At 40.0% G+C, this 115,343-nt stretch carries 105 protein-coding genes, 3 tRNA genes, 1 other RNA gene and 2 pseudogenes; 48 read left to right on the top strand and 63 right to left on the bottom strand.

Going from position 1 to position 115,343, the window contains the following annotated elements; all coding sequences use genetic code 11:
- Positions 1-54: 54 nt before the first annotated feature.
- The gene (gene tsf / locus F3J02_RS10345; protein ID WP_167249042.1) at positions 55-930 is read right to left on the bottom strand and encodes a translation elongation factor Ts; all 876 of its coding nucleotides are present in this window, start codon (positions 928-930) and stop codon (positions 55-57) included.
- 138 nt (positions 931-1,068) lie between these two features.
- Positions 1,069-1,821, bottom strand: a complete 753-nt coding sequence (gene rpsB / locus F3J02_RS10340; RefSeq protein ID WP_004652723.1) for a 30S ribosomal protein S2 — start codon at positions 1,819-1,821, stop codon at positions 1,069-1,071.
- Positions 1,822-2,035: 214 nt separating this feature from the next.
- Between rpsB and map the strand changes: the two genes are divergently transcribed.
- The 4 genes from map to F3J02_RS10320 all read left to right on the top strand — a co-directional run bounded on the left by map (position 2,036) and on the right by F3J02_RS10320 (position 7,107).
- Positions 2,036-2,860: a type I methionyl aminopeptidase gene (gene map, locus F3J02_RS10335; RefSeq protein ID WP_005202497.1), complete on the top strand. Its 825-nt coding sequence runs from the start codon at positions 2,036-2,038 to the stop codon at positions 2,858-2,860.
- A 205-nt stretch (positions 2,861-3,065) separates the two neighbouring features.
- A complete protein-coding gene (locus F3J02_RS10330; RefSeq protein ID WP_167249040.1) occupies positions 3,066-4,160 on the top strand; it encodes an OmpW/AlkL family protein in 1,095 nt (364 codons plus the stop codon).
- A 381-nt stretch (positions 4,161-4,541) separates the two neighbouring features.
- The gene (locus tag F3J02_RS10325; RefSeq protein WP_167249038.1) at positions 4,542-5,888 is read left to right on the top strand and encodes an MFS transporter; all 1,347 of its coding nucleotides are present in this window, start codon (positions 4,542-4,544) and stop codon (positions 5,886-5,888) included.
- Between the two features lie 82 nt (positions 5,889-5,970).
- Positions 5,971-7,107, top strand: coding sequence for a porin (locus F3J02_RS10320; protein ID WP_167249036.1), 1,137 nt, complete (start codon positions 5,971-5,973; stop codon positions 7,105-7,107).
- 92 nt (positions 7,108-7,199) lie between these two features.
- On the opposite strand, the gene F3J02_RS10315 is transcribed toward F3J02_RS10320, so the two are convergent.
- Positions 7,200-7,793, bottom strand: coding sequence for a TetR/AcrR family transcriptional regulator (locus tag F3J02_RS10315; protein ID WP_167249034.1), 594 nt, complete (start codon positions 7,791-7,793; stop codon positions 7,200-7,202).
- A 175-nt stretch (positions 7,794-7,968) separates the two neighbouring features.
- On the opposite strand from F3J02_RS10315, the gene F3J02_RS10310 reads away from it, so the two are divergent.
- Together F3J02_RS10310 and F3J02_RS18675 are read left to right on the top strand one after the other, a co-directional pair.
- Positions 7,969-9,183, top strand: a complete 1,215-nt coding sequence (locus F3J02_RS10310) for an MFS transporter (protein ID WP_167249032.1) — start codon at positions 7,969-7,971, stop codon at positions 9,181-9,183.
- On the top strand, positions 9,176-9,310 hold the full coding sequence (locus F3J02_RS18675) for a hypothetical protein (protein ID WP_004808457.1): 135 nt from the start codon (positions 9,176-9,178) through the stop codon (positions 9,308-9,310). The genes F3J02_RS10310 and F3J02_RS18675 overlap by 8 nt, the downstream gene beginning before the upstream one ends.
- A gap of 202 nt (positions 9,311-9,512) precedes the next feature.
- Here the strand turns inward: F3J02_RS18675 and F3J02_RS10305 are convergent, their stop codons facing one another.
- A complete protein-coding gene (locus F3J02_RS10305) occupies positions 9,513-10,697 on the bottom strand; it encodes a trypsin-like peptidase domain-containing protein (RefSeq protein WP_167249029.1) in 1,185 nt (394 codons plus the stop codon).
- Between the two features lie 187 nt (positions 10,698-10,884).
- Here F3J02_RS10305 and F3J02_RS10300 point away from each other — a divergent pair, with 187 nt between their 5' ends.
- The 3 genes from F3J02_RS10300 to F3J02_RS10290 all read left to right on the top strand — a co-directional run bounded on the left by F3J02_RS10300 (position 10,885) and on the right by F3J02_RS10290 (position 13,472).
- Entirely contained in the window at positions 10,885-11,643 is a 759-nt protein-coding gene (locus F3J02_RS10300) for a Nif3-like dinuclear metal center hexameric protein (RefSeq protein ID WP_167249027.1), read from the top strand.
- A gap of 351 nt (positions 11,644-11,994) precedes the next feature.
- Complete coding sequence (locus F3J02_RS10295) at positions 11,995-12,618, top strand: superoxide dismutase (protein WP_167249019.1); 624 nt, start codon at positions 11,995-11,997, stop codon at positions 12,616-12,618.
- 227 nt (positions 12,619-12,845) lie between these two features.
- The gene (locus F3J02_RS10290; protein WP_004652711.1) at positions 12,846-13,472 is read left to right on the top strand and encodes a superoxide dismutase; all 627 of its coding nucleotides are present in this window, start codon (positions 12,846-12,848) and stop codon (positions 13,470-13,472) included.
- Positions 13,473-13,786: 314 nt separating this feature from the next.
- Here F3J02_RS10290 and F3J02_RS10285 read toward each other — a convergent pair whose 3' ends face one another.
- Entirely contained in the window at positions 13,787-15,391 is a 1,605-nt protein-coding gene (locus tag F3J02_RS10285) for an isocitrate lyase (RefSeq protein WP_167249017.1), read from the bottom strand.
- A gap of 530 nt (positions 15,392-15,921) precedes the next feature.
- Here F3J02_RS10285 and F3J02_RS10280 point away from each other — a divergent pair.
- Positions 15,922-16,923 carry a LysR family transcriptional regulator gene (locus F3J02_RS10280; RefSeq protein ID WP_004808464.1) on the top strand — a complete coding sequence of 334 codons (1,002 nt, stop codon included), beginning with the start codon at positions 15,922-15,924 and terminating at the stop codon, positions 16,921-16,923.
- A 200-nt stretch (positions 16,924-17,123) separates the two neighbouring features.
- Positions 17,124-18,452, top strand: coding sequence for a hemolysin family protein (locus F3J02_RS10275; RefSeq protein ID WP_167249015.1), 1,329 nt, complete (start codon positions 17,124-17,126; stop codon positions 18,450-18,452).
- A gap of 37 nt (positions 18,453-18,489) precedes the next feature.
- Here F3J02_RS10275 and F3J02_RS10270 read toward each other — a convergent pair whose 3' ends face one another.
- Positions 18,490-18,753 (bottom strand): ribosomal protein L7/L12, encoded by a 264-nt coding sequence (locus F3J02_RS10270; RefSeq protein ID WP_167249013.1) that lies wholly within the window; start codon positions 18,751-18,753, stop codon positions 18,490-18,492.
- Positions 18,754-18,819: 66 nt separating this feature from the next.
- Positions 18,820-19,335 carry a hypothetical protein gene (locus F3J02_RS10265; protein ID WP_167249011.1) on the bottom strand — a complete coding sequence of 172 codons (516 nt, stop codon included), beginning with the start codon at positions 19,333-19,335 and terminating at the stop codon, positions 18,820-18,822.
- Between the two features lie 214 nt (positions 19,336-19,549).
- Here F3J02_RS10265 and F3J02_RS10260 point away from each other — a divergent pair, with 214 nt between their 5' ends.
- Both F3J02_RS10260 and F3J02_RS10255 read left to right on the top strand, forming a co-directional pair.
- Positions 19,550-20,098 (top strand): DUF2239 family protein, encoded by a 549-nt coding sequence (locus F3J02_RS10260; protein ID WP_171526092.1) that lies wholly within the window; start codon positions 19,550-19,552, stop codon positions 20,096-20,098.
- 146 nt (positions 20,099-20,244) lie between these two features.
- Entirely contained in the window at positions 20,245-21,144 is a 900-nt protein-coding gene (locus tag F3J02_RS10255; protein WP_167249007.1) for a DMT family transporter, read from the top strand.
- Between the two features lie 167 nt (positions 21,145-21,311).
- Here F3J02_RS10255 and cysN read toward each other — a convergent pair whose 3' ends face one another.
- The 3 genes from cysN to F3J02_RS10240 all read right to left on the bottom strand — a co-directional run bounded on the left by cysN (position 21,312) and on the right by F3J02_RS10240 (position 25,685).
- Complete coding sequence (cysN, locus tag F3J02_RS10250) at positions 21,312-22,925, bottom strand: sulfate adenylyltransferase subunit CysN (protein WP_167249005.1); 1,614 nt, start codon at positions 22,923-22,925, stop codon at positions 21,312-21,314.
- 83 nt (positions 22,926-23,008) lie between these two features.
- A complete protein-coding gene (gene cysD / locus F3J02_RS10245) occupies positions 23,009-23,917 on the bottom strand; it encodes a sulfate adenylyltransferase subunit CysD (protein ID WP_167249003.1) in 909 nt (302 codons plus the stop codon).
- Between the two features lie 325 nt (positions 23,918-24,242).
- Positions 24,243-25,685, bottom strand: coding sequence for a capsule assembly Wzi family protein (locus F3J02_RS10240; RefSeq protein WP_167249001.1), 1,443 nt, complete (start codon positions 25,683-25,685; stop codon positions 24,243-24,245).
- Positions 25,686-25,852: 167 nt separating this feature from the next.
- On the opposite strand from F3J02_RS10240, the gene F3J02_RS10235 reads away from it, so the two are divergent.
- Positions 25,853-26,347, top strand: a complete 495-nt coding sequence (locus tag F3J02_RS10235) for a DUF2059 domain-containing protein (protein WP_167248999.1) — start codon at positions 25,853-25,855, stop codon at positions 26,345-26,347.
- A gap of 54 nt (positions 26,348-26,401) precedes the next feature.
- On the opposite strand, the gene lysS is transcribed toward F3J02_RS10235, so the two are convergent.
- On the bottom strand, positions 26,402-27,928 hold the full coding sequence (gene lysS, locus F3J02_RS10230) for a lysine--tRNA ligase (RefSeq protein ID WP_005183758.1): 1,527 nt from the start codon (positions 27,926-27,928) through the stop codon (positions 26,402-26,404).
- 159 nt (positions 27,929-28,087) lie between these two features.
- Positions 28,088-28,525 carry an SRPBCC family protein gene (locus F3J02_RS10225; RefSeq protein ID WP_167248997.1) on the bottom strand — a complete coding sequence of 146 codons (438 nt, stop codon included), beginning with the start codon at positions 28,523-28,525 and terminating at the stop codon, positions 28,088-28,090.
- A gap of 348 nt (positions 28,526-28,873) precedes the next feature.
- On the opposite strand from F3J02_RS10225, the gene rubA reads away from it, so the two are divergent.
- The 4 genes from rubA to oxyR all read left to right on the top strand — a co-directional run bounded on the left by rubA (position 28,874) and on the right by oxyR (position 32,244).
- Positions 28,874-29,038, top strand: a complete 165-nt coding sequence (gene rubA, locus F3J02_RS10220; RefSeq protein WP_000760495.1) for a rubredoxin RubA — start codon at positions 28,874-28,876, stop codon at positions 29,036-29,038.
- An 83-nt stretch (positions 29,039-29,121) separates the two neighbouring features.
- Positions 29,122-30,303: a rubredoxin reductase RubB gene (rubB, locus tag F3J02_RS10215; protein WP_167248994.1), complete on the top strand. Its 1,182-nt coding sequence runs from the start codon at positions 29,122-29,124 to the stop codon at positions 30,301-30,303.
- An 84-nt stretch (positions 30,304-30,387) separates the two neighbouring features.
- Entirely contained in the window at positions 30,388-31,332 is a 945-nt protein-coding gene (estB, locus tag F3J02_RS10210; RefSeq protein WP_167248992.1) for an esterase EstB, read from the top strand.
- Positions 31,333-31,338: 6 nt separating this feature from the next.
- A complete protein-coding gene (gene oxyR / locus F3J02_RS10205) occupies positions 31,339-32,244 on the top strand; it encodes a LysR family transcriptional regulator OxyR (RefSeq protein WP_167248990.1) in 906 nt (301 codons plus the stop codon).
- Positions 32,245-32,312: 68 nt separating this feature from the next.
- On the opposite strand, the gene dusB is transcribed toward oxyR, so the two are convergent.
- Positions 32,313-33,335 carry a tRNA dihydrouridine synthase DusB gene (dusB, locus tag F3J02_RS10200; RefSeq protein WP_005202464.1) on the bottom strand — a complete coding sequence of 341 codons (1,023 nt, stop codon included), beginning with the start codon at positions 33,333-33,335 and terminating at the stop codon, positions 32,313-32,315.
- 82 nt (positions 33,336-33,417) lie between these two features.
- Between dusB and F3J02_RS10195 the strand changes: the two genes are divergently transcribed.
- Both F3J02_RS10195 and F3J02_RS10190 read left to right on the top strand, forming a co-directional pair.
- The gene (locus F3J02_RS10195; protein ID WP_167248988.1) at positions 33,418-34,626 is read left to right on the top strand and encodes a DUF1615 family protein; all 1,209 of its coding nucleotides are present in this window, start codon (positions 33,418-33,420) and stop codon (positions 34,624-34,626) included.
- Complete coding sequence (locus F3J02_RS10190; RefSeq protein WP_167248986.1) at positions 34,593-35,267, top strand: HAD-IB family hydrolase; 675 nt, start codon at positions 34,593-34,595, stop codon at positions 35,265-35,267. The genes F3J02_RS10195 and F3J02_RS10190 overlap by 34 nt, the downstream gene beginning before the upstream one ends.
- A gap of 25 nt (positions 35,268-35,292) precedes the next feature.
- Here the strand turns inward: F3J02_RS10190 and proB are convergent, their stop codons facing one another.
- From proB to uvrB, 9 genes are all read right to left on the bottom strand, one after another.
- Positions 35,293-36,426 carry a glutamate 5-kinase gene (gene proB, locus F3J02_RS10185; protein WP_005145416.1) on the bottom strand — a complete coding sequence of 378 codons (1,134 nt, stop codon included), beginning with the start codon at positions 36,424-36,426 and terminating at the stop codon, positions 35,293-35,295.
- 15 nt (positions 36,427-36,441) lie between these two features.
- Positions 36,442-37,659, bottom strand: a complete 1,218-nt coding sequence (gene cgtA / locus F3J02_RS10180; RefSeq protein ID WP_004808499.1) for an Obg family GTPase CgtA — start codon at positions 37,657-37,659, stop codon at positions 36,442-36,444.
- A gap of 152 nt (positions 37,660-37,811) precedes the next feature.
- Positions 37,812-38,288: a hypothetical protein gene (locus F3J02_RS10175; protein ID WP_167248984.1), complete on the bottom strand. Its 477-nt coding sequence runs from the start codon at positions 38,286-38,288 to the stop codon at positions 37,812-37,814.
- Positions 38,289-38,335: 47 nt separating this feature from the next.
- Positions 38,336-39,016, bottom strand: coding sequence for a hypothetical protein (locus F3J02_RS10170; RefSeq protein ID WP_167248982.1), 681 nt, complete (start codon positions 39,014-39,016; stop codon positions 38,336-38,338).
- Positions 39,016-39,759 carry a hypothetical protein gene (locus tag F3J02_RS10165; protein WP_004808501.1) on the bottom strand — a complete coding sequence of 248 codons (744 nt, stop codon included), beginning with the start codon at positions 39,757-39,759 and terminating at the stop codon, positions 39,016-39,018. Before F3J02_RS10165 ends, F3J02_RS10170 begins: the two co-directional genes overlap by 1 nt.
- 136 nt (positions 39,760-39,895) lie before the next feature.
- On the bottom strand, positions 39,896-41,353 hold the full coding sequence (locus F3J02_RS10160) for a glyceraldehyde-3-phosphate dehydrogenase (RefSeq protein ID WP_167248980.1): 1,458 nt from the start codon (positions 41,351-41,353) through the stop codon (positions 39,896-39,898).
- Positions 41,354-41,608: 255 nt separating this feature from the next.
- Complete coding sequence (rarD, locus tag F3J02_RS10155; RefSeq protein ID WP_167248978.1) at positions 41,609-42,553, bottom strand: EamA family transporter RarD; 945 nt, start codon at positions 42,551-42,553, stop codon at positions 41,609-41,611.
- 106 nt (positions 42,554-42,659) lie between these two features.
- A complete protein-coding gene (locus F3J02_RS10150; RefSeq protein WP_167248976.1) occupies positions 42,660-43,244 on the bottom strand; it encodes a lipocalin family protein in 585 nt (194 codons plus the stop codon).
- A 121-nt stretch (positions 43,245-43,365) separates the two neighbouring features.
- Entirely contained in the window at positions 43,366-45,390 is a 2,025-nt protein-coding gene (uvrB, locus tag F3J02_RS10145) for an excinuclease ABC subunit UvrB (protein ID WP_167248974.1), read from the bottom strand.
- A 434-nt stretch (positions 45,391-45,824) separates the two neighbouring features.
- Between uvrB and F3J02_RS10140 the strand changes: the two genes are divergently transcribed.
- A complete protein-coding gene (locus tag F3J02_RS10140) occupies positions 45,825-46,619 on the top strand; it encodes a hypothetical protein (RefSeq protein WP_005202440.1) in 795 nt (264 codons plus the stop codon).
- A 37-nt stretch (positions 46,620-46,656) separates the two neighbouring features.
- Here the strand turns inward: F3J02_RS10140 and F3J02_RS10135 are convergent, their stop codons facing one another.
- The gene (locus F3J02_RS10135; protein WP_004652676.1) at positions 46,657-46,836 is read right to left on the bottom strand and encodes a hypothetical protein; all 180 of its coding nucleotides are present in this window, start codon (positions 46,834-46,836) and stop codon (positions 46,657-46,659) included.
- 214 nt (positions 46,837-47,050) lie between these two features.
- Here F3J02_RS10135 and F3J02_RS10130 point away from each other — a divergent pair, with 214 nt between their 5' ends.
- Positions 47,051-48,286: a pyridoxal phosphate-dependent aminotransferase gene (locus tag F3J02_RS10130; protein WP_167248972.1), complete on the top strand. Its 1,236-nt coding sequence runs from the start codon at positions 47,051-47,053 to the stop codon at positions 48,284-48,286.
- 95 nt (positions 48,287-48,381) lie between these two features.
- Here the strand turns inward: F3J02_RS10130 and F3J02_RS10125 are convergent, their stop codons facing one another.
- Positions 48,382-48,801 (bottom strand): GFA family protein, encoded by a 420-nt coding sequence (locus F3J02_RS10125; RefSeq protein WP_167248970.1) that lies wholly within the window; start codon positions 48,799-48,801, stop codon positions 48,382-48,384.
- A gap of 183 nt (positions 48,802-48,984) precedes the next feature.
- On the opposite strand from F3J02_RS10125, the gene F3J02_RS10120 reads away from it, so the two are divergent.
- On the top strand, positions 48,985-49,422 hold the full coding sequence (locus F3J02_RS10120; protein ID WP_167248968.1) for a PaaI family thioesterase: 438 nt from the start codon (positions 48,985-48,987) through the stop codon (positions 49,420-49,422).
- Positions 49,423-49,458: 36 nt separating this feature from the next.
- Here the strand turns inward: F3J02_RS10120 and F3J02_RS10115 are convergent, their stop codons facing one another.
- The gene (locus tag F3J02_RS10115; protein WP_167248966.1) at positions 49,459-49,890 is read right to left on the bottom strand and encodes a hypothetical protein; all 432 of its coding nucleotides are present in this window, start codon (positions 49,888-49,890) and stop codon (positions 49,459-49,461) included.
- Positions 49,891-50,126: 236 nt separating this feature from the next.
- Here F3J02_RS10115 and F3J02_RS10110 point away from each other — a divergent pair.
- The 3 genes from F3J02_RS10110 to F3J02_RS10100 all read left to right on the top strand — a co-directional run bounded on the left by F3J02_RS10110 (position 50,127) and on the right by F3J02_RS10100 (position 50,958).
- Positions 50,127-50,202: transfer RNA gene (locus tag F3J02_RS10110), tRNA-Asn, on the top strand.
- Between the two features lie 181 nt (positions 50,203-50,383).
- Positions 50,384-50,459 (top strand) — tRNA-Asn (locus F3J02_RS10105).
- A gap of 58 nt (positions 50,460-50,517) precedes the next feature.
- Entirely contained in the window at positions 50,518-50,958 is a 441-nt protein-coding gene (locus tag F3J02_RS10100) for a DUF2726 domain-containing protein (protein ID WP_167248964.1), read from the top strand.
- Positions 50,959-50,977: 19 nt separating this feature from the next.
- Here F3J02_RS10100 and F3J02_RS10095 read toward each other — a convergent pair whose 3' ends face one another.
- From F3J02_RS10095 to glnA, 5 genes are all read right to left on the bottom strand, one after another.
- Entirely contained in the window at positions 50,978-51,184 is a 207-nt protein-coding gene (locus tag F3J02_RS10095) for a hypothetical protein (protein WP_167248962.1), read from the bottom strand.
- A gap of 111 nt (positions 51,185-51,295) precedes the next feature.
- Complete coding sequence (locus tag F3J02_RS10090; RefSeq protein ID WP_167248959.1) at positions 51,296-52,600, bottom strand: alpha/beta hydrolase; 1,305 nt, start codon at positions 52,598-52,600, stop codon at positions 51,296-51,298.
- Positions 52,601-52,709: 109 nt separating this feature from the next.
- On the bottom strand, positions 52,710-53,591 hold the full coding sequence (gene ubiA, locus F3J02_RS10085) for a 4-hydroxybenzoate octaprenyltransferase (protein ID WP_167248957.1): 882 nt from the start codon (positions 53,589-53,591) through the stop codon (positions 52,710-52,712).
- Between the two features lie 15 nt (positions 53,592-53,606).
- Entirely contained in the window at positions 53,607-54,098 is a 492-nt protein-coding gene (locus F3J02_RS10080) for a chorismate--pyruvate lyase family protein (protein WP_167248955.1), read from the bottom strand.
- Between the two features lie 392 nt (positions 54,099-54,490).
- On the bottom strand, positions 54,491-55,906 hold the full coding sequence (gene glnA, locus F3J02_RS10075; protein WP_171057879.1) for a type I glutamate--ammonia ligase: 1,416 nt from the start codon (positions 55,904-55,906) through the stop codon (positions 54,491-54,493).
- Between the two features lie 623 nt (positions 55,907-56,529).
- Here glnA and F3J02_RS10070 point away from each other — a divergent pair.
- Positions 56,530-57,114, top strand: a complete 585-nt coding sequence (locus tag F3J02_RS10070; RefSeq protein WP_167248953.1) for an anthranilate synthase component II — start codon at positions 56,530-56,532, stop codon at positions 57,112-57,114.
- Between the two features lie 355 nt (positions 57,115-57,469).
- The gene (locus F3J02_RS10065; protein ID WP_167248951.1) at positions 57,470-58,834 is read left to right on the top strand and encodes an L-cystine transporter; all 1,365 of its coding nucleotides are present in this window, start codon (positions 57,470-57,472) and stop codon (positions 58,832-58,834) included.
- Positions 58,835-58,893: 59 nt separating this feature from the next.
- Here F3J02_RS10065 and F3J02_RS10060 read toward each other — a convergent pair.
- Positions 58,894-61,666: pseudogene (locus F3J02_RS10060) on the bottom strand (M1 family metallopeptidase).
- Positions 61,667-61,673: 7 nt separating this feature from the next.
- A complete protein-coding gene (locus tag F3J02_RS10055; RefSeq protein WP_167248947.1) occupies positions 61,674-64,406 on the bottom strand; it encodes a TonB-dependent receptor plug domain-containing protein in 2,733 nt (910 codons plus the stop codon).
- A 369-nt stretch (positions 64,407-64,775) separates the two neighbouring features.
- On the opposite strand from F3J02_RS10055, the gene trpD reads away from it, so the two are divergent.
- The 6 genes from trpD (at position 64,776) to F3J02_RS10025 (ending at position 69,100) form a co-directional block, all read left to right on the top strand.
- On the top strand, positions 64,776-65,825 hold the full coding sequence (gene trpD / locus F3J02_RS10050) for an anthranilate phosphoribosyltransferase (RefSeq protein ID WP_167249511.1): 1,050 nt from the start codon (positions 64,776-64,778) through the stop codon (positions 65,823-65,825).
- A gap of 9 nt (positions 65,826-65,834) precedes the next feature.
- Positions 65,835-66,641 carry an indole-3-glycerol phosphate synthase TrpC gene (gene trpC / locus F3J02_RS10045; protein ID WP_167248945.1) on the top strand — a complete coding sequence of 269 codons (807 nt, stop codon included), beginning with the start codon at positions 65,835-65,837 and terminating at the stop codon, positions 66,639-66,641.
- Positions 66,642-66,767: 126 nt separating this feature from the next.
- On the top strand, positions 66,768-67,187 hold the full coding sequence (locus F3J02_RS10040; protein WP_167248943.1) for a hypothetical protein: 420 nt from the start codon (positions 66,768-66,770) through the stop codon (positions 67,185-67,187).
- Between the two features lie 205 nt (positions 67,188-67,392).
- Positions 67,393-68,082, top strand: coding sequence for a Smr/MutS family protein (locus F3J02_RS10035; protein ID WP_167248941.1), 690 nt, complete (start codon positions 67,393-67,395; stop codon positions 68,080-68,082).
- 91 nt (positions 68,083-68,173) lie between these two features.
- The gene (folE, locus tag F3J02_RS10030; RefSeq protein ID WP_005202404.1) at positions 68,174-68,722 is read left to right on the top strand and encodes a GTP cyclohydrolase I FolE; all 549 of its coding nucleotides are present in this window, start codon (positions 68,174-68,176) and stop codon (positions 68,720-68,722) included.
- A 15-nt stretch (positions 68,723-68,737) separates the two neighbouring features.
- Positions 68,738-69,100 carry a cupin domain-containing protein gene (locus F3J02_RS10025; protein ID WP_167248939.1) on the top strand — a complete coding sequence of 121 codons (363 nt, stop codon included), beginning with the start codon at positions 68,738-68,740 and terminating at the stop codon, positions 69,098-69,100.
- A gap of 10 nt (positions 69,101-69,110) precedes the next feature.
- Here the strand turns inward: F3J02_RS10025 and F3J02_RS10020 are convergent, their stop codons facing one another.
- From F3J02_RS10020 to hemE, 5 genes are all read right to left on the bottom strand, one after another.
- Entirely contained in the window at positions 69,111-69,944 is an 834-nt protein-coding gene (locus tag F3J02_RS10020; protein ID WP_167248937.1) for a DUF1911 domain-containing protein, read from the bottom strand.
- A gap of 2 nt (positions 69,945-69,946) precedes the next feature.
- Positions 69,947-71,827 carry a DUF4105 domain-containing protein gene (locus F3J02_RS10015; RefSeq protein WP_167248935.1) on the bottom strand — a complete coding sequence of 627 codons (1,881 nt, stop codon included), beginning with the start codon at positions 71,825-71,827 and terminating at the stop codon, positions 69,947-69,949.
- A 79-nt stretch (positions 71,828-71,906) separates the two neighbouring features.
- Positions 71,907-72,377, bottom strand: a complete 471-nt coding sequence (locus F3J02_RS10010) for a DUF3015 family protein (RefSeq protein ID WP_016163047.1) — start codon at positions 72,375-72,377, stop codon at positions 71,907-71,909.
- Between the two features lie 184 nt (positions 72,378-72,561).
- Positions 72,562-73,356, bottom strand: coding sequence for a DUF817 family protein (locus F3J02_RS10005; RefSeq protein ID WP_167248933.1), 795 nt, complete (start codon positions 73,354-73,356; stop codon positions 72,562-72,564).
- A gap of 43 nt (positions 73,357-73,399) precedes the next feature.
- Positions 73,400-74,473 (bottom strand): uroporphyrinogen decarboxylase, encoded by a 1,074-nt coding sequence (gene hemE / locus F3J02_RS10000; RefSeq protein WP_167248931.1) that lies wholly within the window; start codon positions 74,471-74,473, stop codon positions 73,400-73,402.
- A 197-nt stretch (positions 74,474-74,670) separates the two neighbouring features.
- Here hemE and F3J02_RS09995 point away from each other — a divergent pair, with 197 nt between their 5' ends.
- The gene (locus F3J02_RS09995) at positions 74,671-75,876 is read left to right on the top strand and encodes a L,D-transpeptidase family protein (protein WP_167248929.1); all 1,206 of its coding nucleotides are present in this window, start codon (positions 74,671-74,673) and stop codon (positions 75,874-75,876) included.
- Between the two features lie 52 nt (positions 75,877-75,928).
- On the opposite strand, the gene F3J02_RS09990 is transcribed toward F3J02_RS09995, so the two are convergent.
- The gene (locus F3J02_RS09990; RefSeq protein WP_167248927.1) at positions 75,929-77,206 is read right to left on the bottom strand and encodes a diguanylate cyclase; all 1,278 of its coding nucleotides are present in this window, start codon (positions 77,204-77,206) and stop codon (positions 75,929-75,931) included.
- 163 nt (positions 77,207-77,369) lie between these two features.
- On the opposite strand from F3J02_RS09990, the gene pyrC reads away from it, so the two are divergent.
- The 3 genes from pyrC (at position 77,370) to F3J02_RS09975 (ending at position 79,149) form a co-directional block, all read left to right on the top strand.
- Positions 77,370-78,404, top strand: coding sequence for a dihydroorotase (gene pyrC, locus F3J02_RS09985; RefSeq protein WP_167248925.1), 1,035 nt, complete (start codon positions 77,370-77,372; stop codon positions 78,402-78,404).
- Complete coding sequence (rnt, locus tag F3J02_RS09980) at positions 78,389-79,054, top strand: ribonuclease T (RefSeq protein WP_167248923.1); 666 nt, start codon at positions 78,389-78,391, stop codon at positions 79,052-79,054. The genes pyrC and rnt overlap by 16 nt, the downstream gene beginning before the upstream one ends.
- 19 nt (positions 79,055-79,073) lie before the next feature.
- A tRNA-Glu gene (locus tag F3J02_RS09975) sits at positions 79,074-79,149 on the top strand.
- Between the two features lie 87 nt (positions 79,150-79,236).
- Here the strand turns inward: F3J02_RS09975 and F3J02_RS09970 are convergent.
- From F3J02_RS09970 to F3J02_RS09945, 6 genes are all read right to left on the bottom strand, one after another.
- Positions 79,237-80,481: an NADH:flavin oxidoreductase/NADH oxidase family protein gene (locus tag F3J02_RS09970; protein WP_005213596.1), complete on the bottom strand. Its 1,245-nt coding sequence runs from the start codon at positions 80,479-80,481 to the stop codon at positions 79,237-79,239.
- A 110-nt stretch (positions 80,482-80,591) separates the two neighbouring features.
- Positions 80,592-82,187: an ABC transporter ATP-binding protein gene (locus tag F3J02_RS09965; protein WP_167249509.1), complete on the bottom strand. Its 1,596-nt coding sequence runs from the start codon at positions 82,185-82,187 to the stop codon at positions 80,592-80,594.
- Positions 82,165-83,175, bottom strand: coding sequence for an ABC transporter permease (locus tag F3J02_RS09960; protein WP_167248921.1), 1,011 nt, complete (start codon positions 83,173-83,175; stop codon positions 82,165-82,167). The genes F3J02_RS09965 and F3J02_RS09960 overlap by 23 nt, the downstream gene beginning before the upstream one ends.
- On the bottom strand, positions 83,175-84,245 hold the full coding sequence (yejB, locus tag F3J02_RS09955) for a microcin C ABC transporter permease YejB (protein WP_167248919.1): 1,071 nt from the start codon (positions 84,243-84,245) through the stop codon (positions 83,175-83,177). The genes F3J02_RS09960 and yejB overlap by 1 nt, the downstream gene beginning before the upstream one ends.
- A 295-nt stretch (positions 84,246-84,540) precedes the next feature.
- The gene (locus F3J02_RS09950) at positions 84,541-86,382 is read right to left on the bottom strand and encodes an extracellular solute-binding protein (protein ID WP_167248917.1); all 1,842 of its coding nucleotides are present in this window, start codon (positions 86,380-86,382) and stop codon (positions 84,541-84,543) included.
- Positions 86,383-86,388: 6 nt separating this feature from the next.
- Entirely contained in the window at positions 86,389-89,637 is a 3,249-nt protein-coding gene (locus F3J02_RS09945; RefSeq protein WP_167248915.1) for a LysM peptidoglycan-binding domain-containing protein, read from the bottom strand.
- Between the two features lie 505 nt (positions 89,638-90,142).
- On the opposite strand from F3J02_RS09945, the gene dnaQ reads away from it, so the two are divergent.
- The 3 genes from dnaQ to nudC all read left to right on the top strand — a co-directional run bounded on the left by dnaQ (position 90,143) and on the right by nudC (position 94,026).
- Positions 90,143-91,501, top strand: a complete 1,359-nt coding sequence (dnaQ, locus tag F3J02_RS09940) for a DNA polymerase III subunit epsilon (protein ID WP_167248913.1) — start codon at positions 90,143-90,145, stop codon at positions 91,499-91,501.
- A 126-nt stretch (positions 91,502-91,627) separates the two neighbouring features.
- Positions 91,628-93,274, top strand: a complete 1,647-nt coding sequence (locus tag F3J02_RS09935; RefSeq protein WP_167248911.1) for a chemotaxis protein — start codon at positions 91,628-91,630, stop codon at positions 93,272-93,274.
- Entirely contained in the window at positions 93,274-94,026 is a 753-nt protein-coding gene (nudC, locus tag F3J02_RS09930) for an NAD(+) diphosphatase (protein WP_167248909.1), read from the top strand. Before F3J02_RS09935 ends, nudC begins: the two co-directional genes overlap by 1 nt.
- A 29-nt stretch (positions 94,027-94,055) precedes the next feature.
- Here nudC and F3J02_RS09925 read toward each other — a convergent pair whose 3' ends face one another.
- Positions 94,056-95,288 (bottom strand): MFS transporter, encoded by a 1,233-nt coding sequence (locus F3J02_RS09925; protein ID WP_171526091.1) that lies wholly within the window; start codon positions 95,286-95,288, stop codon positions 94,056-94,058.
- A gap of 86 nt (positions 95,289-95,374) precedes the next feature.
- On the bottom strand, positions 95,375-95,956 hold the full coding sequence (locus tag F3J02_RS09920) for a TetR/AcrR family transcriptional regulator (protein WP_167248907.1): 582 nt from the start codon (positions 95,954-95,956) through the stop codon (positions 95,375-95,377).
- A gap of 108 nt (positions 95,957-96,064) precedes the next feature.
- Between F3J02_RS09920 and F3J02_RS18605 the strand changes: the two are divergent.
- Positions 96,065-96,142: pseudogene (locus F3J02_RS18605) on the top strand (NADH pyrophosphatase); the annotation flags it as partial.
- Between the two features lie 34 nt (positions 96,143-96,176).
- Here the strand turns inward: F3J02_RS18605 and F3J02_RS09915 are convergent.
- Positions 96,177-96,680, bottom strand: coding sequence for a hypothetical protein (locus F3J02_RS09915; protein ID WP_167248905.1), 504 nt, complete (start codon positions 96,678-96,680; stop codon positions 96,177-96,179).
- A 204-nt stretch (positions 96,681-96,884) separates the two neighbouring features.
- On the opposite strand from F3J02_RS09915, the gene F3J02_RS09910 reads away from it, so the two are divergent.
- On the top strand, positions 96,885-97,145 hold the full coding sequence (locus F3J02_RS09910; RefSeq protein WP_167248903.1) for a helix-turn-helix domain-containing protein: 261 nt from the start codon (positions 96,885-96,887) through the stop codon (positions 97,143-97,145).
- Positions 97,146-97,212: 67 nt separating this feature from the next.
- Here the strand turns inward: F3J02_RS09910 and F3J02_RS09905 are convergent, their stop codons facing one another.
- The 4 genes from F3J02_RS09905 to F3J02_RS09890 form a co-directional block, all read right to left on the bottom strand.
- Positions 97,213-98,085 carry an alpha/beta hydrolase gene (locus F3J02_RS09905; protein ID WP_167248901.1) on the bottom strand — a complete coding sequence of 291 codons (873 nt, stop codon included), beginning with the start codon at positions 98,083-98,085 and terminating at the stop codon, positions 97,213-97,215.
- A 3-nt stretch (positions 98,086-98,088) separates the two neighbouring features.
- On the bottom strand, positions 98,089-98,799 hold the full coding sequence (locus F3J02_RS09900) for a BON domain-containing protein (protein ID WP_167248899.1): 711 nt from the start codon (positions 98,797-98,799) through the stop codon (positions 98,089-98,091).
- 71 nt (positions 98,800-98,870) lie between these two features.
- Entirely contained in the window at positions 98,871-99,275 is a 405-nt protein-coding gene (locus F3J02_RS09895) for a YraN family protein (RefSeq protein WP_167248897.1), read from the bottom strand.
- 12 nt (positions 99,276-99,287) lie between these two features.
- The gene (locus tag F3J02_RS09890; RefSeq protein WP_167248895.1) at positions 99,288-100,220 is read right to left on the bottom strand and encodes a penicillin-binding protein activator; all 933 of its coding nucleotides are present in this window, start codon (positions 100,218-100,220) and stop codon (positions 99,288-99,290) included.
- Between the two features lie 16 nt (positions 100,221-100,236).
- On the opposite strand from F3J02_RS09890, the gene rsmI reads away from it, so the two are divergent.
- Positions 100,237-101,079 carry a 16S rRNA (cytidine(1402)-2'-O)-methyltransferase gene (rsmI, locus tag F3J02_RS09885; RefSeq protein WP_167248893.1) on the top strand — a complete coding sequence of 281 codons (843 nt, stop codon included), beginning with the start codon at positions 100,237-100,239 and terminating at the stop codon, positions 101,077-101,079.
- 62 nt (positions 101,080-101,141) lie between these two features.
- Here rsmI and F3J02_RS09880 read toward each other — a convergent pair whose 3' ends face one another.
- Positions 101,142-101,783: a cation transporter gene (locus F3J02_RS09880; protein WP_167248891.1), complete on the bottom strand. Its 642-nt coding sequence runs from the start codon at positions 101,781-101,783 to the stop codon at positions 101,142-101,144.
- 61 nt (positions 101,784-101,844) lie between these two features.
- Here F3J02_RS09880 and F3J02_RS09875 point away from each other — a divergent pair, with 61 nt between their 5' ends.
- Entirely contained in the window at positions 101,845-102,294 is a 450-nt protein-coding gene (locus F3J02_RS09875) for a MerR family transcriptional regulator (protein ID WP_167248889.1), read from the top strand.
- A 21-nt stretch (positions 102,295-102,315) separates the two neighbouring features.
- On the opposite strand, the gene F3J02_RS09870 is transcribed toward F3J02_RS09875, so the two are convergent.
- The 6 genes from F3J02_RS09870 to F3J02_RS09845 form a co-directional block, all read right to left on the bottom strand.
- Entirely contained in the window at positions 102,316-102,564 is a 249-nt protein-coding gene (locus F3J02_RS09870; protein ID WP_167248887.1) for a hypothetical protein, read from the bottom strand.
- Positions 102,565-102,737: 173 nt separating this feature from the next.
- On the bottom strand, positions 102,738-103,970 hold the full coding sequence (locus tag F3J02_RS09865) for an FAD-dependent monooxygenase (protein ID WP_167248885.1): 1,233 nt from the start codon (positions 103,968-103,970) through the stop codon (positions 102,738-102,740).
- Positions 103,967-105,178 (bottom strand): 2-octaprenyl-6-methoxyphenyl hydroxylase, encoded by a 1,212-nt coding sequence (ubiH, locus tag F3J02_RS09860; protein WP_167248883.1) that lies wholly within the window; start codon positions 105,176-105,178, stop codon positions 103,967-103,969. Before ubiH ends, F3J02_RS09865 begins: the two co-directional genes overlap by 4 nt.
- A gap of 200 nt (positions 105,179-105,378) precedes the next feature.
- Complete coding sequence (locus F3J02_RS18510) at positions 105,379-105,933, bottom strand: hypothetical protein (RefSeq protein WP_216076275.1); 555 nt, start codon at positions 105,931-105,933, stop codon at positions 105,379-105,381.
- Between the two features lie 76 nt (positions 105,934-106,009).
- Positions 106,010-107,329 carry a Xaa-Pro aminopeptidase gene (gene pepP, locus F3J02_RS09850; RefSeq protein WP_167248881.1) on the bottom strand — a complete coding sequence of 440 codons (1,320 nt, stop codon included), beginning with the start codon at positions 107,327-107,329 and terminating at the stop codon, positions 106,010-106,012.
- Positions 107,330-107,398: 69 nt separating this feature from the next.
- Positions 107,399-108,031 (bottom strand): UPF0149 family protein, encoded by a 633-nt coding sequence (locus F3J02_RS09845; protein ID WP_167248879.1) that lies wholly within the window; start codon positions 108,029-108,031, stop codon positions 107,399-107,401.
- A gap of 66 nt (positions 108,032-108,097) precedes the next feature.
- Here F3J02_RS09845 and F3J02_RS09840 point away from each other — a divergent pair, with 66 nt between their 5' ends.
- From F3J02_RS09840 to ssrS, 3 genes are all read left to right on the top strand, one after another.
- Positions 108,098-108,652: a hypothetical protein gene (locus F3J02_RS09840; protein WP_004808598.1), complete on the top strand. Its 555-nt coding sequence runs from the start codon at positions 108,098-108,100 to the stop codon at positions 108,650-108,652.
- Positions 108,653-108,654: 2 nt separating this feature from the next.
- On the top strand, positions 108,655-108,942 hold the full coding sequence (locus tag F3J02_RS09835; protein WP_167248877.1) for a cell division protein ZapA: 288 nt from the start codon (positions 108,655-108,657) through the stop codon (positions 108,940-108,942).
- 79 nt (positions 108,943-109,021) lie between these two features.
- Positions 109,022-109,202, top strand: a non-coding RNA gene (gene ssrS / locus F3J02_RS09830) — 6S RNA.
- A 108-nt stretch (positions 109,203-109,310) separates the two neighbouring features.
- Here ssrS and F3J02_RS09825 read toward each other — a convergent pair.
- The 5 genes from F3J02_RS09825 to F3J02_RS09805 all read right to left on the bottom strand — a co-directional run.
- Positions 109,311-109,751 (bottom strand): SMI1/KNR4 family protein, encoded by a 441-nt coding sequence (locus tag F3J02_RS09825; protein ID WP_167248875.1) that lies wholly within the window; start codon positions 109,749-109,751, stop codon positions 109,311-109,313.
- Positions 109,752-109,831: 80 nt separating this feature from the next.
- A complete protein-coding gene (locus F3J02_RS09820) occupies positions 109,832-111,070 on the bottom strand; it encodes a putative solute-binding protein (RefSeq protein WP_167248873.1) in 1,239 nt (412 codons plus the stop codon).
- A gap of 232 nt (positions 111,071-111,302) precedes the next feature.
- Positions 111,303-111,503, bottom strand: coding sequence for a hypothetical protein (locus F3J02_RS09815; RefSeq protein WP_167248871.1), 201 nt, complete (start codon positions 111,501-111,503; stop codon positions 111,303-111,305).
- 446 nt (positions 111,504-111,949) lie between these two features.
- Positions 111,950-112,741 (bottom strand): trimeric autotransporter adhesin/peptidogylcan-associated protein TpgA, encoded by a 792-nt coding sequence (gene tpgA, locus F3J02_RS09810; protein WP_167248869.1) that lies wholly within the window; start codon positions 112,739-112,741, stop codon positions 111,950-111,952.
- Positions 112,742-112,806: 65 nt separating this feature from the next.
- Positions 112,807-115,343 (bottom strand): YadA-like family protein (locus tag F3J02_RS09805; RefSeq protein WP_167248867.1); only part of this gene is annotated, 2,537 nt, incomplete at its 5' end.

Raw genomic sequence — 115,343 nt, 5'->3', positions numbered from 1 at the left:
AGCAGGCAATAAAAAACCCAGTCATCATGACTGGGTTTTTTTAGAAGATACGAATTACTTCGCAGCAGCTTGAGCAGCAGCAACTTCTTCTGCAAAGCTCATTTCAGCTTTCTTCTCAATACCTTCACCCACTTCGAAACGAGTGAATTGAGCTACAACAGTACCAGTTGCTTTTAATACATCAGCAACTTTCTTGTCGTTATCAATAACATACATTTGACGATCAAGAGCAACTTCGTTCAAGTATTTGTCAACTGAACCAGTTACCATTTTCTCAACGATGTTTGCAGGCTTACCAGATTCTAAAGCTTTCGCTTCAGCAATTTCTTTCTCTTTAGCGATCAAGTCAGCTGGAACAGCTTCAGCATTTACAGCAACTGGGTTGAACGCAGCAACGTGCATTGCAATACCTTTACCAGTGTCAGCATCACCTGTGTAAGAAACAACAACACCGATTTTTAAACCGTGCTTGTAAACAGCCAAGTTTTCGCCTTCAACGATTTGAGCGCGACGAACTTGAATGTTTTCACCAATTTTTTGAACAAGTGCAACACGAGCTTCTTCTACAGTCGCACCGTCTTCAAGCTTAAGTTCAGCAATTTTCGCAGCATCAGTTTCGCCAGCAGCAAGCGCAGCAGCAGCAACTTTATCAGAGAAGTTTTTGAAGTTTTCGTCTTTAGCAACGAAGTCAGTTTGACAGTTAACTTCAACAAGAATTGCTTTGTTACCGTTTTGAATAATAGTGATCGCGCCATCAGCAGCAATGTTACCTGCTTTTTTAGCAGCTTTTGCTTGACCTGATTTACGAAGGTTATCAATCGCAAGTTCGATGTCACCGCCTGCTTCTGTTAATGCTTTTTTGCATTCCATCATTGCAAGACCAGTACGGTCACGTAATTCTTTTACCATGCTCGCAGTAACTGCAGTCATGTTGATCTCCTAAAATCGGTAGAAAATAAATCTGTTCAACAAAAACGGCCCAAAGAATCTCTGGGCCGTTTGCAATCTCGACGCTTTAATTTGCCACCATTACATGTCGCAAAAATGACAAGCTTGCGTCAAAACGCATTAAGCCTCAGAAGCGTCTTTAGCAGCGTCGTCGCCTTTAGCTTGTGCATTTGCTTGTGATTGAGCATATTCTTTACCAGCAAGAATCGCATCAGCCATAGCAGAAGCATATAAAGTAACTGCACGGATCGCATCGTCGTTCCCCGGAATAACGTAATCAACGTTGTCTGGGTTAGAGTTTGTATCAACGATACCGATTACAGGAATACCTAAGTTTTTCGCTTCTTTGATTGCAATCGCTTCGTGATCAACGTCGATTACAAATAATGCGTCAGGTAAACCACCCATGTTCTTAACGCCGCCTAAAGCACGTTCAAGTTTTTCCATCTCACGAGTACGCTCTAAAGCTTCACGTTTAGTAAGCTTAGCAAAAGTACCATCTTGAGATTGAGTTTGAAGATCTTTTAAACGGTTGATAGATTGGCGAAGTGTTTTCCAGTTCGTCAACATACCACCTAACCAACGGTGATCTACATATGGTTGACCAGCGCGTTGAGCTTGTTCACGGATGATGTTAGAAGCAGCTCGTTTTGTACCAACGAACAATACTTTGTTCTTTTTGCTCGCCAAGTTGTTAACGAAGTTCAAAGCATCATTTAACGCAGGAACAGTGTGCTCAAGGTTGATGATGTGAATTTTGTTACGCGCGCCAAAAATGTATTGACGCATTTTTGGGTTCCAGAAACGAGTTTGGTGACCAAAGTGTGCGCCTGCTTGAAGAAGGTCGCGCATGCTTACGTTGTAATCTGCCATTTTCTTTACCTTAAAGTTTGGGTTAGGCCTCCATATATCCGCATTCTCCACCTATTGCTAGGCACCCAGAGTAATGTGTCGATATATGTGCGGATTTTTTTACGACTATTGTTATCAGATATCTTCGTAAAATATATTCACGAAAAGCATTTGATAAAATAGGCGGCTATTTATACCATAGACGCTTGCAAATTACCAAAAGTTTTTAGAGATCATGAATACAACTTATACGGCCCCTCGTCGATTAATCAAAACACCTGAAGAAATTGAAAAGATGCGTGTTGCAGGGAAATTGGCGGCTGAAGTTCTAGACATGATTAAACCGCATATTAAAGCGGGTGTGAGCACACTAGAACTCGATACAATCTGTCGCAATCATATTGAAAATGTTCAACACGCGATTCCTGCATGTGTGGGCTATGGTGCTGCACCAGGCCGCCCCGCATTCCAACATTCTATTTGTACTTCGGTTAACCATGTGGTTTGTCATGGTATTCCATCTGAAAATAAAACCTTAAAGAACGGTGATATTCTTAACATTGATGTAACAGTCATTAAAGATGGTTATCACGGCGACACCAACATGATGTATATCGTGGGTGGTGAAACTTCAATTCTAGCCAATCGTTTATGTTCAGTGGCTCAGGAAGCGATGTATCGGGGTATGGCAACAGTTAAAGATGGTTCATATCTGGGTGATGTCGGCTATGCAATTCAACAATATGTAGAATCTGAACGCTTTAGTGTTGTGCGTGAATATTGTGGGCATGGGATCGGCAATGTATTCCATGATGAGCCACAAGTTCTGCACTATGGCCAAAAAGGTACGGGTATGCGTCTAGAGGCTGGCATGACCTTTACCATTGAACCAATGGTCAACGCAGGTGTTTGGCAGACTAAACTTTTAGGTGATAAGTGGACGGTTGTCACAAAAGATCACAAGTTATCTGCTCAATACGAACATACCATTTTGGTAACACAAACAGGAATCGAAGTTTTAACTGCTCGCCCTGAAGAAGATCTATCACGTTTTATGTAATTCATAATTCTTGAATTATTTTTAAAAAGTCACTTAGGTGGCTTTTTTTATCTCTTCACAATTCCTTCATCAATTTATTTAAAGCAAACAATTTTTTTCATAAGAATAACAATTATAAAATTTAACTAAACAAAGCCTGTCGAAAAATAGCGTTATGGTGAGCGCAAGAAAAATCCTAAAAACGTTTTGGACATGGAGTCCCACGATGATGAAGAAATCATTCGCTTGCCTGATTACAGGCATATGTGCCCTACCGACACTTACTTTCGCAGACTCACCTTATTTTAGTCTGAAAGATGGTGATGGGTTTAAACGCTTTTCAGTTTCTGTAGGTGCTTTATATGTAAAACCAACAGGTAAAGCTCAACCTGTAAAAGTTAATACAGCTGTAGCAAATGGAGAGCAATCCAAAGTTGGAGATGTTTCAATAAAAACTGTGAAAGGCAGCATATCCAAAGATATGGATCCTAATCTATCAACTGCTTTCATTGATTTTCTTGATGCTCTCGGACAAGAAAAGCTACCAGGCTCATTAAGTGGTAATGCTGAAATCTATGGGTTAAATGAATGGAACAATCCAGGGACAGGATTAGAAGCTGATGATGTAATGACTTTAGGCATCATGACCAACTATTTTTTCACAGACAATGTTTCGCTTGAAATTAAGGCTGGTATCCCACCAAAGGTCGACATTCAAGGTAAAGGGCAAATTTATGCACCATTAACCGCTACAGCTCATCCATCTATAGAACTTCCTATTATTGGGGGTATAGGTCTACCCTCCATTGATTTAGAGAAACAAATTTTCATTACAGACCTAGAGGCACATGGTACGGCAGCAACAGCAAGAGCATGGACGCCTGCATTTGAATTTCAATATCACTTCGGTAAAACAGGTGTGAATAAATTCAGACCTTATGTTGGATTAGGTCTAATGTATGCATATTTTAATGAGCTAAAAATCAACTCTGCAATCGAAAATGATCTCATCAATGCGGGACATATGATCGTCAATATTAAAGACGGTAAAGCAGGTGCGGCATTGGATCAAAAGACCAGCTCTGGCGATCCAAAAGTTAAATTAGAAGCTTCAGATGCATTTGCACCGGTTGCCACTGCTGGTTTTACTTATGATTTTAACGATCGATGGTTTGCTGTCGGCTCTGTTTCATACGCACACCTTACTGGGGAGGCAACAATAACAGTGAATGATGATAAATATGGAGAGCTAATCCGTGCAAAAACAGATATCGAGATTAATCCTATTTTAGGATATGCAGGTGTTGGCTACCGTTTCTAGATTTCAATTGATAAAAAAGCAGCGAGTGCTGCTTTTTTATTGTGCTGCCTTTCAAAGCATCGTGATCAAAAATCACGCACTACGAGAACGCAATTTTCACAAGATTGTCTGACATAGAAACCTTTTACTTACTCCCCCACATTGATAACAATGTTCTTATTCAGCTTAATCCTCATATAAACACTTTGATGATTAACACTTTAAATTATTCATTTGGTTAATTTATTTTTCTGGCACGGCACTTGCTATATATCAAGCATGTTGAATCAACGATGATTCATAAACCAATTTGATGACGGCCAACGACGTCCGTTCTGTTCGATTTGCTTAAGCAGCGTAATGACTAAGCAAAATAAATGACGTGCAGTTCAGGAGAAAGTTATGTCTTCACCAATGAATATTGATGCAAAAAAAGCCACTGAAATAAAATTATTTAGCTTTTCCACACCTGCCATGCGTGCCTTCCATATGACATGGCTGGCATTCTTCGTATGCTTCTTCGCATGGTTTGCCTGCGCTCCGCTCATGCCTGTTATCAAAGGCGAGTTCAATTTAACCAAAGATCAAATTGCTAATATCAACATTGCAGCCGTTGCGATTACCATCTTAATTCGACTCATTGTTGGTCCATTGTGTGATAAATACGGCCCACGCAAGACCTATACCGCTCTTTTATTGCTCGGCAGTATTCCTGTTTTTGGTGTTGCGGCCGCCAATACCTATGAATCATTCCTGTTCTTTCGCCTACTCATTGGAGCAATTGGCGCGAGCTTTGTAATTACTCAATACCATACCAGTGTGATGTTTGCACCAAATGTAGTGGGTACTGCCAATGCTGCTTCTGCGGGTTGGGGGAATGCAGGTGGTGGTGCAACTCAAGCCATCATGCCTTTAATTCTTGGTGCTATCGTCATGTTTGGTGTAGAACAAGCAATGGGGTGGAGAATCGCATTACTTGTACCAGGCATCATGATGTTAATTGTGGGTGTTCTCTATTGGAAACTTACTCAAGATTGCCCACAAGGAAACTTTAAAGAATTGCGTGAGCAAGGTATCGATGTTGGGAACGGTAAAAAAGGTGGTGTTGCCATTCTAATGCAAGCTGCACGTAATTACCGTGTTTGGATTCTATTTGTGTCTTATGCTGCATGTTTTGGTATTGAGATTTTTATTCATAACATCGCTGCAATGTACTATGTCGATCACTTCAACATGGGACTCAAAGAAGCAGGTCTAACTGCAGGTATTTTCGGTCTGCTCGCCTTGTTCGCCCGCGCACTCGGTGGTTATCTTTCAGATAAAGTTGCAATTTCTAAAGGCTTGGATGGTCGCACTAAAGTATTGTTTATCCTAATCTTATGTGAGGGTTTATTCCTAATTCTATTCTCACAAATGAATACCTTAGCACTTGCCATTATCAGCATGACCGTTTTTGCTTTATTTACCCATATGTCTTGTGGTGCGACCTATGCCCTTGTTCCATTCATTGATCGTAATGCTTTAGGTGGTGTCGCAGGTATCATTGGTGCAGGTGGTAATGTTGGGGCTGTTGCGGCAGGCTTTTTGCTCAAAGGCTTACTGGACATACAAACCTGCTTAATGATTTTAGGTACTCTAGTGACTGTAGCTGCATTCAGTGTCATCTTGATCCGCTTCTCAGTCGAGCATAAAGCCAAAGAACAACAACTGTTTGAACAGGCCGTACTCGAACGCAATTCTCTTGCTTAATTATATCAACCTCAGTGTGGGGTAACTTATCCCACACGCACTTTAAATTAAATACTGATTACTATTTTTCAGGGGTCTCAATATGAAATTGAATCTTCTTGGCTTTGCCATGCTCGGATGTTTAGCCAATACTACTTTTGCAGCACCAACACTTTATGGCGAAATTGATGCCAGTTTAGATTATTTGCCAGAGAAAAATGCCCACAGTTCAAACAAGGACGTCTGGGAAATCAGCTCAAATAGTTCGTATCTCGGTGTCAAAGGAGATGAAAAACTGACTGAACGTCTAAGCGCAGTTTATGCGATTGAATGGGGATTGAGTGCTGATGGGGATGGAACTGACTGGACGCAACGAAACCGTTTTGTCGGCTTAAAGGACAGTCAACTCGGTACCATCAAAGTGGGTAAATATGATACGCCCGTCAAACAGCTTTCAAGCACAGTCGATATTTTCAATAACTATGTAGCAAATAAAGCGGATATCGGTGGCATCTTTACTGGAGAAAACCGCATCGACAATGTTGTTGTGTATGAATCTCCTGCAATCAATCTACTGAATGGCTCAGTAAAACTTAATGCTCTGCTTGCAAGTGGAGAATCCTCTGGCATCAAGACATCCAGTGGCGGTGCCAAAGTCGCTGGTCGAGGCTTAGGAGATGCGTGGTCGGCGAGTCTGGTCTATGAACACCCCCTTTTTGTTGCAGGTTTTGGCTACGATAAAGCCATTCCAAGTACTTTTTCTGGTCGAGGCTTTCTCAATGTTGCCACTGGGCAAGCTTATACAGCCGACACACAAGCTTTTACCGCAGCAAATACAATTCGAGCTATTGGTCGTTTAAATCCAATTGAAGGTTTAGCAATTAAAACCTTGTACCAACGTTCCGAGGTGGAAGAAACCACCTATGCTGACCCAGCTGATGCAACTAAATGGATAACTAAAGCCAATAATATTGATGATGCCAAAGGCTGGTTAGTCGGTGCAGAATACACGCTTCCCAATGCAAAAAAATGGTTAATCAAAGCCCAATATAGCCAAAATGATACCCGCTTTAAAAATAACGTTGCCGACTTTAAAGCTAAACAGATCATGGCTGGCGCTGACTATGCCTTCAATAAACAAGTAAAAAGCTACGGCTATGCTGGCTATTTAACCCTTGAGAAAGCCGATAAAAAAGATAAACAACCTGTGGTTGGACTTGGCCTAGAATTTAAATTTTAGCAACTCAATTAATCAAGGTACCAAAAAACAGGAGTAGCTGGACGCTATTTCTGTTTTTTTGACTTCCTAATTATTGCTTACCTATTTCAGCCTTACACTTTATATTGCTCAAATAAATGCTGCTTAACAGTATCTAATATTTTTAATGCTAATTCATGGTCTACTGAGCGAGCGAGTGTGAGCGCGCCTGATAACAGACTCAACTGGATAACCGCATTCTCAGATATCCGTTCTTGATCTTTTGGGTTCAATGAATCAAGTGAACTCAAAATCGAAAGCAATGATTCCACACCTTGATGAAATGACTGTTTTACTGGTTTTTCACTAGACTCCCTTGCAACATCGCCACTTAAGGACGATAGAGGGCAACTTGCTCCAGGATTTTCCAAATTTCGCTCAGATAAATAACCATTAAAAATATCATGCAGTGCTGTTTTCTCATTATCGGATGCATCTATGATGGCTTCCCACTTTCCCACCGATTGCTGAAAAATATCTTTGCAAGCGATATCAATCAATTCATCCTTATTTTGAAAATGTTTGTAAAATCCACCGTGTGTTAAGCCTGCAGCTTTCATTAAATCTGCAACACTTATAGCAAAGCCCTTTTCTCGTATCAATCGCGATGTCGTATGTTCAATATTCTTTCTATTTTCTATCGCTAACTTTTTAGACACACGTGGCATAAGCAAACCTTCTTAACTCAATAAAAATAAAGAATCAGCAATTCATCATCTATAGATAAAAAGTATTTTAGCATTCCCAATACATATTATTATAGATTATAGTTGTAATCTATTTTAATATCGTTCAATCATCATCTGAAAGCCCCCTACAGCAAAGGATAAATACGGACAGTGTATGAACAACAACCAAGATTCAAATTTCTCTAAAACTTTGATTATGATGCTGATTGGGAGTGCGCTGATTCTTGCCCTTTCATTGGGTGTACGCCATGGTTTTGGGTTATACCTTGTTCCAATGAGTGAAAGTTTTGGCTGGGGCCACCATATCTTCAGTTTTGCTATTGCCATGCAAAATCTGATTTGGGGAGCAGCGCAACCATTTACGGGCGCAATCGCAGATAAATACGGTACTAAAAAGGTAGTTATGGCAGGTGGCGTACTCTATGCCATCGGCTTAGTTCTTATGGCATTTAGTTCGACAGGTCTTTTACTAAATCTCAGCTTAGGTCTCGTTATTGGACTTGCTTTATCAGCCACATCATTTACTGTATTACTTTCTGCCGTAGGTCGCGCTGCACCACCAGAAAAACGCAGTATGGTGATGGGAATTGCCAGTGCAGCAGGTTCATTTGGGCAGTTTATTATGCTGCCCTCAACTCTGTTACTCCTTAAAAACATCGGTTGGTCTTCTGCTTTGCTGGTGAGTGCCTTTGCTATTGCATTCATTGTCCCCTTGGCTTGGTTATTGAAATCCCCTTCTTCTACACCACCTAAAGCGCTAAATCAGCCAAGTTTAAGCTTTAAACAGGTTTTACACATTGCAAGAAAACACAAACCTTTTTGGTGGTTATCGCTCGGCTTTCTAGTCTGTGGTTTCCAAGTCGTATTTTTAGGGGTACACCTGCCTGGTTATTTAATCGATCATGGCTTTGATGCCACAACAGGTACGATATTCCTAGCACTAGTCGGCCTATTTAATATTATAGGAACTTATGGTGCAGGCTGGTTGGGTGATCGTTATTCGAAACCAAAGCTACTCATGTTGCTCTATGGTTTACGCGGTATTGCAATTATTGCTTTTCTCTTGCTCCCTCTCAGCACATTGACCGTTTATAGTTTTGGGATCATCATGGGTCTACTCTGGCTTTCAACTGTTCCGCTTACCAACGGAATTGTGGCCAATATGTTTGGGGTCAAATATTTATCTATGCTCAGTGGTATTGTCTTCTTTACCCATCAAATCGGGTCTTTTTTCGGTGGCTGGCTTGGTGGGGTGAATCACGATATTGCAGGCAACTACAATATGATTTGGTTAGCCTGTTTAGTACTGAGTGCTTTTGGTGTTGTTATCCATCTTTTCGTGAATGAAGAGGCTGTGATTCATGACTAATATAGAGCGTCATTTTAAATTGGTGTTGTTTGTCACGCTTCTGTGCTTGATGAGTCTTTCGATCTTGATCTGGTTTCAAACCCCTGATTTATTTGAGTACTTCAACCAAGCATTTTGTGCACATTAAAGCAGATAGCTCGTGCTTAATCTTTGTCATATAAACATCAAAGCTCTGTCATCAAACCATCAAATTTCGATGCTTTAATGAAAAATAAAAACGTCGATAAAATGCAAAAAGCGTGTTGATCAGTCGATCAACACGCTTTTTTTTATGACTTCAAATAAATAAAGGCTGCTCATCAGCAGCCCCATTTATCATCAAAGCGATGCTACTGTTGACGCTTAGGCAATGGAATATATTGCGATTGTGCATTTTGCTGCACTTTACGCTCTCCAACCTTAACCTGTAAGGTTTGTTGTTTGCCTTCACGCTCAATCACCACATCAATTAAACTTTCTGGTGCTTGTAAAGCAACATAATTGATCAGATGTGATGCAGATGAAATTTGCTCATTATTCACTTGAATAATCTTATCGCCACGCTTGATCCCTGCGGTATCAGATGGTCCGCCACGTAATACATCCGCAACAGTTATACCAATCGGCTTCGCTGCCAAAACATCTTCATCGATGTTATTTGGAATTAAGCTAATGCCCAACCAACCACGCACTACACGACCATCTTTCAAAATCGAGTTTAGTACTTGCTGACAAACCTTCGCAGGAATTGCAAAACCAATCCCTAACGAACCACCAGATTGCGAGAAGATTGCCGTGTTCACACCGATCAGATTCCCTGCAACATCAATCAATGCACCGCCAGAGTTACCTGGGTTAATTGCCGCATCGGTTTGAATAAAGTCTTCATAGGTATTAATACCTAAATCAGAGCGACCAGTTGCTGAGATAATCCCTTGTGTCACGGTTTGACCCACACCAAATGGATTACCAATCGCGAGCACAACATCGCCCACTTCATTACCACTTAATTTAAATGGCAGTACAGGTAATTTGTCTAATTCAATCTTAATGACTGCTAAATCAGTATCTGGATCTGTACCAATCACTTGCGCTTCAGCACGACGACCATCTTGTAAAGCCACCACAATATGCTCAGCTTGTGCAATGACATGATTATTCGTCAAGATATAACCATCTGCACGTACAATCACCCCCGAACCCAAACTGTTTTCGTTTTGAGGTTGTTGTGGCATTTGATTGCCAAAAAACTCACGAAACACAGGATCATTCAACAATGGATGATTCATCTGCTTTACTTTCTGCGTGGTAAAAATATTCACCACAGCCGGTGCTGCCACTTTTACCGCGGCACTATACGAAACCACTCCGCCCGTACGTGTCGTATCAATCAGTGGTTCAACCTTCTCTGCTGGCATTTTTACGCCATCAGCAGCCACTGTTGGCTTCGGTTGATGTGATTTCTGCCAAGCCAGAAAACTAAATATAACAAGAATGAGTAATACCCAAGGTAACCATGTAAATGCACGGCGCACGTCTATTATCCTCTAGGCGAAATTATGTTATTAACCTAATTAATTGAAGAACTGGAAGTTTCCACCATTGTAAAGTAAATTGCTTAAAATCAATGCAAAAGTTAAAAAAGTTTTGTCTAGCTTTAGTTACATTTAAAAATATGTTTTTATGGTTGCTTAGAAAAGATGTAAAACTTTGAGGAATCGCATGGCAAATTTGCATGATATTGTGCAATGGTGTAACCAAACTTTAAAAACAAATGAATTTAAAGATTACGCACCAAATGGCTTACAGATTGAAGGCAAGCCTGAAGTCAATAAAATTGTATGTGCTGTGACTGCGTCGGAAGCTGCCATTGATGCAGCGATTGCTCAACAAGCCGATGCCTTACTGGTCCATCATGGCTATTTCTGGAAAGGTGAACCCTACCCAATTACAGGCATGCGCGGCAATCGCATCAAGAAACTGATTCAAAATAATATTTCTCTGATCGCCTACCATTTACCTTTGGATGCACATCCAACTTTGGGCAATAACATCGCCATTGCCGATTTGATCGGTTTACACGACCTCGAAGCTTTGGATCCAAGCGAAAAGCATCCAATTGGCAACATTGCCTATTTATGCGATTCACTTAGCCCTGAACAATTTAAAGCAAAATTACAAAGCATTTTTGACTTTAACGTGCTTCATTTGCCGAGTGATAAAACTGCAATTAAAAAAGTAGGCTTCTGCACAGGCGGTGCGCAAGACTTTATTGGCAAAGCAGCTCAAGCAGATTGTGATGCTTATATATCTGGTGAAGTCAGCGAACGTACTTTTTATGAAGCGAAGGAACTCGGCGTACATTATTTTGCATGTGGACATCATGCGACTGAGCGTTATGGTGTACAACGTTTAGCGCAAGCAATTGCACATCAGTTTTCAATCAAAACGGAATATTTTGAACTCAACAATCCGATCTAGTTCGAGTCAACCATATGAAGGAGTGGAATTATTTGCACTCCTTCTCTTCATAATATTTAAATGAATCCATTTTCAACTTAAAATTCACCCTAGCATCGCCATCAATGCAACCTCCTTGCTGTATCTTCGAGCTTATAAAACTAAACTCAGAACAAATTCCCCTTCTTTCGTTAGCAAGTCAATTCCAGACCGAAAAAAAACAAATGATAAATAAAATTTATTTTTCCTTTAGTTTTACCAATATTAAAGTAAATGATAAACATATTGATTATCATTTACTTTTAAATGAATAATGAAAGCGCTTAAATTCATCGTAATAAAACCACATTGATTACAAAAGGAATCAAACCCATGGCTTATTCTTTACCTGCGCTTCCCTATGCTTATGATGCACTTGAACCTAACATTGATACCAAAACCATGGAAATTCATCATAGCAAACACCATCAGACGTATATCAATAATATTAATGGCGCAATTGAAGGCACAGAATGGGAAAAACTTCCTGTCGAGGAACTGGTCGCCAAAGTAAATGAAGTCCCTACTGAGCTGAAAAATATGGTGATCAATAATGGTGGCGGACATGCTAACCATTCACTTTTCTGGACAGTCATGAGCCCACAAGGTGGTGGTGAACCTACAGGTGATATTGCTGAAGCAATTGATCAGCAACTTGGTGGCTTTGATGCATTTAAAGATGCATTCACCAAAGCAGCGATTAGTCGTTTTGGTAGTGGCTGGGCATGGCTGAGTGTGACACCCGAACGCAAATTAGTGGTCGAAAGCAGTGGTAACCAGGACTCACCTCTTATGCATGGCAATACACCTATTTTAGGTTTGGATGTATGGGAGCATGCATATTATTTAAAGTATCAAAACCGTCGTCCTGAATATATTGCTGCATTTTATAATGTGGTGGATTGGAATGAAGTCAATCGTCGTTATCACCAAGCATTGCAAGCTAAAGCTCAGTAATTTTCGCGTCAGCTAAACCTAGCTCAGCATCTCTAGAAAAAACGGGTTAGAGTCTTTTAGAACGTTCACTAAACGAGCTAAAAACTCTAATCATTGTTGTATGGTATATGTCTCATAACGAAATTTTTTGCATATTTTGTGTATTAAAAGACTGCCCTATTGTCTATAGAATCATTTACAATAAAGGCACTTAATGTAAAACCCAGCAAATTTGCAAGGAATGAAACATGACAACCATTACTTTACCTGCACTTCCATATGGCTATGATGATTTAGCGCCACACATCACTCGCGAAACTTTAGAATACCATCACGACAAACACCACAATACTTATGTTGTTAACTTAAACAACTTAATCAAAGGTACTGACCTTGAAGGTAAAACTTTAGAAGAAATCATTAAAGCGTCTGCTGGTGATGCATCTAAAGCAGGTATCTTTAACAATGCTGCGCAAGTATGGAACCACACGTTCTACTGGAACAGCATGAAGCCAAATGGTGGTGGTAAACCTACAGGCGCGATTGCAGCGAAAATTGAAGAAGCTTTTGGTAGCTACGAAAAGTTTGCAGAGGAATTTACTGCCGCTGCAACAACTCAATTCGGTTCAGGTTGGGCTTGGTTAGTTGCTGATGAAGTAAACGGTAAATTATCGATTACTAAAACTGCCAATGCAGACACTCCACTTGCACATGGTCAAGTTGCTGTATTAACAATCGACGTATGGGAACACGCTTACTACATCGACTTCCGCAACTTACGTCCTAAGTACATCGCAACTTTCTTAGAAAGCTTAGTGAATTGGGACTATGCAAATGCAAAACTTGCAGGTCAACCAGCGGGTGTTGAGAAATAATTTATTATTTCCCAAACTAAAAAACTGCTCTTTATGAGCAGTTTTTTTATGCTTATATTTTGATGGAATCATTCAACTCAGCCATTCAATTCACTTGCTCTTTTTAAATAAAGTCTCTTTTACATCGCTCTTAAATTAATAAAGATAGACCTACTCTCATTGAATAATTTTTTTCAATAGAAAGCGTCTCATCACTAATAATCAGAAAGGCCATAATTAGTTTTCTTGAAACAAAGATTCAGTCTTAACGCCGTATGTTAAAGCAATAAAAAAACCCTGCTTTCGCAGGGTTTTCTTTTGAATCAGTTCAGTGCTTAGTGAGCAGCGAATTGGTTCATTGTGTTTTTAGCATCATCGTGTGCTTTAAGAGCGTTGTCACCAGAGAAGATTTCTTTGTGATCATCACCGATGTCAGAACCCGCCATTGCTTGGTGTTTAACACAAGCAATACCACCACGGATTTCTTTACGTTGTACGCCAGCAACATAAGCCAACATACCTTCAGAACCGAAGTAACCTTGTGCAAGCTCATGAGTAGAAAGAGCAGCAGTGTGGTAAGTCGGAAGTGTGATCAAGTGATGGAACACACCTGCTTCACGAGCAGCATCTGCTTGGAATGTACGGATCTTAGCGTCTGCATCAGCAGCTAATTCAGTAGCATCGTACTCAGCGCTCATTAATTTAGTACGGTCGTAAGCAGAAACGTCTTTACCTTCAGCAACCCAACGGTCGTAAGCTTGTTGACGGAAGTTTAAAGTCCAGTTGAATGATGGGCTGTTGTTATAAACAAGCTTCGCATTTGGAACAGTTTCACGTACACGGTTAACCATGTGAGCGATTTCTTCTACGTTTGGAGTCGCAGTTTCGATCCAAAGAAGGTCAGCACCATTTTGAAGGCTAGATACACAGTCAAGTACAACACGATCAATTTGAGTGTCAGCACGGAACTGATATAAACCAGAAGCTAAACGCTTAGGACGGTGTAATTTACCATTACGTTTGATCAAGATTTCATCTTCTTGAGCATCAGCGATGTCAATTTCAGTTGTGTCTAAGTAGCTGATGTATTGAGAAGCGATGTCGCCTGGCTCTTTAACCACTGGGATTTTTTGAGTCAAGTCAGCGCCTTCAGAGTCAGTACGCGCAACGATGATACCGTCATCAAGACCCATTTCTAAGAATGCATAACGTAATGCATGGATTTTAGCGATGAAGTCTTCGTGTGGAACTGTTACTTTACCAGCTTGGTGACCACATTGTTTCGCATCAGATACTTGGTTTTCGATTTGAAGTGCACAAGCACCCGCTTCGATCATCTTACGTGCAAGTAAGTAAGTCGCTTCTTCGTTACCGAAACCAGCGTCGATGTCCGCAATAATTGGCACAACGTGAGTTTGGAAACCGTCGATTTGAGCAGTGATTTCAGCAGCTTTAGCAGTATCACCAGCTTCGTTTGCTTTTTTAAGCGCACGGAATAAATCGTTAAGTTCTTTCGCATCAGCTTGACGCAAGAAAGTGTAGATTTCTTCGATCAAAGCAGGTACAGAAGTTTTTTCATGCATAGATTGGTCAGGAAGTGGACCAAATTCTGAACGAAGTGCAGCAACCATCCAACCAGAAAGGTAGATATAGCGACGTTCAGTTGTACCGAAGTATTTTTTGTTCGCAATCATTTTTTGTTGCGCGATAAAACCGTGCCAGCAACCTAATGATTGAGTATATTTGCTAGAATCAGCATCATAAGCAGCCATATCACGACGCATAATCGCAGCTGTATATTTAGCAATATCTAAACCAGTTTTGAATTGGTTTTGCATTTGCATACGCGCAGCATCTTCTGGGCTAATATCGCGCCAAGTGTCGCCGAATTTTGCTTTTAGTTCGCGGATTGCATCAATCGCTGTTTGATATGTAGACATGATATATTCCTTTTGCGGATTGGCATCGAATGATTGCTAATAAATCCTGATTTTAATTAGTCTAGATTTAAAGCACCTCATCAACATGTATCACAGCTTAGTCTTTGGCAAGTGTTTTATCCAATATTCTGGCTTAATCTTCAGTATTTTCTAAAAAAATATATGTATAACCATTTTTCAAAAATACAAAAAATACAATGCAAATAACTGTTTTTATTTACCTTATAAAATACACAACTAGAGCCAACCATCAAATTTCAGACTCATTTTCTAGACTCATCAGTTCAGAAAAAGCTAAATTTAGGTTATCTAAACTACAGAAAATGACAATTTTCAGGTTTGTTTTGCCTCAATTTGAATAAAAAATTACGCCATAAAAAGCCGCTAAAATTAAAGAATTCGACAAAATGTGCCAAGTTGAAACATAAGCATTGACGCTGTTGCTTTTATGTAGGATTAAGTTACACAAATCCCTTTGGATATGTCATAATTCAAGGCAATTCAAGGATTTTATTTTCGGTATTTTTTTTATGAATCTGGAGCGCGTCGATCTCAATTTATTAATTTATCTTGACGTACTTCTTCGTGAAAAAAATGTCACCCGTGCAGCAGAGCAATTGGGTGTCACTCAACCCGCGATGAGTAATATTTTACGTCGTTTACGTAATCTGTTTAACGACCCTTTACTTATTCGCTCTTCAGAGGGTATGACCCCAACTGAACGTGCATTAGAATTACAGCCACGTATTCGAGATGCGTTAGCTGATCTTTCAATGATCCTTGAGCCACGTACTGAATTCCGCCCTTATACCAGTAATCGTGTATTCCGGATTATGACATCCGATTATGCCGAGGCAACACTCGTTCCACGTCTGGTTAAGGCATTACGTTCAGAAGCACCAAATGTTGTCTTGGATTTCTTGACCCCAAGTGACGTGTCTTATCGTGATATGGAGCAAGGTAAAGTTGATTTAGCGATTAATCGCTTCAACGAAATTCCACAAAGTTTCCATCAGGTTTTGGTCTGGCGTGATAGCTTTAGCTGTATTTTAAATGATAAACACCCTGCAGTGACGCACCTCAATTTAAAAAGCTATTTAGATGCACAACATATTTGGGTATCTAAAACAGGTATGGGTGTTGGCTTTGGTGTCAATCCGGAAAAACAAGCTGGGTTAGGTTGGATTGATCAGGCTTTAGAGCGTATCGGTCAACGCCGTAAGATCTCTGTCTTTACTCGCCACTATCAAATGCCAGCGCTATTAGCTCAAAATGTAGATTTAATCGCGACCCTACCAACTCGTATGGCGCGTTTACAAACACAGAATCCTAGACTGGTTATAAAGGATCCTCCTTTCTATATTCCAGAATTTGAACTAAAAATGGCTTGGTGTCCGTTATTACATCATCATCCTGCACATCGTTGGCTCAGACAATTAATCCTGTTTGTCGCACGTCAAATGATTGAGGAAGAAAATCGTGAGTATTTGTTGAATAATGGCAATTCGCAATTACCACATAGTTTTTTCTAAACAGATACATTAACAAGATGAAATTTCAGCCATATCTCATGTGTGGCTGATTATTTTAATAATAATATCAATAAAAACTTATTTCTTTACTTATTGATAGATTATATTCTCTTACAGAATAAGCGAGTGAAATAATGCGTAACCAACAATTATTTGCATAAGCGAACTTATAGGCTGTGTCCTATCAACATAGGTGATGTATGGATATTTTCCAAAGCATGATGATTCTAGTCCTTCTAGTCGCATGTTCATTCTTTTTATCCTTATCTGAAATCGCGATTGCTGGATCACGAAAACTCAAACTCAAACTCATTGCCGAAAGCGGTGAGGAAAGAGCAAATAAAGTCATTGAGTTACAAGAAAACTCAGCAGACTTTTTTGCATCAACCCAAGTCGGTGTGAATGCTGTCGCGATCTTAGGGGGTATTGTCGGTGAATCATCATTACGTCCCTACTTCCAGAACTTAGCGACTGAGCTTTATCCAGGACCTTGGGCAGATACCATCGGCTTTAGCTTATCTTTTTTAACAGTTACTTCCTTATTTATCTTGTTTGCTGACTTAATGCCAAAACGCCTGGCCATGATCTTTCCAGAGAAATTAGCAATTAAAGTCATCAATCCAATTATTATCTTTATTAAAATATGCCGACCTTTAGCGTGGGTCATTAATATCATTGCCAATTCAATTTTTAGAATTTTTAAAATTGATACCAAACGTGATGATAGTATGACCTTTGATGATATTTCTGCCATCGTAAATGCAGGTGCCCAAGCTGGTGTCCTACAAAAACAAGAACATCATTTTATTGAAAATGTATTCGAGCTTGAAGAGCGTACCGTTCCATCAAGCATGACAGCACGAGAAAATATTGTTTATTTCACCTTGGATGAAGCTGAAAAAAGTATTCGTCAAAAACTGGCTGATCATCCTTATTCAAAATTCTTAGTGTGCAGCGAGCATATTGATCAAGTGATTGGCTATGTTGATGCAAAAGATATTCTGGTGCGTATTTTACATAACCAATCTTTTACACAACTCAATGAATCAATCATTCGTAATGTACTCATCATTCCAGATACGCTGACTTTGTCTGAATTGTTAGACCGTTTCCGCTCAACCAAAGAAAAGTTTGCAGTTGTAATCAATGAGTATGCACTGGTCGTCGGTGTGATCACACTCAGTGATATTATGATTACGGTTATGGGTGACTGGGTAACACCAATGGATGAAGAGCAGCAGATTATTAAGCGTGATAATCATTCTTGGCTGATTGATGGCAGTACACCAATTGAAGATGTGAAACACGCCTTAGCCATTGAAGAATTCCCAGATAATGAAAATTATGAAACGATTGCTGGTTTTATCATGTATCGTTTACGCAAAATTCCGCGCCCTGCCGATGCGGTTGAATATGCGGGTTTCAAATTTGAAGTTGTTGATATTGACCACTATAAAATTGACCAGTTACTGGTCACTCAAATCTTACCAACATTAGAAAATGATGCTCCAGCGCCACAAAACGATTGATTTTGATAATTAAAAAAAGCCCATAAATGGGCTTTTTTTATTTCACAACAAACCAAATCACGGCAGCGAATATCAATAGGATCAAAATAAAGACTTTAATCCCTCCACGACTACGCTGTGCCAATTGCTCTTGGATCTGTGCCTGTTCTTGTGGATGATCTTGAAGATACTGATCAATAAGATCTTTAGACTCTTTGAGACCTAAACCTGTTTTTTCTCGCGTGATCTTAATCGCATCAATCAACTGCCCTGCACGCAGCATATCTAAAGCTTCAGCAGGAATCGTCGGTGGTAGATTCATAAAATTAACAATCCTTGTTATTTTCTATTGGCAACCGCATTGACCAGAGCAAGATTTTAGAGTGGCTTAATTTCCACCATACAATGAAATCAGTTCATCCAGCACCGCTTGATAGTGGATAGCAATGTCTTCTGCTAAGATTTTATAAGCATTATCAAACTGAACCATTGGCCAGCCTTCTTTCCAGAATGGAAAGATATTATGTAAATCGTGCGTTACAGTTGCATCTTCACGACCAATTGCTTGTACAACCTGAGCCAAGACCTGTGCTGTTTCAGCGCCATCGATTGCAAGATAATCAATACCACGCACTTTTAAAATACGAATACGGTCTTTCTTGTAACGAATTTTTTTTGACTGGCCTGAGTTCAAGCCCAATGCCAATGTAACCGCTTCTACAAACTTTTCTTCAAAGCTCGCACCCAACACGACTAAAGCTTGTTTATGTGCTTCTTGACGCCCAGCTTTACCCCCATTACGGATAATCTCATTTGCTTCCGTATCCAGCTTATCTTTTTTCATAGACTGTAAAATGTCTAAAATTTCGATATCGCTTAAAGATTCAGGAGATTGCTCAATCATGGGAGTCCTAATACACAAAAATAAAAAAACATTGTCTCATAAAAGGCTATTTAAAACAGAATAAAAATTCAAAATGCTTGGCGATCTTCATTATTTTTATTTCGCTAATCCAACAAGCGATATGGTGGACAACACACTTTACTTGCTTATTTAGTTGCCAAATTACTTTTACCCTGATAATATTATTTTACCCAGATAAAAATATGTGATTAGAATGAATATTCAGACAACCTATACTGCATTCACTGGCAGTAACTTAATTGCAAGTGGCACCCCTACTGATCTTGCATTGCAACTTAAGCTGATTCCTTCAACAGTGGAAAACATCTTGTTTTTTAATGATCAAACTGGCCAACAAATAGATTTTGACTTGTCTGGTTCAGAACAAGAGATTCAGCAGCGTTATAGCGAACCTGAGCCAGCTAAAAGAGTCGGAAGACCTAAACTTGGTGTCATTTCTCGTGAGATTACCTTACAAAAAAAACATTGGGACTGGTTAGATCAACAGAGTACCAGTGCATCTGCAGTGATTCGTAAATTAATCGATAAAGAACTGAATGATCCAACCTCTGAGAGCAATATTATGCTCGCCAAGCAAGCCACTGACCGCTTTATGTCTGCCATGTTAGGCAATATGCCGAATTACGAAGAAGCAACACGTGCTTTATATCAAGGTGATCGAGACGTATTTTTGAAGATGATTCAAGATTATCCGAAAGATATAAAAGAATATTTAGCCTTAAAAACACGTCATATTTTTTAAATGCATTCTTTTTATCATTTGTTAAAATAACTTGCTCTACCCCACTTAGGCTGTAGAGCATTTTTATAGCCATTTCATGGCAATGTCAGTTTTTCCGTCATAAAAAAATGATATTCAAATAACGATATAAAAATTGGATAAGTAAGATGATCAAACCTAAGAATGAGAGTTTCCTTTATATTGGTCTATTTGTTTTACTCTGGGGAAGTGCTGCCATTTTTACCAAATGGGGGCTTCATCATGGTAACGCAATCCCTTTTCTGTTTTTCCGTTTTTTAATTGCTACAGCATTAATTTTATTCTTCTGTGTAATTTCAAAACAGCCTTTTTACCCGCAGAATACCTCTTTTAAATATGTCATCTTTACGGGTTGCTTTTTAATCACAGGCTATACACTGTTTTATTTTTTATCCCTTGAATTTGGAATTTCTCCAGGTCTCCTTTCCACCATCCTTGCATTACAGCCCATTCTGACTTTTTTTCTTACTGAGAAAAGTTTCTCCAAAGTTAAGCTTACTGGACTACTGCTTAGTTTTTTTGGCATTATTTGTTTGGTTTATAACAATATGTTTGTCAATAAATTATCGTTGTGGGCAACGCTTGCCTCCGTTATATGCTTAGCATGCATTACGACTGGTGTAATTCTACAAAGGAAAATTTCTGAAAAACCGTGGCATGTTTTACCACTACAATATGCAATTTCTTTGATTTTTATTCTCTTAATCATCCCTTTTCAATCATTTAGTTTCGAGATGAATTTAGACTTTTGGATTCCAGTCTTATATCAAGGCATCATTGTTTCCGTGATCGCCCAACTGATTTTTTATAAACTATTACAGTCAGGAAATCTGGTGAATACAACAAGCCTATTCTATCTTGTTCCCCTTGTGACTTTAATACTCGACTTCATAATTTTTAATACCCAACTTTCTACTTTTGACTATATTGGAATTGCAGCGATCTTGAGTGGGGTTTATTTAGTGTATAGAAAAGCTACCAAAACAAATCGTTCTCAGGCCTTGGAACATACGAAAGATACCTTATAGTACTAGTCGAGAAGAGTACCGCAATACTTCATTTCAAATCACAAATGAAGATGACAAGATCAAAGACATTACTGATCTTAATAAACCTATTTAATACACCAATATCATCATTGTTTTTAAAATAAAAAACCCGCTTACGCGGGTTTTTACAAAATCAATTCAGCTGATTAAAGACGAACCAATTCCACCACTTTTTCAGCAGCTTCTTCAACCGTTTCAGCAGTAATCTCGGTATCTGTACCTTCAACAGCCGTTGTGATAACCACAACACCTGTTTCACGTAATAATACAATTTGCTCAGCAGTTAAATCTGCTTTCGCAATTGCAACTACACCTTGCTGGATCAATAAGCTTTCTAAAACTTGCGCTTTCTCGATCAACAATGCAGAAACAGCAATCACAGCAGGCTTCTGACCTAAACGAGCTGCACGATCTTCCGCAGTCACAGGATTGCTATGTGCAGTCCATTCAACCGCAGCCTCGACCATCCCTGCTCCCACGGTAACGTTGCTTAGACGATCAATAAAGATAAATGAACCTGTGTAACGGCTGTCTTGATATTGATCAAACACTACTGGCGCATCAAACTCAACTACAACATCTGCAATTGCATTCAACTCAAGTTCTTCAACTTGCGTATGTTCCAACGTGTTCACATTGACACGGAAATTAATTGCAGTGACTTTAGCTGGAACAGTTTGAGTCCCAATTTTTACGTTGTACAGTTTGCCTTTTACCAGTGGATGCTCATTCATCCAGACCACTGATGCACGTACACTACGTGAAATCAAAGGTTGCTCGCCTGCACGGACTAAAACGTTACCACGAGAAATATCAATTTCATCGTTTAAAGTTAAAGTGACAGCTTGACCTGCAACGGCCTGCTCTAGGTTGCCATCAAAAGTTACGATTTCTTTAACTGTTGATTTTTTACCAGATGGCAAGGCAATAATTTCATCACCAACATTCACTTGACCAAGCGCAATCGTACCTGCGAAACCACGGAAATCGAGGTTTGGACGATTCACATATTGAACAGGGAAACGGAATTCACGCTTATTTGATTCACGTTTAATTTCCACTGATTCAAGAAGGCTCATCAAGGTTTGACCCTTGTACCATGGCGTACTTGCAGATGGATTAACAACGTTGTCGCCATTCAATGCCGAGATCGGTACGAACACAATATTTTCAGGACGACGATCACCAAGTTGACTCACGAAGGCATCATATTCAACTTGGATTTCATTGAAACGTGCTTCCGAGAACTCAACCAAGTCCATCTTGTTAATCGCAACAACGATATTTTTAATACCCAATAGACTTGCGATAAATGAATGGCGACGAGTTTGGGTTTGCACACCATAACGTGCGTCGATCAAGATAATCGCAAGATCGGCAGTGGATGCACCCGTCGCCATGTTACGCGTGTATTGTTCATGTCCAGGCGTATCCGCAATGATGAACTTACGCTTTTCTGTTGAGAAATAGCGATAAGCAACGTCAATCGTAATGCCCTGCTCACGTTCAGCCTGTAAGCCATCAACCAGTAAAGCAAGATCAGGTGCATCACCTGTAGTACCCACTTTCTTACTGTCACGAGTCACCGCTTGCAATTGATCTTCATAAATCAATTTTGAATCATAAAGTAAGCGACCAATTAAGGTACTTTTACCATCATCGACGTTACCGCACGTTAAAAAGCGCAATAAATCTTTTTGTTCATGCTGTTTTAAATATCCCAAGATGTCTTGGCTAATAAGATCTGATTGATGAGACATTGCTCAAAACTCCACATATTCTTTAGAAATCAGTTTTAATCTCCCTAAATCCCTCTTTAAAAAGAGGGACTTGCTTAAGGAAATTAGAAATAACCTTCCTGCTTTTTCTTTTCCATCGAGCCAGCTTCATCATGGTCAATCATACGACCCTGACGCTCTGAGCTTGTTGCTAAAAGCATTTCTTGGATAATTTCAGGCAAGGTATCTGCTTCAGACTCAACTGCCCCTGTTAACGGGTAACAACCAAGTGTACGGAAACGTACCGATTTCATTTGTGGAACTTCACCTTCTTTTAAGCGCATACGTTCATCATCCACCATGATCAACGTACCACTACGTTCAACCACAGGTCGAACTGCTGAGAAATAGAGCGGAACAAGTTGAATATTTTCCAAATAGATATATTGCCAAATGTCTAATTCAGTCCAGTTCGACAATGGGAATACACGAATACTTTCGCCTTTGTTCACTTTACCGTTATAAAGATTCCAAAGTTCTGGGCGTTGGTTCTTAGGGTCCCAACGATGTTTATTATCACGGAATGAATACACACGCTCTTTGGCACGCGACTTTTCTTCGTCACGGCGCGCGCCACCAAAGGCAGCATCGAACTGATACTTATCCAAAGCTTGTTTTAAACCTTGGGTTTTCATAATGTCAGTATATTTTGAACTGCCGTGATCAAACGGATTAATTCCAGCATCACGACCTTCTACATTTTGATGTACGATCAGATCGAAGCCATGGGTTTTTGCCATGTTGTCACGGAAAGCAATCATATCTTTAAATTTCCAACCCGTATCGACATGCAGTAGCGGGAATGGGAGTTTCGCTGGATAGAATGCTTTTAATGCCAAATGCAACATTACTGCTGAATCTTTACCAATCGAGTAAAGCATCACAGGATTTTCAAATTCAGCTGCAACTTCACGAATAATATGAATACTTTCTGCCTCAAGTTGCTTGAGGTGAGTCAATCTATTTTCAGTCATGTACAATTTCCTCCTTATCCATGCTATCCATAAAATCTATAAGCGGTATTAAACCACCACTTTGAAGACTGTGTGGAGGAACGAGTGCCATAACAACTCCAATTTTTCATGATATCGATATTCTTACTTGCAGTAGAATGTGCTGCTGAGTAAAGGTTATTCATTATAATAATTTAGATTCAGTTCTTTAGCTTGTTTTTTCATATCAATATGCAAAATTATGATATGAAAATAAGATTCAGGAATAACAATACATTTATTTTCACATGAATAAAATTAAAAAAAGAAGCCTAAAAAGACTTCTTTTTACTAGAAAGCATTTAACTTAGAAGCGGAACATATTGCGTTCTAATGGGATCTCAACCCCCACTGAAACACCGCCATCACTTCCATTTAAATCAGAGTCACTGACCCAACCATTCACTTTTAATGGAATTGTTGGTTTTAAATAATGCGTCCAAGTTAAATCAAGACCTTTTACGGTATCTTGTTTTGGAAATGCTGCATTAACTACCAAGTCAGATTGATTCACTTTGGCATAAATCACACGTCCATTTAAACGATTCATCACATCAAAACGAATATCGCCACCCACAGAATACATCTGACCATCACCACCTATTGCGTGCCCCAAAGGGAAACCATGTTGGTAATAACCATCTTTATAAATATGATGGCTATAAGAAATACTCTTTACCTCACCATTGGTGCGGGTATCAGCCCATTCTGCATAAAGTTGGTAAGGCATATTTTTATAAGCTGATGAAAAATCGATACCTGCCAAATACAATTTTTTAGCTGGTAACATACCTGCCTCATCTTCACCAACATATTGTCCGTAAATACCAATAGGTGCTTGTAATAATTTTTGTGTATTTAAGCGGAAATCAAATCCTGCTATCTGATTTGATTTATCATCATCGGCAGAATTAAAATTATCATTACCTTTTATAGCATTCCACAATGAATTAAGGCTCTCTGGACGTCCCTCTCCCCCCCATTGCAATATCCGTGAAGCACCTAGCTCAAGATAAGGCAAAGGCTGCGCAGTTACACGCAAACCAATCAATTTTGCATCTGGCACCGCTTTATAGTCATCTAGTTGCCCAGCAAAAGCTTGATATTGCCAAGGACCAATCCAAGAGAGCCATTTTGTTTCAAATGCATTTTGCACTGCACGTTGTGCGGTCACACCATAGACTGGACGACTTGCATCACCACGGATCAAACTGCCGTCATGCCCAGGTCCCCAATAGGTAGGAATCTGACCTGCAATCACCCACTGATTCCAAAGCTTGCCTGCAATATATGAACCTTCAACATTTGCATCATGCCCATTATCAATCAATGGATCTTTTTCGCCATTCACACGCAGTTTGGCATCCCAATTTTCGCCCCCTGCATTCAACTCAACTGCAGCTTGGTATTGAGATTTCTGATTATCACCAAATGCTTGAGGAACAGTTTTTAGATCTGTTCCAGCATGCAAGCCAACTTTCACAGTTGCATTGTCTGCTTGTAAGGCATTTACAATAGAATTCACAACTTTTTGCTGCGTATTATTACTAATCTTTGCTTGAGACAATGCACGTTGAATTTCATCACCGCTCATTGGCCAAGTTGAAGTACTGATCTGAATCACGCCTTGTTGGTTGAGCCAATTCAGATCAGTTCTTAAATTTTCATCATTGAGCACAAGACCCTGTGCAAATACTGGGAAAGAAAGAGAAGCGAATAATGCGATATAAAGCGATTTTTTTAAAAACATATCCAAACTGTTCTCAAATTTATTTATGGTCACATGATCGTTGGTTTATGAGTAGTTTTCAATCGTCAAACGAAACAATTACATTTTTTAACATGCACGATAAATTGACAATAATTGATGCCAGTCATTAACATTTAATTCATCGACAACACCACTGAAATCAAATAATGAAAGAAATTATTGCGATATTTATCATGATGGCAATTTCCATCCCTGCTTTTGCTCAACCTGCATCAAAAGAATCTGTCAAAGAATTATTAAAGATTACCAAGTCAGAACAACTTCTTGGCCAAAGAAGCCAGCAGATAAATACTCTGATGCATTCAAGTATAGAAAAAATCACTCAAGGGAGAAAATTAACAACCAAACAGGAGCTTGCTGTTGTTAACTACACTCAGGAACTCAGCAAAATTATGCAAGAAGAATTAATCTGGGCAAAATTAGAACCTGAAATGATTAAAATCTATGCTGAAGAGTTTAACCAAGAAGAAATCGACGGTATGATTAAATTTTATAAAACGCCTGTAGGGCAATCGACTATTGATAAAATGCCAATTGTCATGCAAAAAAGTATGCAAGTGGGTTACAAACGAATGGATGCCATTACACCTAAAATTATGCAAGCTGCTGATAAATTAGAAAAAGATATGCAAGCAGAATAATCAGTCAACATAAAAAAGCCACTTTTAAAGTGGCTTTTTTTATTAATCAAAGAATTAATCTTTACGGCGCATATGAGGGAATAACAATACATCACGAATACTTGCTGCATTCGCGAATAGCATCACCAAACGATCAATACCGATGCCCTGACCTGCTGTCGGTGGTAAACCGTATTCCAACGCTTCGATAAAGTCAGCGTCGTAATGCATTGCTTCATCATCACCGGCATCTTTTTCAGCAACCTGTGCTTGGAAACGCTCAGCCTGATCAATCGGGTCATTTAACTCAGAGAAACCATTTGCCAACTCACGACCACCGATAAAGAACTCGAAACGATCGGTAATATGTGGATTATCATCATTACGACGAGCAAGTGGTGAAGTTTCAGCTGGATATTCAGTAATGAACGTCGGCTGACGCAGTTTAGTTTCTACGGTTTCTTCAAATACGATGGTTTGTAATTTGCCTAAACCAAAACCAGGTTTCACCTGCTCTTTTAAAACGTCTTTGGTAAATTTCGCCAAGAATTCGCGATCATTGACATTTTCAGGTGTGAAGTCTGGATTATTCTCAAGAATTGCATCAAACATTGAGATTTTCTTGAACGGGCCTTTGAAGCTATAGACTTCGTCACCATAAGGCACATCAGTAGAACCCAAGATATCAACTGCCAATTTTTCAAGCATGTTTTCAGTCAATACCATCAAGTCTTTATAATCTGCATAGGCTTGATAGAACTCAATCATAGTGAATTCAGGGTTGTGACGTGTTGAAACCCCTTCATTGCGGAAGTTACGGTTGATTTCAAATACACGCTCAAAACCACCCACCACAAGACGTTTTAAGTAGAGTTCCGGAGCAACACGTAAATACAGTTCCATGTCCAAAGCATTGTGATGCGTTACGAATGGCTTCGCAGATGCACCACCAGGAATCACATGCATCATTGGTGTTTCAACTTCCATGAAACGCTCGTTGGTCAAGAAAGCACGAATACCTGCAACCACTTGGGCACGAATTTCAAAGGTCTTACGTGTTTCTTCATTTACGATCAAATCTAAATAACGTTTACGATATTTAGCTTCTGTATCCGTTAAACCATGGAATTTATCTGGAAGTGGACGAAGTGATTTGGTCAGTAATTCAAAACCTTCAAGGTGTACATATAAATCACCCTTACCCGAACGTCCAATATAACCTTCAGCAGCGATGATATCGCCAAGGTCTAAACTTTTAATGGTTTCTAAAATATCAGCTGGCAAACCTTTACGGTCAACATAAAGTTGGATACGACCTGTCATATCTTGGATCACCATAAATGATCCACGGTTCAACATCACTCGGCCAGCAACTTTTACATAAACTTTTTCAGCGCCTTCTATTTGCGCCTTATCTTGATCTTTAAACTGTTCTTGCAAATCAGCTGCATAGTGCTCACGTTTAAACGTGTTTGGCCACGGGCTCTTACCCGTTTGTTTTGCAGTCTCTTGAATTTGCTTTAATTTGGCATGACGCTGTGCGATTAAATCGTTTTCGGAAAGTGTTTGTTCAGAAGTCGATTGAGCGTTTTGTTGCGTCATCTCTGCCTCGATTAAGTAAAAAATGAAGTGACATAGAATAGCAGATCACAACTCATTTTCGTATTGTTTCAACCAGACAATTCAAAAAAATCAAGATTGATCCATTTTTGAATCGAGATAACGCAGCAATTGTCCACTAAAGAATCGATCCGCAATAGCTTATTTCTCAGCTAAATGCTTCACCATAGCAAGTCCCTGATCGAAGCCTTTATTCATAAACTCTACATGCTCTGGTTGAATATCGACCTCCACATGTAATTGCGTTTCACCATTAAAATCAAACAGCATATATTTTTCCAAAGCACCTGCCCAAGACTTTACAGCCTCACTTTCTAGATCCTCCTTGCCGTTCTCAATCATCCCAAGATGCTTAAAAACAATCTCTTTGGGTTCATCTATGCTTTCAATGGTAGAGATCATGCCATTGCCTTTGCCATCTCCGAAATAGGTTTTACCACCCACTTTCCAATCCGTGGTCATAGTCGAATCGCAGGCAAAGAATTTTGTCCATGCTTGATAGCTTTCTGGTGTCCACAGAACTTCCCAAACTTTCTCAGGGGTTGCATAAATTTTTATATTATAAGATAAGGTTTCCATGTTTTATTCTCCTTGATCATTGTTTTCATCATCATATCTTGATTCTGAATGTTTGTTTTTTATACACACTATATTTATACATTTCGGCTTTTTTTAATTGTATAAGCGTTATATTTTTACAAAAAATTAGAGTAATTGCTCAAATAACAATACTTTCAGATAGAATTGCCATATCACTTTTTGAATAAATGATTAAACTCTTGCATTTACTTTACTTAAATGTCGTTCTGCGTAAAAATCTAACTCCCGATTAGCATAAGTTAGTTCCTATTGCAGCGATCATAGCGACATTACGGAATAGTTTTACTGAAAGGCAACTTGAACATACCTATCAGTTTGGAGAGTCACATGAAAAAATATCAATGTATCGTTTGTGGTTGGATTTACGACGAAGCAGAAGGTTGGCCACAAGACGGCATTGCAGCAGGGACCAAATGGGAAGACATCCCAGATGATTGGACTTGCCCAGATTGCGGCGTTTCAAAAGCTGATTTTGAAATGATTGAAATCTAAATAGATCGAGAAGGCCGTGACAATGATCATGGTCTTTTTTTTGCTATTGTTTGTTTTTAAATAAGAAAATACTGGAGAATAGAATGCATCCTATCGTTATCATCGGATCGGGCATGGCAGGTTACACCGTAGCACGAGAGTTTCGTAAACTAAGTCCTGAACAGGAACTGGTTATGATCTGTGCAGATGATGCGGTAAATTATGCAAAACCAACATTATCTAATGCCTTTGCAGGGAATAAAGCACCAGAACAAATCGCTTTAGGCGATGCGACAAAGATGGCAACTCAATTGAATATGCGCATTGATGCAGACACATGGGTGAAAGCAATCAATGCCGAAAGCCATGAGCTTACATTAGAAAAAAATGGGCAGACAATTACTCAACCTTATTCAAAGTTAGTATTGGCTGTCGGTGCAAACCCTATCCGTTTAGCGATTGCTGGTGATGGTAGTGATGACATTCATGTCGTGAACTCATTGGTCGACTATCGTATCTTCCGTGAAAATCTTGCCAAGCGTAAAGACAAACGCGTGGTTATTCTTGGTGCAGGTCTGATTGGCTGTGAATTTGCCAATGACTTATTGCATAGCCAATATGACGTTACTGTGATTGACTTAGCCCCTCAGCCACTCGGTCGCTTATTGCCAAACCATGTCGCTGAAGCCTTTAAGACTAATTTAGAACAAGCAGGCATTAAATTTGCACTATCTACCACCGTGGAAAAAGTAACCAAGATTAATAATGGTGAAGACTACGAAGTCACCTTAGCCAATGGTAAAACACTGGTCGCTGATATTGTGCTTTCTGCAATTGGCTTACAACCGAATATCTCTTTAGCAAAAGCAGCAGACATTCAAACCAGTCGTGGCATTATTACCAACACCCTTTTAGAAACCAATCAAGCTGATATCTATGCCGTCGGTGACTGCGCAGAAGTGAATGGCACTTTATTGCCATATGTGATGCCAATTATGCAGCAAGCACGCGCTTTAGCAAAAACGCTCAGTGGTCAAAGCACAGCGGTACACTACCCTGCTATGCCAGTTGCAGTAAAAACACCTGCTGCGCCATTGACGGTTTTACCTGCACCGCTTAATGTGGATGTGAACTGGGAAACTGAAGAGTTTGATGACGGTATGCTTGCCAAAGCGGCTGATGGTGAAGGAACCTTGAGAGGTTTTGTACTGTTAGGCGCAACTGCAGGAAAACAACGTTTAACGCTCACCAAGCTGGTTCCAGACTTGATTCCAGCGCAAGTTTAAGGTTTAAATACGAGAGTTTGTTGAGAAAAGAATTTCCTCCAAACTCTCTACGCAATAAGAAGAATTCAATTTGGAACGAAGATCATGAACAGTGCCCTCCAATTTAACGTGTCACCATATGCTTCTTTTATGCAGGAAACCAAAGTTACTTTGGGCAATGGCATTGAACTACATGTTGAAATGGGCGGGAATCCTGAGCATCCAACCATCTTATTGATCATGGGTTTAGGTGCACAAATGCTGTTTTGGCCTGATTTTTTCTGTAAGGCATTAATCGATCAAGGTTTCCGTGTAGTTCGTTTTGATAATCGTGATATTGGTTTATCTTCAAAAATTCGTAATAAAGGCAAACGGCTCAATACCATGAAACTAATGAGCCGCTTCATGTTCGGTCTTCGCAATGAAGGTGCGCCTTATACCTTATATGATATGGCCGATGACGTGGCGATGCTGATTGATCAATTAGGTATTGAGAAAGCCTATATTATTGGTGCCTCAATGGGCGGAATGATTTCACAGATTGTTGCTGCGAAATATCCAGAAAAAGTAGAAAAAATTGGTTTGCTATTTACGAGTAATAATCAACCGTTTTTACCTCCGCCTTTTCCAAAGCAGCTTTTCAGTTTATTAGGTAAACCTGAAGGGCATGATGAAGAAACAATTATTAATCACAGTTTAAATGTTTTCCGTATTATCGGTTCGCCTGGTTATGTCAATCCAGTCGAGTCAATTCAAACCATTCGCAAATTATATCGACGTAGTTTTTATCCAGCGGGTGTACTTCAACAATTTTTAGCAATATTATGTACAGGTTCTTTGTTACCATTGAACAAGACGATTACTCAGCCGACTTTGGTTGTACACGGTTCAAAAGATCGCCTGTTACCACCGAGTCACGGGAAAGCTGTTGCAAAAGCAATTTCTGGTGCTAAGTTTGAATTAATTCAAGGAATGGGGCATGATATTCCTGCACATTTCATTCCACAACTTAGTGGTTTGTTCGCTCACCACTTTAGATCATCACACTAGGACTCTATGGCTGCATTACCCTCATTAAGACAGCTATCATATTTAGTTACGTTGTCAGAAACTTTACATTTTACTGAAGCAGCGCGTCGTTCCTTTGTCACCCAGTCAACATTGTCTGGTGGCATCATGGAATTAGAGCGTTTATTAGGTGGCGTCTTAGTTGAGCGTGATCGTCAAAACGTCCGTTTAACCCCATTAGGTGAGCAAGTGGTGGCGCGAGCACGAGTGTTGCTTGCTGATGCACAAGACCTGATGCGTTTAAGTCGAGAGATGAGTGAACCATTAACAGGTGATTTACATCTCGGTATTATTCCAACAATTGCACCTTTCATTCTAACTCAACTCTTAGATGAAGTTCATCAGCAATTGCCAAAAATCCAACTACATTTACATGAAGCGCAAAGTGAAAAGATTGTAGAGAAGTTGGAACATGGTAATTTAGACATGATTGTACTTGCGCTTCCGTTTGATACGCGCAGTTTAAAAGTTTCAGAAATTGCCAAAGAGAACCTCTTCCTTGTTTATAACAAGAAAGATACCAATGCTGCCAATGCCAACTCATTAGATGATTTAGATTTATCTCGTTTAATGTTACTCGAGGAAGGACATTGCTTACGTGACCATGCTTTAAGTGCCTGCCCTGTGGGTGAGCGTAAAAATGATCATCGTTTAAAAGCAAGCTCATTACCAACGCTGGTTGAAATGGTATCGTCTGATTTAGGCTTTACCCTTTTACCTGAGATCGCGCTTAAAAATAGCATGATTCATTTCAATGAAGATATTGATGTAAAAGCAATTGAAGCTGCACCAAGCCGTACACTGGCTTTAGTGACCCGTAAAAGCACACCATTACAAAGTGAGTTTGATGTGATCTTGCAAATTCTGCAAAAAATCACGGCTCATTTATCGTAATAAAAAAAGCCTGTAATTCAGATCGAATTACAGGCTTTTTCAATGCAATTAAAATAATTATTAAATATCTAAATATCCAATAAATTCACTTGTTCAACTTGTACATCACTCATACGTAGTCCTTGGTCAAGTAATTCATCGAAATATGATTCCACCACTTTGGCTTGATCAGCCGTATTTTCAACTTTATACATATTCTGACGAAACTCATTACTTGAACGTAAGCCTTTGGTATACCAAGCAATATGTTTACGGGCAATACGACAGCCTGAGTATTCACCATAAAAATCATATAACTCAGCCAGATGCCCCAATAATACGGCTTTAACTTCAGCAATATCAGGCGCAGCGAGATGCTCACCCGTTTTTAAGTAATGCGCAATTTCTCGGAATATCCAAGGTCGGCCTTGGGCTGCACGCCCAATCATAATGGCATCTGCACCCGTATAATCCAGTACATATTTGGCTTTTTCGGGACTATCAATATCACCGTTGGCAATCAATGGGATATCAATCAATTCTTTAACCTGCTTAATCAACTCATAACGTGCAGTATTCAAATACATGTCTTCACGGGTACGACCATGCAAAGCTAAGGCTGCAATTCCAGATTCTTCGGCGCGTTTAGCCACACGTAAAATATTCTCATGGCCATTTAAAAAACCTAGTCGGGTTTTTAAAGTGACCGGTACATCTACTGCGGAAACGACAGCATCGAGAATACGCGCCACAAGATCTTCGTCTTGTAATAAAGCTGAACCCGCGAGTTTGTTACATACTTTTTTAGCTGGGCAACCCATATTGATATCAACAATCTGCGCACCATTTGCCACTTGATAGCGTGCAGCTTCTGCCAGTTGCTCAGGATCAGAACCTGCGATTTGAGCAGAGATTGGTGCAAGCTCACCATCAAAATTGGCCCGATATAAGCTCTTTTTGCTCATACGAAGTGTCTTATCAGCAGTCATCATTTCACTGACTGCATGCCCAGCACCAAAGTATTTGCACAGTGTTCTAAAAGGACGGTCAGTAACGCCTGCCATCGGAGCAACGATCAAATTATTTGACAGTTGATATGAACCAATATACATATATTTTCTTACAATTTCTGATCAACATAGTATACTTCATTCGCCCGTTCGGCTCATCTTTTTGTGCGGTGTTGTCTTCATTATGAACCAATCGTTTTCGACTCGTCCTCTATTCAAAACATTTAGCCTCTTGGCAATCAGCATAAGCTTAGTGGCTTGTGGTGATAATGCTTGGTGGTCAAATAATAAAGAACCCGAAATGAAGGCAGAACAAATTACAAAAGTGCTGCCGCCACGTGTGACTGATCGTCAGTCTTGGTCGCAAGATATCTTTGATATTATGCAACAACTGAGCATTCCTAAAACCAAACAAAATGTATGCAGCATTGTGGCAGTGGTCGATCAAGAGTCCAACTTTGTCGCTGATCCTGCTGTGCCTGGCTTGGGTGAAAAAGCAGTTCAGGAAATCAATACGCGCCTCAAAGAGAAGTTTGAAGCTAAATTAGGTGAAACCATTGGAGGTACTGTAGCGGGTTATTTTGAGGATGTACTCAAAAACCAACCGTCACCAGAAAATAACTACATGAGCCAAATGCGCAAAGTAAGAACAGAGCGCGAACTTGATTTGCTTTATCGTGAAATTTTTGACTATATGTCGAAGCATTATCATGTCAGCGCCCTGACAGGTGCTGCAAAATTGGTTGGACAAGATATTGGCGAGAAAATGAACCCGATTACTACACTGGGTTCTATGCAAGTGCATATTAATTATGCCAAAGAACATAAACGTCAAAGCGGAAATATTGCTGAACTACGTAATGACCTCTATACCCAATACGGTGGTCTATATTATGGCATCCATCGTTTGATGGAATATTCTGCTGATTATGACAAAGCCATCTATCGATTTGCCGATTACAATTCTGGCATGTATTCAAGTCGTAATGCAGCTTTTCAAAAGATGCTTGAAGTCATACAAGGTAAAGACCTTGATTTAGATGGTGACCTGTTACTTTATAACAAAGATGGGAATGTACAATCAGCACTGAGCCAATCTGAAAAAGAAGTGATCTCAGCGTTTACCAACAATAAAATTCTGGTTACTCCGCGTCAAATTCGTGCGGACTTGAAGAAAGAAAAAGAGAAGAAATTCGAAGATACGCAGACTTATTTAGCTGTTCAAAAGTTGTATCAGAGTAAAACCAATAAAGAACCTATTTATGCAATTATGCCTGAAGTCGTTATTTCAGGCCCTAAACTGAGTCGTGACTACAATACCAATTGGTTTGCCAGTCGCGTTAATGGACGATATGAAACATGCATGCAAAGAGCGAAACGCATAAAACTCTAAATCTTGCTTTATTTGATTTTGATGGAACACTCTATCCGAGAGATAGTTTTACAGGGTTTATTTTCTTTGCATTATCAAAACGCCATATTGTCAAAAGAGGCTTGAAAGTCCTACCTTGGATTCAAGCCTACTATTTACGACTCTACCCTGCGCATGCCATGCGACCACGTTTATTCCAAAGTATGTTTAAAGACATTTCTGTAGATGTGGTCGAGCAACTCGCCCAAGAATATGCACAGAAACTGATTAAAAAATTAGATCCAGATTTATTCCAGCAACTTCAACTGCATCAACAACGTGGTGATCACATTGTTCTGGTATCGGCATCGGTTGATCTTTATTTGGCTCCCATTTGTGAAGTTCTCAATATTGAATTACTGTGCACCCAAACCGAAACTAAAGATGGACGTTTAACGGGTCGCTATAGCTCAGAAGATTGCAGTTGCGAGCAAAAGAAATTGCGTATTTTACAAAGCTACAATTTAGCAAATTATCAAACGATTTATGCTTATGGTAATAGCGAGGAAGATTTAGAAATGCTCTCTTTGGCAGACCATCCTTATATGATGGGAGAAGAGAAAGCACTTCCCTCTATAGAACTGAAGCAATTGAACCAAGCAGAAATAAAAAAGCCCGCTTAATGCGAGCTTTTTTATTTCAAACAGTTTAGTAGATTGCCATATGATCACGATGGATCATTTCTAGCGATCGGGCTTCACCTAAAACTTGATAGACTTTTTCTGATGATAAACCTTTGATCATTTCGGCAGAACGTGAACTAAAATTCACACGACCTACCGCGATACGACCACCGTTCTTATCAACACATTCAACCACATCACCACGATCAAAATGTCCTTCAATCGCTCTGACTCCGACAGGCAATAAACTACGATGCTTGAGCTTAATCGCTTCAACAGCACCATCATCAATCACTAAACGACCCGCGGTTTGCAAATGTGCAGCCAACCATTGCTGATGTGCAGTCACACGATCATTGTCTGTGGTGAATAATGTACCCAACATCTCACCCGCCATTAAGCGTGCTAATACGTTGTCACTTTCACCACTCGCGATCAACGTCGGACAACCCGACTTTGCCGCTAAGCGCGCAGCACGAACTTTCGTCACCATACCACCGCGACCAAGTACGCCACCGCCACCTGCCATTTCAAACAAACGATCATCGAGTGCTCGAACAGCAGAGAACAATTTTGCATTTGGGTTACTACGTGGATCTGAGTCAAACATACCTTGTTGATCCGTTAAGATAATCAACAATTCTGCCTGTACCTGACCCGCAACCATAGCTGCCAAAGTATCGTTATCACCAAACCGAATTTCGTCAGTAGAGACGGTGTCATTTTCATTAATCACTGGAATGACATGCCAATCAATCAGGTTCTGCAAAGCATCACAAGAGTTGAGATAACGACGACGATCCGCGAGATCATCATGCGTGAGTAAGACTTGTGCAGTTTGGATTCCATGTTGATCCAGTACGCTTGACCATGTATGGATTAAACCCATTTGGCCAATAGCAGCACAAGCTTGTAGACTGGGTAGATCAGTGGGTCGACTCGCAAGTTTCATGCGTACCATCCCTTCTGCAACTGCACCTGAAGACACCAGAATAATCTCATGTCCAGCATTGTGTAGATCTGCAATTTGTTTCGCCCAGTGCGAAATTGCATTTAAATCTAGACCTTGCCCATTTGCAGTGAGTAAAGATGATCCGATTTTAACAACGATTCGTTTACACGCATTGAGCTGACGTTGCCCATCGACCACTTCTATCATTTTTCCCTCGGTTTACTAATCACGAATGTAGACGCTTTCTACATCGCCTTCGTCTTCATCGTCATCAAAGTCTTCATCATCGTCCAAACCAGCTTCACGCTGTGCTTTACGCATAGCACGATATGCTTCTTTCGCTGCGATGGTTTGTTCACGTGTCTCAGCTTCAAGCTGCTCACGGAATGCTTTCACTTCTGCTGCATACTCAGGATCTTCAACTTCGCGCTCACGTTGTTGTTCGATTTGATCCATTAAGTAATACACAACTTCTTTGGTTCCTTCCGACATAAGACCAGAAGTTTTAAATACAGGGCCTTTCCACTGCAATTCATCAAGAATGTGCTGACACCATTCTTCTCTTGATTCTTCTGCAATTTGATCCAGTTTATTTAACACCAAGACCACTGGCAGTTTTGCCAATGTCGGAGAGAATTTTTCTAACTCACCTAAAATCGCTCTTGCATTATGTGCTGGGTCAGAACCATCAATTGGCTGAACATCAACAATATGCAAAAGAATACGCGTACGCGCCAAATGCTTAAGGAAACGAATTCCTAGACCAGCACCTTCAGCAGCCCCTTCGATTAATCCTGGAATATCTGCCATTACGAATGAGCGATGACGATCCGCATCGACCACACCGAGGTTTGGTACCATCGTGGTAAATGGATAATCTGCAACTTTTGGTTTTGCTGCGCTGACTGCACGAATGAACGTTGACTTACCTGCATTTGGCATACCGAGTAAGCCAACATCTGCAAGTACTTTCAACTCTAAACGCACTTCACGATATTCACCTTTGATCCCGTGCGTACACTTACGTGGTGAACGGTTAGTCGATGATTTAAAGTGAGTATTACCTAAACCACCGTCACCACCATGGGCAACTTTTACGCGCTGACCATCAGCAACCAAGTCACCAATAATGTCACCAGATTCAGTATCAACAATGGTTGTACCGACTGGCACTTTCAAAATAACGTCTTCACCACCACGACCAGAACAGTTCGCACCCGAACCATTTTTACCACGCTCTGCACGATAGCGACGCGTATAACGGTAATCTACCAGTGTGCTGGTATCATCATCGGCTTGAATATATACACTTCCGCCACGTCCCCCATCACCGCCATCTGGGCCACCAAAAGGGACAAATTTTTCACGGCGAAAACTGGCTACGCCATTGCCACCGTCGCCAGCCTCTACGATAATGACTGCTTCATCAACAAAGCGCATGTGCCAATCCTCAAATTCTTAAAAGCGGACTATTTTGCCACATTTTAAGAAAATTCTCGAATAGAAAAATCAGCAAATTGATTTTTTTAAATTTATTATTTGTTCAATATGTATTTTTACTATTTTTAATACGAATAAAAAGCCACAAGAACTTAATTCATTGCAAAATTAACATCTGGCCAATAACAATGAACAGAGACTAAAGCCCCTTTTTTTTCTACATCAAGTCCAGCATATTCTTTCTTTTGTTGAAAATTAAATTTGAGCTTGGCAAAGTTCTTCTGCGCTTTAGCAGTCGACAAATCAAAGTAAAGTGTTTGGTTCATTTGCTTCGCCATATTGCCGTAAGAGAAATCGATTTTCCTAACCGGAACACCTCTATACTCAACATTCTTTAAGAAAAAAGTATTACTGACGTAAGCTTGCTCCTCAACAAATTTATTTTTAACAACATAAGGTTTTATCACTTTAGCAATGCTAGGAAATTCATATAGATCATAATCATCTCGGATAGCACAATCTTCTTCATAACGATCCTGCATGACTGGCTTCAAATCATATACTGCTGCTTTTGTATAAGTCGGGACAATAACCAAACTTACTAACAAAGCCCCAAAAGATTTTTTCATTTTATTTATCTCTTTCAAATTACATGGAATGATCAATAATATAGAATCTACGGTCTCACATTCTTTAAAGGCAGTTCCATTTGCATATCTAAATTAGCCTTTGTCTGTTGCACCGAGTTATACATGATCGCATCAAAGGAAGAAATCTTACTCATATTAATTGCATCATTCATATAAAAGCTCGGTTTAAATTGATGCTTCACCGGCAAATCTACAGTTTCATCAAAAGCAAAATATACAGGTCCATCAAAAACAATTTTCACAGGAACAGTATAAGTACGTTTCAATTGAAATGGGATATCCAATTTGACTGGAATATTCAAACTCAAAGGAAACTTGGGCAATAATTTATTTTGATAGATCAAATCGGTGTTAGTTTCAATCGGCACCACTTCATCTACTTTCAGCGTGGTTTCATAGTTGATATCAACCGTAATCGGTGTTTCGACTTCAAAACTCAAATCAGCCAAATACTTCCCTTTTAAAGGCAATTGTAGAGTCCGATCAATGCCCAATACAGTATTCAGCTGACCTTCCGACTTCACTCTTAGGTGATCACCTACTTGGATCTTGGTTCCCAAGGATTCAGGTAAACGAATATCTGCTTGTTGCGCAGAAACAATCAAAGATGCCTGAATATTTAAATAAAACCAAAATAGGATGGCCACCAGAGTTGTGACAATCACAAAACTAATCAGCAGGCTTTTCAGTGTTTTGGGCATCTCCATTACTCACCTGCTTTTATATCGTTTTGAGCTGCTTGTACTTCGACAGGCTGAGCTTTGACACGATCCAAATACATCGTGGATAACGGAATCTTTAATTCGCCCTGTGCAATTTTGACAGGTAAGGTATTTTTAACATCGACAGTAGCATTGAGCTCAGAAGTGATCGGTACATTCAAATTGCCTTGTATTGGAATGTTCGCATTTAGCTGTGCTTTCAAAGGAATATGCAAGTTTTCCTTAAGTTCAGTTCGAACAGGTGCATCGAATTTCAAATGTACTTTTTGCTGTAGCGGCACTTGGATATCAATCGGCACATCAAGCTGCAGAGGAATCGACCCTTTCAATGGTAAGGTGACGTCCTTACCTAAAATTTTGACCTGAACTTTGGTATCAATCGGTAGGCTTTGATTCACCTTAATGGTTTCTTTAACAGGAATCGTGGTGCTGATTGGAACTAAATTATCAAAATAAACCCGTGGCGTTAGGGTTTGAGTCAGTGGAACATTGAGTTGCTCATTAATTGGAATCTTGGCATCAACACGACCATTCACATCCACATTGAGCGCATCTTTGACTTTTACCCGCACCTGCAACGGTTCTTGTAAATCAATGGCGACATCTTGGTTCTTTAATGGGATATAAATATTAAAATGCTTAAATACCCACATCGCGATATACACACCACACAAGTTGGCAACCACAATTAAAGCAAATACCACGAACAAACGTCTGAACTGCAACAATGAACGATTCCTTAATTAATTATTTCCCTTTTCCATCATTCTCATCGATTTTTATGTTTTATTCAGCATATATTCTGTACAGTCAATAAAAAAGCCCAGTTAAAGAACTGGGCTTTTTTATCACTCTGCGAACAAATTATGCATTTGTTTCAGCAGGGATTTTTGTATAGCTTACGCCACACATTTGTTCAGCGATACGTAATACTTGGCAGCTATAGCCTACTTCGTTATCGTACCAAACATAAGCAGTTAAGCGCGTACCTGAAGCAATTGTTGCTTGTGCATCAAATACACCAGCAGTACGTGAACCAATAAAGTCACTTGATACAACTTCAGTTGAGTTGGTATAACCAATTTGACCTTGTAAACTAGAGTTGATTGAGATTTGACGAATGTATTCGTTCACTTCTTCACGATCAACTTCTTTCTCTAAGTTAAGGTTCAAGATTGCAAGAGATACGTTTGGTGTTGGTACACGTACAGAGTTACCTGTCAACTTACCTTTAAGACCTGGTAACGCTTTTGCAACTGCTTTTGCAGCACCAGTTTCAGTAATTACCATGTTCAATGTTGCAGCACGACCACGACGATCCGCTTTATGATAGTTATCAATTAAGTTCTGGTCGTTTGTGAACGAGTGAACTGTTTCAACATGACCATTCAATACTTTGTATTTGTCATCTAAAACTTTTAATACAGGTGTAATTGCGTTGGTTGTACAGCTTGCAGCAGAGATGATTTTGTCTTCATCTAAGATGTCAGAGTTGTTCACACCAAACACAACGTTCTTCATCTCACCTTTACTTGGTGCAGTTAATACCACACGTGCAACACCTCCACATTTCAAGTGTTGGCTCAGGCCTTCAGCATCACGCCATTTACCTGTATTGTCGATAAGAAGTGCATTTTCAATACCGTAAGCAGTGTAATCCACTTCGCTTGGGCTTGATGCATAAATCACTTTAATGAATTGACCATTTGCAATGATTGCTTCGTTTTCTTCATCTACAGAAATCGTACCGTCAAAAGTACCGTGAATAGAGTCACGACGTAGTAGAGAAGCACGTTTCGCCAAGTCGCCATCAGATGATTTACGAACAACAATCGCTTTAAGGCTTAAACCACGACCCAAACCAGATTGGCTGATGATTAAACGCGCTAGGATACGACCGATACGACCAAAACCATAAAGAACAACATCTTTAGGCGCAGCAGCAGTCACATTACCTTGAATTGGAGCAACTGCTTGAGCAACGAAAGCATCTACATCGCCGCCTTGGTTTTTATATTCAACAGCAAGTTTACCGATATCAACTTCAGCTGAACCGATGTTTTCAACTTTCATTAACGCTTCCAAAATTGGGAAGGTATTTACAACAGAAAGTTCAACATCAAGCATACGTGTACGACGATGCGTTTTTAAAATTTGAATAACTGAACGGTTAATTAAAGAACGGCCGTAAACAGAAACAACAATATTTTTCTCACGGTACAATTGACCAATTAAAGTAATCATACGTTCCGCGATTTCTTCACGGTTTTTCCAACGACCTTGGTGTTCTGCGTGTAGGGCAATGATAGTGTCTTTGCTCACTGATACGTCCTCTAATTTATATATACTGGGCGTGAATTTTTAAAACGCCATAATTGTAATAGAATTATCATCAAGATTGAATCAAAAGCTGCTAAACGAGCTAAGATTTTGTCCTAATTGACTATAAATTCATAAAATACCTATAATTATTTTTGTGAATTTTGGTAGAAATCCATTTTCATCATCAAAATAACTGCAACTTAGTACACTTACATAGCAGTTTTATTGATAGTTCAGCGCAATAGATAAGCACTTTTAGTTTTTATCATCCAAATTCACCCGTTGCGAATATTGTTTTACGTTCAATTCTAGATGTTGCTTGCGCTTCCTCTGTTGGTATAAATGCATTGTCCCTTCAATCACCAGTACCAACACAGCCAGCCAAATCGGAATATAGGTTAACCATTCATCTGCCCCGATTTTTTCTCCAATCAGCAAAGAGACCAAGGCCAACAAAACAGGTTCTAAATAACCTAGTAAACCGAAAATAATTAAAGGTAAATAGCGACTCGCAAGAATATAACTACCCAGACCAATGGCACTGAGTAAACCTAGCCCTATCACCACCAAGATCAGACTCGGATATTCTAAAAACTTGAGATAAGGTGTATCCCCTGTTTGGGTAAAGAAAATCGCAACTGGAAGAATCAGTAAAAGATCCCACCAAAAGCCACCTAAATTATCAGTTTGAATCTTTTTCCGAAGAATAAAATAAGCTGCATAGCCCAAAGCAACAAAGGCTGTTTCCCAAGCAATGCTGCCTAAACGCCATATCTCATGCCCTACACCAAATGCAGCGAGTAATACCGCAACGTACTGCAACTTTGAAAGCTTTTCACCATATAGGATACTTCCAGCCAACACCAAAACCAGAGGTAATAGGAAATATCCCAATGAGACTTGTAGTCCACGACCATGCATAGGTGCCCATAAAAACAACCATAACTGTGCGGATGTCAGCACCGATGTAATGATTAAAAGTAGTAATAACGAGGGCTTCGCGACAATTCTTTTAAAGATGTGTTTGATATGGCTTAAATCACCACTGAACCACATAAATAGTGTTAAAACAGGCAAGGTCGCTATGATGCGCCAACCAAAGGTTTGTTCGCTATCAAATGCACCAAGCAATTGAGTATAAAAGTACAAAACCCCAAAAGTAACTGAAGCCAAAACTGAATAAGCAATCCCTTTAAACATTTTAGGTCTCTAATTTGGGGAAGTCTTCCAAAATACGTGATTTATCCACTATTTGGAATTAAAAAAACCATGCAAGCATGGTTCCTGTTCAGTATATCGTATTTATTTAATGATGTTCAGGGTAAATTACATCGCTAATATCATAACCTAATGATTTTGCATAATTTAAATACTCATGAATAATTTCTTTTTTGGGATTAGGTATCCGTGAAAGCACCCATAAATATTTACGGCGCGGTTCTCCGACCAGTACAGTTTGATAATCAGCATCGAGTTTTAAAATCCAGTAATCTCCACGGATCACAGGTACCCAACGTACCACTTCTGGCAAAAAACTCACCCGTAATTTAGTATTAAACGGTGCATTGGCAACAAAAGCTTCACCCACACTTTGCTGTACGTTGCCATCACTGTCATAACATTTGTTATCAACAACAATATTGCCATTTTCATTTAAGGTATAAGTCGCGGTGACGTTATAAGCGCACTTACGCTCAAAAAACATCGGTTTTCGTGCGACTTCGTACCAAACTCCCAAATACTTATCGAGTTCAACTTTATCGACTGTCGGTAACGGTTTTGCTTGTGCATAAGCAATCGTTCCAACAGCCAACCCAGTTAAGACAGCCCCACCAATCGCAATCTTTGCAAGGCGCCAACTCGCTTTCGGGAAATTTTTAATAAAAGGCATGAGAAATCCTCAAAACAGTAATTTGTTATCAATAGTCATATAGTTAGCCAACTTAAAATAGCTTACTTTGTGAACAAAAACTGTTGCGATATGTATCCCTCTTAAGGATTTCTCTGACCGATTATGACTGCAACATATGCGCTTTAAGACGGACAATCTCATCACGTAATCTTGCAGCCTGTTCAAACTGGAGCTCTTTCGACGCTTTCAGCATTTCTTTTTCAAGTTTGGTAATATGCTTAGCGAACAATTTTGGATCAGATAATAAATGCTGTTCATCTGCACTGATACTCTGTGCTTGTTCAAGTACCTTTTCATCAATCTCATCATCAGTCAGCACTTCACCAGTATCGATTTCTTTAATTGCTTGGCGTACAGCACTACGTGGTGTAATACCGTGCAATTCATTAAATTCAATCTGTTTATTACGACGACGATCAGTTTCATCCATCGCTTTACGCATCGAATCAGTAATACGATCGGCATATAAAATCGCTTTACCTTTGACATTACGTGCCGCACGACCAATGGTTTGAATCAACGAACGTTCTGAACGCAAGAAACCTTCTTTATCCGCATCCAAGATTGCAACCAAAGATACTTCTGGCATATCCAAACCTTCACGCAGCAAGTTAATCCCGACCAATACATCATGTACGCCAGTACGTAGTTCGTGAATAATTTTGACACGCTCAACCGTATCAATATCCGAGTGCAGATAGGCCACTTTAACGCCATACTCTTTAAGATATGAAGTTAAATCCTCAGCCATACGTTTAGTTAAGGTCGTAACCAATACACGTTCATTCAGTTGCTTACGAATATTAATTTCAGAGAGCACGTCATCCACTTGAGTTAATACTGGACGCACTTCAATTTCGGGGTCAATCAAACCTGTTGGACGTACCACCTGCTCAACAATTTGCTCTGACTTTTCCAATTCATAATGTGCAGGCGTTGCACTGACGAAGACTGTGGTTGGAACAATCCGCTCCCATTCCTCAAATTTCATTGGGCGGTTATCCAAAGCACTTGGTAAGCGGAAACCATAATTCACCAAGTTTTCTTTACGTGAACGGTCACCTTTATACATCGCACCAATTTGCGGAACCGTCACATGTGACTCATCAATGATCAGCAAAGCATCTTCAGGAATATAATCAAATAATGTCGGTGGTGCTTCACCAGCCCCACGACCAGAAAGATGACGTGAGTAGTTTTCAATACCGTTGGTATAACCCAATTGCTGCATCATCTCTAGGTCATAACGTGTACGCTGTTCAATCCGCTGAGCTTCTAATAACTTGTCATGCTCTTTAAAGAATTTAAGCTGATCTTTCAACTCATCTCTAATGGTATCAATAGCACGGGTTAAATGATCTTTCGGGGTCACATAATGACTCTTTGGATAAATGGTCACACGCGGCACTTTACGTACCAATTTTCCAGTCAACGGATCAAACCAACGAATCGAATCGACTTCATCATCAAATAGCTCAACACGTATCGCATCTTTATCAGATTCCGCAGGGAAAATATCAATAATTTCTCCACGGATACGATAAGTACCGCGCAAGAACTCTAGTTCATTACGGGTATATTGCATCTCTACTAAACGACGAATGATCTCATCGCGACTAACACGATCACCTTGTACGATATGCAATAGCATCTGCATATAAGCATTTGGATCACCCAAACCATAAATCGCAGAAACCGAAGCGACAATAATCGCATCACGACGTTCTAACAACGCACGTGTTGCCGAAAGACGCATTTGGTCAATATGGTCGTTGATGGCCGAATCTTTTTCAATAAAGGTATCTGACGAAGGCACATAAGCTTCGGGCTGATAGTAATCGTAATAACTGACGAAATACTCAACTGCATTATTCGGGAAAAAAGCTTTAAACTCACCATAAAGCTGTGCCGCAAGTGTCTTGTTATGTGCCATGACAATGGTTGGACGTTGCGTCTGAGCAATCACATTGGCCATGGTATAGGTTTTACCCGACCCTGTTACCCCAAGTAGTAATTGATTACGAAAACCTTGATCGATACCACTAACCAATTTCTCGATTGCCTGAGGTTGATCTCCCGCAGGTTGATAATTGGTGACTAACTCAAAAGGTTGGTTTTCGCTCATATAGAGATACTCAACTGATTGGATGGCTATTTTCACTTTGTAATGGGGGCAACAAACTGCTTTTTAAAGTCTAACGATACTTTTGAATTGTTATGCAATTTCCAACACAGTCAAATCAAGAGATTGCCCTAGTATTTAAAAAAGCGCGCAATTTATACTTATAAACCTAAAAAACTTAACAGAATGGGGTTAAATTTCAATCTCGTTTTGATATCAATTGTTAACTATAACGCCTAGACAATACATCACAGTATCAAGGAATCTGCCAAGAAAGCCATGATATATATTTTAGTGCTTAGCAATACTTGAATCTAATCGTCATTGGAATAGCGTCACTCAGAAACGTGCCTTGAATAAATTAATCTCAAGCAAGACTTGACCCGCTACACAATCAACTGCAACATGGACTTATACTCGATTTCAATGATAAGAATATGACTTACCAATATCACGATGAAACAATCGTAACGGAACTCCCAGAAGATACAGTCTTTGTTTTTGGCAGTAACTTAGCGGGTATCCATGACAGCGGTGCAGCCCGAGTCGCAGCACAACACTTTGCAGCGGTCAAAGGTGTTGGTCGTGGTTGGGCTGGGCAAACTTTTGCGATTCCAACACTGAATGAACATCTACAACAAATGCCATTGGCTCAGATAGAGCATTATGTCGAGGACTTTAAAGTCTACGCAAAACACCACCCTAAAATGAAATACTTTTTAACGGCATTAGGCTGCGGTATTGCAGGTTATAAAGTATCTGAAATCGCCCCATTATTTAAAGGGATTCACTCCAATGTGATTTTTCCAGAATCTTTTCGTCCCTATATCGAAGAAGATGCTGTTTCTCAATTTCCAGACCTAACTGCTGATGCAGTACATGCTTTTATTTCAGATAAGGTCATTTTCTATTTCGATCATGGCTACGAGTCTTTCGAAGAAGCACTCGATCAAACTCAGTTAACCGCAGCTGAAAAAGCCATTGCTTTGGTTGTTTTAAATGAAGAGTTGTACCCTCGTGATCGTTATGGTCGCGGTCGTGAACATGAAATTAACGATATTTTAGGCAAGCTCAATGGCAAAATATTTAACTTCCATAACAACGCTGAAGGTGCCATGACCTTTGTCAGTGTGATTATTGCCTTGATGGAACTGTATGATATTGATGAGTATGATTTTCTCAAACTTTGGCGTGGCGAACTAAAAATACAACACCCATTAAACCGCCATTAATAAGAAAAAAAGCCAATCAGTGAGATTGGCTTTTTTATTAACGCTTACCCATCGAACGACGTGTACCGCGTGGTGGCATCCAAGTGCGATCAGCATATTGTTCAGGTTTTGGACGCACCTGATTATGCGTTGCATCCTCAGCGTCATCCTGTGCAGATGGCATAGGGAAAGGCAATTTCACCAAAGCTTTTTTGGCTTTAGGTTGTTGGGTACTCATTGGAATTCTCTCGAAATCTAGATTTCTAGCCGCATATTGTAATAGATTTTTGCGCTTTTGATAAAAATAAAATATGTAAAAAAACACAATGATTCTAATGCTTAAAATTTAGTAACTTTTTATGCGATTCTGGCAAGTTTCAGCCACAAAGAAGTCGATTTAGGCTAAGATAACCTGCTTTTTATTTTTTAATCCCATAAGAAGGAATAATGCCGTGGACGTACGTCTCTCTGATCGTGTCAATGCCATCAAACCGTCCCCTACACTTGCAGTGACCAATAAAGCCGCTGAGCTTAAAGCTGCTGGTAAAAACGTGATTGGTTTAGGTGCAGGCGAACCAGACTTTGATACCCCTCAACACATCAAAGATGCTGCAATTGAAGCGATTAATAAAGGCTTTACAAAATATACAGCTGTAGACGGTACTCCAAGCTTAAAAAAAGCAATTATTGCGAAATTCAAACGCGATAATGATTTAGATTATCAAGCCAACCAGATTCTCGTGTCTTGTGGTGGTAAGCAAAGTTTCTTTAACTTGGCACTTGCTTTGTTAAACAAAGGTGATGAAGTGATCATCCCTGCACCTTTCTGGGTAAGCTATCCAGATATGGTGATTATTGCTGAAGGCACACCAGTCATCGTGAAATGCGGTGAAGAACAACGCTTCAAAATCACACCAGAACAGTTAGAAGCGGCAATCACACCAAATACACGTCTAGTAGTATTAAACAGCCCTTCAAACCCAACAGGTATGATCTACACCAAAGCTGAATTAGAAGCTTTGGCAGAAGTGTTACGTCGTCACCCACAAGTATTTGTTGCTTCTGATGACATGTATGAACCAATTCGTTGGGAAGATGAGTTCTACAACATTGCAACTGTTGCACCAGACTTATATGACCGTACCATTGTTTTAAATGGCGTATCTAAAGCTTATGCAATGACAGGCTGGCGTATTGGTTATGCAGCTGGTCCTGCAAAAATCATTGGTGCGATGAAAAAGATCCAGTCACAATCCACTTCAAACCCAACTTCGATTTCGCAAGTTGCAGCTGAGGCCGCATTGAATGGCCCTCAAGACGTATTACAGCCAATGATTGAAGCATTCAAACGCCGTCATGACTTAGTGGTTAACGGCTTAAATGACATCAAAGGGATTTCTTGCTTGCCTGCTGATGGCGCATTCTATGCCTATGCCAATATCCGCCCGTTAATTCGTGCCAAAGGTTTAAAATCTTGCACAGAGTTCTCTGAATGGTTACTTGAAGAAACTGGCGTTGCTGTTGTTCCTGGTGATGCATTTGGCTTAGGCGGATTTATGCGTATTTCTTACGCAACTGCTGACGAAGTATTAGTTGATGCTTTAGCGCGTATCAAAAAAGCTGCGGATTCAATTGAAGGCGTTGATGCCGCAATTGCATCGATTGCAGCAGAAAAAGCTGCAAAATAATTTTTCTGCAATAAAAAAGAAGCTTCTCAATGAAGCTTCTTTTTTATGTCTTAAATTGATATCTTCAATACAGTTAGACTTTCATAAAAACTATTCTATTCCGCAGATTCACCACTAAAAAGTGCAACCACCTCAGCTTCAGTCATCTTCTTGGTCGAGTTTTGAAAAGCATAGAACTCAGGTTTAAAATCAATATAAATCTCCAAATCAAGATTTAGATCTTTGGGTGACTCATTCAATGCAAATGCGTTGATATTGCAATAATTTTGATCTTTAGTCCGCCAAAATAAATTGGTACCACAGGCATTACAAAAGCCTCGCTCGCCCCAAGCCGATGAGTTATAAACAGACAGGTGATCTTGTTTTAAAAATTTTAAACTTCCCTGTTTGACATCAATCGTCATAATCACACCACTGGTCTGTCGACGACAAATCGAACAGTGACAGGCATGTACATCATGATTACTTAATTCAACTTCAAATGTGGTTTCACCACAAACGCATTGTCCCTTCATTATCATTTACCTTTTATTCAGAATTGTTATGCATGATTTTTCAAATAGCATAAAACAATCCGAATCTTTAGCAACGAACAATTTGTAAAACAGCCCCTGAGCACCTGTAATACTTGACACTTTCGGCTGCAAAGTCTACTTTATATACAAGTTCTATTTTGGAACTATGAAAGGATAAATAAGATGAAACACCCGAAAGAAATGAACGGACTTGAGTTTTTAACCGCGATGTGTGAAGGACACATTCCACCTGCTAGCATTAGTGAAACTATTCCCATGCAGCCAATAGAAGTTGCAGAAGGTTTTATCAAATTTGAGGTTCAAGCAGATCAACGCCACCTCAACCCACTAGGAGGCGTTCATGGTGGTTTTGCTGCAACTGTACTCGATTCAGTGACAGGTTGTGCTGTTCATACACTTTTAGAAGCAGGTGTCGGGTATGGCACTATTGATCTAAATATTAAAATGTGTCGCCCTATTCCTAAGAATCAAAAACTCACCGCGATAGGTAGCATGATCAATATCAGTAAAAACTTAGGTATTTCTGAGGGTAAGATTGTCGATGCAGATGGCAAACTTTATGCCCATGCAACCGCAACCTGCATGATCATTCGCCCATAAGCACAGATTAAGCAAATGGGCTATTTCATCATAGCCCTATGCAATGGCCTTATTCGCTTGAAAGTTTTTTGGTCGAAGACATAAATGACTGAATACTGCGTATTGCCAAATGCTTTTCACTTGTACTGAAACAACCTTTTGCTCTGCAACAGACCAAGCCAAAGCAGTGTTTGCACCTAAAAATAATTCACCACCAAGTTGAAATAAATATAAAGGTGCGTGTTCATCAACAGCTGATGTATTTTTTTGTGTGAGCAGATCTTTAGTCGTTTGAATTTTCCACTTATTGCCAAACCACAATTGCAATAAATCACCCAGATACAAGGCTTGTTGTTTAAATGGAAAAGTATTTATAAATGCATGTTCAACTGGCGTGTAATACTGCACAGGATCTTGAATAATTTCGAGATAGCGCTCTTGATAAAAAGACAAATTTGAAAAAATAGATTGAATATTAAGAATAGTCATTTCGACCTCCGGTTTAGCCATTTTAGTGCTGGCAAGTAGGGTTAAATCCACACTGTTTAGATGAATATCTAAACGCTCTTTCTAATTCGAATCTAGCAATAGCCTGTTCAAAGTTCAAGTTATTTTTCCTACTTTATCTCAATTGTGCAAATAAAAAGCATACGATGCAAAAATGAAAGAAACATGACACTTTTATCTTGACCAATTTTAAAAGCTGCCTATAATGGCACTCAGATTCTCCCATAGCTCAGTCGGTAGAGCGACGGACTGTTAATCCGCAGGTCCCTGGTTCGAGCCCAGGTGGGAGAGCCAAGATTCTAAAAAGCCCATATCATTGATATGGGCTTTTTATTTTTCTATTGGAAAATTCTCCAATTTTAGACATTAGAACGGTAGAAATGCTGATAAAAAGTACAGTTAAATCAATATTTAATTTTTTTCTTATGAATTGCTTGACCACTGCCTCCTTCATGCATAGAATGCATATCCAGATTCTCCCATAGCTCAGTCGGTAGAGCGACGGACTGTTAATCCGCAGGTCCCTGGTTCGAGCCCAGGTGGGAGAGCCAAGATTCTAAAAACCCACTCTTAATTGAGTGGGTTTTTTATTTGCTCTTTGATAAATACATGTTTGAATCGAATCACTTCTTATTTCTAACTATTGGTTTTATTAGTACAGCTATATTATTCTTTAGCTGCATACGCCCTTTCTTTCCCAAACAAAAGTTCTTTGCTCGACCTGTTATCACATCATTTGAATCTAGAATGTTTGTACGTTTACAACAAGCCTTTCCACAGCATCATGTGCTTGCGCAGGTTGCCTTTAGTGCATTAATTACCAGTGATCACTACAAGATCCGCAGCAAGTTTAATCGCAAGGTAACAGATTTCGTAGTGCTAGATCAGCAGATGAATGTTTTGGCGATTATTGAGCTAGACGACCCAAGTCATTTAGGAAAGGAATTAGAAGATAAAAAGCGCGATCAGATGTTGCAAGAAGCAGGTTATGTCGTACAACGCTATACACAAATTCCATCTGTAAAACAGTTACAGATGGATATTCGATAATAAGCTAATTTAAGAAAGGTTATTCAGCCTTTGTCGCTTGTTCAGCATTTTTCTGCTGTTCAAATTTCTTTGCCATTTCAGCGCGTTGCTGGTCATATTTTTTCTTGGTTTGTGCATCACTTTTGGCAGCAACAAAGGCCATACCGACAATAAAAATTGGAATCAACAACCCCAAACTCATTAATAACCAAGGAACTGACTTTTTTTCAACAGGCGGCTGGCTCATAAGTGATTTAAACTCAAATTGCATGGCTTTAAACAGTGCAACAATATAACAAAAAAGAGCCTCTATAAAGAGACTCTTTTTAAAAGCTAATTTTAAATGAACAAAGAAATTTTAGAATTTACCAGTACAGTGAGGGCTCTTGCTTGCATCCTTCTGTGCATCTGTTAATACAATGCCTGTACCCGCTGACATATTAGCTTGGATAAAGCCATAAGCATCCGCATTTTTACATACAATTGCTTGAGTATGACTCGCCCCAACAACTGGCAAGAAGGTTACCTTTGTACCAAGTGCCTCTAATCCTTTTTGCAAGGAATCTGTCACTGGATAAGGCACTGCCATATCTAATGTCCCCTGAATAATCATCACGGGACTGTTTATTTTCTTAGTCGCGGGTTGATTATCTGTTAGGAATTTTTTCACTGTTGGATTTTCTTGGAAGTTACCCGCTAAGCCTGGATAGTCCAAAACAGTTTTCGTGCTATCTTTGCTGATAAAGTCACGAATATCTGCTGCAAACTTATTATGCAAATCATCTAAACATACGCCATTTTCACCTGTAGTACCTTCAGCAAATTCAGCAATTGAACGAGAACGTTCCTGAAAAATTTCTCGATAATTAAATTTAGGATCATAAGCAGTAATACCTACAGTCGTATATGCAGCATAAGCAAGTAGCTCTGCATAGACTTCAACAGCTGTGCCTACTGGTGCAAGACCAGCCTGCTCTTGCTTAAGAATATTTGCAATTGCCTGTGGTGCAACAACAGAGATGATATAGCCAAGGCTAGATGCCGGTGCGCCAGCAACGGCCCCTTTATAATTCGCATCATTATTTGCAAATTCAGCAGTACCCAATGAACCATGACCACCTTGAGACTGACCAATGGACATCCATTGTCCGTTGAGTTTTGCTCCATAATGATCTTTTGCTGCTTTAACTGCTGCAATCGCAGATTTAGCTTCACTACCCAAGTTTAGATATGGATGAATTCCTGGAGTTCCCAAACCTTCATAATCTGGTGCAATCACCACATAACCCGCCGCCAATAAAGTATCTGCGAGGATTTTAAAGCGAGGATTTACAGTATTATTACTTGGGGCACAGCTATCTCCTACCCCAACTGTACCATGCTCCCATACGACGACTCGGTAACCATCAGCAGGCTGAGCAACTTTAGGAAACATCACCAATGCAGTTGCTTTGGCAGTACGACCTTGTACATTCACCATGTTATAAGTCATTACCTTGAGTGATTCGGCATTATCCACTTTATCCTTGGAATAAGTCGTTTCAGACAGATAAGTTTTATTCGAATCTACCCCAGTGTAATCATCATCATTGTCATTACATGCGGTTAAAAATAATGCAGAAATAGAGAATGTCATTGCCAACGCAATTTTAGACCGTTTCATAAAATATCCTTTTAGTCCTTGTTTTATTTTAAGCATGAAACTACATGCCACTTTATTAAGGCATAAAAAAAGTGCCCTGCATAGAACACTTTTCAACTATTCAGTCAGTTTAAAATATTAATTCTAAAAAAATTCCAATGAAAATAATCAACCCCACCCAACGATTGTGACGGAATGCCCAAAAACAAATTTGCGGATCACGACCTTTGGTTTTAAACGCCTGATAGGCAAAATCAGCAGCGACAATTAACAGTGCAGCCAATCCGAATGGCAATAACAGATTTTCCAAATATAAAGCCCCACCGATGAGGAGCAAGCTTAAAATTTGAAGTAAGCCAATAATCTGTATATCGTAACGACCAAATAAAATCGCTGTAGATTTCACCCCAATTTTTAAATCATACTCTCGGTCGGTAATCGCATACTGAGTGTCATAAGCCACGGTCCATGCCAAATTACCAAAATATAAAAGCCAGCAAGTTAAATCTAAAGGCTTACCCATTGCGGTAAAAGACATAGGGATTCCCCATGAAAATGCCATGCCTAAAACAACTTGTGGCAAATGTGTATAACGCTTCATAAAAGGATAAATGAATGCCAACACCAAACCGGCTAAGGCACAATAAAACGTTGCAATTGGGAGGAAAAATAAAGTACATGCACTTGCTGCAACCAACCCCAAAAAAACATAAACCGCTTCGCGTGGGCGAATGACACCTGTCGCCAATGGACGAGTCTTGGTACGCTCTACATGAGCATCCACTTTACGATCAGCAAAGTCATTGATCGCGCAACCCGCTGCACGCATAAAAATGGTGCCCAAGACCATCGCAATGAGAATCTGCAAGGGAGGTAAACCTCCAGCAGCAATCCATAGTGCCCACATGGTTGGCCAAAAGACCAGTTCTGTGCCTACAGGCTTATCAAAACGGCATAAATAATAATAGGCTTCTAAGCGTTGCCGCCATGTTGTGTGTTGCACTGTTTCCATGATGAATCCTTAGAGTCAATGCTGTCGAATAAACTGTTCAAATGCAGGGAGAAAAGTCTCTTGCACGATAAATTTGCAACCATGCCAAGTATAACAACTTTGTCTGGTCCACCCTTCTTCCAGATAAATCACTCGTCTTTCACAGGCAGGATTGGTTCGTTGAAATAGGAACCAGCCAATTGGCTTATTACGGATATGCCGAAATAATCGCGCTTTCTTGTGTAGACTTAAAATTGGAAAAATACTTTTTGCTTTGACCCAAGCTTCTGTTTCACTACCATAAAGATTGGTTTCTCGCACCCATGCAATATGGTGTGCTGGCATTTTCATCCACTGGCTATCGTTAAAGGTGAGTCGTTGAAAATGTTCTGTAAGACGTTCGACATGAAATTCCCCCTCACCCAGATCAGTCAATTGCTGAGTAAGAGAACCAGATGCATACAACCATTTTTTCATTTCAGTTGGGATCTCTCGTCCCTTAATTCTGTTTGGTCGTAAATTTCGCATGCTTGGCTCACTAAAAACATCATTAGGGTCTGCTGATACTTCAGCCATGCATTGCGTTATAGGCTAAAACCACACAAACAAGGCATGGAACGTAGACAATGGCGATACCCTTGTCAAGTTTCATAACGAAGTTTGGGGAAGTTTTAGACATAACCCTTCGGGACAGGGTTATTTTTTGATATTACTACGTTAGCTCGTCTTCATTTAGAGGCACTAAATTTCATACGACCCGCCTTGTAACATCTAAAAAATATCCTCTGTCGCAAGCATCTGTGAAGTGCCAGCAGACCCTATGAGTGTACATGAATTTCTTTGGAAAAAGCGCATGACTTTCAATTGAATCAAAAACATAAAAAAAGCTCGCCGAAGCGAGCTTTTTCAATCTATATGTATTACAGGCTGTAGTACATATCAAATTCAACTGGGTGAGTCGTCGTGTTAAGACGGCGTACATCTTCAGTTTTAAGTTCGATATATGCATCAAGCATTTCTTTAGTGAATACACCACCTTTCAACAGGAACTCATGATCCGCTTCAAGTGCAGCAATCGCCATTTCTAAGTTGTGAGCAACTGTTGGGATTTTTGCTTCTTCTTCAGGAGGAAGATCATACAAGTTTTTGTCAGCAGCTTCACCTGGGTGGATCTTGTTTTGGATACCGTCAAGACCAGCCATTAACAATGCAGCAAAACCTAAGTATGGGTTCATTAATGGATCAGGGAAACGTGCTTCGATACGTTTGCCTTTAGGGCTAGAAACGTAAGGAATACGGATAGAAGCAGAACGGTTACGTGCTGAGTAAGCAAGCATAATTGGTGCTTCGTAGTGTGGAACCAAACGCTTATAAGAGTTTGTACCTGGGTTAGTAATCGCATTCAACGCACGCGCGTGTTTGATTACACCACCGATGAAGAACAATGCCATTTCTGATAAACCAGCATATTCATCACCAGCAAACAAGTTCTTGCCATCTTTAGATATTGACATGTGAACGTGCATACCAGAACCGTTATCACCAACCATTGGCTTAGGCATGAATGTCGCTGTTTTACCATATTGGTGTGCAACGTTCCAAACTGCATATTTGAACTGTTGAACTTCGTCCGCTTTACGAACTAAGGTATTGAAGCTCACACCAATTTCTAATTGGCAAGATGCAACTTCGTGGTGATGTACTTCTACACGACCAGGACCCATGATGTCTTCGATACGTGCACACATTTCAGCACGCATGTCTTGATGAGAGTCAACTGGAGGAACTGGGAAGTAACCACCTTTAACACGTGGACGGTGACCTGAGTTACCTGCTTCGTAGTCTTTACCTGTAGACCAAGCAGCTTCTTCAGCGATTAATGTGTGGCGCGCGCCAGACATGTCGATGTCCCATTTTACTTCGTCAAAAACGAAGAATTCTGGTTCTGGACCAAAGAATGCTGTATCACCGATACCTGTAGATTTTAAATATTCTTCAGCACGACGAGCAATCGAACGTGGGTCACGCTCGTAACCTTGACCAGTTGAAGGCTCGATAACGTCACAAGTCACAACAACTGTAGGTTCAGCAAAGAACGGGTCAAGGAAACCAGTTTCAGCATCTGGACGTAAGATCATGTCAGAAGCTTCAATGCCTTTCCAACCTGCGATTGAAGAACCATCAAACATTTTACCGTCTTCAAATGTATCTTCATCAATCGTGTCAGCTGGGTAAGTTACGTGCTGCTCTTTACCCTTAGTATCAGTAAAGCGAAAATCGACCCATTTTGCGCCACTTTCTTTGATGAGTTGAAGGACCTTGTTCGCCATGCTCATTTGCTCCAATGAAATTTCTATGCACCTGTTAAGTGCGTGTTAGTTGTTGATATCTAATTAGCAATTATCATACCAACAATTTTAAAGCATACCTAAAACATTGAAATTCTTTGCAGAAAAAATGCTTTAAGCTCCATGTCCTATGTCTACTATAATGCTTATATCCAAAAACGCACCATATTCAAACATTCCTATTTTAGTGCGTCCCTAAAAAAGACAAAATGAACCAAAATAGTGCAATACATATAACAAAGAACCAATGTAGTGCCAATTACGCTATTATTCTTAGCATAAATTGGCTTTTTATATCATTCTTTTCAAGATCATTCCAATCAATTCATTTAGACTTTAGATTCACTTTCTTGTTTTTTCACCAAGCCTTTCAATTACAAAAATTTATTCTCGATTAAGAGCGCATTTTAAACCAAGAATATCGAGCAGCTCCCAACCTACGCCTTGCTTCAAAATTTTCCACATTAATGATCTGTTTTGTTATGATGATTTCCCGTTATCGCTAGAATAATCTTTTCTCTATTAAAGATAGATGAAAAAGCGCAGCGTTCAAATCGGCTCATCGAATTCAATAGCACAATTAAGTGCATATTTTTCAAAAGGTTATAATCATGCTTCTAATGATTGACAATTATGACTCATTTACTTACAACATCGTTCAATACTTTGGCGAGTTGAATCAAGAAGTAAAAGTTGTTCGTAATGATCAAGTGACATTAGAGGATATTGAGCGATGGCAGCCGAAATATCTGGTGATTGGCCCTGGTCCATGCTCTCCGAGTGAGGCAGGTATTTCAATTCCAGCCATCAGTCACTTTGCTGGGAAAATCCCTTTGTTGGGTGTTTGCTTAGGTCATCAAGCGATTGGACAAGCTTTTGGTGGAAATATTATCCGTGCTAAAACAGTGATGCATGGTCGCCTATCCGATATGCACCATAGTGACAAAGGGATTTTTAGCAACTTACCGTCACCTTTTGCAGCGACACGTTACCATTCATTGGTGATTGAACAGGAAACTTTGCCTGAATGCTTAGAAGTCACCTGTTGGACCAATCAAATAGATGGCACGATTGAAGAAATCATGGGTGTCAAACATAAAACACTGCCTGTGGAAGGTGTGCAATTCCATCCTGAATCCATTTTGAGCGAACATGGTCATCAAATTTTCAAAAACTTCTTGGATATTTATGCTTAAGCTCAAGATTTAACAATACCTAAGCACCTAAACAGCCTATTTTTTTAAATAGGCTGTTTTTATTTTGAACATATAAAAACAATATACAACTCATACATACTGCATAAATTTTCAGCATTAAAATTAGTCTGAAAACTTACACTTAAAAACAAGTCATTCTTTTTCAATAATTAATCCACTTTTCACACGTTATAAAAAGTAAGTTCAGTCCTTGATTTCTGTTTTACCTGATTGCATTTTACTTTTTTAGATTAACTATAGTCATAGGAATGATTAAGTTTCAGGGCGGCTGGATGATAGAATCTAAGTCATTGTTCTTAGCATTCCCCTGAATGATCTATCAGGATAACCTATTGTGAATACCTTGGTTTTATTGAATATTATTGTTTTCGTCCTGCTCATGGCAGGATTGTTTTTTAGCTATCGTAAAGATTGGAGTCTCTCCAAAAAAGTTCTGATCGGTATGATCGTAGGTATCTTTTTTGGTTTAGCCCTTAAAGCGATCTATGCTGACAGCCCTGTTATTGAGCATTCAATTGCATGGATTAACCTTGTTGGTAATGGTTATGTACAACTATTACAGATGGTGATCATGCCTCTGATTTTTATTTCAATTTTAAGTGCAGTGGTGAAGTTACACCAAACCACTTCTCTTGGAAAAATCAGTGTACTCGTGATTGGTATCTTGTTAGTCACCACAGCAATTGCCGCACTTGTAGGTGCAGGCATCACCAATTTATTTGGCTTAACAGCTGAGGGGCTGGTACAAGGCACCAAAGAAGCAGCGCGTCTAGCGACCATCCAAAGTCAATATATTGGACAAGTGACCGATTTAGATGTTCCTAAGCTCCTGCTTTCTTTATTCCCTCAAAACCCATTTGCCGATTTAACCGGTGTTCGCCCAACCGCAATCATTAGTGTGGTGATTTTCTCTGCATTTTTAGGTGTAGCAGCACTTAAACTGATGGATAAAGATACCGTCAATGGCGAAAGAATCAGACACGGGATTGAAGCACTGCAAGCCTTGGTGATTAGTCTTGTCCGTTTAGTGATGCAATTTACACCTTATGGTGTATTGGCACTCATGACCAAAATGGTGGCAACAGCAAATGTTGCTGACATCGTTAAGTTGGGTGAATTCCTCGTCGCATCTTATCTTGGCCTTGCGATTATGTTCCTCGTACATGCGCTGATTTTGCTGTTTGTGCGTGTCAATCCAATCGACTTTTTCAAGAAAGTTTTCCCTGTTTTAACTTTTGCATTTACCAGCCGTTCAAGTGCCGCGAGTATTCCGCTCAATATCGAAGCACAAACCAAACAATTGGGTGTGCCTGAAGGGATTGCCAGCTTCTCTGCTTCCTTTGGTGCAACCATTGGTCAAAATGGTTGTGCAGGTTTATACCCTGCAATGCTGGCGGTGATGGTTGCGCCAACAGTCGGTATCAACCCACTTGATCCATTATGGATTGCCCAATTGGTTGTGGTGGTAACACTCAGTTCGATTGGTGTAGCTGGTGTCGGTGGCGGTGCAACTTTTGCTGCTTTAATTGTCTTACCAGCAATGGGCTTACCGATCACTTTAGTGGCACTTCTCATCTCAATTGAGCCATTGATTGATATGGGTCGTACTGCATTAAACGTTAACGGTTCGATGACTGCAGGCACAGCGACCAGTCAATTACTCGGTGTCAGAAATCCACAACCAGATAATGATGCTTAAGCCAGATTAAAACAAAAAAGCCAACGCATGATCGTTGGCTTTTTTTATGACTAAATAAATTACAACTTCAATTGTTGCACAAGCGAACCATCTTGCTTCGCAACTAAGGACTCACAGAGTTGGATTCGTTCCTTAGTTTGATTTAAACCACGCTCAACCCCAACCAGCTCTTTGGTTCTCGGTGCAAAGAAGGCATTCAACTGCGTCGCTTCTTGTTGTGAACAGGCTGCACCACTAAACAATGCAGGGAAACGTCCAGCAGAAGACTTACCTAAACGATCAAACACAGCATCGTGATTGGCCTTAAACCATGACCAAAGTCCGCCTTGTTCACCGCTATAGCTATTGATTGAGTTAATCACGGTACGTACTTCACCGACTTTCACACGTGGGTCTAAAACTAACTGACGTGCCTGCTGCCGTGTTTCCACCTGATTTGCTGAACCTAAGGCTGTGAGAATCGCCAAACGTTGCGTCGGTTGCGTGATGCGTTGTAACTCCCCCACTAAACGATCAAAGGTAGGCTGCCCTTTTTCTTGGACACGTACTGCCAGAATCGTTGGCAATAATTCAGGGGTGAGCTGGGCAAAGTTCAGTTGCGTCTGTTCAAATAAAGCGTCAGATTGCTTTAACAGTTTTTGGCGCACTTCTGGCACTTGAATTTCCAATGCAAGAAATTGTGCTAACTCACTACGCCATAAGCTATCCTCAGCAGACTCACCTGCTTTGCTCGCATAACCTAATTGATTCAATTTAGGTAGATACAAATTTGCGAGCACTTTTCTAAAATGTTCACGTTCTGCTTCTGTCTTCAACACATGGCGCTGGATGGTGCTGAGCTGCTGAAACAATGCCGTACTAATCTGTCGGCTATTCGAGTTCGCAAACTTCTTCGCCACATCTACCACCGCCAACAGATTAATATCACCATGGTTAAATGCCGCTGAAACAGCATAGGCATAAACCAATTGTTCAGTATTAGAGAGTTTTTCAGTCGCTGCCGTCAAACGAGCAAGTTCTGGTTCGGGCAAACTAAATTGGTAATAGCCTGCCGCATCAGCATTTGGAATATACCAACTGTTAATACTTGCACCTTTGAGTTCAATTTTGGCTTCGGCTTGGTCAACCAGTTCACATTGGACTTTACTCGCTGCATTTGGAACTTCGTAACGTACGCATAATGGTACACCCCAAAGACTGTTGGCATCACCTTTGGAACCAACAGGTAAATAACGTGTTTGTTTCACATTCAAAAAGACTTTATTACCTTGTTGCTGTAATGAGGTATTCAGCAACGGTACACCCGGTTGATCAATAAAACTTTTCACCGCTTTGCTAAAACGCTCAGCTTGACCAGACTGTTCTGCGAGGGAGCTAATTAAATCATTGGCTGTAGCACTGCCATATTGATGCTTGTTAATGTAATTACGCACCCCTTGTTTGAATTTTTCCTCACCTAAATAGCTTTCAAACATATTTAAAACAGCTGCGCCTTTTTGATAGGTAATGCCATCAAAAGCGGTTTGAATATCCGCATTGCTTAAAATTGGCTGACGGATACGGCGTACACTGACCAAGCTATCACTTTTCATCGCCCCTGCAGTATCAACGACACGTTCAAGATCAGCGTTAAATTCAGGATGTAATTGTTGAGTAATCTTACTTTGCATCCACGTGGCAAAAGATTCATTCAACCACAGGTCATCCCACCACGGCATGGTCACCACATCCCCAAACCATTGATGCGCTAATTCGTGTGCATTGACATTAAATGAACTCTGCACAAAAGACACTGGAGAGTCTTTATCTAGCAGCATCAAATAATCTCTGAATGTGATCAGTCCGGGATTCTCCATCGCGCCCGCCGCAAAGTCAGGTGCAGCAAGCAAATCCAGCTTGTCGAATGGATATCCGAATGCAAAATAATCTTCTAGTGTTTTTAAAATCGCTGGAGTTTCAGACAAGGCATGCTGCATTTTCTCAGCCTTACCATCAGGTGCAAGACCGCGTAATTTGATCGCCTGTTTACGCCACTCAGTCGCACCAATATCAGGACCTTGTTGTACTTGCCAAGGGCCAACAGCCAAAGCTAATAGATAGGTTGGCAGCGGTTTGGTCGGTGCAAAGCTTAAGGTTTTCCAACCTGATTTTTCGGCCTGTTCAGAGACTTGATTGGTATTGGCAAAACCTGAATATTTGCTTGGTATGGTTAATCGAATATTAAATGGCGTTTTAAAGCGCGGCTCATCAAATGATGGAAAAGATTGACGTGCGCTGATCGCCTCCATTTGAGTCATGACATAAGGTTTACCCTCAAACTCAATTTTATAAATACCATCCAATTGCTGATCATAATCGGCATTGAAATCCAATACTAAGCGGTATTGCCCTGCGGGTAGTGTCTGGGCAAATTTAATCAGACTAACGCCATCGACTTCCGAAGCTTGCTCATATTTGGCCGTGGTTTTCTGCCCAGTTGCGGATAGGATGTTGGCGTCTTTTACCGATAAAGATTTACCATGAATCCAAACATGATCGGTTGCTTGGGTCAGTTTTAAATGGATTGTAGTTTTACCGGTATAACTTTTTTGTGCAGGATCAATTTTAAAATCTAAATCATAAGATTCAGGTATGGCCCATTCAGGTAATTTACCGATTGGAATTTGTTCATTGCTATTTGATGCAAAAATCTGTGTTGCAGATAATGAAAGTAATGTTGTAAGTAGCAATTGTTTTTTAAATGAAGGTTTGACCAACATAGGAGATCTGTCCTCTGTAGTTTTTAAAATAAAAAGACGCAGCAAATGGTGTACCACTTTGCTGCATCCACACATCATTCTTAGAATTTATAATTAAACTCCAACCAACCCTGACGGCCGATTGGTGAATATGATCCTACTGGATAATATGGCCATCCGCCTGTGTCATCGTGTTTCACTTTGTCAAATAGATTGTTCACAATGATTGATGCAGAGGCCTTGGGTGAAATTTTATAAGTTCCACTCCAATTGACCAAATAAGTCGGGCTTAAGTAAGCCGTTTGATTACCGTTTGGAATCTTGCCATAGCGATTGACTAATACGGTTGATGCCCAATCACCCAGACTCCAACTGAGACTGGTATTAAAACGGTCTCGCCAATCTGGAATAGTTAAGTCTTTTAAGTAGTTATCTTTTTCACCATCTTTTGATTGTTGATATTCACGTTCAAGCACACGACTATAATTCACCGTCCATAGGAAGTTACCCAGATTTTCAGTTTTCCAGCGCCATTTGCTGGTGAAATCAATCCCGCGAGTATGATCTGAGGCAGCATTGATCGGTACAATATTGATATTATTGATCACATTTGGATCGACCACTGCATTTGTAGGGTTGCGCTCTACACGTGCCAACGCATCAACACATTGTGCCGAATTGATATCTTGTGCACCCAAATGACAATCAGCTTCTAAACGTAAAATCTTATCTTGACTTAAGTTCGTCACCAGATTATCAATTTTGATATCCCAATAATCGACGGAAATATCAAACTTATTACTCGGAGACCACACAAAGCCTGCACCATAAGATTTACCTTCTTCAGGTTTTAAATCTTTGTTGCCTGTTAAGGTGTAGTTCGCGCCAGGCGAATAATCTTTAAAACTACATTTATCTAATGCTTGCCCCGTTTGGCTACAACGTAAATAATCGGTGGTACTTGGGAAATACCCTCTTTGTTTATTTAAAAACAGATAGTTCATATCTGGTGCACGGAAACTAGTGGCGTAGTTGCCTCGCACCAATAAGGTTGGATGTGGTCTAAATTCTAAGCCTGAACCAAAGGTAAATTTATCAATACTGCTATCGGATAAGGCATAGCGGTCATAGCGTCCAGACAAGGTGAGGTTGAGTGGCTTGGCTAAAGGTAAGAATAATTCCGTACCTAATGCCTGACGGGTACGTGCCCCACCATATTCACCACTGGAAGTGGCATTATAGAAGTCCCCATTTTCCACCGCCTTATCGGGTTTGATTTTAAAACCTTGGCGTCCAATTTCTGCCACAGCAGCAAGCTTGGCCGTTCCTGCAGGCAATTCAAACACATCACCATTTGCACTCAGGGTTAAACTCTGTGCCCAAGACTTGTCGTTTTCCTCAGTTGTGCCTGAAATGCTTCTAAACTCACTGGCGGTCAGTGGCCGACTGATACGATCCAGATTCGGTGAATAAATTGGAATGCCATCTTGATCTACACCGAGTCGCTGACCTAAGAAGTATTCATCAACATTCGAACGAACCAATCCCTGTTTACGTAATTGACTGGTATAAATCGAGCCATTATAGGCTGCTTCATAGCTCCAACTACTGTCCCCAATATCGCCACGGATACCAAAGTTCAAATTGGAGGAGAGTTCTTTCCATTTTTTATTGGCTTGCTCAACACCACCGAGTTCTTCTGGTGCAAAACGTCGTGTCCAGATTTCATAATTGCCAGAATCTTGATTCAGAAAATAGCCACTACTTGCGCCTAAAGAAGTCCATGTCGGGCCACGAGTATTGTTTTCAATTTGATTGGCACCAATCAAAACATCTGCGAAGAGTTGGGTTTTCTCATTCAGCTCATAATCTAAACCGAGATAACCATTTTGGCTGCGATTCTTGGTTTGAACTGTCCAATAAGTTGGTCGAGCCAAACCACTGGCACAGTTATCTGCTCCCGCTTTGCCAATATTTGTTACTGAACCTTTAAATAGATCATCAAATGCATCACAGCCACTAATTGAAAGATACTGGCCTGTTTTGGCATTTTTACGTCCAACGATCGTGTCTGGCTTTTCCCCTCGACGCGTTCGGCTCGACATAAAATCTCGGTCAGCCGCCCAAATCGGTTCGCGTCCACTCAGTTCAACACCATAAACCAGATTGAGCTTGTCCAGTGTTTTACTGCCACTCAGTTGTAGACGTAAATTTTCACCACCATCTTTAGTGCCACCAGCCTTAATATTGAATTGAGTTCCATCGGTTTTCTTTTTCAGGATGATATTCACCACACCTGCAATCGCATCTGAACCATAGATTGCGGAAGCTCCACCATTCAAGATTTCAATGCGGTCAATAATCGCAGTCGGAATATTGGCTAAATTGACAAAATTCACTGCGCCATCATAAGGCACTGGATAATCTGCAACTCGGTGTCCATTAATTAAGGTTAAGGTATGGTTCGGCCCCAAACCACGCAAACTAATGGCATTGGCGGCAGGCGTAAAGGTATTGCCATAATCCGCACCTTGTACAAAACCTGTATTTTGGGTCAGGTTATTTAATGCATCAAAAGCATTGCTAAAACCGTGTTTCTCGATATCGGCTGCGGTAATGACCGTTACACTGGTTGGGCCATCTTTTTGCGCTTTTGAGATACGTGAACCTGTCACCGCAACATGCACCACTTTATCCGATGTTGTCTTTGTTTGTGGCTTTTCTACATTTGTCTCAGCATGGGTCTCTAATGGATGAAGACATGCAATAAAGACAAAAACAAAACAACCTTTGTTTTTAACAGCCCCAAGATATTTCAAGTAATTTAGATACATATTTATGAATGAGTAAAATGAAGACCGCCCTAATATATCCACTTTTATTTAGTTGATTTATACTCATTTTTTCTAGTGATATGTACGAATAAGATATACCAAATGGTTGATTATTTATCATAAAAACTAAAATAACTCTCCCATAAAATAAAACCTTTTTCATTCAATCACTCCCAGCCACAAATTTACCAATGCGCCTAAACGGGTTAAATTTTAAAAACTCTCTAGCCACAACCCAAATCTTGAGTTATTTTCTGCTAACATAGCCATTTAGCGGGTGGGACACACACCACATAAAGCTGAGCTATCCTTCATCATCAACTACTTTCAACTAAATTTTTTAATCATTAAATGCTGTAACTCATGACTATGAATATCCAACAGGCACTCAATAACATTACCAAGAACATCCATCTGACCCAGCCACAAATGGAAGATGTCATGCGCAGTATCATGCAAGGTGAAGCCACTGATGCTCAAATCGGTGCGCTAATGATGGGCTTGCGCATGAAGGGTGAAAGTATTGATGAAATTACAGCTGCCGCACGTATCATGCGTGAATTCGCGATTAAAATTGATGTCAGTGATATTCCTCATCTGGTAGATATCGTAGGCACAGGTGGTGATGGTCAAAACTTATTTAATGTTTCAACCGCTTCCAGTTTTGTCATCGCTGCTGCTGGAGCAACTATTGCGAAACATGGTAACCGTGGCGTATCAAGTAAGTCAGGATCTTCTGATGTGCTTGAACAGATTGGCATTCAACTTGATTTAGATATGCAGCAAACAGAACGCTGTATCCGTGAAATGGGCGTTGGTTTCCTGTTTGCGCCAAATCATCATAAAGCCATGAAATATGCGGTAGCTCCACGTCGTGAATTGGGCATTCGCAGTATTTTTAACTTACTTGGTCCACTCACCAACCCTGCTGGCGTAAATCGTTTTGTGATTGGCGTATTTTCAGATGAATTGTGTCGTCCCATTGCCGAAGTATTAAAACAGCTCGGTGCGGTACATGTGCTGGTGGTACATTCTAAAGATGGCCTAGATGAAATTAGCCTAGCTGCACCAACTGCTGTGGCTGAGCTTAAGGATGGCGAAGTTACCGAATGGACGCTGAACCCTGAAGACGTTGGTATCGCCTCTCAAACTCTCACAGGTTTAGTTGTCAATAGTTCAGAAGAGAGCCTAAAGTTGATCAAAGATGCTTTAAGTCGTGATAAATCAGACATTGGCGAAAAAGCAGCAAATATGATTGCACTGAATGCAGGTGCAGGCATTTACGTCGCAGGCATTACCAAAACCTATAAACAAGCCGTTGAGCTGGCTCAAGATATTCTTTACGGCGGACAAGCCTTAGAAAAAATGAGTATCTTGGCTGAATTTACCAAGACATTGAAACAATATCAGGCAGACTAAGGACTTCTCATGATCGATATTCAAAATACCATTTTAGGTAAAATTGTTGACCGCAAACATGAGGAGCTTGCAGCACGTTTAAAACAACGTAGCTTGCATGATGTCGAGCAATCGGCCAAAGAAGCAACGCCTGTGCGTGGTTTTGCCAATGCTTTACAGCATAAGCGCCCTGCTGTAATTGCAGAAATTAAAAAAGCATCACCTTCTAAAGGTGTGATCCGTGCAGACTTTAATCCTGCGGAAATTGCACAACAATATGAACAGGCGGGCGCTGCTTGCTTATCAGTATTGACTGATGTGGATTTCTTCCAAGGTGCAGACGAAAATATTGCGATTGCACGTCAGCATTGTGCCTTACCTGCTTTGCGTAAAGATTTCTTGATTGATCCTTATAATGTGGTTGAAGCACGTGCGCTGCATGCCGATTGTATTTTATTGATCGTGGCATGTTTATCCGATCAACAACTGGAAGAAATGTCGAAGACCGCATTTGAACAGCAGTTGGATGTGTTAGTTGAAGTACATGATGAATATGAATTAGAACGTGCGCTAAAACTTTCTGAGCAATGCATTTTGGGTGTGAACAACCGTAATCTTAAAACCTTTGATGTGGATTTAAATACCTCATTGCGTTTAAAGAAATTATTGCCTGCTTCTCGCGTTTTGGTGACAGAAAGTGGTATCGCCACGCCTGCTGATGTAGAAATGATGCAAGCCAATGATATTCATACTTTCTTGGTCGGCGAAAGCTTTATGAAGCAACCTCGCCCTGATCAAGCATTTCATGCATTGTTTGGGCAACCTGAGCAGATCTAAGCAAATCAGGTTCAAGGTAATTTTGCCTTGAACCTTTTAAATGTTGCTAGAACCACATATAGACTCTAAATAAAAAATAAAAATTAGAGTTCAAAATACTAAAAGATTAAAAATCGATGAAACAATATGAGTAATTTTTTATTAATCTTGGGGCTGATCTTTTTAGTTGGCTTTCCTATTTATAGTCATCTATTTTTCTACGAAAAAATTCAGAGTTTTAAAGATCCAAGAGTCGCTTATTTCTTTACTTTAATTCCTGGGCTTATTCTTATTGGCATTGCCATGTATTTATCTCCTGCAAGGACCTACATTAAAACTGAAGAGTGTGGCATCGTAAAACAATATAAAATGTTCCCCAAGAAACGAAGTCAAATCGAGCGCCTGGCGATTGTCATGGACCAATCTGGCTATATTCGTTATTTTGACTTTGATCATACTCTGCCGCGTGTTCAAGTAAATGAGCATATATGCTTTGAACTTTATGATCGCTTTAAGAATAGGGGCTTAAACCAGTCACGCATTATCAAAATTACTCCTCCTCCTTAAGTAATAAACGCCATTAAACACTTAGTTTTTAATACAACGATCACAGTAGAAGTAAAAACTAAAGTAATTTCTCCCCCTACATATTCAGTTGTTTATAATCATTTAAATTGCATTCCTTTTCCCCATGAATGCAATTCAGTTCAAATCATCACAGATTCGGACTATAATTTTACATCTCTCGTATCTTGCCTATTTTTCTAAACTTATGAGTAAACATGATTCATCGCTTTCTAAAGACCAGTTTAACTTACTGAAAGCCTTTAAAAAGCAAATCTCTAATCCTCAAGCGACTGCCATTGCAAAGCAAGCAGAGTCAAAAAAGACTCAAGCTGTTGCTGAAGAGTTGGAAGATACTGAGCTTTTTAAAAAAGCCCTGCTTGGGGTAAAACCAATCGACAATCAAAATATTGCCGATACCAGAGTTGCACGCAGTAAAAAAGTTGATGCTCAAACCTTGGCAAAACGTGCTGCGGCAGAAGGTGGCACAGAGCAAGAGCTTACAGAGATTTCGGATACTCAAGCAATCTTAAATCCTGTTGCTAGCCAAGCGACTTTAAGCTACCGCATTGCAACTTTACAGCACAAAGTATTTGAAGATTTAAAAGCAGGCAAAATTCGCTGGTTTGAGGCAGTTGATCTACATGGCTGTACCGTTGAGCAAGCCCGTGCTGCGGTTCTACAAGTGATTCAAATGGCAAAAGATGAAAATCAAAATGTCGTTAAAATTGTTCACGGCAAAGGTCCAGAAGCCATTTTAAAAACCTATGTCAATGGTTGGCTCAGACAGCATCGTGATGTGCTTGCTTTCGTCAGTGCACCTGAAAATCAAGGCGGTACAGGGGCTGTTTTAGTCTTGCTCAAACGTGCCGAAAAGAACCCTAAGTACAAACAGTAATCGGCATTTTTATCAAAATTAAGATTTCCAATCGTTTTCTGATACAATTGCCGTTTTTGTTCAACCCACCTAAGTGAACATTGTTATGTCTATGCAGCAATCGTACGCAAATATCTTAACTGCCGTTGGTGAAGACCTAAATCGCCCGGGCTTAAAAGATACGCCAATGCGTGCGGCTAAAGCTTTCTCTTTTTTAACTTCTGGCTATAGCAAAACGCTTGAAGAAGTTACAAATAGCGCGCTCTTCCCTTCCGATAACCATGAGATGGTATTGGTCAAAAATATTGAATTTTATTCACTTTGTGAACATCACCTACTGCCATTCTATGGTCGTGTGCACATTGCATATTTACCTGAAGGTCAAGTTTTAGGTTTATCAAAATTTGCGCGTATTACAGAAATGTTTGCACGTCGTCTACAAGTTCAAGAGAACTTGACACAGCAAATTGCAGAAGCAGTTGCAGAAGTGACTCAAGCACGTGGTGTTGCTGTTGTAATTGACTCTGCACATATGTGCATGATGATGCGTGGTGTAGGTAAACAAGAGTCGACTACACGTACGGTTTCTTTTGTTGGTGATTTTAAAACCGACAAAGATGTACGTCGTGAATTCTTAAGCGCTGTTCCTGAAAACTATTAAGCTGAGCAGCGTAGAATGTCATCAGTTCAGTTAGCAGGTTTCGGCGAGTTAATCGCAAATGAAGCAAGTATTGATTATCCTCGTCCCGATCGTTTGGTTCGAGGTAATCCTGAACGTTTAACCTATAGTTTATATGAACATCCACATATGGACTGCGGTATTTGGCAATGCGAAATTGGTGCTTGGAATATTCAGTTTGCTCCCAATAAACAAGAGTTCTTTCAAGTCATTGAAGGTGCTGTACGTATCCACGACGCAAAAACCAATTCTTTTATTGAAGTAACCGCTGGAAATGCAGGGATTATTCCACCCGCATTTGTCGGTACATTTGAAGTCATTGAAGCAGTTAAAAAATACTATGTGATTGTTGAGGTTTGAACAATCCGCTTTAAATCTCAAACTCATTTGGAAAACTTGCCAAATTTTTTATTTCACCTAATTCAATTGCATATAATTTACAGATCATCAATGCTTCAAACCGCCATTTCCCCAATAATGCAATTTTGTGGAAAAATTTCTTAGTCCAGTATTTACCTTGCTGCTGATCATGTTCAATCTGTTGCAGATATAAATTCATCGTAGAAACATCGACTGTTGTATTCAATAGGCTATCTAACTGTTTAAACGGATAATCAACTGCGTAATTTTCACTAATCGTTTCAACGTCAAGATAGGGATAGCTAATCAGATCAATGAGCCGATCTGAAGGATAAGCTAACAATCCATCGAGTATTTTTATAATATCAGCCTCATCTCCATAACACATTGCGCAACAAAGCAATAACAATGCATGGCTATAATCCGTCGTGAGTTCTATTGCAGCAACTCCAAGCTGTTGTCCATGCGACTGAATGAGAGACCGTAAGTCAGAATAGGCCAACCAGAACTGATAAACAGACAGATAAATTTCTCGGATTTGTGTTGAAGGCAAACCCAAGTCATAAGCAAGACGAATCAGATAGGTCAACTCCAAACAAAAGTTTTTTAAATATATTTCTTGTTCTAATAACTGATAGACATCCAGATCATCAAGCGCATATGGATCAAAGTATAAGCTCTCATTTTCTTTATACTCTGAAACTTGCGCTTTAATATCATTCCAATGATCTAAAGATCCTGATTGAGAAATTCTCCATTTTGTTCGGTCAGAGATACTTGCTTGGACCTCATCCAATTGTTGTTGTAATTTTTCAAATTCTTGTGCTTGATCAATATTATTCATTATTAAAAAAACCGTACATAGCCCATACCAATTTTATTCCAGTCTTTATGATCCTGTTGTTCAAAATCCCAGTTTAAACGTAAAGCATGATTTGTATTTAGACTATATTGAAGCTGCGTACCGACTCTTAAACTCCACTGACTCTGATCTTGCCAATACGGTAATTCTACCTGTACTACACTGTTGATATTATCAGACCATACGTTCATACAACCTACAGTTGGCCCAGCGCCAACTCGCCAACCTTTATCTAAATTTTTTCCGCCTTGAATATGACTTTGTAGTTGGGCATAACATAAATGCCGACGATCATAATCTGCCACGCTATAACCGACTTGCATATTCAGATTCATCACGCCATGTTGTTGATCTTCACTAAATTGCCCTTTCTCAACTGACTCCTGCTTCCAGCCAAAATTAAAACCCCAAGTGATTGGCGCTTTAAATGGCTGAATCGGGTTATAGGAATTCACTGATAATAGATCTAAATGTTCGAGCTTGAGCTTGTCCTCACGGTATTGCAAACTACCATCTAAAAATAAGAGTTGCGTCCCTGTTCGATAACCACCTTGTGGATCAATCAAATCGTGATAGGCTTGACGATGCCCAAGTTCAACGAACTTCTGCCCTTGTACTTCACCCACATTTACCGACAAGTTACGGGCATGGTGCCCTTCTACAGGCTGCTTTTTCGGACGTATCGGTTCTTGACGTTGCATCACAACCTCAATTTGACTGCGCTGCGCAAGTAACTGACGTAATTGGGGTTGAGCAAAATCCGCATCGACCCGATGGCTAATATATTGTAAGTACAAATCATCATAAGCCATTTCTAAAATCTTGGCCTGATCTTGTGACTGATATCCGTTTAAAATGAGTTGAACTTGATCTATTTCAGTAAAGGCAACTTGATGAGCAACTTTTGCTAAAGCAGTACCATGTTGTTTGGCCTGTGCAAGTAACTGTGTTTCTAAAGCTGGTCGATACACCACCTCTTTGACTAAGTCTTGTTGATCGACAGCTTTCAAGGTTTCAATCGGAATCGCAGCATATTTAAACTGCTGTTTTAAGTTTAAATTGGGACGAACCAAGTCAATTAAGCCCAATAAACGGTAAGCACAATTATCACTGACAAAATAATAAGGAAAACTTACATGCTGCATTTCCCAAATATGCTCGACCAAAAAACGAGTTTCCTCAGGTGTTAGGTTGAGCTCATACTCCCACAGGTCACGGCTTTCAAAATCACCATATTCTTTTACCTTGCGGTAATACGGCATTAGAGAATATTCACCTGGATACTGCCCTGTTAAGCCTTTCCATGCATAGGACCAATTATCATCACCTTTCACAGTCGCAGCATAGTTCACTGCATAGGACACTAGATTGAGTTGCTTCTGATCCTCAGGGTCTAAACGCAATAAGGTATGCCCAAACATCGAGCTTGGATTACCCATAAAGTCAGTTGCATAAATCAAAGTCGCTTTATACGGCTTGATTTGATTTATCCAGTCCTCAAATTCCGTACAATTGGCTTTGGGAAGCTGTTGATCCTTGATGTTGAGCTGTTGCATCAACCAACGACTACGCGCGGGAAATTTACAACGGATCGATTGATTATCTGGAGCTTCAACAAATAAAGCTTTAATATCAGCTTGTAATTCATTATTTAAATTGGTTTTACCATCTTTCGCATAAAAATAACCCGTATAAGTGACTTCGCTATTTTGTTTTTGGTCGGCATACATCAAGCGCTGCCATGTGATGTGTTGGTCTAATTGTTTTTGTTTGGCAATATTCAGATAAGTTTGAAAATCGGATTCAACCGTCGCATGGGCAAAGTGACACATCAAAGACGCAAGTGCAAAAGTAGCTAATTTCATTCAATCGCAATTTTTAAGAATAATGATAGTCGGTATAAGAAAACCCTGTCATTAAGACAGGGTTTTAACATGTAGCAAATTAAACGTATGCTTTAAGCACTGCGTCTTTTGCCATCACACTTTGTAAAGCGTCTAAAACTTGAAGCGAGTTTGCATTTTTACTTGAATAAATTTCAGCAAAGTTCGCTTTAGACACAGCAAAGAAACGTGCTTTGTCATTGGCTTTAATTTGCATTAATTCAGCAAGTACATTTAAACTTTCGCCTTGGCCAACCGCCATATCACGTGCTAAAGATTCAGCATTTTCATTGGTGAATGTCACAACCTGAGCTGTCACAGTTCCACCTTGACGACATCCTAAAGTACCAAAAGTAATACCGAGTAATTGGTTCGTAAAAATACCATTGGTTGTCGCAGCAAGAATTTTAGGTGCAACACCCTTTTTACCTGCCCAAATTTGTGTACCAGCACCACAACCGACATCATTATCAGCCATTGCAACTGTTGAACCAGCGGCCAACAAAGCTGCTAATGCAATTTTTTTTAACATAGGAACGATCTCCAGCATAAATTATAGTCACTATTTTTTATCACTATTGTGTTGTGCAATTCTTCTTACACAAAAGTTAAAATAACGAGCTTAGCGCGCTTTAGCAAATAAATTTTGAAATATATCTGAAATATTCATAACAAAAGGAAATCAGATAACACCTGCTAAATGGTGTTAGAGTGACCTAATTTAACTGCCAAGCGCCATTTTTATCTCGTGTTCCCAAGATTTTTAATACCAGCACTAAACTCAGCAATAGTAATAGATACCATGAGCCTAATTTACCCCACCCCACCATATGCCAAGCATCGACTTGGCTTGGATAAAGCCAAATTTTATAGAAAGTACTGATGTTCTCTGCAATCCAAATCAAAAAAGCAAGCAACAATAAAATCGGTAGCATAGGCACTTTAAAACGATGTTGCTGCAACTGAAAATAAAGCCGAGTTTTCCAAAAAATTACGATGCTCCAAATAAATAGCGCAAGACGAATATCAGGAATAAAAAACTTGCTCATAAAGTTAAGGTAAGACAACACCGCCAAACACAGCATATTGCCAAAGTTGGGTAAGTTTTCGAATGAAACTTTATAAAGCCTTAAAGATCGAGCAAAAAAACTACCCACTGCTGAATACATAAACCCCGCAAACAATGGCACAGTAAGTAACTTTAACATCGCTGGCTGTGGATACTGCCATGAGGCAATCGCTGGATGGGTCAAAAAGATCTCCATTCCCATCGCCATGATATGGAATAAAGCAATTACTTTTGCTTCTGCCCATGACTCGAGCTTTAAATAGATCAGACAAGCTTGAATGATCAGGGCATAAAACAACAAATAGTCATAGCGGAAGAAACCATAATATTCATGACTTCCCATCGGTGCGGTGACTGCAAATGCAATCAAAAGCAACAACCCAAATAAGGCAGCCGAAGCTGCCTTAAAGATAAAGTTGAGCGGTAATACAATCAACTGCACAAAACTGATCCTAGCATGTTTGTTTTGAAAAGCTTAAAAAATATCAACCTAAATATTTAGCACTGTATTCGTGAACAGTATCTACAAAAATCTTAGGCTGTGTTGGATCGACCCATTGAGTAATACCATGACCTAAGTTTGCGATATAGCCTGTTTTTTCACCATTGGCATAAGCATCATCAATCATTGCTTTCACTGACTTTTCAATTGCAGCGGCTGAACCATAAAGCACGGCTGGATCTAAATTACCTTGTAATGCAGCTCGTCCTGCAACCACATCACGTGCACTATAAAGCGGTGTGGTCCAATCTAGACCAAACGCATCAGCCCCTGTGGTGAGCATCGTTTCCAACCACTGACCACCACCTTTGGTGAACACAATAATCGGAATACGTTGACCATCTTTTTCACGTTGCAGGCCTGCAATAATTTTGGTCATATAGTTCAATGAAAATTCAACGTATTCTCTATGCGCTAGTGCACCACCCCAACTATCAAAAATCTGGATCGCTTGTGCACCTGCATCAATTTGCGCATTGAGATAATCAATCACAGAATCAGCCAAATGATCTAACAACGCATGTAACACTTCTGGCTGCGCGTACATCATATTTTTAATGAAGCGAAACTCTTTACTTGATCCACCTTCAACCATATAAGTAGCTAAAGTCCAAGGACTTCCAGAGAAACCAATCAAAGGAACTTGACCATTTAAAGCAGAACGAATGGTCGAAACTGCATTCATGACATAAGCCAGATCAGACTTGGCATTCAATTTAGGTAAATTTGCCACATCTTGTTCAGTACGTACTGTTTTATGAAACTTAGGTCCTTCACCTGTTTCAAAATACAAACCTAAACCTAAAGCATCAGGAACCGTTAAAATATCTGAAAATAAAATCGCAGCATCAAGCTCATAACGACGTAATGGCTGTAAAGTCACTTCACAGGCAAATTCAGTATTTTTACATAGAGACAAGAAATCCCCTGCTTGTGCGCGGGTTTCACGATATTCTGGTAAATAACGCCCTGCTTGACGCATCATCCATACAGGCGTGGTGTCTACAGGCTCACGTAATAAAGCTCGTAAGAAACGATCATTTTTCAACGTTGTCATTACCAATCTCTAAATTGTTTCATGTAGCGCGCATCATAACAAAGTTAGCTTGGAATTTATAATTTCAATCGTATTCAAATTTGCGGGCTCAAATAAATTTCGCTTTTACACAAAACTGCTACTGCAAGCTGCATTATTTTCTGTAATACTTGCAAGATCTTATATCTCAATATGAATAATTCTTAAGGTTGAATTACATGTTTGTTCGCTCATTACTCGCTATGAGTTTAAGTTGTATTCTTGCTAATGTTGCTTTTGCTGCTCCAACAACTGAGCAACCATTAAATCCAAAAAAAATTGCGGGTTCTGTACAAGATCCGATTGATCCATTAGCAATTGAACGCCCTGCTTCAAGTGTTGCTGTCAATCCAGCTTCAAGTGTTGCTGCACCAGCAGTATCAGAGCCACAAGTCAATACAGGGGCTGCATCAGTTGTATCGCAAAAATTAGAAAATACACCTGATACCACTGCTACAACGACAGCTGCTCCAGTTGCTAAAATTTCATGGACTTTAGATAGCATGAATAATGCTGAATATCCTGAAGCTTTACCAAAAGGACAACTTCCTGCCTACGCACGCGCACATGTGATGTTGAACAATGCACATGCATCACCAGGTGCGATTGACGGCTCAAATGGTAAAAATACTTTAAAAGCAATTGCATCATTCCAGCAAATGAATGGTTTAACACCAACAGGTCAGTTAACTAAAGAAACTTGGGATGCATTGGTTGCTAAGCAGACTAAGCCAGCTTATGTTGAATACACCATTACTGATGCAGACTTAAAAGGCCCATATGCTGACTCAATCCCTTCTGACTATGCTTTACAAGCAAAAATGAAAGGTTTGTACTACACCCGAGTAACAGAAATGTTGGGTGAAAAATTCCATATGGATGAAAATTTCTTAAAGAAACTTAATCCAACAGCGACATTTAAAAAAGCAGGTGAAAAAATTATTGTGGCCAATGTCCGCAATGACTTACCTGAAGATATCCATTTGATTGTTGCACATAAAGGCGCAAGACAGCTGTATTTATTCAACAGTCGTAATCAAATGATTGCATCATTTCCTGCAACAATTGGCAGTACTGACACGCCTTCTCCAACAGGTACTTATAAAGTAGTTGGCGTAGCAAAAAATCCTTGGTATAGCTATTCACCATCTAACTTTGTCCAAGGCAAAAACCTTAAACCACTTTCTCTACCACCCGGTCCAAATGCACCAGTCGGTAACATCTGGATTGGTTTAAGCAAAAAATCATTTGGTATTCATGGTACGCCTAACCCATCTTTAATCTCTAAGACTGCATCACACGGCTGTATCCGTTTAACCAACTGGGATGCCAATGACTTAGGTGCTAAAGTTCGTTCAGGTGTTACTGTAAAATTCTTAGAGTAATCTAGGTATTTTCTACAAAAAACCGAATATCAGTGCTTGATATTCGGTTTTTTTATTTCAAAATATTTTCCTCTACATTGGGTAAAGGCTGGTAGTAAATTTGATTACGTCCAAGTTGTTTTGCTCGATACAAAGCCTTATCTGCTGTATGAATCAACATCTCTTGGCTAATTTTTGGATTACCATTAAAAACCGTGATCCCCAAACTAATGGTGACATGATTAGACACCAGTGATTTATCATGCGGAATCATTAAGCGTTCAATGGCACGGTAAATATTGGTTGCGACTGCATAAGCACCTTGTGCAGAAGTTTCAGGTAATAACACCACGAACTCCTCCCCACCATATCGAGCAATAAAATCCATATGCCGAATCGAGCTTTTAATGGTTTTAGCAATAGCTGAGATCACCTGATCTCCCATTTGATGCCCATAAAAATCATTGTAATTTTTGAAATAATCGATGTCGATAAACAATACTGACAACGATTTTCGCTCTTTACAAGCTAACTCATAATAATAGGTACACATCTCTTCAAAGGTACGTCGATTGGATACATCTGTCAGTTCGTCATGCTGACTCAGATGTAACAACTCCGAAGCTTGGATACGCAAAATCTGCTCATCAATTTCCGAAATTTTAGACTTTATAAATATTTTTCTTTCTTTTGAAGTCAACATCACACTGATTGAAAAGCCCAACAGCAAACTTCCAATTAGCGTCCGCCCGATCATGAGAAAGTCGCTTGAGTTATCAAACCAATATAAAAGAAACAAGATCGTGATTGCAGCGAGTGAACCAATCCACAACATATGTAATGGTCGAATTCCACTCAGAATAAACCCCAACATATATAGAAATGCAATCAAAACCATGGCCTGATTTTGTAGCACCAGATTAGACACACTCATCATCAACACAGACGTTAATACGATGGTAAAGAAAACAATCGTACAAGCTGCAGGGTAAAATAAAGTATTCAGTTTTTTAAAGCGTGAAAAAGCCCAGAATAAGAACAGTGCAATCCCCACAACAATTAAGCTGAGAATACTGTAGATAAAATCGAGGGCAAAATGCTCACTCGCACGAATCACAACAAAATTAGAGGGCAAAATAAGTAGAACAAAAATAGTATAGGTAATCACACCCTGACCAAAGAACTGAATCGCATTGAGACGTGTTCGGTCTACATTAAACTTCCAGAATTCATTTTCTAATTTTTGCGGTAAGGTTTGGTGAGCACTTTTAGATTTAGAATGTTGGGCAACAAGCTGCTCTAGGTCTTCTTTCGACCTCCGCAATTGATCAAGATCATAGCCGTTGTCCATCCCAGATACTCTTTTTATGCTGCACTATTTTTGTGCCGCATAAAAAATAACATAAATTCTCATTTTGTCATGCGCTTTGCTTAACCACTTATCCGTAATTCTAGTTACCATTTTCACACTTTATGCATTATTATTTGTATTATTTTTAAGTTTGAAGTAGACCTTGAATACTCTTACACTTTTACAACCAGATGATTGGCACGCGCACCTGCGTGATGGTTTAGCTTTAAAACGTACTGTTCCTGATTTAGCCAAACAATTTGCACGCGCAATTTGTATGCCCAATCTTGTTCCACCCGTTAAAACTGTAGAAGAAGCGCTAGCCTATCGTGAGCGTATTTTGACCCATGTTCCAGAAGGGCTTCATTTTGATCCGCGTATGGTACTTTATTTTACTGACCACACTTCTCCAGAAGAAGTACGTAAAATTAAAGAATCTGAATTTGTAAATGCAATCAAACTCTATCCAGCAGGTGCAACTACAAACTCAGATAATGGTGTGAGTGATATTCGCAAGGTATATGCGGTTATCGAGCAACTTGAAGAACATCAAGTGCCACTTTTACTGCATGGGGAAGTCACCCATAATCACGTTGATATTTTTGACCGTGAAAAACGCTTCTTAGATGAAGTACTGTCACCATTACTTAAACAGTTCCCACAGTTAAAAGTCGTGTTAGAACACATTACAACAAGTGATGCGGCTAATTTTGTGCTTGAACAAGATCGTAATGTTGCAGCAACGATCACCCCTCAACATCTATTATTTAACCGTAACGATATGTTGGTTGGTGGTGTCAAACCACATTTCTACTGTCTGCCAATTTTAAAACGTCAAACGCATCAAACCACGTTATTAGAAGTTGCAACCAGTGGTAATCCCAAATTTTTCTTAGGCACAGACAGTGCACCACATTCACAGAATGCCAAAGAGAATGCTTGTGGATGTGCAGGCTGTTACAGTGCACCAAATGCGATTGAGCTTTATGCTCAGGCATTTGATCAAGTGGGTAAGTTAGAGCGCTTAGAAGGTTTTGCAAGTATCTTTGGTGCTGACTTCTATGGTCTGCCACACAATACTTCAACCATTACTTTAGTGAAAGAAGACATTACCGTGGCTGAATCTTTAGATTACCTTGAAGATCAGAAAATTATTCCACTTCATGCAGGTAAAACCTTGCATTGGAGAAAAGTGTGACCCAAGAAGAAAACAAAACCCCTGTAATTGGTCAACGTTTTCGTGGATTTTTACCTGTTGTTGTCGATGTAGAAACAGCAGGTTTCAACTCACAAACCGATGCCCTACTTGAAATTGCGTGTATTCCTATTGTCTATGCTGAAGATGGGCAATTTATACCTGGTCCTTCATTTCAGGCGCATATTAACCCTTTTGAAGGCGCGAACCTTGATCGTCGTTCATTAGACTTCATTGGTATTGATCCTTTCAATCCAATGCGGGTTGCGATGGCAGAAGATGAACGTGGTGCTTTACGTCGTATTTTCAAATCATTAAATGAAGTTCGTAAAGCTCAACACTGTACCCATGCTGTCTTAGTGGGTCATAACGCGCACTTTGATTTAGGTTTCCTGCAAGCGGCAATTGCACGTACAGGCACAAAAAATCAAAACCCTTTTCACAGTTTTTCAGTATTTGATACCGTGACACTCAGTGCGGTCATGTTTGGTCAAACCGTGTTAGCACGTGCATGCATTCAGGCTGGGATTGAGTTTGATGGTAAAGAAGCGCACTCTGCGTTGTACGATACCCAAAAGACAGCCGAACTGTTTTGCTATATTTTGAACAAACTGTCTCCTCACCTTCTTGACAGTTTGGTGACAGAACCCTAATATACACCCACCTCAAGAAGTCCCTATCGTCTAGAGGCCTAGGACATCGCCCTTTCACGGCGGTAACCGGGGTTCGAATCCCCGTAGGGACGCCAAATTTGAAAAAGCCACTGCATTTTAAGACAGTGGCTTTTTTATTTGCTTTGAATAATAAAAAGGACTCCGAAGAGCCCTACAATATCTTATGCAGACTTACGTGAATTGACACGACCTTTTACCACCGCTTTGATATTCCCTTTCGCATAGTTCAAGAATACCAACAGTGGTGATAATTTTGGATTCGGCTTTTTACCCTGCCCAATGGCTTTAAACTGTGCTGCATACCAAATAATTTCCATAATTGCCATTTTATCGACAAATGGAATTCCTGTTTTAATTTGATTCACCGCATAACGAACATCATGCCCTGCGATTAAACGATCCGTTAAATCAACTTCAACCGCCAATGGACGTGCAATTCCAATAAAATCACATGCACCACTTTCCAATGCAGCATTCATTCCTTCTACAGTACGGAAACCGCCTGTTACCATCAATTTACAAGCAACATGTTGGCGAATTTTTTCTGCGAATTCCAAGAAATAAGCTTCACGTGCAATGGTACTCGCTTTACGTGACTCTGCTTTTGCACCAGCCATTGCAGGGGCTTCATAGGTTCCCCCAGAAATTTCTATAATATCGATTCCAGCAGCATCAATCGCTTTGAACACGGTAATGACATCTTCTTCAGTAATCCCGCCACGCTGGAAATCCGCTGAGTTCAGTTTCACAGAAATAATGAAGTTTTCAGAAGTTGCATCGCGTACCGCCTGATAAGCATCGATCAAGAAACGCATACGATTCTCTATCGAACCACCCCATTGATCCGTGCGCTTATTGGTCAATGGCGATAGAAACTGGCTAATCAGATAACCGTGTGCGCCATGCAGTTGTACGCCTTCAAAACCCGCCTTTTCACATACCGCCGCAGCTGTCGCAAAACGCTGGATAATATCTAAAATTTCTTCGTGTTTAAGCTCGCGTGGCGTACCAAACATTGCTGCAAGCATTGGGCTAAAAGGCACGGCTGAAGGTGCAACCGTTTCCTTATTTAGACCTTTTGGACATTGGCGACCAGGATGTGACAACTGAATCAATTGCACCATGCCATGTTTCTTACCCACAGCAGCCCATTGCTTTAATTTTTCCAGATCACGCTCGGTTTCAATTGCGACCACACCTGGTTCATTTTTAGCGCCTACATTTACCATTACGTTTCCTGTAATGGCACAACCCAAACCACCTTTTGCCCACGCTTCATATAAACCGATCAATAGATCATTGGGTTGTCCTGCATCATTCGCGAGTGCTTCGCTCATTGCCCCTTTGATAATACGGTTTTTAAATGTAGTGTTACGAATCTGGATACTGTCTGCAATCTGACTCATGGTCATCCTCTGCTCAATTAGAGTATTTACTCTAATTTAATCTGATTATTGTTACTGTCAAGCATTCTTCCGATGAACTGACAATAGCATATGTCAATTTAATTACAATGCTAATATTCGCTAGCTGAAATAAGCTGACGAGTATACTCAGTCTGAGGCTGGCTAAATAAAAGTGCTGTGGCTTGATATTCCAAGGCTTTGCCTTGATGCATCACCAAAACTTTTTGGCACAGTGCTTTAATGACTTGTAAGTCATGACTGATAAAGATATAGCTGATGTGTTCTTGCTGCTGCAAACGACGTAACAATTGAATGATGGCCAATTGTGTTGTTCGATCCAAGGCGGAAGTCGGTTCATCCAAGATTAATAGCTTGGGTTTGAGCACCAATGCTCTTGCAAGTGCCACACGTTGCCGCTGCCCACCAGAAAGCTGATGCGGATACTTCTCTTTATCCGCTAAAGATAATTCGACTTTTGCCAAAACTGCGTCAACTTCAGCGTCGCACTGCTGCTTTGAAATTGGTTGAAGACAAAGCCCTTCTACAATGATCTGTTCAACTGACATACGAGGATTCAGGCTACCCAAAGGATCCTGAAACACAATCTGAAAATCACGTCGAAGTGGTCGAAGCTGTTTTTGAGTCAACAAGTTTAAATCTTGTGCCTGAAAATGGATTTGACCTTCACTGCTGATCAGTCTAGCGATCGCTAAGGCCAACGATGATTTACCTGAACCACTTTCTCCAACGATGCCTAAAGCCTCTCCCTGAGACAGGTTAAACTGGATAGATTCCACTGCAACTTTATAAGCTTTAGCCCGATGAAATAATCCCTGCTGAATTGGATACTTTACGTTGACGTCATTTAATTCAAGCAAGGTTTGCGTCGGCTGTATCGCCAACGCTTGTCCAAAATCATGATGAAGCAGATTTTTTGTATATGAGGTTTGGGGATGAGAATATATTTCCGCAGTAGCCCCCTGTTCTTCAACACGCCCTTGATTCAGTACCACGACATGATCTGCATAATGCTTGACCAAATTTAGATCGTGACTAATTAAAATAATCGCCATCTTTCGTTGCAGTTGTAACTCTTTTAATAGCGTTAAAATTTGAGCTTGCAACACGACATCTAAAGCTGTGGTTGGTTCATCAGCAATCAAAATTTCTGCTTCTAAAGCCAAAGCCATTGCTAACATGACCCGTTGCCTTTGCCCACCAGACAACTCATGTGGATAGCATTGCAGAATACGAGCTGGATTATCTATGTGAACATCCTGCAATAGCCCCACACACCTTTTTCGAATCTCAGTCTTTGCAATACCAAGTCGTATTAGACTTTCGCTCAACATCTGCTCTACTTTGTGCAAAGGATTTAAAGCCGTCATCGGCTCTTGAAAAATCATGGCTATGCGTTTGCCACGTATCTGCTGTAACTGGATCTGGCTCAAAGCCAGCAAGTTTTCTCCATTTAGTTCCACTTTGCCTTGTACTGTAAAATGTTCAGGCAACACACCCAGTAAAGCCAATGCACTAATAGTTTTACCAGAGCCACTCTCACCAATAATCGCAACTGTCTGCTCTGGATATAAATCAAAGCTCAAACTCTCGACTAAACCATGTCCTGATTCATTGCGAATACTCAGTTGCTGAACCCTTAATAACGCTGATTGATCAAGTTGTTTATCGTCTTGGGTCAAATGCATCACGTGCAGCCTCCCCGATATAAATCAATAAAGAAAGCACAATCGCCAAAGTGAAAAAGCCAGACAGCACTAACCACGGTGCATCTAGGTTATTTTTGCCTTGTAATAATAATTCACCCAATGATGCAGCATCTGGCGGTAAGCCATAACCTAAGAAATCCAGTGCAGTTAAGGCAATAATATTGGCGGTCAGCATAAACGGAATCTGTGACAAACTTGAACTGAGTGCATTCGGTAAAATGTGCTTAAAGATAATTTTATGATCCGTTACTCCCAATGCTTGCGCTGCATGGACATAATCAAAATTGCGCGCACGCAAGAACTCTGCACGTACTAGCCCAACCAGTTCAGTCCAACCAAATAGCAACATGATCAAAAATAGCCAATAAATGCTGGGGCTAAACATACTCACCAAGATCATGACAATGAACAACATCGGCAAGCCGCCCCAGACCTCAAGAATCCGCTGCCCGATTAAATCAATCCAACCGCCATAATAGCCCTGAATTGCCCCAACCATGATGCCAATGACTGCAGAACATAGAGTTAGGGCAAACCCAAATAAAAGAGAAATACGCAGACCATACAGGATTCGAGCAAACACATCTCGACCTTGATCATCAGTTCCAAGCCAATTTTGCGAACTTGGTGCTGAAGGCACAGGCATTGCCAATGATAGATTTGGCGTCTGATAAGCAAAAGCGACTGGTGGAGATATCATCCAGCCCTGTTTTTGAATCAGCTGCTTTACCGCAGGATCTTGATAATCGGTTGCTGTCTCAAAGCTACCACCAAAAGTGGTTTCTGGATAATCGTTCAAGATTGGAAAATACAAGGACTGCTGATAGCGAACCAACAGCGGTTTATCATTAGCAATCAATTCGGCAAATAACGACAACACCAAAATAATTAAAAATAGAACAAAACAACGAAATCCTAATTTGTTCTGTTTAAAGCGAACAAAACGTGCGCGCATCAAAGGGGACATTATTTTCCACCTCTTGACTCAAAATCAATGCGTGGGTCAATCACTTGATAGAGTACATCGCCGATTAAACGCAATATCATCCCGAATAAGGTAAATAAAAATAAAGTCCCGAAAATCACAGGATAATCACGCTGGGTAATCGCTTCAAAACCCAATAGACCAATCCCATCTAAATTAAAAATGATTTCAATAAATAAATTACCGACAAAGAAAATACCGACCAAAGCCTCAGGTAAAGCGGCCACAACCACTAAAATTGCATTGCGAAAGACGTGCCCATAAAGGATCTGATTGTCATTCAGTCCTTTTGATCTTGCAGTCAGTACATAAGGCTTTTGCAACTCTTCAACAAATGAATACTTCGTTAAATAAGTCAGTGCTGCAAAACTGCCCAATACCATACTGAGGATCGGCAAACACATATGCCATAGATAATCTTGTACTTTTGCCCATAGGCTCAATTGAGCAAAATTCTCAGAAACCAAACCTTGTAAGGGAAACCACTGCAAATAACTGCCCCCTGCAAAAAAAACAATCAACACAATGGCAAACACAAAAGATGGAATAGCATAACTCACGGCTAATAACAGAGAGGTAGATTGATCAAACAATAAGCCATTATTTTTGGCCTTTTTAATACCCAGCGGGATTGCGATCAGATAGATCAGGAAGGTGCTCCACAGACCCAAAGACAGCGTAACAGGAAGCTTTTCGTATAACAGTTGGGTCACAGGTTTATCTTTAAAAAAACTGCTACCAAAATCCAGATGCATATAACCTTTGAGCATGAGCCAGAAACGTTCAGCGGCAGGACGATCAAAACCATACTGGGCTTTGATTTTTTCAATCATTTCTGGACTTAAGCCACGAGCACCTTCATATTGCGCCAAAGTGGTCAAACCTGAGGGCGCACTGTTGCCTACCCCTAAGCCTTGCGCATTTTGGATTTGCTGAATCGCTTGTTCGACAGGTCCGCCTGGGGCAATTTGCACAATACAAAAATTAATCAATAAAATGAGAAATAATGTCGGGATCATCAATAACATTCTTTTTAGAATATAGTGAACCATTGAAATCGAACCCTTATTAATTTATTTACTAAGTTTTTATGAAATCGAACATGAGATAAAATACGCGGAAACGTCATCCACAACCTGCGTGTTTTAACAAGATAATGTTTTTGCGAAATAATAAAAGAGGTCCAATAAGTAAACAGGTTTTGTGGATGAAAATGCCTTTGGTTACTTTGGGCGAAACCAAAGTAACTCCAGCTGAAAGCTTATCCTGAAATTAAGATGAGAACTCGCTAAGACTCCGTTATATTAATCTAACGACTTCATCAAAGGCTAGTCACAACCATTCTAATTAATGCTTTTGTATAGACTGCTCTTGTTTCTTAGCCTTATCTGCATCCACCCACCAATACTCCCATCCTACCGAAAGTTTTGGCTTAACCGAAGGCTGCTGATAAATATCCCAATAGGCAAACCAACGTTCAGGCTTCCCATAAGTCAAAATTTGGTAATATCCTGCACGTAATAAACGATCGAGCACACGCGTGTACAACACCACCTCTTCGCGTGTTTTTGCTGCCACAATTTTCGCGATCATCTGATCAATCGCAGGATTCTTGATCCCTGAATAATTATAATTGCCCGTCTCATCTGCCGCTGCACTTCCCCAGAATTGGGCTTGTTCTTTGCCTGGGGTTAAAGTTTGGGGCAATTTCAACACCATCATATCAAAATCTTGATGACGAATCCGTTCCATATATTGCGGCACATCCACTTGCCGTAACTGAACCTGAATACCTAAACGCTTCAGATTCCGCACAAAAGGCATTAATTCACGCTGTGGGTTTTCCTGTTGCATCAACAATTCAATTCGAATGGCTTTACCCGTCCGATCATATAATTGACCATTACGAATTAGATATCCAGCATCTTTTAAAATGTGTTGTGCGGTCAATAAATTCTGCCGATTGAACCCACTGCCATCAGAAACAGGATAGTGCCAATCAGCCAAAATACCTTGTCGCATCACTGGATTGAATTGGGCCAAATATGGCTTTAATACATTTAATTCAGCAGCACTCGGACGACCAGTTGCAGCCAAATCAGTATTATCAAAGTAACTTTGTAAACGACGATTTTGATTAAAGAACAGTGCCTTATTTTGCCACTCAAAATCATAAGCATAGGTTAATGCCTGACGCAGATAAATATCATTGAGGGGCGCACGGCGGATATTAAACACCAAGCTTTGAATATCTAGAGGAGTACCTAACTGCGCTTTGTACTTTTTGACTAAACCTAATTTAGCTGCTGGAAAATTATAGGCTGTGACCCAATTACGGATATTTTTTTCTTCGTATAAATTGAATTGTCGAGATTTAAATCCTTCAAAACTCACATCTAAATTTCGATAATACACATATTTCAGTCGATCAAAATTATAGCGACCTTTGTTTACTGGCAAATCTTTGCCCCAATAGTTTGGACTGCGCTTATAGCTAATACTACGCCCTGCATCTATACGGTCCACCACATAAGGACCTGAACCGACAATCGGTTGAAGGGTGACACGACCAAAATCTTTATTTTTCCAATCCAATTTTGAGTAGATCGGCAGGCTCGCCACAATCAGTGGCATTTCCACATTGTTCTTAGACTTAAAAATAAATTTGATTTGATGTTTAGCTAACACTTCAGTTTTAGCCAAATCTGACAAATACATTTGAAAGCCTAAATTGGCTTTGGTCTGATAGGTATCGAAGGTAAATTTCACATCTTCGGCAGTTACAGGCTGACCATTATTAAATCGTGCTTGTGGATTCAAGTGGAAGGTAACCGATTGCAAATGATCAGGATCATAACTGACCTTTTCTGCAAGCAGCGGATACATCACACGCGGCTCGTCCAGCGAACGATCCATTAAACTATCAAACAGATAATTCACGCCTTCTGTTGAACTACCCTTGCCATTCATGCTGTTTAAATTATCAAATGTCCCCAAACTCGATTGGCTCAGCATACCACCCTTCGGTGCATTCGCATTGGCATAAGGCATCACCTTAAGCTGAGCATATTTAGGTTGCACATGCATCGCCAAATACGGCTTGGTTTGTATTGCTGCAAACGCAACAGGAACAAAAAGGCTTAGTCCCATATACAGACTAAGCCTTTTTATGAACAACGTTTGAATCATCTGTAATTACAAGTTAGGCACTTTAATCACATCACCAATACGTAACTGGGTACTTGGTGTTAAATCATTCATTTCTGCCAGCGCACCTGTATCTAAACCATAGCGACTAGCCAAACCAATCAACGTATCGCCACGTTTTACTTTGTATTCACTCACTGTTTTAGGAACTGAAATACTTTGACCACGTTGCAGGCTTGCATTGGCTTTCAGATCATTTAACTCAGCCAGTTCACGACCAGACATCCCAAAACGATTAGCAATACTATTCAAAGACTCACCTGCTTTGACACTATATCTTTCAGTATTACGGCTTGGTGCTGATGTTTTTGGTGTTGTTTTGCTGTTGTCTACCTTTGCGGTTTCAGCTTTCGGCAAATCACCTGTCAATTTAAGCTTTTGACCAATACGAACATTACTGCCACGCGTTAAACCATTTAAACCAGCAATATAATCGAGCTGTAAATTATGACGACTCGCAATATTACCTAAAGTATCACCAGATTTAACCGTATAAACATCAGGTGTAGTTTCTTCTCTCGATTTGCTCGTATTGCTTACAGTGGTTTTTGTAGGCACATCACCCGTCAGTTTCAGACGTTGACCAACACGTACACCTGAGGTTCTTTCCAAGCCATTTAGATCAGCAACATAGCTCAGTTGAAGATTGTACTTGGCTGCAATCGCATTCAAGCTATCACCCGACTGCACGACATATTGATCAGGTACAGTTGAACCTGCTGGAATCTTTAAACTTTGGCCTAAACGTACACCACTATTCGCCTTTAAATTGTTCAGCTCAGCCAACTCGCTCAAGCTAATTTTCGACTTGGTCGCAATACTTGATAAGGTATCGCCACGCTGTACAGTATAACTTTCAGTTTTATAGTTGGTCGCTGCACTTACATTTTCGTATTTAACATTGGTCTTCGTTGGCTCAGGTGTTTCTTGAGTCTGAGAAACTTCATGTAATGGCACATTAATTTTCTGTCCAACGAATAAGCTGCTGCTCGCAGTTAAACCAGAGGTCAAATCAGCCAATTCCTGATTAGATAACGCATAGCGATCGGCAATCAGCTTTAAATATTCGCCACGCTTCACCGTATAGGATTTGGTTGCAACTTTTTGAGTCGTTGTAGCCTTACTGTCAGTCGCACGCACTGTCTGCTGAGTTGTACGAGTGTTATTCTTTGGCTCGATCAATGTTAATTTTTGCCCAACAAACAAACCATCAGTCACAGACAAATTATTATAATCAGCTAACTGTTTCAGACTTAAATCAAAGCGTGAAGCCAAATTAGTTAAGCTATCACCCGACTGCACGACATAACTCTCTGGCTTTTCGGCAGCTTTAGGCGCTTCTGGTTTGGCATCATATAAATATAAACTCGCACCCACAAACAATGTACCGTTTGGATCAATCTGGTTCCACTTAGCAACATCACGCCAGTTCACACCATTTTTTTGTGCAATCACAGCTAAAGTATCACCTGGCTGTACCACATAGGTACTACGCTTGCCTTTCGGTGCAACAACGACAACATCTGTATCGGTTTTAATGTATGGCTTGCCTTGGTTGCGTTTGGCATCTTCACTGTTTGCAGTCGCAGTATCTTCAACCAAGTTTTTTGGATAAGAGAAGCCTCGACTCACCTCTTGGCCTTTTTCATCGGCAACCGATTGACTGGTTTGAATCGCAGTCAATTTAATTTTGCCATCGAATGGATCAACAATTTCTGTGCCTTTTGGTGCAATCGCCTTAATTTCTGCGACAACCTGATCTTTCTCAGCTTGAGTCGCTTGTGGCTCTAGGACTTGTGCAACAGTTTCTTTTTTACCTTCCTCTCTAATTGCAGCGGTAATTTGCTCACGCTCTTTAGATGAGATCGGTGGCTCAATTTTTACTGGTTTAACATTCGCAGCAGGCGTAATTGCAACAGGGATACGTGGTGCACTTGGCACATCAGCTCCTGCAGCAAATGAAGCCAATGCATCTGAACCTCTAGGTGTATTGACTTTACTGGTACTGATTGAAGACGTTGTTGGGCGTGTTGTATTACTTGCCGTTAAGTTGGGTGGCGTCGATGTCGTAATAGTCTGTCCACTAGTAGTCGTTGTACGAATCGTCGTTGAACTATTCAACGGACTATTATTCATCGCAGGTGGGGTTTTATTGCTTGCCCAGAATCCACCAGAGTTGGCCTTACCAGAACGTAATTTTGCATCAATCGAAGGACTCAAATCCGCAGGGATTAGAATCCGCATTGGGCTCATTGGATCAACCATTTCACCACGATATGCTGGATTTAAGGCATACAGCTCAGCTCGGCTTAAACCTGTAATCGATGCAATCTGATTGAGTTCCATTGGCGCAGCTAGACTCACTTCTCGGAAGTGAGGACGGTTTGCAATTGGTGGTAGACTCACACCATAAGCACTTGGGTTTTTAATAATTTGTGCAACTGCTAAGAAACGTGGAACATAGTTCATGGTTTCTTGTGGCAGTTTCAATGACCAATAATCTGTTGGTAAACCTGCCGCACGGTTGCGGTTAATCGCCTGTTGAATACGACCCGGTCCCGCATTATATGCAGCTAATGCCAGTTCCCATGAACCAAACTGGTTATATAAGCTGCCAAAGAATTCATACGCTGCACGTGTCGATTCGACGACATCACGACGGCCATCATACAGGCTAGTTTGCTGTAAGCCATAAATTCGACCGGTACTTGGAATGAACTGCCACAGACCAGCAGCAGCAGCACTACTTGTTGCTGCTGGGTCATACGAACTTTCGATAATCGGCAGCAACGCTAATTCTGTTGGCATGCCACGACGTTCAGCTTCTTTTACTGTGTGATATAAATAACGGCTGGCACGCGCGCTTAAACGATCTAAATAGGGTTGACGAGAAATAAACCAGCTACGTTGTGCTTCAATTCGAGAATCCCAATGGTTCAAGTCCATCTTGAATCCAACTGTCATTCGTTTCCACACATCACCGTGTTTCAGAACCAATAAACGGTCACCTTCCACAGCACGCATATCTGTTGCAGAAAGTAAGTCTTCAAGCGAATCTAAACTGCTTGCATCCAGATAACCTGAACCTACTTGTTTAGACGATGAGGTTTTACCTGATTGAGGAGTTGAAGAACAACCCGTAGTGATTCCCAACGCAACGAGAGCAGAAGTGAGTACAGTGATTTTGAATAATGATGTTGCAGATGCTTGCGACACCAATGTGCTCGATTTATACATAAAAACTTCCAGTCAACTCACGCTAGTTTATTTCTTAAGTAGGGTCTATTGATGCTTTAACCATGCATTGCGTTATAGACTAAAACAACTCAAACAAGGCATCTGACAAATACCATGGTTACTCTTTGTCAAGTTTCACAACGAAGTTTGGAGAAGTTCTAGCTATGACCTGAGCAACAGCAAAGTACTGTTTTAATCACAGCGCAAGGCAAAACCATTCTGTCATCTGTGAAACGTCAACAGACCTAGCCATTGTAGTAAAGCATGTCACTTAGACAAGGCAATAATTTAACGTGATTTGCATGGAAATGTTACAAGAAATTAAAAAAGATGTGTTTTGTAACGTTCGGAATCAGAATTTAGCTTTACAATACAAGATATAGCTCAAAAATGCTAAAATTCTCGATTCTCTTAAGCTCAATCTAGATTGACTTAAAATATTGTGCTTTTCTTGTTGGATTGCACATACTCAAATTTTTATTCTGCTTATTGTTCAGGTTCAGATATGTCACAAACAATCACTCTTTACGTTGATGGCGCATGCAAAGGTAACCCGGGTCTTGGTGGTTGGGGTGCATATGTCATTACTGAGCAAGGTGAGCACAAGCTTTGTGGCGGAGAACCAGAAACGACCAACAACCGTATGGAACTACAAGCAGCAATTGAGGGCGTTTCATTCTGCCCTGTTGATGCACATTTAATTATCTGGACTGATTCCAATTATGTCAAACAAGGCATCACCGAATGGATTCATGGCTGGAAAAAGAAAAACTGGAAAGATGTAAAAAATCCGGATTTATGGCAAAAACTCGATGCCGTCTGTGCCAACCGCAACATCGAATGGAACTGGATTAAAGGTCATGCAGGACATGCAGGCAATGAAATGGCAGACCAATTGGCAAATCAGGGTGCAGAACAAATCGCTCAACAACTAAAATCACCAACACAGGCTAACGCTGATACAAAAAAGCCTGAATCCGACTGGCTCTTAAATGATCCTTTCGGACTTGATATTGATGTGGATACGGATGAAATGATCGAAGAATCAGAGCTTGAAGAAATCGAGGATAATATGGCAGAAAATGAAGCCGCTACTGACGTGATTACAGAAGCACCTTCAGCAAATCAACACCCACATATTGTCATCACTGAAGCCAAAGTTCATCTTCAAGGCCCACGTCAACTGATTCTCGATACCGAGACCACAGGTTTCTATTATCAAGATGGTGACCGTATTATTGAAGTAGGTGCGATTGAGATGATCAATCGCAAACTGACTGGTAGTTCAATCCATATCTATATCAATCCAGAAAAACCCGTTGGTGACTCTGAAAATGTGCATGGCATTAGCGATGACTTTTTAAAAGACAAGCCTAAATATGCTGAAATTTCCAATGCTCTATTTGCCTTTTTAGAAGGTGCTGAAATTATCGCGCATAACGCAACCTTCGATATGAACTTCCTTGATATGGAGTTCAAGCGTGCTGGTTTACCTTTACTTTCCGAAGTTTGTGAAGTTACAGATACCTTAGCCCTTGCAAAAAGTAAGCACCCTGGGCAAAAGAACTCTTTAGATGCATTAGTGCGTCGCTACGAAATTCCAGCGCGAGACCGTACCTTCCACGGCGCTTTACTGGATGCTGAAATCTTGGCAGATGTCTACCTTGCTATGACAGGCGGACAGGTTTCCTTTGATATCGATGCACTCTCTCAAACTGCACAAAACCAAAATAAAACGAGCCGTCAACGTGTACAAGTCGATTTAGCTGTAATCGAACCTTCAGAACATGAATTAAATGAACATGAGACCTGGGTCAAACAATTCGAGCAAAAACATGGAGAGCCTTGCCTTTTCGCAAAATAAATTTGCTGACCAATGTTATTTTTTGTATTTCAAGCCTCTAAAGTTAAGTTATATTAAGCCTTAAAGATTTAGACCTCCTTAAAAGGAGGTCCATGGATATAACAACTTAGGAAAGGTGTAGGTCATATGTCTTACCAAACCTCGATTCATTTCGACCCAACGGCATTATTAATAATAAAAAATGAAATCGACAACTCGATTAAATTGGTAGAAACAGCGGTCAATACCCTTGCCGAAGAACAAGCATTACCTTTCGGGATTGATGATGCGCTGAACCAGTTTGAACAATGTACGCAAGTTCTTGCGTTAATTGATATGCCACATTTATCACAAATTACTCAATATTCTGCTGAGTTGATGCGTAAAATCATGGCTCAACCACAACAGATCCAAACCAGTGATGTGGTTGCGCTCAGCGAAGGCACCACCATGCTGAAGCGTTATATTGAATTCATCTGCTTACGTGAAGTCAAAGTTCCGCAGTTTTTACTCGATACACTCAATCGTTTAGAAAAAGCCCTAGGCAAACCACTGACCAAAGAAGGTCAAACTGTACAGCCATTGCTTGAGTTCATTACACCGAGTTTCAATTTGCCTCAAGCCCCAAGCTTAGAGCAATCACAATATATTCATCAGCTTTATAAATTGTGTTTAAACAAACTTATTAAACAATCAGAAACGCCTCTTGATTTACAAGGAATCAAATTGGTGGGTGTTTATCTAGCTGGTTTAGCAACAGGTCAGCCAAGCCAGCAATATTGGCAACTGGTCAACGTGGGTCTAAGCCATATCAATGAGTTGTCAATTACTGAAGCGCGTCTACGGACCTTAATTCAGATTGAAACGAATATTGGTAAGTTCTTAGTACAACCATCAAGCTTTAAAAATACCATTGCAGATCTTGCAGATATTCTATGTATCTGTATCAGTCAGGAAGATGATGTTTCACACCACATTCGTGAACAACTAAATATTGGTGATGAGTTACTGAGTGATACACAGTTACAGGTGTTGAGCCGCCATTTATACGGCCCTGACTATGAAACTGTACATACCATTAGCCAGTTAATGACAGATGAGATGGCTCAAATCCGCAATGAGATTGAATACAACCATCAAAATATGTCAGCTGAAAAAACCCAAGAGCTACAACAGAAATTAACTCAGCTATCAAATGTATTCAAAGTGCTGAATTTAAATGAAGCTGCGAGAGAATTAACGCAACAAGCGGAAAAACTAAGCCAGCCAAATACATTAACCGATGCAACTTCGGTACAACAGTTAATGAACAGCATTTTGGCTTCAATGAATTCGATTGGAATTTTGGAACGCAATTACACTTCTAGCCGCTTACAGCTACGTGTAAATAACATGCAGATCTCGCTTGATCGCTTAGATGAAGCACATAAAGCATTACTGACTGAAACCAAAACCCTGATTGATACTTTAACGCAAACCTTGAGCCTCTATGTGCAAGATCCTACAGCACATAACTTAGAAGCATTGCCAGTGTATCTGAAAGAGCTTTCTGGTGCTGCCCTGTTCTTGGGTAGTTCAGCACAACAAACTGCTTTATTAGGTGCAGCGCACTTTGCGGAATCTCGCTTGACACAAAATCAACCCCTCGATGCCGAACAAATTAATTGCATCTTAAATGTTGTTGCAGGTTTGGATTTACTGGTTGAGAACTTGAAGAACAAGCAACCTGTATTGCAATCTATGTTTGATGTGGCATTATCAAACAGTCAGCAATTACAAACTATAGCCGCATAATGACTCAACTATCACTTGCTTATATTTTTCAACACCAAAAACTGTTAGTCGACCAAAACCTTCAACTTCCCCAAGTTGAGAAATTAGCAAGTGACTTACCGCTCCATCATAATGATCACGTCATCGCACGTGATCTGCTTGAGAATGAATCTATTCCTGAAGGCTATCAATTAGTCCCTATTCGGGAATTGATTCAGTCTTGGTCGAGCAGCGACTTCCTACAAGCCAGTCGAGCAGTTCAATTACTAGAATGGCGACGCAACCACAAATTCTGTAGTCATTGTGGGCATGCCACTGAAATTCATCCTAAAGAATATGCCATGGTGTGTCCTGCCTGTGCTTATCATCAATATCCTCGCGTACAGCCTTGTATCATTACCATTATTACCAAAGGTAAAGATGAAGTTCTATTGGCAAAATCTGCACACAATAAAAGCAATATGTACGGGTTAATTGCTGGTTTTGTTGAGGTGGGTGAAACTTTAGAAGAAGCCGTGCAACGCGAGGCATTTGAAGAGGTTGGGCTCAAACTCAAAAATATTCGTTATATGTCGAGTCAGCCATGGCCATTCCCAAGTAATCTTATGATAGCCTTCCATGCTGAATATGATTCAGGTGAAATTCAGCTACAACTCGAAGAGATCAGTGAAGCCCAATTCTTTAAGTTCGATCAACTTCCTGAAATTCCATTCAAAGGTAGTATTGCACATAGCATGATCATGCAAATGATTGACAGTAAAAAAGCATCTTAAAAGATGCTTTTTTATCCTTGTATATTTTATTAATCTATCAACACTCGATGACCCACACCAAACCCATGATCTTTAGCCCGATATACTAAAATCAGTGCAAAGAATGATAAAATTAACGCGCTCCACGCGAAAGATTGAATACCCCATTGATCAAAGAGAAGGCCACCCGCAATTCCACCTCCCGCAACAGCAATATTAAAAATGGTCACTAATATAGATTGGGCAGCATCCGTTTGTTCTTTCGCAATATCCGCCAATGCCGTTTGTAATAGTATAGGAGCACCGCCAAATGAAATTCCCCATGCAATCAATGCGGCACAAATCATCCAAATGGAATGCATAAAAATGCCAAAGCATAAGGACGAAAAAGCAAATATAACAAGAGTCACCAAGGTTAAGTAACGTAGATATTGATCAATAAAACGCCCGGTAATAAAAATACCTACAATTGCTGCCAGACCAAAAATCAAGAGCATAGTATCAATATGTTCTCCCAAACTCACTTCGATTAAATATAAAGAGATGTAGGTATATAGAATATTATGTGCCAAGACCCAAACAAACAAGATCAATAAAATTCGCCCAACACCTTTCATTTTAAGTGTTTGCCCAAATGCTACTTTTTGCTGTGTTACATTTACAATAAAACAGGGAATAAGCAGTCGAACCCAAATAACCAAGATCAGAGCCAAAATCGACATAATCCAAAAGACACTACGCCAATCAAGCAACGTTCCAAGGAAGGTTCCAAGCGGCACACCAAAACACAATGCTAATGGCTGCCCAATACCTGCAATGGCTAAAGCACGACCTTGTAAATGCGGAGCAACCAAATAACGGACATAGCTCACAAATAGCCCCCAAATAACACCTGCTGCCATCCCTGCACAAAAGCGCACAAACAAAGTGAACATATAATGTGTTGAGATCGCAGCTAATCCATTAAAAACGCATAAGCATCCTAAAGTGAATAACAACAAGCTACGTCTATCCAAATGCTTCGTAAGCGCGATAATAGGTATCGCAGCACAGACAGAACCTAATGCATAAAAACTAACTAATTGCCCAGCCCATAGTTTCGATATCTGCAAGTCATGGCTAATCTGAAGCAATAGACCAACAGGCATGGTCTCCGTCATGATCGTAATAAATCCGATCAATGAAAAAGCCAATAATTTCCAAATAGGAAATTGCTCGGCTACTTTCTGAGTGGCTGAAGTTTGTATAGATTGATTTACATAAATTGTAGATGGACCTTTCATATAATTACCCGAATAAAGGAATGATCATTCCAGAATAAAGTAAATAAAAACTCACTACCGAATGAAAGCAGCGAGTTTCTGGTTAATTACAAAACACGAAGCGCAATATTAATAATATCCAACAAACACTGGTGACGCTGGTGGGCTGGTGTTCCTTTTGCTAGGACTCTCATCCCTTGTATCGTGTTTACGAAAAAAAATGACAGTGCTTGGGCATCAATTTCTTTTGAAATTTCCCCTTGCTGCTGTGCTTTCTGTAATACATTCAAAATCGCTTTTTGAATACGTTGCAAATTCGATGCGACTTTTTCTGCAATCAACTCATCTTGTCCTGCCAACTCCAGACTAGCATTGGCAATCAAACATCCCCGATGTAAAGGATCAGCCAACTCATCTTCAGCAATCTTCATTAGCAAGCTTTTAATTGCTGTTTGAGCAGTTTGTTCTTGTTGCAAGCAGTGTATATTGGCCGTTGTCACGGCATCATATCGGTCTAATGCTTTTTGATATAAAGCATATTTATTTTCAAATGTTCCATACAAGCTACTTCTTGAGAGACCGGTACCATCAACCAAATCCTGAACTGAAGTTCCTGCATATCCTTTTAGCCAGAAAACCTGCATTGCTGCATCAGTCACTAGATCTGGATCAAATTCTTTTGTGCGCATTATAAAAATATACGGAATGAACGTTCCAATAAAAATAATCAATATTCCAAGAAAAGTCAAATGAGCCTAACCATAGGTCAGTAGATATAATCCTTTAGGTTCAAATAACTTCCTGAAATTCCATTCAATGGTAGTATTGCACATAGCATGATCATGCAAATGATTGAAAACAGTAAAGTGGCCTAAACTAAAAACTCTTATGTTAAGAGATGGACATTGATCAGTACAGTTCTTGAATATTTTCAATAATCGTTTGTATATGCTGTGAATCAAGTACTAATCCTGTTGATAACTGTTTCAAGGTGCTACGGACTTGTTGATCAGACCATTGTCTGTAAAACATGATCCGTAGCGACTGCTGAATGACCCAAGCTTTCGATTGCTTATCCAGAAGTTCCGAAATACTCAATAGCTGCAATGAAATCGACTCTAGTTCTCTCTTAGACACTGTATTGAGTATATTCTCAACTAACTTCTGCTGCGCTCTAGGATAATGACTAAATAATTGCTGTATAACAGGGTAAAAAGCTATATCACATTGACCATGGTCATTTCTTACTAAAAAATGAAATAGATTTGCTAATGTTGCAGCGACAACTTCTTGTGGAAATATCTCCGAATCAAGTGGTTGTGCCTGTAATGTTAAAATGGGTTGAGAATTATCATGATTTACCAACGTTTTAGCCCATTTTTTAAGCTGATTATTCCCACTTTTATACCCCATCCTACTGCTCCTAACGGCTGCTGAGAAAGAAATATTTTTTGTAATTACACTTTTTCACACATCTTTTTTTCATATCAAATCCATCTCTAATCATTTGATTCTTTTCATGACTTACAACTCATACTTGGCATTTTTAATGCTTTACGCCACACAACCTTTGTACCTGTTTTGGGTAATCAAGCCAATTTACCATAAATAGGTACAATGACAAGTAGTATCCATACCAATGAAATGAACATTTTGTGCCAATGGCTTAAAAGTCAGCGCAAAATACAGAACTTAACTATGCGTGAATTAGCAATACGCATGGATAAACCGCACTCGTATGTACAAAAAGTAGAGCAAGGCGAACGTCGTTTAGATGTGGTGGAATATATCTGGTATTGCGATGCACTAAGAATCGATCCACAAACAGGTATTCATCTGATCGTTGAAGCGATGCAATTCAATGTGGAAAATAGATAAAATCTTGAAATAAAAAAGGATATCTAAAGTTCTTAGATATCCTTGTTAAATGATTTTTAAATTTATTTTAAGGCTCTAAGGCTTCATCTAAAAAGTGCAGGATCGTCCGCTTAGTTTTGAAATAATGGCTCATTAGACTTGCAAGTGTTGCCACAATGGTAATATGTCCCGTTTTTGGAATCACAGCAATGTGACTGTGGTTACCCTTCTCTCTTAAGGCTTTATCCAGATCAAAACTGTTTTCTTTACCGACCACCTGATCTTGCTCAGCCATTAGCAAATAATGCTTAATCTGATTCGGCTCTATAAAATAATAAGGCATCACTTGTTGGTACGATACTTTCTGATCAAAAGCATGCTCTGCCAACGGATCGCCCTTATAATCAAAATGGTAAGGACCAGCCATTCCCACAATTGCCCGAATCTTATCTTTATACTTAAAGTTTTGTGAGTAAGCTGAATACACCACAGACATCACATTAAAAGCACCCGCAGAATGCCCCATCAGAATGATATTATCGGTGGAAATATTCAATTTATCTTGATTTTGACTTAAATAATGAATCGCCTGGGCAATATCATCGATAAACGTTGGGAAAATATGTTCCGGTGCAAGATGGTAATTAATGACCGCAACATCATAACCGTCACGTGCAAAGCTCTCACCAACAAATAAATAGTCACGTTTATTACCATGCTGCCAAGAGCCGCCATGCACAAACACAATCAGTGGTCTTTGCTTTTTAGGATTCTTAGTCCGATAGAGATCCAAACGCTGTCTTGCTTTCAATCCATAAGCAAGATGCTCTTCCTTCTCAAAGCTATCTTTAGGCGTCAGGTAATTAATCGAATAACTAGCAAAATCGTAAAGGCGAAACTCTTGATAAAGGGTTTTCGCCTTGATTACATTTTCTTGTACTTGTTGAATAAGTTGCTTCATAAATTAAGGATTAGTTGGAGTAATGGTTGCAGGTTCCGCCTGATCAGGATCAATTGCAACTGGCGTTTCAACTAAAGGCTGTGTAGTCGCAGTACCCACCATTGGTGTTGCTGCCGTCGAACTCGCTACAGTACCTGAAGGTTGATCCGTATTGTCAATGAGCGTGACAATTTTACTCACATTACCAACTTTTTGTAAGACGTCATCTAAATCTCTTGATTCAGCTGTATTTAAACGTCCCATCACATACAACACACCATTTTCAGTATGTACAAGAACTTTACTGTCAGAAACAACAGGTGCTTTCATCAACAGACCACGGGTATTCGCCGTAACTGTTGCATCTTGCATGATGGTGTTATAACCGACCTTATCACCCACCGTAATGTAGTTATGTACGGCTTTAACATCTGACATTGAACGTAAGTTATCTTCAGCCAGTTGTTTTAAATATGGATCAGGGACTTGTCCTGTCAATAACACATTGCTGTGAAAACTTTCAATGTTGATACGTGACTGTTTAAAGCGGTGATCTAATTTATACAAATTAATATTTGCAGTACGCTTGATCGAAGAATCAATAAAAATCTGCCCAAGACTACGTTCACCACTGTTCGTGCCAACGGGTGAACTTCCTGTGCCACCAGAAATAAAACTAGCACATCCCGATAAACTTGCAGCGCAAAGCAACGTAATCGATAAACGTTTTAACACTTGGCAAGACTCCCTATCTACAAACAAATTTGTTCAATTTTCAATATTTAGCTTTAGATGAGACGTGTAGATCAATCTAAAGTAAATGCGTGTTCAATCCATTGCTGATCATACTGCAATTTTGAAAAATCTGGTTGTACTGTTTTTGCAATTTTCTGTGGAAAATCAAAACAAATCACATCAAAACGACAATCAAAGTCATCATAATGTGGAGATTTCTGTAAAAATAATTGTGCAGTCTTAATGATTTTACCTTGCTGAGCAAGTGAAATCACTTCACAGGCTTCCGCATAACTTCCTTTCGATCTGGCTTTGACTTCGACAAAAACCAGCTCTCTATCTCGCTCAACGATTAAGTCAATTTCCCCATAACGTGAATGATAATTCCGCGCTACACATCGATATTGTTGCGACTGTAAAAGTGCAAGCGCAGTCTGTTCAGCCCATTGCCCTAAATCATGTATTTGCTGTGACATACCTGTCCAATTTTATTTCAATGCTTGAATGCCCTTTTTCTGCTGTTGATAGCAATAAGGTTGGCGATAGACTTTCCCGTCTTTCACATTAATTGCCCCTGTTCGACCTTCAAAGGAAAAATGACGATCTGGGCTATTTAAAAACTGCTGACTAATACTCCATGCATCACCACCAAAGGCTAATAAACGCTGGAACGCCATATTTTCTGGTTGTTCTTTATATGCAGCGACGAGGTCTGCCCATTGTCCGTTATATAAAGCGGGTGTATCACAAAAACTAAGACCCATCGGAATAGTCTTATCTTGCTCAATACTCAATGCAGTAGCATAAATATTTTTTTCGGGTAATGTCCCAAGTTGCTCTAGCCACTGTTGATCACCCAACAATAACACCCCTTCTTTACGAGCAAGCTTCTTCGGCAGTTCATTCACAACATGAATATCTGAGCCAAACTCAGACATCATTGCCATCATAAATAGTTCGGTTGCAGATTCAGTTCCAGCTTGGCGCAATACCAATAAGTTCTTAATTTTGTCTTTCTTCAAGAGTTGAGTTAATGCAACAGCATCATGTTGTTTTGCCAGACTAAATTGCCATACATTGGTGGCCTGACTATTCACATCGTTCAGTGCAAGTACAGGTATTGCTGGATTTTGTTGCATTACACTTTCAATTTCAGGTCTGGCCAGCGGTCCAACAATCAGTCGAGTTTTGTTATTCACTCTTTTCTTGAAAATGGTCTCGATATTGTTTTTAGCCGAATCTACAAAAATGATTTTTTCTTTACTACCAGATGCTGTATAAGCACTCAAGAAACCACGTTTGATGCTCTGACCAGCTCGCGCCATCGTACCAGATTCGGGTAGAATCACCAGTACGTCCGCATAAACTGGACTTACACATGCTGCCAAACACAATAGCAGCCAATATTTTTTGTAATACATTAGGGAGTTACCTTTTATGAGTGCTCAATTATTTGTTGTAGCAACCCCGATTGGGCACTTAGATGATATGACCTTTCGCGCAATTGATATTTTAAAATCCGTATCGGTGGTTGCCGCAGAAGATACTCGTCAATCTGCTCAATTATTCAAGCACTATAATATCGCAACTCCACTCACAGCGTGTCATGATCACAACGAAAGTAACAAAATTGATCAACTTCTCCAAAAAATGCTAAAGGGTGAGAGTGTTGCCTTAATCAGTGATGCGGGTACTCCCCTGATTAGTGACCCAGGTTTTAAACTGGTTCGTGCCGCTCAAGAACATGGTATCCGTGTGATTCCAGTGCCTGGTGCTTGTGCAGCAATTGCGGCATTGAGTGCCGTTGGCCTGCCAAGTGATCGTTTTAGTTTTGAGGGATTTTTACCTTCAAAATCATCGCAACGAATTAGCCAGCTTGAAAAATTGAAAGATGAAACGCAAACACTTATTTTCTATGAAGCACCACATCGTATTCTAGCGAGCATCCAAGATATGGCTCAGGTTTTTGGTGAAGACCGACCTGTTGGCTTCGCCCGTGAAATTACCAAGACCTTTGAGACCATTAAGAAGATGACCTTAAAGGAATTAGTTACTTTTATCGAAAATGATCACAATCAAGAAAAGGGTGAAATTGTGGTTGTGGTTGGTGGTGCGTCTGCGGAAAAAGATATGGAACAGGATAAATTGGATGAGTTGTTAAAACGCTTATTACAGGATTTATCGGTAAAAGCAGCATCACAACTGGCTGCTGATTTGACTGGTATTAAAAAGAAAGTAGCGTACCAACGTGCTTTGGAACTCACCCAACAAGATCAATAAAGTATAAAGGGAGATCAAAAATCTCCCTTTATCATCTTAATCTTCAATAACAAGAATGTGCCTTAGGCCTTGGTCATGATATTCGCTTGATCTACTTTTCTTTCCATTCTCGCCTGCTTAATCACAGCCCAACCAGAAGAAACACCCAAGTAGGCAATAATAAAAGCCACGAATAAATCAGGGAACATGGTTCCAGTGCCTAACACACCAACAGCAGCAACGATGATCGCAATATTGGCAATCGCATCGTTACGACTGCATAACCAGACCGAACGCATATTGGCGTCGCCATCACGAAATGCATAGAGCATCAGTGCAGAGATAACATTAACAGCCAATGCTAGGACACCAATCGCCCCCATGAGCATGGGTTCAGGTGTTAGCCCTAACCACCACGACCAAAATACTTTAACAATCACAAAAATACCAAATGCAGCCATGGTCATCCCTTTTAGTAAAGCTGCTGTCGCACGCCAATATAACGTCATGGATAACACAGCTAATGAAATTGCATAGTTCGCCGCATCACCAGCAAAATCCAGCGCATCTGCCCACAATGACACAGATCTTGCTTGTGATCCTCCAATAATTTCGACAAAAAACATCAATGCATTTAGAACCAGCGCGATCCACAATGCTTTTCTAAATTTTGGACTAATTTGTTTTGCTGGGGCACATGCCGTATTGCATCCACATCCTGCCATGACTTTTCTCACATAATCTTTTATAGTGATTTAAAACCCTAGAGTAACTCCAGAGTCAAGCATGATCAGTTTTAGCATTGGACAGTTGGCAAAAAAATCAGGTGTATCTGTGGATACGATTCGGTATTACGAAAAAATTGGGCTGCTAGAAAAAGCCCAACGAACAGCAGGAAATTACCGTCATTATTCGGAACAGATGCTTTCAGAATTGTTATTTTTAAAGCATTGTCGAGAACTCGGTATCACCATACAAGATATCCAAAAGCTTAAGGGTTTAGCAGAAGATCCAAATCAAACTTGTATGCAAGTCGATCATCTGATTGATCAATATCTTGCTGAGGTTTCTCAGAAGATTAAAAATCTAGAACATCTGAAACAGGATTTAATCCATTTAAAACAGCAATGCTCTCAACACCGTACCATAGAACAATGTGGCATTTTAAAAGAGTTACACCAGCCACTCGAATGTGAGCATGAATCACATCACCATAAAAAAGCACCACAATCGTGATGCTTTTATGCCCTTTCAGACTTAATCTTGATGCTCGTCTGGCGGAACTTCAGTAATACGTCCACCACGCGCTAGAAACGCAGCAACTTCATCTTCTAAAGCTTGGCGTTGTTTCTGCTTGGCGGTTACCGTTAATGTTTCCGCTTCAGCAAGATCAGCATCATTGGCAGCCGATTCTTCACTATCCGCACCACTTTCTGCTGCTTTCGCCTCTTCGTCGTCTACAGCAGAGTCTTCTGTATTTTCGTCGTAATCATTCATTTCTGTCATCTTCATCTCCCCACAATGACTAAACTCTCATCATCGCTATTTGGCCATCAGAACTAGGTGGAATTTAGCAAGCTCTTCACATTTAGCAAAGCACAATATTGATTAAAACGTACTTTTTATGACCAAATTCACTCTGATTTATAAATGATTGTTTAAAAAATATCTACTATTTTTTAGCAAACATAGCGTGTCTGTTTTAAAGCACTCAGACCATTGGCCTGTTGCATGAAGCGATCTTTAAACCAGTCGAACTGTTCAACCTGTTTTAGACCAAAATTTCGCGCCCAAACAAAAGGAAATAGCTCTGAACTTTCTAACCATCCAATTGCAGACATACTATGCATCATGGCATCGTTCTGCCCCTTACGTTGATGTTCATAACGCAATAAGGTTTGATCATTCGCCCACGCACCACGGTTTAAATCATGCAGTAATACATCACACAATACAGCAGCATCAAGGCAACCAATATTCACACCTTGCCCAGCCAAAGGATGAATCACATGTGCAGCATCACCGATCAATGCTAAGCCTGATTTGATATAGCGTTGCGCTGCACGTGCTTTTAATGGGAATTGTGCTCTGGAACGGACCTCTACTACTTCACCCAACATATGTAGGCTTTCTTGCGTCAAGAGTTGCATAAATGCTTGATCACTGAGTGCCGAATATTCATCTGCATAATCATCAGGTAAGGTCCAAACAATCGATTGCCAATAACCGTTTTCTTGTGGATCAAGACTCGCCATCGGCAAATAAGCTAATGGTCCTGTTGGCAAGAAAATCTGTCGCGCCACATATTGATTTGGTTGCGTAGTTTTAATCGCACAGCTAATCGCGGCCTGCTTATAATCCAGTACATCTAAATCGATGTAAGCCTGCTCACGCACAAAAGAATTTGCGCCATCCGCACCAATCAGCAACTTGGTTTTTAATGTTGTACCATCCGCCAATTGAATTGACCAACCTTGTGGAATTTGTTCGATCCGAATGACTTTGACTTGGGTGCGATAGTCTTTAAGTTGTTGCAGCATTTTTTGTTGAATCGCAACATTCAAAACACTTGGCTCGACCATTGCACCTAAAGCCTGATCTGATTGAGGTTGCTGTTCAGATGCATGGCCAAAATTAATTTCACCATAGCCATTTTTATTCCAGACTTGCATGCCTGAATATGGCATCTGGCGTGCTAAATCATCCCAGACATCTACTGTTTTGAGTAAATGAATAGTCGCTTGACTGAGTGCCAATACACGTGGATTCATCACAGCCAACGTTTTGTCCTGATCAAGTACAGGTGCAGCATCTAGTACTGTCGCCTGCACCCCACCTTGCGCGAGTAACAAAGCCGTTAAACCGCCAACTAGACCACCACCAACAATGACGACATCTAAGATTTCACTCATGCTTTTAGCCCCATTGCATAATTGGCAACCAAAGGCTTAACACCCGGAATCACATCAAAAGCAATCAGCCCCGTATTGCGCAATAATTTGAGGATTGGATTTTGATTACTAAAACCACGCACCACCGAATCACAGAACTTAATTACACGCTGCTGGTCTTTTAAACGGGATTGCTCATAGGCCAGTAAATTTTCAGGTGCGCCAATATCATCTGACTTAGCCAGTTGCTCCATCAGAAAACGAACCAACACATCTGCATCACGCAAGCACAGGTTAAAACCTTGTCCTGCCACAGGATGAATGGTATGTGCCGCATTGCCCATCAGAACTACACGCCCAACGGCCTGCTTATCAGCCAAGACTTGCGACAATGGGTAGCTAAAACGCTTGCCCGTTTTTTCAAATTTCCCTGCTCGATCACCATAAGTTTCCTGTAAGGCATCAAGGAAATGTTGATCATTTTCTTCACCTAACCATTCTGCTTCAGTACCCTTTTTTACAGGCCAAACCACTGAGCGACGGTATTCACCTGGTAAAGGCAATAGAGCTAATGGTCCCAACGCACTAAAACGCTCAAAACCAACATGCTGGTGCGGTTTAGACGTCTGTACGGTCGTAACAATCGCCACTTGGTCATAATCATGTTCATCCACACCTACGCCAATCGCTTGGCGGCAGAATGAATCACGACCATCAGCTGCAATCACTAACTTTGACTTTAAGGAATGGATATATTCACCATTACGCATGGCTTCAATTTGTACCTGATCTGCATCTTGCGTCAATGAAGTTACTTGCACACCATCAATCAATTCAATCAATGGCTGTTGACGAACTTGGGTGAGCAATACGCGACCCAACCAAGCATTCTCAATGACCTGCCCAAAGCTTTCTACTTTTTCTTGCTCTGCAACTAAGCGAGCCTTACCAAAACTTCCCTGCTCAGTAATATGTACTTGCAGAATTGGGGTAGCATGTTGCTGTAAAGCTTCCCACAAACCTAATTTTTGGTAAATCTGTACGCTACGACGAGACAATGCGGTATTACGCGCATCAAAACTCGAATGATAAGGTGCAACATTTTCATCATCAAAATTCGGATATTTCACAGCTTCTAATAACTTTACTGCGATATTAGATTTTGCCAACATTAAAGCAAGGCTGAGTCCAACCATACCTCCACCGACAATGATGACTTGTTGCTGCATAATATTATTCCTTATCAATTTTTCATGACTTGATGTTTCGGGACTATCTTACTCTAACTTAAATCAGGAAGGGAATTTGTACTTTGTTTGGTCTATGTTTTTATATCAATAAGATGTATTAAAAGTGGTTATTGTTAGAGCCATTAATAATTAAAAAAACACCCCATCAAAAGACGTTCTTTTGATCATACTTAGCAATTTTATTCAGACAATCCATTGATAAGAGATTCTCTATAAGACTGATCTTTTTCATTCCAATATACAAAGCCATGTTTTAGATCAAGATTGAAAAAGGATTCATTATAATCTTTATCTAAATCATATTGTTCTTCATCATCTCGACCGAAAATTTTTATTCTTATTTGTTCTTCTCGCATATTCAAGCGACCTTGATGAAGAGCAATAGCTGTGAATGACTCTACTTCACGCATCTTGTATTGTTTAGTGAACGGCAACTGGTAAAGGTGACTTAAGCTATTTAATAAATTATCACTCTCTCTACCCGACCGAGATAAAATGACTCCTTGATGATAAACATACTCTTTAATAATATGCATTTCATGATCAATACCGCCTTCCATGCTTTTAACTACCTCAGCATTTAGCCCTAGGTACTCCCCATTCAATGAGCTGAGCATATGAAATTGATAACTTGATTCAGTTTCAATCAAATTCTCTATCCGAAAGACACAATCAATAAACCCATCCTCACTAAACTGAGTGAGGATGGGTCTTCCTTCTAAATCCATCTTCATATTTTTTACCTTGTCTCACCATGCGTTATACAGGTGAGACATAAAAAATAAACAAGCTAATAAAATGAGGAATTAATTAATGACTTGCCATCAAGCTTTCAATCTCTTCAACGGTTTTCACCACATTCTTGGTTAGAACTAATGGCCCTTTTTCCGTCACAACAATATCATCTTCGATACGAATACCAATGCCACGCCATTTTGCATCGACAGTTTCGTCATCAGGTGCAACATATAAACCTGGTTCAACAGTGACCACCATGCCTGCTTCATAAGTACGCCAGTCTTCGCCAGTCTTGTACGCACCAACATCATGTACATCCATACCGAGCCAATGACCTGTGCCATGCATAAAGAATTGACGGAAGGCTTCACTTTCAACCAACTCATCAACATCGCCACTCATCAAACCAAGATCAACTAAACCTTGGGTTAAAATTTTCACTGCAACTTGATGTGGGTATTTATAGTGATTGCCAATACGTGTCGCATCAATTGCAGCAAGCTGCGCATCTAACACAATATTATATAAAGCCTTCTGTTCAGGACTAAACTTACCATTGACAGGGAATGTACGCGTAATATCAGACGCATAGAATTCATATTCACACGCTGCATCAATCAGCACTAAATCACCATCTTTAAGTGGTTTGTTATTTTCAACATAATGCAAAATACAGGCATTTTCACCGCCACCGACAATACTGTTATACGATGGGACACAGCCGTTTTTCCCAAAGATATAATTGAGTTCTGCTTCAAGTGCATACTCCATCATATTCGGTTTAACGGTTTGCATGGCACGGGTATGTGCTTCGGCACTAATATTCGATGCGATCTGCATCAACTCAATTTCTTGGGCTGATTTTTTCAGGCGCATTTCATCAATAATACGATCAAGCTGAATCAACTCAGCAGGTGCCGCACTACCACGACGTTGTTCTGCATCCGCCTTTTGAATCCACTGACTAACACGTGAATCAAACTCAGCTTGTTGCCCAATACGATAGTAAAGACGTTGTTTATTCAACAGTTTTTCGATGATTTCTTCATCTAACAAGTCAATCGCATAAGCTTCATCTGCATCATAAATTTCAATCGCGCCATCAATACCTGCACGATAGCCATGCCAAATTTCCATTTCACGATCACGTTCGCGGCAGAACAAACTGTAGCTATACTCCTCACCTTCTTCAAAGGTTTCGATAACAGCAACTGCTTCTGGCTCTGCAAATCCAGTGAGATAATAAAAACTGCTGTCGGCACGATATTTATAATCAGCATCGCGATTACGATACATTTCTGCTCGTGTCGCAATAATTGCAATGCTATTGCTACCTATTTTTTTAGCGAGAAGATCACGACGTTGTTTAAAATCGGCTTGACTTAATTTCATATTGTCCTTCTGATGAAGATGAATGATTGTAAGTATCTTTATTTATAAGGGATTAAGGCACCGCCCGAGTTAACTCGGACGATGTGGGGTAAACATTTCTACCACTGTTTGTGGATCAGCTGGATTGTCTTGATTTCTGCTTTTCGCATGAAAGTTTTGTAATAAAGAGCTTTCGGCTACAGGAATCTTGGTACGACCAATCGATAAGCTGACAGGAATCAAGCGTACAAACTCATAGAGTTCCTGATAGCTTTCTTCACCTTCTTCATCATTATCCGAGTCTTCAAACTCAACAGCTGCAACATCTTGTAAGTGTTCAATCAGCTCTTGTTCCTCAGCTCGGATATGACCAGAAGCCAAACCAAAACCTAGCACCACACCTGCACACCAGTCCGCCAAGGCCTGAACACGATCTGCCAGTAAATGATTGTCATCTGGGAGCATCGGTAAATAATCTAATTCATCATCAGATAAAGCATGTGAAACATCTTCTGCTTCATCCGTTAAACTTTGCAGTGCTTCTGGCTGTAAAGCAGGCACATTCAGGGTGTTTAAGATTTGTGACCATTCATCTGCGCTTGGTGCTTGTGTCACACAAACTATACCTGTTAGCAAACCGTGTAACTCACTTGGGCTTGAAATTTCTTCAATCCCATCAAAATGAGCATTCCATTCTGTCCAACCTGAAATATCGTCTTGCATTCGTTTATCCAACCTCTATACTGCTGTATATATTACCTTTGATTGCAACTCTGTGCGACCTTCGTTATGTTAGAACAATTACAGCGTCTACAAGCGCATATTGGTGTTTTAAAAACACGCCTACATCACTTAGAGCGAGAAAATACTTCGCTCACCGAAGCTAAGCAATTAGCTGAAACTGACCAACATGCACAAATTGTGCAGAAAAATAGCATCATCACGCAAAAGCAGGAAGAAGTTGATAACTTAACTGAACAACTGACTCAGTTACAAGATCAATTTAAACAACTGAATCAAGATGCAACAACTTTAGCGGAACGTTATAGCCGCTTAGAGAAAAGCACCACTGATTTAAAAAATCGCTTCCAAGAAATCTTGGCTGAGCGTAATGACTTACGTGTGAATAAAGAGAAATTACAAGCACAGCAACGTCATAGTCAGCAAGAGATTCAAGATTTACAACAAGACCGTGATCGCTTATTACAAAAAAATGAGCTGGCGAAATCTAAAGTTGAGGCCATTATTCAGCGCCTTTCAATTTTAGGCACAGCACAGGATCAGCACGCACAAGAAATTCAACAGCTTGCACACCCAAATGCTGAAACCCAAGAGGAGATCTAAGCATGAGTGAACCAATCGTTGTCGAACTTCGCTTAATTGAACAGACTTTCCGTCTTAATACGACAGAAGAAAAACGTGAAGAATTAGAGCGTGCCGCAGAATTACTCAATCAAAAATTCCATGACATGCGACGTAGTGCCCCACGGGTTGAACATAATAAGCTTGTGATTATGGTTGCGTTACAGATGGCACAAGAAGTCTTTAGTTTAAACAAGTCTTTACAGGAATATGCGCATTGCGAACATCTTCTACAAACGATTTTGGAAGATGTCGAACAAACTGTTGAGTAAAATTGCACAAAGCCCCATCAATTAGTAAGTATCTTTACATGCAGTGATTGCCATCATGTAAAGATCGGGTATACTAAAGCTATCTCTAGGGTGTTCGCCAGTACGTCTATTCCCCTGCCGATACTTAAATTTATGGATGTGTTCTGTGTATTTTGAGTGTATGCCTGCCTCGAGTAGGAAACCCATTAAGTATGCGTCACCTCCACCTTGAACTCATCGGGTTCAGGGTAACGACCATGCAGCGGCACCTCTGGAGTATCTTTTTCAAAGATAATTAAAAAATAATAATTCAACGTCTAATTCTATTTATAATAATTTATTTGTCTCGAATTAACCTTATGATTTTTAATAGTCCCCATTAAATATTTTTATAATAATTCATCGCTATCGATTAAATATTGATTTAAAAATGCTGTGAAAGAATCTGCAATTTTTATTTTTTCTGCCCCTCCCACTTGATATACGACACTATCCAAACCAAGCTGATCGAGTTGTACCACATACCCCCAACACCAGACTAAATAGTCCGAAAATACAAAACAGTTCGGATATAAATACTTATCTTTATCATAATCGCTTGCAATACTTTCAAAAGATTGAAAGTCAGTTAGCGACAAAAAAGTAAAATATTTATCATCCATGTCTCGATCAGCGATACCATTAAACTCTAAGAAGTAAGTTCTTAAAATTGGCGATAATTTGACTTGATACTTATATTCAAAAGCCAAAATGTCCTGCCATGTTGCTGGTGTATTCAAGCGTACATTTTGTTTTTGTAATTTACTTTTAATCTTATTAATCACATTCATGATGTAGTCTGATAGATATCAATCTAATTAAAGTAAATCATTTTTACCGATCAAATAATCAATTCTTTGGATATGGCTTATTACTCATCTTTCAAAGCACATTCATAATTGCTTGGGTCTTGTGAACAACGAACCTGTTTCAACAACTTCATCATATCTTTGTCATAGAACCCTTCTTTAGTCATCTGAATCCGCGCTTCACGCATTAAACGGACATAACCAGGTTTGTCGCTTTCATTTAATTTCAACCAAAACTTCTCAGGAATTTTTGCTTCAATCTTGTCGACAAATTCAAATGCAGGATTTAACTGTTTTGAAATCACTTCTCGTGCAATTGAGCCCATCCCTGCTGGAAACTTATTACGATGCATAATCAAAGTACCAGTTACCTGAATCACAGGAAATTTAATAATTCCACCGACTGCCTTACCTGATTTATCAGTCATGCCTTTTTGCAATTCTAGCGGTTCAAATAAAATGGCTGGTCCCGCCATGATATCCACTTCTTTATTATTAAATTTACCGCCCACAGTCACTAAATCAACTGACACAGGTTGTGCCCCCACATTCTGTACCAATTTCTTTTGAGTTTCATCAAATTGGAACACGGCAACTTTCTTGCCAGCGGCTTTAGCCAAAGTATTAATATTACGATCAGTCACCATGATATAGGCTGCACCTAGCGGTACAATCCCCACTACTTCATAATCATTATTTATCATCTTTTCATCAAATTTTGGATTAGCCAAAACCTGAATCACTGAACTGAGTTGCTTATAGGTTTGTAATGCACCAATCGCATCGACACTCCCTACAAATTTATTAAACTGTTTTGCACGTAAGTTACTGATCCCTGCCCCATCACAGCGTTTACTTCTAAAGTCTTCTGTTAAGACTGCTTCATTGGTGTAGACCTTGAGATTAACTATTGTCGATGCCTGTTTTTTCAGTTTCGGATAATCGAAATCTAATTTGAATTGTAAGTGTGAAGGACGTGTCACATTCATATTGACACCAAACTGCTTGGCCACACGGACGATACTTGGAATTTCTGAGATATAACTGGTTGCTTGTTCAAATGCTTCGCTATGCTCACCATTCGGAGAAAACACACATAAAGTCACTTGCTTTGGAATCTGTTGCCAAGTTTTTGGATCATTCAATAATTGCTTCACTTTGTTTTGTGAATGAGGCGAAAGGCTTAAATCTAACTTAGCTTCTGGTGCAGCATAAACTGTATTGATCACAGCCCATAAAGATGCAAACACGCATGACAGAACGAAGGGCTTTAAAAATCTTGTGAATTTATTATTTTGCATTGTCTGATCCATCCTTAGCTATTTCCCAATAGTTTTATTCAAGTTAAGGATAAAGCATGAAAATAGAATTGACTGCTTTTATTTCGATAGCGTCAATTCGGTCAAAATAACATCACCCATATAGGATCAGAATAAAGATGATAATCAAAAAGGATGTTAGAAAGCATCAAGCTTTTGAGTAATCGTTATGTATAACAAGCATTTTCAATTTAAATGCTTGTTATATCCCGACTTAAATAAATGACCAAATGACATTTTCATCTTGTCGCTTTAATAGGAAACTCATTTGATGATCATCTTCAACCACAATATGCTGATTCGAAATCATCTTAACTTTAAGTAAGGTATCATTTTGATAAACTAAATCATTCATACCTTCTTTGGTTAAGATCAGCATCTGATCCAACACAATTAACTTCTTTGATTCCAACATCGTATTCCCTCTCAAACTGTTCACAAGTGTTGAGTATTTATGAGATCGATAAGTTTATATCATCTCGAATAGGCCCTTTATTCATGCCATTCGTACTCAAAAATACTCATTTTAATTATTTGAATACATGAAACTGACATCTGATGATGTTAGCTCATGCTGCGCATTTTAGATTATTTTTTAAACAACTATATATATTTTGTCAGACAGTTCACATAAATTAGATTTTATGTAAGCGATATTTCAAAAATAAAAATCATAAGAAAAAATCAATTTTATTAAATATTTAGCTATGTTTTTAGTACTTACTATTCATTTCTAATAGATTATCAAAATTGACCAATTGTAAAAATAAATCGTATTTATTTGAAAAATAATAAATTTTACCAAATATCTGCTTATAAAAAATGGCTACTATAAAGTAGCCATTTTTTATTGAATATTTCTTACCAACTCACGTTAACACGTCGATTTGGAGCCAAACATCCGACAAGTTGACTATTTGCCTTGTGTCCAGCACATTGCTGGTATAAGTCAGTTTGGCTATTGGCTTGAATTTGAATACGATTTGCATCGATACCCTCATTAACCAATAATTTTGCAACAGTATTAGCACGTTGTGCGGATAACTGATGACTATAAGCAAATTTACCCAAAGGATCGGCAAAGCCAGCAACAATGATAGGACTATTCGCTGGTGCTTGTTTGATTCGCTGTGCAATTGCTGCCACTGAGCTAGAACCCTGTTCAATTGCATTGGCATTTGAGCGATCAAACGCAAAAAATACACTTGATGAACGTAAACTATTTAAATTGGTATCAGCGGGAACCTGGTTATTAGCCCCCCAAGCCATTAAACCTTCACATGCCTCGCCTTTCCACGACAAGCGTTCTGATAACGCTTGCTTATCAAAGTCTACACGCAACTGACAACGTAAATAATCTTGGCTGTTCGGCTGACGGACATCTAGTACATAGTTCCAAGTTTTGACAAAGAACAGACCTTCACTAAATTGAGGATTTCCCAATACATGTCTGATTTGATCTTTGCTTAAGCCTGTTCCCAAACGAGCAACATTATCGTATTCATAACGTTTTACTTGTTTAAGATAACTCTTTTCAACTGCTGGAAATTTGATTTCCTCTTGTTGAACAACAACTTCATCATCTGCTGCAAATGTCATCATTGCAAAAGAAGATGCTATCCCGATAACCAGTGCTTTTATCATGTTTTTCATATTTTAACTCTCTTTATCTATTGGAGATGAGGAGAGCCTAAAGGCCCTCCGACATAACGGGTCCCTTAGTCAATTACGCCACTGATACCAATACGTACACTTGGATCACCTTGTGATGCAGCAGCTACACCACCCGTGATAGACCAACGACCATTATCCGCAGTCTTACGCAAAGTTACGCCGACTGCATTTTCACCACCATGATAAGAAGCACCTGCTGCATAGGTATATTTACCGGCTACATATGGCGCTGCCTCCAATGCCATTGCCGCTGCAATACCTGCATTGGCTTTTTTCTCTACATCATCAATACGCTGATTTGTTGAATAAAATACTTGCTCAAGTTTGTTATCAATATTATCAATACGATTACTTAACGCTTGATCCGCTTTATTCAATGCATCTATCGCACCACCAACATTGTTATGTTTGGTATCACCAACTGTATAAGTAGGAGCTGTATAAGTATTATTTTCATACTTGGCACCGCCACCTAAATACTCAGCAAACTTTTGATTAGTCGTATTAAGTTGTGAGCCATTTACAGCATCTTTAGACGTTGCATTGACTGCACCATCTTTCACACCTGTTACAACACGATTACCATCAGTACCAGCGACATTTACACTCGTACCACCAGTGTCTTTAGCTACGGTAACCTCAGCACTACTATTCGCCTGTTTAACCAGACCAACAGTACCATTATTAATATCATTTTTAATGTTATTAATAGCGTTGGTGTTGTTGGTAATCTGCCCCTGCAAATTATCTTTAACTTGCGCAAGCTGACCACCATTCACTGCATCTTTAGAACCTTGCTCAACCTTACCATCTTTTACATTGGTAATCGTGGTTCCATCGGCTCCGCCAAGTGTGATCTTGTCTTTTTTGGCATCGTCATATTTCACTGCATTGTTGGCAAGCTCATTCACATTGTTATTCACATTGCTGATTGCGCTATCCAATTGACCTTTGTTCACGGCATCTGTTGCATTCGTACCAGCCGCAACATTAGTCACCTGTTTATTGCCGGCATTGATACCCTGAGTTGTTACACTTGGACCACCCGCAATCGTTAATCCAGTGTTGTTTAACACAACCGCATTATTACCAATGGTGATTCCAGTATTGTTCAAAACAGTGTTACCTGCTTTCACAGAATCAACCGTCAAGTCTTTTGCAGTTTCAACTTCATAGTTATCTGAACCATCAGCATTTTTGGTCTTTTTCACAACAATATTTTGACCATTCGTCACAGTCGTTTTCGATGTTGTTCCTACCGAGCCAATCGCTTTGTCAAGTGCTGTTAATGCATCACCAACATTGGTCTGATTACCTTGTGCCACATTATAAGTCGGTCCTGTAATCGTACCATCATTATTAACTTTAGCACCGCCACCCAAACTATCTACAAGTGCAGTTTGAGTCGTCACAACTTGATTACCCACAGCTTTCAACTGAGCAACGTTCACTGCATCCGCATCAGCACGACCAGCTGCAACACCCGTAATTTGACGGTAGATACCACCCGCCTCATCACCTACGGCAACTGCACCTGTAGTTGAAGTTGTCTTAGTGATTGCTGCTTTATCCGCACCCGTTGCCGCTGATAATGCATAACCTGCAACGCCAGCACCTGTTGTCGCTGCTGAGCCATTGCCCAACACAACTGATCCAGCCACTGTTTTCGTCACATTGTTACCAAGGACAAAAGTATCATCTGTAAGCACTTGGTTATTGTTACCCACAGAATAACTGTTCGCACCATCAACAATTGTTGGATCACCAATCGCACCAGAGTGATCACCTTTCACTTTGTTACCCGTACCAATACTGATTGATTGTAAACCTGTTGCCTCAGCACCTTGACCAATTGCAATTGACTCTTTTCCGCCAGCTTTACTGTTATGGCCTAAAGCAACTGCACTGTCTGCACCAGTTGAAACAATTGCATTTACACCAATCGCTGTAGAATTTTTACCACCCGCACTTGAATCATTGGTTGTACCCAAATCACCTTTAGATGTATCCGCATTGGTATGGAAGAATTTGATACCATCGGTATTCATCTTCTGAACCGTTTGACCAATCGTCAGACGATCTGTCGTTTCTTGACCTTGCTTATCATAGGTTAAGAACAATGAGTCTTGGTTCTTGTTATCAGGATTTTTATTTACAACCTGATCAATGATGTTCACCTTATTACCATTACCATCAACAACTTCTGTAATGTTATTGCTGATCGCAACTTTCAATTGCTCTTCAGTTGCAGCTCTACCTTTAGTTGCAAAATCAGCTGCTTTAATGTCTTTATTACTCAAGCCTTCAATGGTATTGCTGGCCTTATCAATAACGACACTTCCTACAGTTACCTTGTCGAAGTTCACATCTTTCGCTGTCGATACTTGATAGTTGCTTGAACCATCTGCATTCGTCGTTGGGGTCACAACAACGTTATCTCCAGCTGTAACCGTTGTTTTCGCTTTGGTAGCTGCATCTTTAACGCTTGTGATCGCTCCATCAATTGTGTTCGAACCTGTACCACCAATGTTACTTGTCGTGATCGCACCTGTCGTTGCATCAATTGTGGTTGAACCACCCA

It is taken from the genome of Acinetobacter sp. Tr-809 (genome assembly GCF_011753255.1).
Lineage (GTDB): Bacteria > Pseudomonadota > Gammaproteobacteria > Pseudomonadales > Moraxellaceae > Acinetobacter.
This window is presented reverse-complemented; position numbering and strand designations above follow the sequence as displayed.

Excerpts from the sequence above, each read along its gene's own strand:
- tsf (WP_167249042.1), bottom strand. The coding sequence starts at position 930 with ATGACTGCAGTTACTGCGAGCATGGTAAAAGAATTACGTGACCGTACT.
- rpsB (WP_004652723.1), bottom strand. The coding sequence starts at position 1,821 with ATGGCAGATTACAACGTAAGCATGCGCGACCTTCTTCAAGCAGGCGCA.
- map (WP_005202497.1), top strand. The coding sequence starts at position 2,036 with ATGAATACAACTTATACGGCCCCTCGTCGATTAATCAAAACACCTGAA.
- F3J02_RS10330 (WP_167249040.1), top strand. The coding sequence starts at position 3,066 with ATGATGAAGAAATCATTCGCTTGCCTGATTACAGGCATATGTGCCCTA.
- F3J02_RS10325 (WP_167249038.1), top strand. The coding sequence starts at position 4,542 with ATGTCTTCACCAATGAATATTGATGCAAAAAAAGCCACTGAAATAAAA.
- F3J02_RS10320 (WP_167249036.1), top strand. The coding sequence starts at position 5,971 with ATGAAATTGAATCTTCTTGGCTTTGCCATGCTCGGATGTTTAGCCAAT.
- F3J02_RS10315 (WP_167249034.1), bottom strand. The coding sequence starts at position 7,793 with ATGCCACGTGTGTCTAAAAAGTTAGCGATAGAAAATAGAAAGAATATT.
- F3J02_RS10310 (WP_167249032.1), top strand. The coding sequence starts at position 7,969 with ATGAACAACAACCAAGATTCAAATTTCTCTAAAACTTTGATTATGATG.
- F3J02_RS18675 (WP_004808457.1), top strand. The coding sequence starts at position 9,176 with ATGACTAATATAGAGCGTCATTTTAAATTGGTGTTGTTTGTCACGCTT.
- F3J02_RS10300 (WP_167249027.1), top strand. The coding sequence starts at position 10,885 with ATGGCAAATTTGCATGATATTGTGCAATGGTGTAACCAAACTTTAAAA.
- F3J02_RS10295 (WP_167249019.1), top strand. The coding sequence starts at position 11,995 with ATGGCTTATTCTTTACCTGCGCTTCCCTATGCTTATGATGCACTTGAA.
- F3J02_RS10290 (WP_004652711.1), top strand. The coding sequence starts at position 12,846 with ATGACAACCATTACTTTACCTGCACTTCCATATGGCTATGATGATTTA.
- F3J02_RS10285 (WP_167249017.1), bottom strand. The coding sequence starts at position 15,391 with ATGTCTACATATCAAACAGCGATTGATGCAATCCGCGAACTAAAAGCA.
- F3J02_RS10280 (WP_004808464.1), top strand. The coding sequence starts at position 15,922 with ATGAATCTGGAGCGCGTCGATCTCAATTTATTAATTTATCTTGACGTA.
- F3J02_RS10275 (WP_167249015.1), top strand. The coding sequence starts at position 17,124 with ATGGATATTTTCCAAAGCATGATGATTCTAGTCCTTCTAGTCGCATGT.
- F3J02_RS10270 (WP_167249013.1), bottom strand. The coding sequence starts at position 18,753 with ATGAATCTACCACCGACGATTCCTGCTGAAGCTTTAGATATGCTGCGT.
- F3J02_RS10265 (WP_167249011.1), bottom strand. The coding sequence starts at position 19,335 with ATGATTGAGCAATCTCCTGAATCTTTAAGCGATATCGAAATTTTAGAC.
- F3J02_RS10260 (WP_171526092.1), top strand. The coding sequence starts at position 19,550 with ATGAATATTCAGACAACCTATACTGCATTCACTGGCAGTAACTTAATT.
- F3J02_RS10255 (WP_167249007.1), top strand. The coding sequence starts at position 20,245 with ATGATCAAACCTAAGAATGAGAGTTTCCTTTATATTGGTCTATTTGTT.
- cysN (WP_167249005.1), bottom strand. The coding sequence starts at position 22,925 with ATGTCTCATCAATCAGATCTTATTAGCCAAGACATCTTGGGATATTTA.
- cysD (WP_167249003.1), bottom strand. The coding sequence starts at position 23,917 with ATGACTGAAAATAGATTGACTCACCTCAAGCAACTTGAGGCAGAAAGT.
- F3J02_RS10240 (WP_167249001.1), bottom strand. The coding sequence starts at position 25,685 with ATGTTTTTAAAAAAATCGCTTTATATCGCATTATTCGCTTCTCTTTCT.
- F3J02_RS10235 (WP_167248999.1), top strand. The coding sequence starts at position 25,853 with ATGAAAGAAATTATTGCGATATTTATCATGATGGCAATTTCCATCCCT.
- lysS (WP_005183758.1), bottom strand. The coding sequence starts at position 27,928 with ATGACGCAACAAAACGCTCAATCGACTTCTGAACAAACACTTTCCGAA.
- F3J02_RS10225 (WP_167248997.1), bottom strand. The coding sequence starts at position 28,525 with ATGGAAACCTTATCTTATAATATAAAAATTTATGCAACCCCTGAGAAA.
- rubA (WP_000760495.1), top strand. The coding sequence starts at position 28,874 with ATGAAAAAATATCAATGTATCGTTTGTGGTTGGATTTACGACGAAGCA.
- rubB (WP_167248994.1), top strand. The coding sequence starts at position 29,122 with ATGCATCCTATCGTTATCATCGGATCGGGCATGGCAGGTTACACCGTA.
- estB (WP_167248992.1), top strand. The coding sequence starts at position 30,388 with ATGAACAGTGCCCTCCAATTTAACGTGTCACCATATGCTTCTTTTATG.
- oxyR (WP_167248990.1), top strand. The coding sequence starts at position 31,339 with ATGGCTGCATTACCCTCATTAAGACAGCTATCATATTTAGTTACGTTG.
- dusB (WP_005202464.1), bottom strand. The coding sequence starts at position 33,335 with ATGTATATTGGTTCATATCAACTGTCAAATAATTTGATCGTTGCTCCG.
- F3J02_RS10195 (WP_167248988.1), top strand. The coding sequence starts at position 33,418 with ATGAACCAATCGTTTTCGACTCGTCCTCTATTCAAAACATTTAGCCTC.
- F3J02_RS10190 (WP_167248986.1), top strand. The coding sequence starts at position 34,593 with ATGCATGCAAAGAGCGAAACGCATAAAACTCTAAATCTTGCTTTATTT.
- proB (WP_005145416.1), bottom strand. The coding sequence starts at position 36,426 with ATGATAGAAGTGGTCGATGGGCAACGTCAGCTCAATGCGTGTAAACGA.
- cgtA (WP_004808499.1), bottom strand. The coding sequence starts at position 37,659 with ATGCGCTTTGTTGATGAAGCAGTCATTATCGTAGAGGCTGGCGACGGT.
- F3J02_RS10175 (WP_167248984.1), bottom strand. The coding sequence starts at position 38,288 with ATGAAAAAATCTTTTGGGGCTTTGTTAGTAAGTTTGGTTATTGTCCCG.
- F3J02_RS10170 (WP_167248982.1), bottom strand. The coding sequence starts at position 39,016 with ATGGAGATGCCCAAAACACTGAAAAGCCTGCTGATTAGTTTTGTGATT.
- rarD (WP_167248978.1), bottom strand. The coding sequence starts at position 42,553 with ATGTTTAAAGGGATTGCTTATTCAGTTTTGGCTTCAGTTACTTTTGGG.
- F3J02_RS10150 (WP_167248976.1), bottom strand. The coding sequence starts at position 43,244 with ATGCCTTTTATTAAAAATTTCCCGAAAGCGAGTTGGCGCCTTGCAAAG.
- uvrB (WP_167248974.1), bottom strand. The coding sequence starts at position 45,390 with ATGAGCGAAAACCAACCTTTTGAGTTAGTCACCAATTATCAACCTGCG.
- F3J02_RS10140 (WP_005202440.1), top strand. The coding sequence starts at position 45,825 with ATGACTTACCAATATCACGATGAAACAATCGTAACGGAACTCCCAGAA.
- F3J02_RS10135 (WP_004652676.1), bottom strand. The coding sequence starts at position 46,836 with ATGAGTACCCAACAACCTAAAGCCAAAAAAGCTTTGGTGAAATTGCCT.
- F3J02_RS10125 (WP_167248970.1), bottom strand. The coding sequence starts at position 48,801 with ATGAAGGGACAATGCGTTTGTGGTGAAACCACATTTGAAGTTGAATTA.
- F3J02_RS10120 (WP_167248968.1), top strand. The coding sequence starts at position 48,985 with ATGAAACACCCGAAAGAAATGAACGGACTTGAGTTTTTAACCGCGATG.
- F3J02_RS10115 (WP_167248966.1), bottom strand. The coding sequence starts at position 49,890 with ATGACTATTCTTAATATTCAATCTATTTTTTCAAATTTGTCTTTTTAT.
- F3J02_RS10100 (WP_167248964.1), top strand. The coding sequence starts at position 50,518 with ATGTTTGAATCGAATCACTTCTTATTTCTAACTATTGGTTTTATTAGT.
- F3J02_RS10095 (WP_167248962.1), bottom strand. The coding sequence starts at position 51,184 with ATGAGCCAGCCGCCTGTTGAAAAAAAGTCAGTTCCTTGGTTATTAATG.
- F3J02_RS10090 (WP_167248959.1), bottom strand. The coding sequence starts at position 52,600 with ATGAAACGGTCTAAAATTGCGTTGGCAATGACATTCTCTATTTCTGCA.
- ubiA (WP_167248957.1), bottom strand. The coding sequence starts at position 53,591 with ATGGAAACAGTGCAACACACAACATGGCGGCAACGCTTAGAAGCCTAT.
- F3J02_RS10080 (WP_167248955.1), bottom strand. The coding sequence starts at position 54,098 with ATGCGAAATTTACGACCAAACAGAATTAAGGGACGAGAGATCCCAACT.
- glnA (WP_171057879.1), bottom strand. The coding sequence starts at position 55,906 with ATGAGCATGGCGAACAAGGTCCTTCAACTCATCAAAGAAAGTGGCGCA.
- F3J02_RS10070 (WP_167248953.1), top strand. The coding sequence starts at position 56,530 with ATGCTTCTAATGATTGACAATTATGACTCATTTACTTACAACATCGTT.
- F3J02_RS10055 (WP_167248947.1), bottom strand. The coding sequence starts at position 64,406 with ATGTATCTAAATTACTTGAAATATCTTGGGGCTGTTAAAAACAAAGGT.
- trpD (WP_167249511.1), top strand. The coding sequence starts at position 64,776 with ATGAATATCCAACAGGCACTCAATAACATTACCAAGAACATCCATCTG.
- trpC (WP_167248945.1), top strand. The coding sequence starts at position 65,835 with ATGATCGATATTCAAAATACCATTTTAGGTAAAATTGTTGACCGCAAA.
- F3J02_RS10040 (WP_167248943.1), top strand. The coding sequence starts at position 66,768 with ATGAGTAATTTTTTATTAATCTTGGGGCTGATCTTTTTAGTTGGCTTT.
- F3J02_RS10035 (WP_167248941.1), top strand. The coding sequence starts at position 67,393 with ATGAGTAAACATGATTCATCGCTTTCTAAAGACCAGTTTAACTTACTG.
- folE (WP_005202404.1), top strand. The coding sequence starts at position 68,174 with ATGCAGCAATCGTACGCAAATATCTTAACTGCCGTTGGTGAAGACCTA.
- F3J02_RS10025 (WP_167248939.1), top strand. The coding sequence starts at position 68,738 with ATGTCATCAGTTCAGTTAGCAGGTTTCGGCGAGTTAATCGCAAATGAA.
- F3J02_RS10020 (WP_167248937.1), bottom strand. The coding sequence starts at position 69,944 with ATGAATAATATTGATCAAGCACAAGAATTTGAAAAATTACAACAACAA.
- F3J02_RS10015 (WP_167248935.1), bottom strand. The coding sequence starts at position 71,827 with ATGAAATTAGCTACTTTTGCACTTGCGTCTTTGATGTGTCACTTTGCC.
- F3J02_RS10010 (WP_016163047.1), bottom strand. The coding sequence starts at position 72,377 with ATGTTAAAAAAAATTGCATTAGCAGCTTTGTTGGCCGCTGGTTCAACA.
- hemE (WP_167248931.1), bottom strand. The coding sequence starts at position 74,473 with ATGACAACGTTGAAAAATGATCGTTTCTTACGAGCTTTATTACGTGAG.
- F3J02_RS09995 (WP_167248929.1), top strand. The coding sequence starts at position 74,671 with ATGTTTGTTCGCTCATTACTCGCTATGAGTTTAAGTTGTATTCTTGCT.
- F3J02_RS09990 (WP_167248927.1), bottom strand. The coding sequence starts at position 77,206 with ATGGACAACGGCTATGATCTTGATCAATTGCGGAGGTCGAAAGAAGAC.
- F3J02_RS09970 (WP_005213596.1), bottom strand. The coding sequence starts at position 80,481 with ATGAGTCAGATTGCAGACAGTATCCAGATTCGTAACACTACATTTAAA.
- F3J02_RS09965 (WP_167249509.1), bottom strand. The coding sequence starts at position 82,187 with ATGCATTTGACCCAAGACGATAAACAACTTGATCAATCAGCGTTATTA.
- F3J02_RS09960 (WP_167248921.1), bottom strand. The coding sequence starts at position 83,175 with ATGTCCCCTTTGATGCGCGCACGTTTTGTTCGCTTTAAACAGAACAAA.
- yejB (WP_167248919.1), bottom strand. The coding sequence starts at position 84,245 with ATGGTTCACTATATTCTAAAAAGAATGTTATTGATGATCCCGACATTA.
- F3J02_RS09950 (WP_167248917.1), bottom strand. The coding sequence starts at position 86,382 with ATGATTCAAACGTTGTTCATAAAAAGGCTTAGTCTGTATATGGGACTA.
- F3J02_RS09945 (WP_167248915.1), bottom strand. The coding sequence starts at position 89,637 with ATGTATAAATCGAGCACATTGGTGTCGCAAGCATCTGCAACATCATTA.
- dnaQ (WP_167248913.1), top strand. The coding sequence starts at position 90,143 with ATGTCACAAACAATCACTCTTTACGTTGATGGCGCATGCAAAGGTAAC.
- F3J02_RS09935 (WP_167248911.1), top strand. The coding sequence starts at position 91,628 with ATGTCTTACCAAACCTCGATTCATTTCGACCCAACGGCATTATTAATA.
- nudC (WP_167248909.1), top strand. The coding sequence starts at position 93,274 with ATGACTCAACTATCACTTGCTTATATTTTTCAACACCAAAAACTGTTA.
- F3J02_RS09925 (WP_171526091.1), bottom strand. The coding sequence starts at position 95,288 with ATGAAAGGTCCATCTACAATTTATGTAAATCAATCTATACAAACTTCA.
- F3J02_RS09920 (WP_167248907.1), bottom strand. The coding sequence starts at position 95,956 with ATGCGCACAAAAGAATTTGATCCAGATCTAGTGACTGATGCAGCAATG.
- F3J02_RS09915 (WP_167248905.1), bottom strand. The coding sequence starts at position 96,680 with ATGGGGTATAAAAGTGGGAATAATCAGCTTAAAAAATGGGCTAAAACG.
- F3J02_RS09910 (WP_167248903.1), top strand. The coding sequence starts at position 96,885 with ATGACAAGTAGTATCCATACCAATGAAATGAACATTTTGTGCCAATGG.
- F3J02_RS09905 (WP_167248901.1), bottom strand. The coding sequence starts at position 98,085 with ATGAAGCAACTTATTCAACAAGTACAAGAAAATGTAATCAAGGCGAAA.
- F3J02_RS09895 (WP_167248897.1), bottom strand. The coding sequence starts at position 99,275 with ATGTCACAGCAAATACATGATTTAGGGCAATGGGCTGAACAGACTGCG.
- F3J02_RS09890 (WP_167248895.1), bottom strand. The coding sequence starts at position 100,220 with ATGTATTACAAAAAATATTGGCTGCTATTGTGTTTGGCAGCATGTGTA.
- rsmI (WP_167248893.1), top strand. The coding sequence starts at position 100,237 with ATGAGTGCTCAATTATTTGTTGTAGCAACCCCGATTGGGCACTTAGAT.
- F3J02_RS09880 (WP_167248891.1), bottom strand. The coding sequence starts at position 101,783 with ATGGCAGGATGTGGATGCAATACGGCATGTGCCCCAGCAAAACAAATT.
- F3J02_RS09875 (WP_167248889.1), top strand. The coding sequence starts at position 101,845 with ATGATCAGTTTTAGCATTGGACAGTTGGCAAAAAAATCAGGTGTATCT.
- F3J02_RS09870 (WP_167248887.1), bottom strand. The coding sequence starts at position 102,564 with ATGACAGAAATGAATGATTACGACGAAAATACAGAAGACTCTGCTGTA.
- F3J02_RS09865 (WP_167248885.1), bottom strand. The coding sequence starts at position 103,970 with ATGAGTGAAATCTTAGATGTCGTCATTGTTGGTGGTGGTCTAGTTGGC.
- ubiH (WP_167248883.1), bottom strand. The coding sequence starts at position 105,178 with ATGCAGCAACAAGTCATCATTGTCGGTGGAGGTATGGTTGGACTCAGC.
- F3J02_RS18510 (WP_216076275.1), bottom strand. The coding sequence starts at position 105,933 with ATGAAGATGGATTTAGAAGGAAGACCCATCCTCACTCAGTTTAGTGAG.
- pepP (WP_167248881.1), bottom strand. The coding sequence starts at position 107,329 with ATGAAATTAAGTCAAGCCGATTTTAAACAACGTCGTGATCTTCTCGCT.
- F3J02_RS09845 (WP_167248879.1), bottom strand. The coding sequence starts at position 108,031 with ATGCAAGACGATATTTCAGGTTGGACAGAATGGAATGCTCATTTTGAT.
- F3J02_RS09840 (WP_004808598.1), top strand. The coding sequence starts at position 108,098 with ATGTTAGAACAATTACAGCGTCTACAAGCGCATATTGGTGTTTTAAAA.
- F3J02_RS09835 (WP_167248877.1), top strand. The coding sequence starts at position 108,655 with ATGAGTGAACCAATCGTTGTCGAACTTCGCTTAATTGAACAGACTTTC.
- F3J02_RS09825 (WP_167248875.1), bottom strand. The coding sequence starts at position 109,751 with ATGAATGTGATTAATAAGATTAAAAGTAAATTACAAAAACAAAATGTA.
- F3J02_RS09820 (WP_167248873.1), bottom strand. The coding sequence starts at position 111,070 with ATGCAAAATAATAAATTCACAAGATTTTTAAAGCCCTTCGTTCTGTCA.
- F3J02_RS09815 (WP_167248871.1), bottom strand. The coding sequence starts at position 111,503 with ATGTTGGAATCAAAGAAGTTAATTGTGTTGGATCAGATGCTGATCTTA.
- tpgA (WP_167248869.1), bottom strand. The coding sequence starts at position 112,741 with ATGAAAAACATGATAAAAGCACTGGTTATCGGGATAGCATCTTCTTTT.